This is a genomic window from Kaistella sp. PBT33-4 (assembly GCF_029194425.1).
GTDB lineage: Bacteria > Bacteroidota > Bacteroidia > Flavobacteriales > Weeksellaceae > Marnyiella.
The window spans coordinates 346,029-461,371 of sequence record NZ_JARFYL010000002.1; the positions used below are offsets into that span (position 1 = coordinate 346,029).

103 protein-coding genes, 1 pseudogene and 1 riboswitch (2 of these 105 cut by a window edge) are annotated in these 115,343 nt (G+C 44.7%); of the genes and pseudogenes, 51 read left to right on the forward strand and 53 right to left on the reverse strand.

Annotated features, from left to right (window positions below):
• From P0M11_RS04590 to P0M11_RS04600, 3 genes are all read right to left on the reverse strand, one after another.
• Window positions 1-1,116: the 5' portion of a S9 family peptidase gene (locus P0M11_RS04590; protein ID WP_275624646.1), read on the reverse strand. Its footprint begins 933 nt before the window's first position; the window shows 1,116 of its 2,049 coding nt (coding positions 1-1,116); it begins with the start codon at window positions 1,114-1,116; the stop codon falls past the left edge of the window.
• A 154-nt stretch (window positions 1,117-1,270) separates the two neighbouring features.
• Window positions 1,271-2,011, reverse strand: coding sequence for a uroporphyrinogen-III synthase (locus P0M11_RS04595; RefSeq protein WP_158063075.1), 741 nt, complete (start codon window positions 2,009-2,011; stop codon window positions 1,271-1,273).
• Window positions 2,012-2,023: 12 nt separating this feature from the next.
• The gene (locus P0M11_RS04600) at window positions 2,024-2,701 is read right to left on the reverse strand and encodes a DUF4271 domain-containing protein (RefSeq protein ID WP_275624647.1); all 678 of its coding nucleotides are present in this window, start codon (window positions 2,699-2,701) and stop codon (window positions 2,024-2,026) included.
• Window positions 2,702-2,770: 69 nt separating this feature from the next.
• On the opposite strand from P0M11_RS04600, the gene P0M11_RS04605 reads away from it, so the two are divergent.
• The 4 genes from P0M11_RS04605 to P0M11_RS04620 are packed head-to-tail and all read left to right on the forward strand — an operon-like array spanning window position 2,771 to window position 6,106.
• On the forward strand, window positions 2,771-3,487 hold the full coding sequence (locus P0M11_RS04605) for a polyprenol monophosphomannose synthase (RefSeq protein ID WP_158063077.1): 717 nt from the start codon (window positions 2,771-2,773) through the stop codon (window positions 3,485-3,487).
• 5 nt (window positions 3,488-3,492) lie between these two features.
• Window positions 3,493-3,861 carry a DUF4296 domain-containing protein gene (locus P0M11_RS04610; RefSeq protein WP_275624648.1) on the forward strand — a complete coding sequence of 123 codons (369 nt, stop codon included), beginning with the start codon at window positions 3,493-3,495 and terminating at the stop codon, window positions 3,859-3,861.
• 1 nt (window position 3,862) lies between these two features.
• Entirely contained in the window at window positions 3,863-4,996 is a 1,134-nt protein-coding gene (gene tgt, locus P0M11_RS04615; protein WP_275624649.1) for a tRNA guanosine(34) transglycosylase Tgt, read from the forward strand.
• A gap of 15 nt (window positions 4,997-5,011) precedes the next feature.
• Window positions 5,012-6,106, forward strand: coding sequence for an LptF/LptG family permease (locus P0M11_RS04620; RefSeq protein ID WP_158065321.1), 1,095 nt, complete (start codon window positions 5,012-5,014; stop codon window positions 6,104-6,106).
• On the opposite strand, the gene P0M11_RS04625 is transcribed toward P0M11_RS04620, so the two are convergent.
• Complete coding sequence (locus P0M11_RS04625; RefSeq protein ID WP_275624650.1) at window positions 6,100-6,816, reverse strand: biotin--[acetyl-CoA-carboxylase] ligase; 717 nt, start codon at window positions 6,814-6,816, stop codon at window positions 6,100-6,102. The two genes, P0M11_RS04620 and P0M11_RS04625, sit on opposite strands and share 7 nt — an antisense overlap.
• A gap of 76 nt (window positions 6,817-6,892) precedes the next feature.
• On the opposite strand from P0M11_RS04625, the gene rsfS reads away from it, so the two are divergent.
• The 7 genes from rsfS to P0M11_RS04660 all read left to right on the forward strand — a co-directional run bounded on the left by rsfS (window position 6,893) and on the right by P0M11_RS04660 (window position 14,315).
• The gene (gene rsfS, locus P0M11_RS04630; protein ID WP_158063081.1) at window positions 6,893-7,255 is read left to right on the forward strand and encodes a ribosome silencing factor; all 363 of its coding nucleotides are present in this window, start codon (window positions 6,893-6,895) and stop codon (window positions 7,253-7,255) included.
• A 19-nt stretch (window positions 7,256-7,274) separates the two neighbouring features.
• Window positions 7,275-9,275, forward strand: coding sequence for an ATP-dependent zinc metalloprotease FtsH (gene ftsH / locus P0M11_RS04635; protein ID WP_275624651.1), 2,001 nt, complete (start codon window positions 7,275-7,277; stop codon window positions 9,273-9,275).
• A gap of 127 nt (window positions 9,276-9,402) precedes the next feature.
• Window positions 9,403-9,984 (forward strand): LUD domain-containing protein, encoded by a 582-nt coding sequence (locus P0M11_RS04640; protein ID WP_275624652.1) that lies wholly within the window; start codon window positions 9,403-9,405, stop codon window positions 9,982-9,984.
• A gap of 17 nt (window positions 9,985-10,001) precedes the next feature.
• Complete coding sequence (locus tag P0M11_RS04645) at window positions 10,002-10,874, forward strand: phosphatidate cytidylyltransferase (protein ID WP_275624653.1); 873 nt, start codon at window positions 10,002-10,004, stop codon at window positions 10,872-10,874.
• A gap of 4 nt (window positions 10,875-10,878) precedes the next feature.
• Window positions 10,879-11,532: a phosphatidylserine decarboxylase family protein gene (locus tag P0M11_RS04650; protein WP_158063085.1), complete on the forward strand. Its 654-nt coding sequence runs from the start codon at window positions 10,879-10,881 to the stop codon at window positions 11,530-11,532.
• Between the two features lie 72 nt (window positions 11,533-11,604).
• Window positions 11,605-12,177, forward strand: a complete 573-nt coding sequence (locus P0M11_RS04655; RefSeq protein WP_275624654.1) for a hypothetical protein — start codon at window positions 11,605-11,607, stop codon at window positions 12,175-12,177.
• A 2-nt stretch (window positions 12,178-12,179) separates the two neighbouring features.
• Window positions 12,180-14,315: a cation:proton antiporter gene (locus P0M11_RS04660; protein WP_275624655.1), complete on the forward strand. Its 2,136-nt coding sequence runs from the start codon at window positions 12,180-12,182 to the stop codon at window positions 14,313-14,315.
• A 10-nt stretch (window positions 14,316-14,325) separates the two neighbouring features.
• On the opposite strand, the gene P0M11_RS04665 is transcribed toward P0M11_RS04660, so the two are convergent.
• Entirely contained in the window at window positions 14,326-16,158 is a 1,833-nt protein-coding gene (locus P0M11_RS04665) for an ABC transporter transmembrane domain-containing protein (protein ID WP_275624656.1), read from the reverse strand.
• Window positions 16,159-16,289: 131 nt separating this feature from the next.
• Window positions 16,290-16,679, reverse strand: a complete 390-nt coding sequence (locus tag P0M11_RS04670) for a DUF4293 domain-containing protein (RefSeq protein WP_275624657.1) — start codon at window positions 16,677-16,679, stop codon at window positions 16,290-16,292.
• Between the two features lie 148 nt (window positions 16,680-16,827).
• Here P0M11_RS04670 and rho point away from each other — a divergent pair, with 148 nt between their 5' ends.
• On the forward strand, window positions 16,828-18,765 hold the full coding sequence (rho, locus tag P0M11_RS04675; RefSeq protein ID WP_275624658.1) for a transcription termination factor Rho: 1,938 nt from the start codon (window positions 16,828-16,830) through the stop codon (window positions 18,763-18,765).
• A gap of 794 nt (window positions 18,766-19,559) precedes the next feature.
• Window positions 19,560-20,156, forward strand: a complete 597-nt coding sequence (locus P0M11_RS04680) for a superoxide dismutase (protein WP_275624659.1) — start codon at window positions 19,560-19,562, stop codon at window positions 20,154-20,156.
• A gap of 49 nt (window positions 20,157-20,205) precedes the next feature.
• Here the strand turns inward: P0M11_RS04680 and P0M11_RS04685 are convergent, their stop codons facing one another.
• Both P0M11_RS04685 and P0M11_RS04690 read right to left on the reverse strand, forming a co-directional pair.
• Window positions 20,206-20,616, reverse strand: a complete 411-nt coding sequence (locus P0M11_RS04685; RefSeq protein ID WP_275624660.1) for a DUF6146 family protein — start codon at window positions 20,614-20,616, stop codon at window positions 20,206-20,208.
• An 88-nt stretch (window positions 20,617-20,704) separates the two neighbouring features.
• On the reverse strand, window positions 20,705-21,904 hold the full coding sequence (locus P0M11_RS04690) for an endonuclease (protein ID WP_275624661.1): 1,200 nt from the start codon (window positions 21,902-21,904) through the stop codon (window positions 20,705-20,707).
• A 259-nt stretch (window positions 21,905-22,163) separates the two neighbouring features.
• Here P0M11_RS04690 and P0M11_RS04695 point away from each other — a divergent pair, with 259 nt between their 5' ends.
• Together P0M11_RS04695 and P0M11_RS04700 are read left to right on the forward strand one after the other, a co-directional pair.
• Window positions 22,164-24,980 carry a TonB-dependent receptor gene (locus P0M11_RS04695; RefSeq protein ID WP_275624662.1) on the forward strand — a complete coding sequence of 939 codons (2,817 nt, stop codon included), beginning with the start codon at window positions 22,164-22,166 and terminating at the stop codon, window positions 24,978-24,980.
• A gap of 16 nt (window positions 24,981-24,996) precedes the next feature.
• Window positions 24,997-27,054: a DUF5689 domain-containing protein gene (locus P0M11_RS04700; RefSeq protein ID WP_275624663.1), complete on the forward strand. Its 2,058-nt coding sequence runs from the start codon at window positions 24,997-24,999 to the stop codon at window positions 27,052-27,054.
• A 74-nt stretch (window positions 27,055-27,128) separates the two neighbouring features.
• Here the strand turns inward: P0M11_RS04700 and P0M11_RS04705 are convergent, their stop codons facing one another.
• From P0M11_RS04705 to P0M11_RS04725, 5 genes are all read right to left on the reverse strand, one after another.
• Entirely contained in the window at window positions 27,129-27,599 is a 471-nt protein-coding gene (locus tag P0M11_RS04705; protein ID WP_275624664.1) for a DUF6702 family protein, read from the reverse strand.
• Window positions 27,600-27,660: 61 nt separating this feature from the next.
• A complete protein-coding gene (locus P0M11_RS04710) occupies window positions 27,661-28,380 on the reverse strand; it encodes a TIGR00730 family Rossman fold protein (RefSeq protein ID WP_229723879.1) in 720 nt (239 codons plus the stop codon).
• Between the two features lie 46 nt (window positions 28,381-28,426).
• A complete protein-coding gene (locus tag P0M11_RS04715) occupies window positions 28,427-29,140 on the reverse strand; it encodes a nucleotidyltransferase family protein (RefSeq protein WP_275624665.1) in 714 nt (237 codons plus the stop codon).
• Window positions 29,141-29,149: 9 nt separating this feature from the next.
• Entirely contained in the window at window positions 29,150-29,569 is a 420-nt protein-coding gene (locus P0M11_RS04720) for an RNase adapter RapZ (protein WP_275624666.1), read from the reverse strand.
• Complete coding sequence (locus P0M11_RS04725) at window positions 29,566-30,582, reverse strand: aminoglycoside phosphotransferase family protein (protein WP_275624667.1); 1,017 nt, start codon at window positions 30,580-30,582, stop codon at window positions 29,566-29,568. Before P0M11_RS04725 ends, P0M11_RS04720 begins: the two co-directional genes overlap by 4 nt.
• A 137-nt stretch (window positions 30,583-30,719) precedes the next feature.
• Here P0M11_RS04725 and P0M11_RS04730 point away from each other — a divergent pair, with 137 nt between their 5' ends.
• The 8 genes from P0M11_RS04730 (at window position 30,720) to P0M11_RS04765 (ending at window position 39,681) form a co-directional block, all read left to right on the forward strand.
• Complete coding sequence (locus tag P0M11_RS04730) at window positions 30,720-31,451, forward strand: WG repeat-containing protein (RefSeq protein WP_275624668.1); 732 nt, start codon at window positions 30,720-30,722, stop codon at window positions 31,449-31,451.
• Between the two features lie 23 nt (window positions 31,452-31,474).
• Window positions 31,475-31,565: riboswitch (TPP riboswitch) on the forward strand.
• Window positions 31,566-31,620: 55 nt separating this feature from the next.
• The gene (locus tag P0M11_RS04735) at window positions 31,621-33,729 is read left to right on the forward strand and encodes an outer membrane beta-barrel protein (protein WP_275624669.1); all 2,109 of its coding nucleotides are present in this window, start codon (window positions 31,621-31,623) and stop codon (window positions 33,727-33,729) included.
• Window positions 33,730-33,805: 76 nt separating this feature from the next.
• Entirely contained in the window at window positions 33,806-34,576 is a 771-nt protein-coding gene (locus P0M11_RS04740) for a hypothetical protein (protein WP_275624670.1), read from the forward strand.
• Window positions 34,543-35,061: an acyl-CoA thioesterase gene (locus tag P0M11_RS04745; RefSeq protein ID WP_158063104.1), complete on the forward strand. Its 519-nt coding sequence runs from the start codon at window positions 34,543-34,545 to the stop codon at window positions 35,059-35,061. Before P0M11_RS04740 ends, P0M11_RS04745 begins: the two co-directional genes overlap by 34 nt.
• Before the next feature lie 22 nt (window positions 35,062-35,083).
• The gene (locus P0M11_RS04750) at window positions 35,084-36,016 is read left to right on the forward strand and encodes an NAD(P)-dependent oxidoreductase (protein ID WP_275624671.1); all 933 of its coding nucleotides are present in this window, start codon (window positions 35,084-35,086) and stop codon (window positions 36,014-36,016) included.
• A gap of 165 nt (window positions 36,017-36,181) precedes the next feature.
• The gene (locus P0M11_RS04755; RefSeq protein WP_275624672.1) at window positions 36,182-37,447 is read left to right on the forward strand and encodes a serine hydrolase domain-containing protein; all 1,266 of its coding nucleotides are present in this window, start codon (window positions 36,182-36,184) and stop codon (window positions 37,445-37,447) included.
• A gap of 27 nt (window positions 37,448-37,474) precedes the next feature.
• On the forward strand, window positions 37,475-39,223 hold the full coding sequence (locus tag P0M11_RS04760; protein ID WP_275624673.1) for an Ig-like domain-containing protein: 1,749 nt from the start codon (window positions 37,475-37,477) through the stop codon (window positions 39,221-39,223).
• Window positions 39,220-39,681 (forward strand): heme-binding domain-containing protein, encoded by a 462-nt coding sequence (locus tag P0M11_RS04765; protein ID WP_345774352.1) that lies wholly within the window; start codon window positions 39,220-39,222, stop codon window positions 39,679-39,681. The genes P0M11_RS04760 and P0M11_RS04765 overlap by 4 nt, the downstream gene beginning before the upstream one ends.
• 49 nt (window positions 39,682-39,730) lie before the next feature.
• Here P0M11_RS04765 and fumC read toward each other — a convergent pair whose 3' ends face one another.
• Window positions 39,731-41,113, reverse strand: coding sequence for a class II fumarate hydratase (fumC, locus tag P0M11_RS04770; protein WP_275624674.1), 1,383 nt, complete (start codon window positions 41,111-41,113; stop codon window positions 39,731-39,733).
• 162 nt (window positions 41,114-41,275) lie between these two features.
• Between fumC and P0M11_RS04775 the strand changes: the two genes are divergently transcribed.
• The 7 genes from P0M11_RS04775 to scpA all read left to right on the forward strand — a co-directional run bounded on the left by P0M11_RS04775 (window position 41,276) and on the right by scpA (window position 48,370).
• Window positions 41,276-42,883: a fumarate hydratase gene (locus P0M11_RS04775; protein ID WP_275624675.1), complete on the forward strand. Its 1,608-nt coding sequence runs from the start codon at window positions 41,276-41,278 to the stop codon at window positions 42,881-42,883.
• A gap of 110 nt (window positions 42,884-42,993) precedes the next feature.
• The gene (locus tag P0M11_RS04780; RefSeq protein WP_275624676.1) at window positions 42,994-43,281 is read left to right on the forward strand and encodes a hypothetical protein; all 288 of its coding nucleotides are present in this window, start codon (window positions 42,994-42,996) and stop codon (window positions 43,279-43,281) included.
• Between the two features lie 196 nt (window positions 43,282-43,477).
• Window positions 43,478-44,563, forward strand: coding sequence for a peptide chain release factor 1 (gene prfA / locus P0M11_RS04785; protein ID WP_158063111.1), 1,086 nt, complete (start codon window positions 43,478-43,480; stop codon window positions 44,561-44,563).
• Between the two features lie 48 nt (window positions 44,564-44,611).
• Window positions 44,612-44,878 (forward strand): hypothetical protein, encoded by a 267-nt coding sequence (locus tag P0M11_RS04790; protein ID WP_158063112.1) that lies wholly within the window; start codon window positions 44,612-44,614, stop codon window positions 44,876-44,878.
• Between the two features lie 129 nt (window positions 44,879-45,007).
• Window positions 45,008-45,493, forward strand: a complete 486-nt coding sequence (locus P0M11_RS04795; protein WP_275624677.1) for a TlpA disulfide reductase family protein — start codon at window positions 45,008-45,010, stop codon at window positions 45,491-45,493.
• A 16-nt stretch (window positions 45,494-45,509) separates the two neighbouring features.
• Complete coding sequence (locus P0M11_RS04800) at window positions 45,510-46,154, forward strand: thioredoxin family protein (RefSeq protein ID WP_275624678.1); 645 nt, start codon at window positions 45,510-45,512, stop codon at window positions 46,152-46,154.
• 98 nt (window positions 46,155-46,252) lie between these two features.
• Window positions 46,253-48,370, forward strand: coding sequence for a methylmalonyl-CoA mutase (gene scpA, locus P0M11_RS04805; protein ID WP_275624679.1), 2,118 nt, complete (start codon window positions 46,253-46,255; stop codon window positions 48,368-48,370).
• Between the two features lie 42 nt (window positions 48,371-48,412).
• Here the strand turns inward: scpA and P0M11_RS04810 are convergent, their stop codons facing one another.
• Complete coding sequence (locus P0M11_RS04810) at window positions 48,413-48,691, reverse strand: cytochrome C (protein WP_158063116.1); 279 nt, start codon at window positions 48,689-48,691, stop codon at window positions 48,413-48,415.
• Window positions 48,692-48,767: 76 nt separating this feature from the next.
• Between P0M11_RS04810 and P0M11_RS04815 the strand changes: the two genes are divergently transcribed.
• Window positions 48,768-49,760, forward strand: a complete 993-nt coding sequence (locus P0M11_RS04815; RefSeq protein WP_275624680.1) for an enolase C-terminal domain-like protein — start codon at window positions 48,768-48,770, stop codon at window positions 49,758-49,760.
• 61 nt (window positions 49,761-49,821) lie between these two features.
• Window positions 49,822-50,823: a methylmalonyl Co-A mutase-associated GTPase MeaB gene (meaB, locus tag P0M11_RS04820; RefSeq protein WP_275624681.1), complete on the forward strand. Its 1,002-nt coding sequence runs from the start codon at window positions 49,822-49,824 to the stop codon at window positions 50,821-50,823.
• Here the strand turns inward: meaB and P0M11_RS04825 are convergent.
• Window positions 50,801-51,328 carry a DUF4251 domain-containing protein gene (locus P0M11_RS04825; protein WP_275624682.1) on the reverse strand — a complete coding sequence of 176 codons (528 nt, stop codon included), beginning with the start codon at window positions 51,326-51,328 and terminating at the stop codon, window positions 50,801-50,803. The two genes, meaB and P0M11_RS04825, sit on opposite strands and share 23 nt — an antisense overlap.
• 105 nt (window positions 51,329-51,433) lie before the next feature.
• Between P0M11_RS04825 and P0M11_RS04830 the strand changes: the two genes are divergently transcribed.
• Together P0M11_RS04830 and P0M11_RS04835 are read left to right on the forward strand one after the other, a co-directional pair.
• The gene (locus tag P0M11_RS04830) at window positions 51,434-52,237 is read left to right on the forward strand and encodes a M48 family metallopeptidase (RefSeq protein WP_158063120.1); all 804 of its coding nucleotides are present in this window, start codon (window positions 51,434-51,436) and stop codon (window positions 52,235-52,237) included.
• 72 nt (window positions 52,238-52,309) lie between these two features.
• Window positions 52,310-52,645, forward strand: a complete 336-nt coding sequence (locus tag P0M11_RS04835) for a hypothetical protein (protein ID WP_275624683.1) — start codon at window positions 52,310-52,312, stop codon at window positions 52,643-52,645.
• Window positions 52,646-52,664: 19 nt separating this feature from the next.
• On the opposite strand, the gene P0M11_RS04840 is transcribed toward P0M11_RS04835, so the two are convergent.
• The 9 genes and pseudogenes from P0M11_RS04840 to lon form a co-directional block, all read right to left on the reverse strand.
• On the reverse strand, window positions 52,665-53,285 hold the full coding sequence (locus P0M11_RS04840) for an outer membrane beta-barrel protein (RefSeq protein ID WP_275624684.1): 621 nt from the start codon (window positions 53,283-53,285) through the stop codon (window positions 52,665-52,667).
• On the reverse strand, window positions 53,275-54,087 hold the full coding sequence (locus tag P0M11_RS04845) for an ATP-binding cassette domain-containing protein (protein WP_158063123.1): 813 nt from the start codon (window positions 54,085-54,087) through the stop codon (window positions 53,275-53,277). The genes P0M11_RS04840 and P0M11_RS04845 overlap by 11 nt, the downstream gene beginning before the upstream one ends.
• Window positions 54,087-54,839 (reverse strand): ABC transporter permease, encoded by a 753-nt coding sequence (locus P0M11_RS04850; protein ID WP_275624685.1) that lies wholly within the window; start codon window positions 54,837-54,839, stop codon window positions 54,087-54,089. Before P0M11_RS04850 ends, P0M11_RS04845 begins: the two co-directional genes overlap by 1 nt.
• A gap of 41 nt (window positions 54,840-54,880) precedes the next feature.
• Entirely contained in the window at window positions 54,881-56,257 is a 1,377-nt protein-coding gene (locus P0M11_RS04855) for an exopolysaccharide biosynthesis polyprenyl glycosylphosphotransferase (protein WP_275624686.1), read from the reverse strand.
• A 42-nt stretch (window positions 56,258-56,299) separates the two neighbouring features.
• On the reverse strand, window positions 56,300-56,929 hold the full coding sequence (locus tag P0M11_RS04860; protein WP_275624687.1) for a 7-carboxy-7-deazaguanine synthase QueE: 630 nt from the start codon (window positions 56,927-56,929) through the stop codon (window positions 56,300-56,302).
• A gap of 8 nt (window positions 56,930-56,937) precedes the next feature.
• Window positions 56,938-57,813 carry a bifunctional methylenetetrahydrofolate dehydrogenase/methenyltetrahydrofolate cyclohydrolase FolD gene (gene folD / locus P0M11_RS04865; RefSeq protein ID WP_275624688.1) on the reverse strand — a complete coding sequence of 292 codons (876 nt, stop codon included), beginning with the start codon at window positions 57,811-57,813 and terminating at the stop codon, window positions 56,938-56,940.
• 169 nt (window positions 57,814-57,982) lie between these two features.
• Complete coding sequence (gene pgi / locus P0M11_RS04870; RefSeq protein ID WP_275624689.1) at window positions 57,983-59,623, reverse strand: glucose-6-phosphate isomerase; 1,641 nt, start codon at window positions 59,621-59,623, stop codon at window positions 57,983-57,985.
• A gap of 127 nt (window positions 59,624-59,750) precedes the next feature.
• Window positions 59,751-60,656 carry a DUF4349 domain-containing protein gene (locus tag P0M11_RS04875; protein WP_275624690.1) on the reverse strand — a complete coding sequence of 302 codons (906 nt, stop codon included), beginning with the start codon at window positions 60,654-60,656 and terminating at the stop codon, window positions 59,751-59,753.
• 259 nt (window positions 60,657-60,915) lie between these two features.
• A pseudogene (gene lon, locus P0M11_RS04880) lies at window positions 60,916-63,302 on the reverse strand (endopeptidase La).
• 276 nt (window positions 63,303-63,578) lie between these two features.
• Here lon and P0M11_RS04885 point away from each other — a divergent pair.
• The 9 genes from P0M11_RS04885 to serS all read left to right on the forward strand — a co-directional run bounded on the left by P0M11_RS04885 (window position 63,579) and on the right by serS (window position 73,915).
• A complete protein-coding gene (locus P0M11_RS04885) occupies window positions 63,579-65,726 on the forward strand; it encodes a SurA N-terminal domain-containing protein (protein WP_275624691.1) in 2,148 nt (715 codons plus the stop codon).
• A 110-nt stretch (window positions 65,727-65,836) separates the two neighbouring features.
• Complete coding sequence (locus tag P0M11_RS04890) at window positions 65,837-66,787, forward strand: MlaD family protein (protein WP_275624692.1); 951 nt, start codon at window positions 65,837-65,839, stop codon at window positions 66,785-66,787.
• Window positions 66,788-66,801: 14 nt separating this feature from the next.
• Window positions 66,802-68,130, forward strand: a complete 1,329-nt coding sequence (locus tag P0M11_RS04895) for a (Fe-S)-binding protein (RefSeq protein WP_275624693.1) — start codon at window positions 66,802-66,804, stop codon at window positions 68,128-68,130.
• An 80-nt stretch (window positions 68,131-68,210) separates the two neighbouring features.
• Entirely contained in the window at window positions 68,211-68,996 is a 786-nt protein-coding gene (locus P0M11_RS04900) for a (Fe-S)-binding protein (RefSeq protein WP_275624694.1), read from the forward strand.
• Window positions 68,997-69,076: 80 nt separating this feature from the next.
• Window positions 69,077-69,568 carry a hypothetical protein gene (locus tag P0M11_RS04905; protein ID WP_275624695.1) on the forward strand — a complete coding sequence of 164 codons (492 nt, stop codon included), beginning with the start codon at window positions 69,077-69,079 and terminating at the stop codon, window positions 69,566-69,568.
• Window positions 69,569-69,636: 68 nt separating this feature from the next.
• On the forward strand, window positions 69,637-70,767 hold the full coding sequence (locus P0M11_RS04910; RefSeq protein WP_275624696.1) for a glycosyltransferase: 1,131 nt from the start codon (window positions 69,637-69,639) through the stop codon (window positions 70,765-70,767).
• A gap of 4 nt (window positions 70,768-70,771) precedes the next feature.
• Window positions 70,772-72,025 carry a polysaccharide biosynthesis C-terminal domain-containing protein gene (locus P0M11_RS04915; RefSeq protein WP_275624697.1) on the forward strand — a complete coding sequence of 418 codons (1,254 nt, stop codon included), beginning with the start codon at window positions 70,772-70,774 and terminating at the stop codon, window positions 72,023-72,025.
• Between the two features lie 36 nt (window positions 72,026-72,061).
• On the forward strand, window positions 72,062-72,565 hold the full coding sequence (locus P0M11_RS04920; RefSeq protein WP_275624698.1) for a hypothetical protein: 504 nt from the start codon (window positions 72,062-72,064) through the stop codon (window positions 72,563-72,565).
• 81 nt (window positions 72,566-72,646) lie between these two features.
• A complete protein-coding gene (gene serS / locus P0M11_RS04925) occupies window positions 72,647-73,915 on the forward strand; it encodes a serine--tRNA ligase (RefSeq protein WP_275624699.1) in 1,269 nt (422 codons plus the stop codon).
• 96 nt (window positions 73,916-74,011) lie between these two features.
• Here the strand turns inward: serS and P0M11_RS04930 are convergent, their stop codons facing one another.
• The 9 genes from P0M11_RS04930 to P0M11_RS04970 form a co-directional block, all read right to left on the reverse strand.
• Window positions 74,012-74,800: a hypothetical protein gene (locus P0M11_RS04930; RefSeq protein ID WP_275624700.1), complete on the reverse strand. Its 789-nt coding sequence runs from the start codon at window positions 74,798-74,800 to the stop codon at window positions 74,012-74,014.
• Between the two features lie 98 nt (window positions 74,801-74,898).
• Window positions 74,899-75,642 carry a sulfite exporter TauE/SafE family protein gene (locus P0M11_RS04935; protein ID WP_275624701.1) on the reverse strand — a complete coding sequence of 248 codons (744 nt, stop codon included), beginning with the start codon at window positions 75,640-75,642 and terminating at the stop codon, window positions 74,899-74,901.
• 1 nt (window position 75,643) lies between these two features.
• Complete coding sequence (locus P0M11_RS04940) at window positions 75,644-76,096, reverse strand: FixH family protein (RefSeq protein ID WP_275624702.1); 453 nt, start codon at window positions 76,094-76,096, stop codon at window positions 75,644-75,646.
• Between the two features lie 11 nt (window positions 76,097-76,107).
• Window positions 76,108-77,556 (reverse strand): cytochrome c oxidase accessory protein CcoG, encoded by a 1,449-nt coding sequence (gene ccoG / locus P0M11_RS04945; protein WP_158063142.1) that lies wholly within the window; start codon window positions 77,554-77,556, stop codon window positions 76,108-76,110.
• A gap of 90 nt (window positions 77,557-77,646) precedes the next feature.
• The gene (locus tag P0M11_RS04950) at window positions 77,647-78,525 is read right to left on the reverse strand and encodes a cbb3-type cytochrome c oxidase N-terminal domain-containing protein (protein WP_275624703.1); all 879 of its coding nucleotides are present in this window, start codon (window positions 78,523-78,525) and stop codon (window positions 77,647-77,649) included.
• Between the two features lie 5 nt (window positions 78,526-78,530).
• On the reverse strand, window positions 78,531-78,725 hold the full coding sequence (locus tag P0M11_RS04955) for a cbb3-type cytochrome c oxidase subunit 3 (protein ID WP_275624704.1): 195 nt from the start codon (window positions 78,723-78,725) through the stop codon (window positions 78,531-78,533).
• A 24-nt stretch (window positions 78,726-78,749) separates the two neighbouring features.
• On the reverse strand, window positions 78,750-81,011 hold the full coding sequence (gene ccoN / locus P0M11_RS04960; protein ID WP_275624705.1) for a cytochrome-c oxidase, cbb3-type subunit I: 2,262 nt from the start codon (window positions 81,009-81,011) through the stop codon (window positions 78,750-78,752).
• Window positions 81,012-81,016: 5 nt separating this feature from the next.
• Window positions 81,017-81,220, reverse strand: coding sequence for a cbb3-type cytochrome oxidase assembly protein CcoS (ccoS, locus tag P0M11_RS04965; RefSeq protein ID WP_275624706.1), 204 nt, complete (start codon window positions 81,218-81,220; stop codon window positions 81,017-81,019).
• 121 nt (window positions 81,221-81,341) lie between these two features.
• Window positions 81,342-83,729, reverse strand: a complete 2,388-nt coding sequence (locus P0M11_RS04970) for a heavy metal translocating P-type ATPase metal-binding domain-containing protein (RefSeq protein WP_275624707.1) — start codon at window positions 83,727-83,729, stop codon at window positions 81,342-81,344.
• A 91-nt stretch (window positions 83,730-83,820) separates the two neighbouring features.
• Here P0M11_RS04970 and P0M11_RS04975 point away from each other — a divergent pair, with 91 nt between their 5' ends.
• The 5 genes from P0M11_RS04975 (at window position 83,821) to P0M11_RS04995 (ending at window position 88,530) form a co-directional block, all read left to right on the forward strand.
• A complete protein-coding gene (locus P0M11_RS04975; protein WP_275624708.1) occupies window positions 83,821-84,534 on the forward strand; it encodes a Crp/Fnr family transcriptional regulator in 714 nt (237 codons plus the stop codon).
• 72 nt (window positions 84,535-84,606) lie between these two features.
• On the forward strand, window positions 84,607-85,422 hold the full coding sequence (gene panB, locus P0M11_RS04980; RefSeq protein ID WP_158063149.1) for a 3-methyl-2-oxobutanoate hydroxymethyltransferase: 816 nt from the start codon (window positions 84,607-84,609) through the stop codon (window positions 85,420-85,422).
• Entirely contained in the window at window positions 85,423-85,749 is a 327-nt protein-coding gene (locus P0M11_RS04985; protein WP_158063150.1) for a hypothetical protein, read from the forward strand. It begins immediately after the preceding gene.
• A gap of 119 nt (window positions 85,750-85,868) precedes the next feature.
• Window positions 85,869-86,573 carry an RNA pseudouridine synthase gene (locus P0M11_RS04990; protein WP_275624709.1) on the forward strand — a complete coding sequence of 235 codons (705 nt, stop codon included), beginning with the start codon at window positions 85,869-85,871 and terminating at the stop codon, window positions 86,571-86,573.
• A 142-nt stretch (window positions 86,574-86,715) separates the two neighbouring features.
• The gene (locus tag P0M11_RS04995) at window positions 86,716-88,530 is read left to right on the forward strand and encodes a T9SS type A sorting domain-containing protein (RefSeq protein ID WP_275624710.1); all 1,815 of its coding nucleotides are present in this window, start codon (window positions 86,716-86,718) and stop codon (window positions 88,528-88,530) included.
• Window positions 88,531-89,097: 567 nt separating this feature from the next.
• On the opposite strand, the gene P0M11_RS05000 is transcribed toward P0M11_RS04995, so the two are convergent.
• From P0M11_RS05000 to P0M11_RS05035, 8 genes are all read right to left on the reverse strand, one after another.
• On the reverse strand, window positions 89,098-91,380 hold the full coding sequence (locus P0M11_RS05000; RefSeq protein ID WP_275624711.1) for an aconitate hydratase: 2,283 nt from the start codon (window positions 91,378-91,380) through the stop codon (window positions 89,098-89,100).
• Window positions 91,381-91,527: 147 nt separating this feature from the next.
• Complete coding sequence (locus tag P0M11_RS05005; protein WP_275624712.1) at window positions 91,528-92,532, reverse strand: cation diffusion facilitator family transporter; 1,005 nt, start codon at window positions 92,530-92,532, stop codon at window positions 91,528-91,530.
• Window positions 92,533-92,601: 69 nt separating this feature from the next.
• The gene (locus P0M11_RS05010) at window positions 92,602-93,594 is read right to left on the reverse strand and encodes an aspartate-semialdehyde dehydrogenase (protein WP_275624713.1); all 993 of its coding nucleotides are present in this window, start codon (window positions 93,592-93,594) and stop codon (window positions 92,602-92,604) included.
• A 214-nt stretch (window positions 93,595-93,808) separates the two neighbouring features.
• Window positions 93,809-94,246: a hypothetical protein gene (locus P0M11_RS05015; RefSeq protein WP_158063155.1), complete on the reverse strand. Its 438-nt coding sequence runs from the start codon at window positions 94,244-94,246 to the stop codon at window positions 93,809-93,811.
• A gap of 92 nt (window positions 94,247-94,338) precedes the next feature.
• Entirely contained in the window at window positions 94,339-97,668 is a 3,330-nt protein-coding gene (locus P0M11_RS05020) for a carboxypeptidase regulatory-like domain-containing protein (protein WP_275624714.1), read from the reverse strand.
• A gap of 224 nt (window positions 97,669-97,892) precedes the next feature.
• Window positions 97,893-98,756 (reverse strand): carboxylating nicotinate-nucleotide diphosphorylase, encoded by an 864-nt coding sequence (gene nadC / locus P0M11_RS05025; protein ID WP_275624715.1) that lies wholly within the window; start codon window positions 98,754-98,756, stop codon window positions 97,893-97,895.
• Window positions 98,757-98,766: 10 nt separating this feature from the next.
• The gene (gene nadB / locus P0M11_RS05030; protein ID WP_275624716.1) at window positions 98,767-100,365 is read right to left on the reverse strand and encodes an L-aspartate oxidase; all 1,599 of its coding nucleotides are present in this window, start codon (window positions 100,363-100,365) and stop codon (window positions 98,767-98,769) included.
• A gap of 5 nt (window positions 100,366-100,370) precedes the next feature.
• Window positions 100,371-100,991, reverse strand: a complete 621-nt coding sequence (locus P0M11_RS05035) for an NAD(P)H-dependent oxidoreductase (protein WP_275624717.1) — start codon at window positions 100,989-100,991, stop codon at window positions 100,371-100,373.
• Window positions 100,992-101,108: 117 nt separating this feature from the next.
• On the opposite strand from P0M11_RS05035, the gene P0M11_RS05040 reads away from it, so the two are divergent.
• The gene (locus P0M11_RS05040) at window positions 101,109-101,960 is read left to right on the forward strand and encodes a GLPGLI family protein (RefSeq protein ID WP_275624863.1); all 852 of its coding nucleotides are present in this window, start codon (window positions 101,109-101,111) and stop codon (window positions 101,958-101,960) included.
• Here the strand turns inward: P0M11_RS05040 and rnhA are convergent, their stop codons facing one another.
• From rnhA to P0M11_RS05065, 5 genes are all read right to left on the reverse strand, one after another.
• Window positions 101,961-102,437: a ribonuclease HI gene (rnhA, locus tag P0M11_RS05045; RefSeq protein WP_275624864.1), complete on the reverse strand. Its 477-nt coding sequence runs from the start codon at window positions 102,435-102,437 to the stop codon at window positions 101,961-101,963.
• Between the two features lie 16 nt (window positions 102,438-102,453).
• The gene (gene dnaB, locus P0M11_RS05050) at window positions 102,454-104,049 is read right to left on the reverse strand and encodes a replicative DNA helicase (RefSeq protein WP_158063162.1); all 1,596 of its coding nucleotides are present in this window, start codon (window positions 104,047-104,049) and stop codon (window positions 102,454-102,456) included.
• A gap of 157 nt (window positions 104,050-104,206) precedes the next feature.
• Window positions 104,207-106,276 carry a gliding motility-associated C-terminal domain-containing protein gene (locus P0M11_RS05055; RefSeq protein WP_275624718.1) on the reverse strand — a complete coding sequence of 690 codons (2,070 nt, stop codon included), beginning with the start codon at window positions 106,274-106,276 and terminating at the stop codon, window positions 104,207-104,209.
• Between the two features lie 11 nt (window positions 106,277-106,287).
• Window positions 106,288-106,947 carry a hypothetical protein gene (locus P0M11_RS05060; RefSeq protein WP_275624719.1) on the reverse strand — a complete coding sequence of 220 codons (660 nt, stop codon included), beginning with the start codon at window positions 106,945-106,947 and terminating at the stop codon, window positions 106,288-106,290.
• Between the two features lie 84 nt (window positions 106,948-107,031).
• A complete protein-coding gene (locus P0M11_RS05065) occupies window positions 107,032-108,267 on the reverse strand; it encodes an MFS transporter (protein ID WP_275624720.1) in 1,236 nt (411 codons plus the stop codon).
• Window positions 108,268-108,356: 89 nt separating this feature from the next.
• On the opposite strand from P0M11_RS05065, the gene P0M11_RS05070 reads away from it, so the two are divergent.
• Window positions 108,357-108,692: a multidrug efflux SMR transporter gene (locus P0M11_RS05070; RefSeq protein WP_275624721.1), complete on the forward strand. Its 336-nt coding sequence runs from the start codon at window positions 108,357-108,359 to the stop codon at window positions 108,690-108,692.
• Window positions 108,693-108,701: 9 nt separating this feature from the next.
• On the opposite strand, the gene P0M11_RS05075 is transcribed toward P0M11_RS05070, so the two are convergent.
• From P0M11_RS05075 to P0M11_RS05100, 6 genes are all read right to left on the reverse strand, one after another.
• Entirely contained in the window at window positions 108,702-109,073 is a 372-nt protein-coding gene (locus P0M11_RS05075; protein ID WP_275624722.1) for a hypothetical protein, read from the reverse strand.
• A 68-nt stretch (window positions 109,074-109,141) separates the two neighbouring features.
• Entirely contained in the window at window positions 109,142-110,641 is a 1,500-nt protein-coding gene (locus P0M11_RS05080) for a GH3 auxin-responsive promoter family protein (RefSeq protein WP_275624723.1), read from the reverse strand.
• A gap of 90 nt (window positions 110,642-110,731) precedes the next feature.
• Window positions 110,732-111,418 (reverse strand): hypothetical protein, encoded by a 687-nt coding sequence (locus P0M11_RS05085; protein WP_275624724.1) that lies wholly within the window; start codon window positions 111,416-111,418, stop codon window positions 110,732-110,734.
• A gap of 17 nt (window positions 111,419-111,435) precedes the next feature.
• Entirely contained in the window at window positions 111,436-112,029 is a 594-nt protein-coding gene (locus P0M11_RS05090; RefSeq protein WP_275624725.1) for a papain-like cysteine protease family protein, read from the reverse strand.
• A 202-nt stretch (window positions 112,030-112,231) separates the two neighbouring features.
• Complete coding sequence (locus P0M11_RS05095; protein WP_275624726.1) at window positions 112,232-112,615, reverse strand: hypothetical protein; 384 nt, start codon at window positions 112,613-112,615, stop codon at window positions 112,232-112,234.
• A 26-nt stretch (window positions 112,616-112,641) separates the two neighbouring features.
• On the reverse strand, window positions 112,642-112,911 hold the full coding sequence (locus P0M11_RS05100) for a hypothetical protein (protein ID WP_275624727.1): 270 nt from the start codon (window positions 112,909-112,911) through the stop codon (window positions 112,642-112,644).
• 158 nt (window positions 112,912-113,069) lie between these two features.
• On the opposite strand from P0M11_RS05100, the gene mfd reads away from it, so the two are divergent.
• On the forward strand, window positions 113,070-115,343 hold the 5' portion of the coding sequence (gene mfd, locus P0M11_RS05105) for a transcription-repair coupling factor (protein ID WP_275624728.1). 1,080 nt of this gene lie beyond the right edge of the window; the window shows 2,274 of its 3,354 coding nt (coding positions 1-2,274); its start codon is at window positions 113,070-113,072; its stop codon lies beyond the right edge, outside the window.

Sequence of the window (115,343 nt, forward strand, 5' to 3'; positions counted from 1 at the left end):
AGTGGTGACAAACTCCAGGTTGAGACTTATAAATGCTGTATAGGTTGGGTCAGAAAATTTCAGGTAGTGACTTTCTCCGTTCCGGGAATCGGTCACTTTAAGCCGTAGCAGACCTTCTTTCCTTTCTTCCAGCACAATGAAATGCCTGAAAATTTCAAAGCCCTCCAGCAGTACATCCTCACGGTGTGGTACAATATCCCTCCAGTGGCTGATATCCGGTTTGGTTACCGGTGTTTTAACAAGTTTAAAGTTAAAGGCATCATCAGCATTGGTGATTATATAAAAGTCATCACCAAAATGTTCTACAGAATATTCCAGGTCTTCAGTTCTGGACTGAAGGATTTGCCAGGAACCCAGTGGGTCGCTGGAAGAGATAAACCGGTGCTCGTCTGAGAGCGTGCTTGAACTTCCTATGAAAATGTACTCAAGGGATTTTGTTTTGTAGACGGTTACGTCATACGCCTCATCCTGCTCATGATAAACTTCTTCATCGTTTTCCGGGCTGCTTCCAATCCGGTGCCGGAACACTTTGTATGCGCGCAGGTTTTCGTCCTTTCGGATATAGAAGATATATTGGTTGTCTGCCGACCATACCGCTTTACCCGTACAGTTTTCAATGGTGTCAGGCAAGAGTTTGCCCGTGTTGAGGTCTTTTATCTGAATGGTGTAGATCCTCCTTCCCACGGTGTCGGTGGAGTAGGCTCCCAGGCGGTTATCAGGGCTGGCTGCGGCGCTTCCGAGGTCAAAATAATCATGGCCTTCTGCAAGCTCGTTGGCATCCAGCATAATCTCTTCCGGGCTTTCAAGGGTGAGGTGTTTCCTGCAGAATATGGGATATTCCTTACCTTTCTCATACCGTACAATATACCAATACCCGTTGAAGAAATAGGGAATGGATTCATCATCCTTTCTGTACCGGGCCTTCATTTCACGGTAAAGTTCCTCCTGAAGTTCTTCTGTGTCCTTCATCACAAACCCGGCATATTCATTCTCGGCCTGCAGATAAGCAGTCACTTCCGGATTATCTCTCTCGTTCATCCAGAAATAAGGATCTACACGGCGGTCACCATGGATTTCGAGGATTTTTTCTATTTTCTTTGCTTGTGGGATATTCATTTGGTAATAAAAGGATTCAAAGATAACTATTTCGCGTGGTAGGCCAGGCATTGCTTATGACAGTGGCTGTGTATGGCTCCGTTCTGTGGTTCACAATCTAACAAAAAATCCGTCCCAGCCAGGAACGGATTATACAGCATAATAACCTAAGGTATTATTTGTTCATATTTCTGATGTACTTCTCTATTGCCATGGTCATAGAAGGAGTTTCCTTCGTAGGAGCCATCACATTGACCATCAGTCCGGTTTCTTCAGCGGCACTTTGTGTGGTTGGGCCGAAAACAGCGATCTTGGTTTCGCCCTGTTTGAAATCTTTAAAGTTCTGATGAAGCGACTTTATACCCTGAGGACTGAAGAATACCAGCATATCGTAGTCCTGTATGGAGATATCTGTAAGGTCGGAACAAACCGTTCTGTACATGATGGCACGGGTCCAGTCTACGTTTGCTTTGTCCAGGATTACAGGTATATCCGGACTTAAGACATCCGAAGATGGCAGCAGGTATTTCTCTGAAGGGAACTTTTTGAACAGAGGTGCCAGGTCGGCGAATGTTTTTTCGCCAAAACTGATCTTTCTTTTTCTGTAAACAATATGTTTCTGAAGATAATTCGCAATAGCTTCACTCTGGCAGATGTAACGCATAGAATCCGGTACGCTGAAGCGCATCTCTTCAGCAAGACGGAAATAGTGGTCAATAGCGTTTTTGCTCGTAAAGATAATTCCCGTAAACTGAGCAAGGTCAATCTTCTGTGTTCTGAGTTCCTTGTTGTCCAGACCTTCCACATGAATGAACGGACGGAAATCTATTTTGATTTTTTCCTTCTTCGCCATTTCCAGATAAGGTGAAGATTCACTTGGTGGCGGCTGAGAAACAAGAATAGATTTGATCTTCATATTAATTTGTGTTTAAAAAAATAATAATTTCCAAAGCGCCAAAACAGGTATAAATTGGAGCGTGCAAATATACAAAAATTTATAATACCACTCACTGGGCAAAATGTGATTTTTGTGGAAGATGTAATACACCGTTTTGAATATGAAAACAAAACCGAAAAACGAAATGTAATATATTAGTGCTTCGCTTTTATCAATAGGAAAATAATAATGGCTGATACACAATCCCATAAGCACCAGCGAAAGCACAAAGTAAAACCTTGTAGCAGTGAAACAGAAAGCGTTCCAGCGTCGTGAGAAGCCTACACTCTGGTAAAACAGATAGCTCAGCAGCGCTTTTATAAGGTAAAACAGAATCAGGGCAAGGAATGTAAAGCCAAATTTATTAAACTGTACGCCTAAGAATCCGGGCAGTGAAAGGAATCTGGGCACGGTGGGCACATATTGTGAGATCAGTGCGGCGGCGCTCAGGCAAAGTACCAGAGATACAATGGCCCAGGTAACGATAACATTACTGGCATCAGCGAAATCCTGCATCAGGAACCGCTTAAGATTTATGCCCCTGTGCAGTGATGACAGCATGAATACGTAAAGAAAGCATGATGCCAGCAGCAGAGCAATTACCCAGTCATGGTTTTCGGTGAGGCGAAGTTGGTTGGTAAACCCGGTTACTGCAGTTAATTGGAACATTTATGCAAAAATAGGATTATTTTAAAAACATAATGCAGTCTTGATTTTACACTATCTTTGCACCCGGAAATGAAGAAACTCGTTATTATACCTACCTACAATGAACAGGAAAATATCGAAGCCATAATTGCTGCGGTGTTTGCTCTTGATCAGGATTTCCATGTCCTGGTGGTAGACGATTCCTCACCCGACGGAACCGCCGGTTTGGTGAAAAAGCTGCAGGAAAAGTATCCTCATCACCTGCATCTAAGCATCAGGAAAGTAAAGGATGGATTGGGCAAGGCCTACATTCATGGATTCAGGTGGGCTCTGCAGAACGGGTATGACTATATATTTGAAATGGATGCGGATTTTTCGCATAATCCTGCGGACCTGCCGCGAATGTTTGAAGCCTGTCTTCAGGCTGATATGAGCGTGGGTTCGCGCTACTCCAACGGGGTTAATGTGGTAAACTGGCCTATGGGGCGAGTTCTGCTTTCCTATTGTGCCTCCAAATATGTCCGGTTTATCCTGGGTATTCCCGTTCATGACACCACGGCCGGCTTTGCCTGTTTTTCCCGAAAAGTGCTGGAGGAAATAGGTCTGGATAATGTCAATCTCAAAGGCTATGGCTTTCAGGTAGAAATGAAATTCAGGGCCTATAAAAAAGGGTTTAGGATCGTTGAGGTTCCCATCATTTTTATGAACCGTGTAAAGGGAGAGAGTAAGATGAATGGCGGAATCATAGGTGAAGCCGTATTCGGGGTGCTGCATCTGAAGTGGCAGTCATTAATCGGTAAATTGTAATGCTGATGAAACGGTTGGTCCTTTTTTGCCTGTTTGGTTTTTTCCTTTCCTGCTCAGATTATGTGGAAAGGCCGGCAAATCTGCTTTCTGAAGATGAGATTGCTGAAATTGTTGCAGAAATTACCATACAGGAAGAACTGTTGAGGGTTACACAGAACAGTAATATGGAGAATGCCACGCGTCTTGTACTGCAAAAGTATAAGGTAAGTGCAGCAGATTTTACTGCCAGCTATAAATATTATGGCAGCAGCCGTAAACTGGAGTCGGTTTTAGAGGAATCGCAGGAGATTATTAAAAAACGTCATCCGAAGGCGGAAGCCTTTATTGAAAAAGAACTTAAGAAAAATAAAGTGGAAGAAATTCCTCGTAACTGATATGCAGCCATTTTTTCAAATAGATAAAAAGTCAGAAGGAAAAGCACGCGCGGGCTTACTTAGCACGGATCACGGGCAGATACAGACTCCCATCTTTATGCCGGTAGGAACTGTTGCCTCAGTGAAGACAGTTCATCAGCGCGAATTAAAGGACGATATCAAGGCCCAGATTATCTTAGGAAATACCTACCACCTGTTATTGAGACCCGGTATGGACATTATGACAAAGGCGGGTGGTCTTCATAAATTCATGAACTGGGAACTGCCAATACTTACCGATTCAGGAGGTTATCAGGTGTTTTCGCTCGCTGCCTCACGGAAGATGACTGAAGAAGGAGTGAAATTTAAATCTCACATAGACGGCAGCGTGCAGTTTATTTCTCCGGAAAAGTCAATGGAGATCCAAAGACAGATTGGTGCCGACATTTTCATGGCTTTTGATGAATGTACACCTTATCCCTGCGGTTACAGCCAGGCAAAAACATCTATGGAACTCACCCACCGCTGGTTAAAAAGATGCATAGACTGGTGTGCAGATAATCCCGAAATGTATGGGCACCGTCAACATCTTTTTCCCATTGTACAGGGTTCTACCTATGCCGATTTACGTAAAATTTCTGCTGAGGTCATTTCCGAAAGCAATGCTGTGGGAAATGCCATTGGAGGACTATCCGTTGGTGAACCCGAGGACGAGATGTACCGCATCACTGATATCGTTACAGATGTGTTGCCCAAAGATAAGCCGAGGTATCTTATGGGAGTGGGCACACCCTGGAATATTCTGGAATCAATTGGTCTCGGTATAGATATGATGGATTGTGTAATGCCCACCCGAAACGCACGAAACGCAATGCTTTTCACCTGGAATGGTGTTATGAACATGAAAAACCAGAAATGGAAAGATGATTTTTCGCCGCTGGATGAGTTTGGAACCAGTTATGTGGACCGGGAATACAGCAAAGCTTATGTGAGACATCTGTTCGTTTCCAAAGAATATCTGGCGAAGCAAATTGCCTCTATCCATAATCTCGCGTTCTATCTGGATCTGGTAAAAGTAGCCCGTGAGCATATTATTGCGGGTGATTTCTACCAGTGGAAGGATTCCGTAATGCCGGCACTCCGCCAGCGCCTGTAAATATTGAGCAACTTCATGGGGATTGTAGACCGTTATATCATCAAAAAATATCTTGGAACCTTCGGTTTCATTTTGCTGCTGCTCTCCACCGTCGTTTTGGTAATAGACGTGCAGGCTAAGAAACCGCGTATTGAAGAGAACGGTTTTCAGCTTTCTGAATTCCTAACCCAGTATTATCCATTCTGGATCATTTACCTTATAATGACCTTCATGTCTATTCTGGTATTTATTGCTGTGATTTTCTTTACGTCCAGAATGGCCAATAACACTGAGATTGTTGCAATTATAAGCAGTGGCGCCAGCTTTCACCGGTTTGCCAGACCCTATTTTATAACCTCGCTTTTTATAGGTCTTTTTTCACTTGTCATAAACCACTATGTTCTGCCCTGGGCCAATATCCAGAAAAACGAGTTGGAAGCCTACACAATGAACGCACGAAAAAGGGAGCAGATTATTGGCAGCGCACCGGTTTCCGCACAGATTAATGTCAATGAGTACATATTCATTCACAGTTATAACAAGAAGGAAAAACGCGGGTCAGGTTTTGCTTACCGGAAGTACGATAAAGACAAGAGGCTTGTCTATCAGCTGCTGGCTTCGGAAATGTACTGGGACGAGGCCAAAAAGCATTTTGTGCTGAACAGTTTTCATGAAAAAACAGTCCAAAAAGACGATTCTGAGAAATTAAACAACGGTCCCGAGATTTACCGAAAGTTTGGCTTTCCGCCTGAAGAACTCTTTCCGGACCAGCTTTTAGGACAAACCAAGACCACTCCGGAACTCATCCGCTTTATAGACCGGGAACGCGAGAAGGGTAACAGCAACCTGAATACCTACCTGAACGAACTGTACCAGCGTACTGCCATGCCGGTTTCGGTAATTGTGCTCACCTTTCTGGCACTCTCACTGGCTTCGGAAAAGAAGCGGGGTGGTTTGGGTGTTAACCTGGCTATCGGGATTGCGTTGGCCTTCATATTTGTATTCTCGTTCGAAGCGCTTAAGGTAGTTTCAGAAAACAAGACACTTCCGCCGGCCGTAGCCATGTGGCTGCCCAATATGGTATTTGCGCCCCTGGCTGCCGTACTTTATTTCCGGAGAGCGAATCAGTAAAGCATCTCTATTTCCTTATGGTAAAACTTCTGCAGACCCCCATGTTCAAGTTCAATCCATAAGTTACCGTCTTCATCAGCCTTTGAAATCATGCCATTCTGGCTAATGTTGTCATTTCGGAAAACCGCAACCTCATTTCTTTTGTACAGACATGAATTATAGTCCTGCAGAATGCCTTCGGGACCCGCAGTCTCACTGAAATTACCCAAAAGGAAGGTGTACATGCTTTCAGCCACATCAGTTAGGTTAAAGTGGGTGCCCGTCTGCGTTAGAAGGGACCCGGCCTTGGGAAGGTCGCCAAAATCTTCCTGCAGAACATTCAGTCCGATACCCACAATGTAGTACATACGGTTATTTACTTTTTTTTTCTCAATGAGAATTCCACAAACCTTTTTATGGTTGATTATTAAATCATTGGGCCACTTTATTTTCACTTCATTTCGGGTCAGATTGGCGGTAAACCGGCGTATATTAAGTGCGGTATAATAGTTGAATAGTGAATCGGACAGTTTAACGGAGCTAGCGGGGACAGCCAGTGAAAGGGCAATATTTTTGCCCGCGGCACCTTCCCATCTGTTTCCATACTGACCGCGGCCGTTGTTCTGGAAAAAGGTACAGAGGCCTGCAATTTCAGCGGATCCGGATCGGAGGAAGTTCACGACTTCGTCATTTGTAGAGCCGCACTGTGGCAGGTAATTCAGTATGGTCATTTAAGAAAGTTTTAAGACTGTTGAGACTGTTAAAGTAAAGAAAAAAGAATAAATTTGCAGATTATACCAATTTTTAATGAATAACAACACAAATAAGCAAGCACTAATAGATAAAATCGTTGATGCGGTACAGGATACCAAAGGAGAGGACATCATGATTTTCGACCTTTCAAAGATAGAAAATTCCGTAGCGGAAACTTTCATCATCTGCAGCGCAAACTCCAATACACAGGTTTCGGCAATCGCCGGGAATATCGAGAAAAAAGTTCGTAATGATCTTCAGGAACGTCCATGGCATGTGGAGGGTTCCGAAAATGCCATGTGGGTACTGGTAGATTACGTATCAGTAGTCGTTCATATATTCCAGAAACACATCCGCGAGTATTACGAGATAGAAGAGTTATGGGGCGACGCCAAGATCACCCGCATTGAAGCTTAATATTTTTAAAAAAATTTGAATGAATAATAAAGGATTTAACTGGTTTTTTCCCATCGCTATCATGGCGTTCCTACTGTTCTTCGGGCGCGGGCTGTTCATGCCGTCCACCAGTTCCGAGATTACGGAGGAGCAGTTTTTTGATATGATGAAGGAAGGCAAAGTCCAGAACATCAAAGCATACAGGGATAACTTCACCGCCGATGTATTCCTGACACCGGAAGCACGTACCGCTTTGGCAAAGAATGCCGGGGACAGCAAAAGCCCTTTTGCGGCACTTGAAACTACTCCGGGACCGGATTACAACCTTAAATTCGGCGAACTCAGGCTTCTCATGGAGAAGTTTGACAAGGTGAAAGCCGAGAATCCTCAGCTTAAAACCACAATCAATGTGGATACTGCGGGGAGTTTAATGGAAAGTTTCCTGATCCAGATTGCTGTCGGGCTTATTATACTGTCTATCATTTACTTCATATTCTTCCGGAAAATGGCAGGTGGCGGCGGTCCGGGCGGACAGATTTTCTCCATCGGTAAATCCCGTGCAAAACTATTTGACGAAAAGGATAAGGTGCAGACTACATTTAAGGATGTAGCTGGACTTGAAGGCGCAAAGGAAGAAGTGCAGGAAGTAGTGGATTTCCTTAAAAATTCTGATAAATACACGAAGTTGGGTGGTAAGATACCGAAAGGCGTGCTGCTGGTTGGCCCTCCGGGCACTGGTAAGACCCTTTTGGCAAAAGCAGTGGCAGGTGAAGCTAAGGTTCCCTTCTTCTCTCTGTCCGGTTCCGATTTTGTTGAAATGTTCGTTGGGGTGGGAGCTTCCCGGGTAAGGGATCTCTTTGCGCAGGCAAAAGCTAAATCACCGGCAATTATTTTTATTGACGAAATTGATGCCATTGGCCGTGCCAGAGGCAAAGGTAACTTTACCGGTGGAAATGACGAGCGCGAAAATACGCTGAACCAACTGCTTACAGAGATGGACGGTTTTGGTACAGATACCAACGTAATTGTGATGGCCGCAACGAACAGGGCTGATATCCTGGATAAAGCACTTATGAGAGCCGGACGTTTCGACCGCTCTATCTATGTAGATTTGCCTGAACTGCATGAACGCCGCTCTATTTTTGATGTTCATCTTTCTAAGATTAAACTGGACGAAGGTATAGACCGGGAATTCCTGGCCAAACAGACACCTGGATTCAGCGGTGCTGATATAGCCAATGTCTGTAATGAAGCAGCTCTGATCGCGGCACGTAATAACCACGAATCTGTGACCAAGCAGGACTTCCTGGATGCGGTAGACCGTATTATTGGTGGTCTGGAAAAGAAGAATAAGGCTATTAAACCATCTGAAAAGCGCCGTGTTGCCTATCATGAAGCCGGTCATGCCGCCATTTCCTGGCTGGTGGAACATGCCGCACCCTTACTTAAGGTGACTATTGTGCCGCGTGGGCGTTCCCTGGGAGCTGCCTGGTATCTGCCGGAAGAAAGATCGCTTACGACTACAGAACAAATGTACGACGAGATTTGTGCTACATTAGGCGGACGCGCTGCCGAACAGACTGTATTTGGTAATATTTCTACAGGTGCACTGTCCGATTTGGAGCGTGTTACCAAACAGGCTCAGGCCATGGTAACCATCTACGGTCTTAATGAAAAAGTAGGAAACAGGTCCTATTACGACAGTAGCGGGCAGAGTGAATACAGCTTTGGCAAACCTTATTCGGAAGAGACGGCAAAGGTAATTGATGAGGAAATTTCCACGATTATTGAGAACCAGTACTCCCGAGCACTGAATATTTTGGCAGAAAACCGAGACAAACTGGACAGCCTTGCCCGGAAACTGTTGGAAAAAGAGGTTATCTTCCGCGAAGATCTGGAAGAGATCTTCGGCAAAAGAGCCTGGGATCCAGAACTGACTGAACACCCTGTAAGTACGGTAGCAGGCTCAGTTTCTGAGGATAATCAGGCGTCAGTTCCTGACGAAAATACCGCTGCGCCAGAAAGTCCTTCGCAACTTTAATGTATAAATAATCCCGGTATTCTTTTCTTAATGAACGGATACCGGGAATTTTTTGCTATTTAGTCAGTGTTTCCGGTGATTTGCTGAAATATTTTATATTTTTGTATTGATATCTAATTGAAGAAAGTTGAGTTTATTTAAAAGAATTGTCGGTAAGATAATGAACCAGCCTGAGGATAATGAAAATCAGAGCCTGGAAAAACTTGGGGATTCGCTTAAGAATGCGGATCTCGATTACAAGTTTGCGCAGCTATTTACCCATTCCGGCGGATTTTTTAATTATTGTGCAGATGAAGCTGAGGCTTTACAAATTCTGAATCAGATCATTAAGTTAGAACAGGTGAAATCCGTGTTCTGCTGCGACCGGGATCTTAAGAACTTTCTGGATGTCGTAAAGGTTCCGTACACGGACAATTTGGAACAGTCCAATGATACAGCCTTTATAACCTGTGAATACCTGATCGCCTATGATGGCAGGATTATGCTTTCGCATAATAATATCAAGCATTTTCACTCCTCCCGTTTACCGGAAAAGATCATTGTAATGGCGAATGTTTCCCAAATTGTTTCTAACCTTAATGATGCCATGAGCAAGATCAAGCGAAACGGCAATGTTAAAAACCTGACCTCCATCAGCGGGAACCAGAATAAATTGGATGCGCCTACGCGTAACAGCACTAAGCTATTCCTTCTTCTTATTGAAGATTAGTAACAAACAGAACTATTTTGGATAAAAATTTAATTCAGCGTACCATTTCCGGGTTGGTATATATTCTGATAATTATGGCCTGTATACATCCGGCAGGTGCAGAATCAATTAATAAGGTCTTTCCTGATACTGTGAAACAGCATTACCTGTATTACGGGCTAATCAGTTTACTTTTCCTGGCCTCTGTGTGGGAATGTATGAAAATCATGAAATTCGGCACGGGGTACGAACGCTGGATTGTTCTGCCACTGGCATTTTTTGTTTTTTACCTTTTCAGCAAACGCTACTTTAATTTTGGATTTTATTACAATTTCAGACTGTCCGAAATCCTGGCGCTGTCCCTGATCCTCATTGCCGTAGTTACCCTGTTTAAATTCAGTACGGAGCTGTACTATGACAGTGGTAAGCTGATCTTTACGGTAATCTATACCGCACTTCCTTTCGGCTTCGCACTTGGTTTGCCTAAGTATTCCGCTTTTCAGGATACTTTCAGTCTGGAGGTATTCTTCCTCTTTATCCTGATTTGGAGCAGTGATACATTTGCCTATCTTACAGGTAAGTTTTTCGGCAAACATAAGATGGCACCAAAGGTTTCACCTAAGAAAACCTGGGAAGGCTTTGCAGGTGGTGTGATTCTGACAATTATTCTTGCATTCTTTGTTGATGAATATTTTCCCGAACTTCGCGGGAACTGGATGGTCGTGGGTGCATTGATTGCCGTATTTGCGCCATTGGGAGACCTGGTGGAAAGCCAGCTTAAACGCAGTTTTGCGGTAAAGGATTCCGGAAATCTGATTCCGGGCCACGGCGGTGTACTGGACCGGTTGGATAGTTTCATTATCTGCGCGCCTGTAGTATATTTGTACTTTATTTTAGATAAACTTATTTAATACCATGAAACTTCACCGGGAATCCAAAGGGACCATTATAGTTGCCACCCTTATTTTTGCAGTTTTAAGCTTTTTAGCGGTTACTTTTCTGGAACTGTGGGCACTTGTTGTTATTGTCCCTCTTCTCGTTATTTACGGTCTTATATTTTGGTTTTTCCGTGTTCCAAATCGCGACATCGAAGACCATAAGGAAAATGTAATCGCACCTGTAGACGGCAAGGTGGTTATGATAAAGGAGGTGAATGAAGATGAATTCATTAAAGGGAAAGCTATTCAGGTTTCCATTTTTATGTCACCGCTTAACGTTCATATTTGCCGCTATCCGGTTTCCGGCAAGGTGGTCTATAAGAAATACCACCCAGGAAAATATCTTGTTGCCTGGCATGAGAAGTCATCTACCGAGAATGAAAGGACTACCGTAGCGGTTGAGAGTCTGACGCATCATCAGGTCGTGTTCAGGCAGATTGCCGGCTATGTAGCCAGGCGGATTGTTTTTAACTGTACTGAAGGGGACACCGCAAAGGCCGGGCATGAATTCGGCTTCATAAAATTTGGTTCAAGGATGGACGTTTTCCTGCCCCTGGATACCGAAATTATCTGTAAGATTGGAGATAAAACCAAGGGTGGATTAGATGTGATAGCCAGAATGAAGGCTTAGTCCCACTATATTTTAAAGCACAACAGTCCGGCATTGCCGGATTTTTTTGTATATTTTGGCAAACATTTTATTATGCGCCTAAAAATTTTTCCCATAATCTTTACCTTTTTTCTTCTCACCGCATTTATCCGCTGCCAGGAGAAAACGGATCCCAGGCAGGCCGAACTTCAGAAACGCGATTCAATCCTGACAGTGAAGGAGAAGGAATTTGCTTTAAAAGCGGCAGATTATCAGGCGCTGCTCAAACTGCGGGACAGTCTGAACACCCCGATGGATACCATAGCTGTGAATCCGCTGCCGGCAGACATCAACGGAACCTGGTCAGGAAAGATCGTTTGTACCCATTCCAACTGCACCGATTATGTGGTGGGTGATGTACGTACAGACGAGTGGCAACTGTCCGCAGATGGCGGTAAAATTGTGGCAAAAAATGTGAACAAGACGGGTGTGGTCCGGATGTACACCGGTGAATATAGCGGAGGTAAAATTGTGCTGGCTTCCGAAACTTCTGCAGACGCCGCTTCACAGAGAACTTTCAGAATTGAGTTCGGTACAGTTTCTGCGGAACGTCTCGCCGGAACCCGGGAAATACAGGTAGACCAATCCTGTACCTCGCAATTTTCAATTGAACTTGTAAGAAAATAATTATGAACGGTATGCTAAGTATCGCGGGCCATTTTGTGTTGCCCTTAGAGGACCCTATTCTTAAGTTCCTGGTCATTCTCATCATCATACTTTCAGCCCCCTTACTTCTTAACAAGATTAAGGTACCGCACCTTATCGGACTCATCATTGCAGGAGCGGTAATAGGTCCGCACGGATTCAATGTTCTGCCCAGGGATGCAAGTGTAGTCGTCATAGGCACCACAGGTCTGCTATTCATCATGTTTATGGCGGGACTGGAGATTGATCTTACTGAGTTCCGGAAAAACAAATGGAAAAGCCTCACATTCGGTATGTATACCTTCGCTATACCTCTTGCGCTGGGCATCGTGGCCGGATATTATATTCTGGGTTATGCAATACTGGTAGCCGTGCTATTTGCCAGTATCTTCTCTTCACATACTTTGATTTCCTATCCGCTTATAAGTAAGCTGGGAGTGGCTAAGAACCGTGCAGTTAATGTAACAGTTGGCGGGACAATGATCACCGATGTTCTGGCACTCCTGGTCCTTGCGGTTTGTGTAGGTATGGCGCAGGGTACAGTTACATCAGCGTTTTGGATCCGGTTAACACTTTCGGTAATTGTATTTGCCGCTGTAGTGCTATTTGGGTTTCCCATAGTGGCGCGCTGGTTTTTTAAGAAAGTTCATGATAAGGTCTCACATTTCATCTTTGTCATGGTAATGATTTACCTGGCTTCCCTGTTTGCTGAATTGGCTGGTGTAGAGGCTATCATCGGTGCTTTTTTGGCGGGGCTCGCACTCAACCGGCTTATCCCTCATACCTCAGCACTGATGAACCGTATCGACTTTGTAGGAAACGCCATATTTATTCCCTTCTTTCTGATAAGTGTTGGTATGCTCATCGATTTCAAGGCATTTTTTAAAGATTTTGAAACCATCAAGGTGGCATTACTAATGACCGGGATCTCTTTGGGTGGAAAATATGTAGCTTCACTGGCCACACAAAAGACATTCAGGTTTACTGATGACGAAGGCAGGCTTATTTTCGGTCTGTCTTCAGCCTCCGCAGCGGCCACGCTCGCAACGGTAATGGTGGGGTACAATATTATTATCGGCGAGACAGAAAGTGGCGAGCCCATAAGACTTTTGAACGAAAGCGTCCTCAATGGCAGTATCCTCCTGATCCTTGTCTCCTGTACCGTTTCTTCCTTCGTCTCGCAAAAAAGCGGTAAAAATATCGCCGACGCAGAAAATGAAAACAGTATGAATGATGATACGGCTGATGAGGAAAGGATCCTGCTTGCACTGAATTATCAGGCCACTGCCGCACCGGTGACCAATCTGGCACTGCTGCTGAAATCCAAAAAGAATACAGAAGATGTCTTTGCCCTCAACATTATTAATGAAAAGGAAAATGAATCCTCTGAGAAAAACGCTGAGAAAATCCTTGGAACTGCTGCCGAAACTGCCGCAGCCGCAGACCTTAAGCTCAACATGCTGAAGAGACATGATTCGGATGTAGTAAACGGCATCAACAATGAGATCCGTGAACACAGGATTACTGACCTCATTATAGCGGTGGACAGTGAAAGGGGATTCACGTCCTCCTTCGTCTATAACCTTTACAATGGTTACCTAACTAACGAGACCACCAATCTGCTGGTGTATCATTCCGTACAGCCTGTGGCTACCATACAGGCCTATCATGTCCTGATTCCGCAGAATGCGCACAGGGAATCCGGATTCTTTAAATGTTTGCAGAAGGTGTGGAACATTTCAAGACATTCCGCCACTAAGATAATTTTCTATGCCGACGAAAACACAATCCGCATGCTGGAAACGATTCAGAAAAAAGCGACGATAGATGCCGAATTCATTATCTTCAACAACTGGAAAGACCTTCCCCGGATTGCGGAAAAAATGAAAAATGATGAAGCACTTATCCTAATGATGGCCAAACGGGGGATGAAATCTTTCCATCCGGCAATGCAGTCGGTAAGCTATCATCTTAATGATCACTTCAGCGGAAAGAATTATCTGCTGATGTATCCCTATGCCAATGGCAGCAGTACAGAAAGTACATTATATTCCAGAAGTGTTAACAATCCTGATGATTTTGCTGAAATAGGGAATTTGCTGGGTAACCTGTTTAAATAGTCTTATACTTTTATTCGAAGTTCTGCAAATCCACAAGTTTGCGGTATACGCCGTCCTTTTCGTAAAGGTCGTTATGGTTGCCCTGTTCCACGATTTTTCCGCGTTCCATCACTACGATGGTATCTGCCTTCTGGATGGTTGAAAGCCTGTGCGCAATAACCAGCGAGGTGCGGTTCTGCATCATCCTTTCCAGGGCATCCTGAACAAATCTTTCGGATTCCGTATCCAGGGCTGATGTGGCTTCGTCCAGGATCATAACCGGTGGATTCTTCAGTACCGCACGTGCAATGGAAAGACGCTGTTTCTGACCGCCGGAAAGCTTCCCGCCGGCCTCGCCGATTCCTGTCTCGTAGCCCATTGGCAGTTCAGCAATGAAATCGTGGGCATTGGCAATCCTGGCGGCACTTTCCACACGGTCTTTGCCTGCGGAGAGGTTGCCCAGCGCGATATTGTTGGAAATGCTGTCGTTAAAGAGAATATTGTCCTGAGTAACCAACCCGAAGAGTTGGCGGTAGCTGGACAGTTTCAGGTTTTTAATGTTGATGCCGTCTATGAGTATTTCACCGGACTGAACATCATAGAACCGCGTAATAAGGTTGGCAATGGTACTTTTCCCACTCCCGCTCTGACCTACCAGGGCGACACTTTGTCCTTTGGGGATTACGAGTGAGAAGTTCTCCAGGACTTTTCGGTCTTCGTAAGCAAAGCTGATATTTCTGAATTCAATCTTGTCCTTAAACTCATTGATTTCCACTGCGTTTGAAATTTCCTTAAGCTGGTAGTCTGCATCCAGGATTTCAAAAACCCGCTTTGCCGAAACTTCGCCCTTCTGGAAGTTGGAAATGGAATTGGAAAGTCTTTTCAGTGGGTCCAGAATGGTATAGAATAGGGAAATATACACTATAAACTCAGCGCCCGAAAGGCCGTTGCCCTGAAGGGCCAGTTTTCCGCCAAAATAAACGATCATACCGATGGTAGTTGCGCCCAACAGTTCACTTACAGGCGAGGCCAGCGCTTTCTTTTTAAACAACCTGAGGGACAGATGACGGATGGTATTCAGCGTATTGTCGAAACGGGTACGGATCTGGTCGGACGCGTTGAATATTTTAATCACTTTAAGGCCTACCAGGGTTTCATCTACGTATGAGTAAAGTTTACCCAGCTCATTTTGGGCTTCGCCGGTATCCTTCTTCAGACTTTTCCCTATAATTGAAATCAAGGTGCCCATTACAGGGAATACTATGAGGGTAAATACCGTCAGTTCGAAATTGGAGTAGAGCAAATATCCCATGGTAAGGATAATGACGATGGGAGAGCGGATGATATCAATTAAACTGTTCAGGATATTGCCCTCAATCTCACCTACATCCGAGGTGATCCTGGCAAACACATCGCCCTTTCTGGTATCGGAGAAAAAAGCTACAGGCAGTTCCAGGATCTTGCTGTGCAGCTGGCTTCTGAAGTCGCGCGACACGCCGGTGCGTGAGTAGGTAAGGTAAAATTCAGAAAAATAGCTGAAAACATTACGAAGCAGGAACATACTGATAAACATGATGCATGTTACGAGAAGTACATACTCCGGCCCGCGGTCCGCTTCCATCTGCTGTATAAAGTAGTTGAAGCTGTCTTTACCATAGGTAGCAAGGGTGGTTACATCACCATTATACTGTGGCTCTGTAAGGAGAACCTCATTTCTTTTATCGAAAAGGATGTTTAGAACGGGTATGAAACCCAGCATGGCAAAGATGTTGAAAACCGCATACAGGATATTGAAGAAGATACCCAGTGCAATGCTGCTTTTATAAGGTAAGATGTACTCTATTGCCCTTTTATAGTAATTCATTAAAGCTGTTTGAAGCGCAAAATTACATAAATCCCGTCAATAAGCCCATTGTTGCCGGCGGCAGCCTGGCACAAAGAAAAACAGCTCCCAAAACGGAAGCTGTTCTTACACTCAAAAAAATCGCTGTAAGGTTACCGGATACGGTCTGCAGATTTTACGAGCAATGTATCCTTACGTATATTGCTGTTTGCCAACAAAAGACAGAACAGCGCCACCAAAGGGAAAACGAGCTCAATACCTTTCTCAGGAAATGACATTCCTCCAGATAAGATTAGCACCCAATATAACAGTAAACCCGTCAACAAAACGTTTATCAGCATGCTGATGTTATTCAGCAGGATTTGTCGGGATCTGTTTTTATAACTGAAAATGGAGATCATTCCCAGCAACACGCAAAGCACGGCCAGGGAAGGAATGATATACGTACTGCCAAAAATTTCTACATCCATTGCGGTGAAAGGCAGGACCAGGGCCGCCAGCACGGCCAGAAACATAAAGACGGTTTGTATTCTCTGCAGCATTTTCAGATCGTAAGGGCCAAAAATAGTACAAATTTTGCATATTTCAAAAATAAGTGTAGATTTGCATTACGAATTCTAAAGAATAGCCGCCCGGCTGAACTTTTACAAACTCTACTTACATCATTTTTTTACGTAACACACCCTATATATGTTTAACTTAGAAATACTAAGGTCTAAATCCATTGCGGAACTGACCAAAATTGCTAAGGATTTGGAGGTGAAGCTGCCCAGAAACAGCGATGAAAATACCATTATTTTCGCCATACTGGACTTTCAGGCTTCCAACTCCAAAACTGCAAAGGAGTATTATAAAAGCACAGAGAAGTCTGCTGCATCAGCAGAACCCGAAAGTGCACCGGTACAGAAAGCCGCGCCTAAAACGCCCAAAAAACCGGCGGCAAAAAAGAAAACTGCCGCTGCCAAAACTGAAGCCGATCCCATGCCTGCCATGATTGAAATCACTGAAACTCCAGTGGAAGAACCTGACTCAGAGCAGAAATCGGCTACAGAAGAAGCTCTCAAAGAAAAGCCGGCAAGGCAGCCCAGAAAGAAAAAAGAACCTGTGACTCAGGAACCGGCCGCCGCAGCGGAAGAAGAAGCAACTCCTGAAACTGAGCAACCTAAAGAAGAGGTGTCAAAACCTAAACCTCAGAAGCAGGAACAGAGCAGACCTCAAAAGCAGCAACCACAGCAAAACAGACCTGTTCAACAGCAGCAACACCAGAATCCGGCTCAGAACCCGGCTCAGCAATCCCAGAATCAGGGACAGCAGCAGCCCCAGACACAACAACAGCAACAACAACCTCAGCAGCAAGGTCAGGGTCAGAATCCACAACAAAACCGCAACCAGTCTCAGAACAGCGGAAACCAGAATGAGAGCCGTCCGCAGAACGGAAATCAGCATAAAAATCAAAAACATCAGCGCAACCAGGATAACCAGGAAGAAACTGAACCTAAGAAGGAATACAGTTTTGACGGTATGGTAACCATAGAAGGAGTGCTGGAAATCCTGCCGGATAATTACGGATTCCTCCGTTCACCGGATTTCTCCTATATCTCATCTCCCGACGACGTTTATGTATCTACCGCTCAGATCCGCAATTACGGACTGAAGACCGGCGACGCTGTAAAAGGGATTGTAAGGCTGCCAAAGGAAGGAGAGAAATACTTCTCCCTGATGAGGCCGGTAGAAGTAAACGGCCGCGACCTGGCGTTTATAAAAGACCGCGTTTCGTTTGAATACCTTACACCACTTTTCCCTGAAGAGAAGTTCAATCTTGCAGGCAAAGGTTCTACCCATTCCACACGTATCGTCGATTTATTTTCGCCGATCGGTAAAGGTCAGCGTGCCATGATTGTGGCGCAGCCTAAGACAGGTAAGACCATGTTGCTTAAAGATATCGCGAATGCGATCTCAGCCAATCATCCGGAAGCGTATATGATGGTCCTTCTTATTGACGAAAGACCGGAAGAAGTTACCGATATGGAAAGAAGCGTAAATGCGGAGGTTATTGCCTCTACATTCGACGAAGCTGCGGAAAAACATGTAAAAGTAGCCAACCTTGTACTTGCAAAGGCACAGCGCATGGTAGAGTGCGGTCATGATGTGGTGATCCTGCTGGATTCCATTACCCGTCTGGCCAGAGCCTATAATACGGTAACACCTGCTTCAGGTAAGATCCTTTCCGGTGGGGTAGATGCCAATGCCCTGCACAAGCCGAAACGTTTCTTCGGAGCAGCACGTAATATTGAAGGCGGCGGATCACTGACCATCATTGCCACAGCACTTATTGATACAGGCTCCAAAATGGATGAGGTAATCTTTGAAGAATTTAAAGGTACCGGAAATATGGAACTTCAGCTTGACAGAAAGATTGCCAATAAGAGAATCTATCCTGCCATTGACCTGGTTGCATCCAGCACGCGTAAGGACGACCTGCTTTTGGATGAAACCACCACACAGCGTATGTGGATCCTGAGGAAATATTTATCAGATATGAATCCGATGGAGGCTATGGAATTTGTAAACCGCAGCATTAAAGGAACCCAAAGCAATGAAGAGTTCCTGATGAGCATGAACAAATAGTATTTATCACCATAAAAATTAAACTGCCCTGAAGATATTCGGGGCAGTTTTTTGTTGACGTGAGGCTCTTGCTCTCTTAGTATGCAAAAGTATAGGAGATAGCGATTTGGTTTTGGTTGGAGCTTAATTCCTTCCATTGACTTTCAACCTGCCCCTCGGGATTTAAATATATACATTATGTGATTCGTTTTACAGGAACACAAGCTCAATTGCAAGTGCTCCCGCTTTCTCAAATGCAAAATAAAATTAAAAAGTGGAAGCTCGATCAAACAATCTATGAGAGAAAAATACGAGAACAAAATTTAAATATCCCTGATAATGCTTTTATTAATCAAAATGGATTGGAAAAGGTATTTTTTAAACTCTGCAGAATATGGGATTGCAAATCTAATAACTTTGCAACGCGTATTTGACAATAATGAAATTTATAGTATAACACAAAATAGTGATGGATCTTTAAATTCCCCGTCACTTTGTAAATAAAAATAATATGAAAGCGATTTTAAAAAAAATCTTGCCTGTTATACTTACAAAACTAAATGCCGCTCAGTTCAACTGCATGTATTCGCCAAATTCAAGTATGATTTAATGGTGATGTCTGCCCTCCCGGCCAGGATTTAAAAATCTACCTTCCTGTTACCGGAAATTTAGTATTTACCAAACAGTAAAAGCAAACTTCCGCCAGCGTTTTCGCTTCTGTCTATCCTTTTTATTATTTTTTTAAGAAACTTTATAAGGCAAAGATTTTTCCTAATCCTTATCTTTGAGAATTAACTTTAAAAAATAACAGCATTATGTCATTCGAATTACCACAGTTAGGATATGCTTACGACGCGTTAGAGCCTACCATTGATGCAAGAACAATGGAAATACACCACACAAAACACCACCAGGCGTACATTGACAACCTAAACAAGGCTATTGAAGGTACTGAACTTGAGGGAAAATCCATTGAAGAGATCTGCAAAACAGGAACGGACAAGGCGGCGGTTAGAAACAACGGCGGCGGACACTTCAACCATACTCTTTTCTGGGAAATCATGACTCCCGGTGGCAGCAAGGAGCCTGTTGGAAACGTGAAAGCGGCTATTGAAACTTATGGCGGTATGGAGAAATTCAAAACTGATTTTGCCGAAGCTGCCAAGACAAGATTCGGCTCCGGATGGGCATGGCTTTGCAAAAAAGGCGATGGTTCGGTAACTGTTTGTTCTACACCCAACCAGGACAACCCACTGATGCCGGTATCTGACTGTCAGGGAACTCCGGTTCTTGGACTTGATGTTTGGGAGCACGCCTATTACCTGAATTACCAGAACAAAAGACCTGATTACGTTGCAGCGTTCTTCAGCGTTATTAACTGGGATAAAGTAGAGGAGCTTTTCAATAAATAAGCTTTTATCATATAAAACAGAAGGTCCGGCAAATTGCCGGACCTTTTTGCTATCTCGAATAATCCATGGCGCTAAGGCCGGTGAACCTCAGTTTATATTTCCAGTTCACAAAGGCGAATACCTGATAGAGTTTATACTCGAAATCCAGACCGTAATTTTCGTTAGGATCGTAGTCAATTGAGGATTCTATGATGTTCCTGTAACGTCCGGACATATAATAGGAGTTCCACTCGTTTACCAGGCTTCTGTTCCGGTTTCGAAGGGTTTCCAGTGAGTACATGCTTTTAGGCTTGGCAATGGCATTCATAAAGTAATCAAACTGTGAGTCAATTACAGTCAGGTCCCATTCACCATCATCTTCTTTATTTTGTTTAATGGTGGTGTCGTTACCTTTGGTCTGTTGGGAAGTGCAACTCATGCCTCCAAAATAGAGCGCGAGTAAAAAGATCAGCTTTTTCATGTTGAATCAGATATATAGGTAAAGCTACAAATTACTAACCATAAAAAAACCGGAACAGCAGTCCCGGTTTAGATTTTATTACAGGCAGTTACCTGGCTGCTGTATATTCTCTCTGAAGCACAGAAACGGCAGGGAAGTGGTCACTGTAACCTCCTGTATATCGGTCGCCGTCCCAGGAACGGTAAGGATAACCTTTCCACTGGCCCTGCGAGTTTACCAGGTAGGACGGTGCGAAAATCTCCGCTTTGTATACAGAATAGGTGCCCGTCATTTTTTCCGGTGAATAAAGATTTTTTGAAACAATGATCTGGTCGAACAGGTTTGGTGCATCACGGTAGGCCAGTGAGGCAACACCTGCTTTGTACAGTTTGGTCATCAGGTTGTAATACGGTGACTTGTCGGAAAGCTCAGAAGGTTCGCCTACGGCACCTAGATGCTTCCTGAGGCTTGGGCTCACCGGGTCGTCGTTGAAGTCGCCCATGGCGATAAGCTTGATGCCCGGACTTTCGGCACTGGCTTTATCCATCTCTTCTTTCAGCGCAGCAGCAGCAGCGATACGTCTTGGCAGTGAACGGGCTTCGCCACCGCTCCGGGAAGGCCAGTGGTTCATGAAGACCGCGATTCTTTCGCCGTCAAGCAGGCCTTTCATCACGATAATGTCACGGGTATAAACCCTTTTGCCTTCATCGTCAAAGATCTTTATTTCCTTTTTATAGGTTTCCGTTGGGCGGAATCTTTTTTTCTGATAGATAATGGCATTGTCTACCCCCCGTGCGTCATATGAATTGAAGTGCACGATGCCGTAATCACTTTTAGCCAGTAAGGGTTGGCTGATGAGGTCCTGCACCACCTGGCGGTTTTCAATTTCAAGAAGACCCATAATGGCTGGATTGTCATTGGTATGCTGACGGCCAAGTTCTGAAATTACCTTTGCCAGTTTGCCCATCTTGTCGTTATACTTCTGGGTGTCCCAGTTCTTGGCACTGTTTGCAGTGAAATCATCGGCCAGGACCTGTTTTCTGATGACTTTCTTGCCTGTCAGCAGTTCATCGCTCCAGGGGCCACGGTAGTCCTCAGTGGTTTCCATCAGCTCTATAGAATCCAAGGGTACACTGCGGTGAAATGCCGGATTATTCCTGTTTTTGGTCCCGTCTATATAATCGAAGGAGGGAACAGTGTCCCAAAGGTTTTCCACGTTCATGAAAGCAACGGTGGCGCGCTGCACCTGCTTTTGCGAAAATACCATTCCGAAGCACAGTGTGGCGGTGATAATCAGATATTTTTTCATTACAATATTTACAGTTATTTTAAGGGTGTAAAATTAATAATTATTTGACATCTAAACTGCAAAATAGTTAAAAATAGATTCGTGATAATATGTGCCGCAGAAGGTTTTAAAATGCTGAAAATGTCTTTATAAGGTCCGCAACGGTTCTGTTGAGTTTGATTCAATAAAATGTTAAATATGTTTAACTTAACAAAAATTAAGTTTAATTTTGTAGCCCTTTATGGAACCAGTATAAAAAGTAAATTTTAAATAATTTGTTATGATTAAAAAACTGTCCTTAATCTCATTGTTTACACTGCTGCCTGCGTCTTTTTACTTCGCGCAGACCACTGTGTATGCTTATGTAAAGGATGCCGCAGGAAAACCCGTTGAGAACGCCGAAATCGATCTGGCACAGTCCGGCAACGATGTAACGGCCGACAAGATCGGATATTTCCAGTTTGTAGATATGCAGCCCGGCCGCTATCTGATTACTGTTTTCAAACCAAGCTTTGAACCAAAAATTGTGGAGTTCGAAGTTTCGGCAGATGAAAAAAGAAAGGATCTGGGTGTGATCAGTCTAAATCCTTCGCCTACCGATGCGGGCGTATTGGTTATTGACGATTCTGCAGCCGACAATGACGAAGGTGGTTCGTCCATGCAGCCTACCATTGGTCTGTTAAGTTCAGGAAGAGACGTGTTCCAGAGTGTTACGGCCTTTGAACTGGGTGCCTACTGGTTCCGCCCGAGAGGTGTTGAGAACCGTTATGAAGATATTCTGTTCAATGGAGTTTCGATGTCCAAGAATGATGATGGCCGAGTGGATTTCAGTAACTGGGGTGGTTTGAACGACGTTACCCGTTACCCTTTTGAGAACGTGGACAATATTACACCATCTGAATATACCTTCGGTAACCTGGGAGGTGTGGTATATTACAATACCCGTGCTTCCAGCTACCGTAAGCAAACTTCTCTGGCTTACTCCTTTACCAACAGAAGCTATTTCCACAGAGCAATGGCTACTTATTCCAGCGGTCTTACAAAGAACGGCTGGGCTTTTACATTCTCGGGAAGCCGCAGGTGGGCAGATGATGGTGTGATAGACGGTACTTATCAGGATTCGTACGCCTATTTTGCTGCAATTGAAAAACAGTTCAGCTCCAGACACGCAATTAACTTCACCGCTTTTGGTGCACCTACTTACCGGGCTTCCAATTCTCCTAATACTCAGGAAACGTATGACCTGATGGGGAAGAATTATAACTCCTACTGGGGATGGCAGGATGGTGAAAAAAGAAATTCAAGGATCAGGAGGGTATTTGAACCTGTTTTCATGCTTACAGATTATCTGAAATTAGGCGAAAACAGTAACTGGAACAATACCATTTCCTATCAGTTCGGACGCGACGGACGCAGCAGGCTGGACTGGTTCCACGCTGCAGATCCTAACCCAACCTATTACAGAAAATTGCCGGGATATATGTACAGCGGCTTCCAGCTGCCGAACTCCGATGGTGGAGAGAATATCACGGATGCCGAACAGGCACAGTTTAATGACTATGTGAACCAGTGGCAAACCAATCCGCTCATCAGCCAGATAGACTGGAATTCCCTTTATTCAGCCAATATCCTGAACCGGTATGACATGAACGGGAACGAGCAGGGTGCGGTTTATACCATTGTGGAGGACGTTAATAAAGATAAAACTTTGAACTTTGCCTCTCACTTCGATACGAAACTTGCTTCCAACTGGAAACTGAACCTGAACTTCAACTATCAGAATCTGAAGTCGGATAATTTCCGTGAATTGAAGGACCTTCTGGGCGCGCTGTATGCCAACGACCTGAACGCATTCAACAATGATGCACCGAATGATGCAGACAATCCGGGTCGTCGGGTAATGGAAGGCGACAGAACACAATATTCCTACGATCTTTTGCGTAATACCTATGCTCTGAACGCTTCTACAGAAGTGGATTTCCCAAAGTGGAATGTGATGGCCTCTGTGTTCTCTTCTTATTCTGAGTCGCAGCGCGAAGGTAAGTTCAGAAACCCTCTTTATGCTGACAGCAAAGGAAAAAGTGATATTTACGATGCGTTTGACGCCGGGATTAAAGGTAGAGTGACCTATAAAATAGACGGACGTAACTTCATCGTTTATAACGGTGCGCTTTTCAGTCTGGCACCAACTCTTAATGAGATATTCATCAATCCGAGGGCTACAAACCTTATTACTCCGGGGGTAGAAAATCAGATTATCAACTCCAACGACCTGAGCTACATCCTGAGAGGTCAGATCCTGAAACTGAGACTGGGTGCTTATCACACCACAATGAATAACGCTACGGAAATCTCCAGATATTATGTGGATATCTCCAGTGAGACTGCAGATCAGGGTAATGCACTTGTTGCTGAGGTGTTAAGCGGCATCAACAAAACCTACAAAGGTCTTGAACTGGGTGCTGAAGTTAAGATTACACCAACCCTTTCTGCAAATGCGGTTGCAAGTTATGGCGATTACAGAATAACCAATAACCCGACCGTCTATACTACGGATGATGACAGTGTTGAGCGTTTGGGTAGCCCTGTACGCGAATGGGGAACCGCTCAGCTGAAGGATTATAAGGTTGCCGGGACACCTCAAAAAGCTTATTCCTTTGGACTTAGATATAATTCAACAAAATTCTGGTGGTTAGGAGCTTCCGCAAACTATCTGCAGGATCAGTTCCTGGATTTCTCCGCACTTAACAAGACCGCTGCGCTTTATACAGATCCTGTTACCGGCGACAATTATCCGGGAGTTACTCCGGAGCAGATCGCAAGGCTGACCGCTCAGAAGAAATTTGAAGACCAGTTTATGCTGAATGCCAATGCAGGTAAGACATTTGTATACGGAAAGTACAGGATGGGCGTGAGTGTAAGTGTGAACAATATCCTGAACAACAGGGATTATGTAACAGGTGGTTTTGAACAGGGCAGAAATGTAAACTTCCCTGAATCACTGGCCGATGCCAACCGTACCTACAGCTATTTTGGTCCTAAATTATGGTATGACAGAGGAAGAACCTTCTTCGCAAATGTTTATTTAAGATTCTAATAATAAAAAGACGATAATGAAAAAATACAGTTCATTTTTAAGATCTCTGTACTTCATGATGGCGGCCCTGCTTATTACGGGTTGTGTACATGATGATATTTATGATGATCCTAATCTGGCCGGCTACGAATGTAAAGACCTTACGGCCAATATGACCATAGGCCAGGTGAAAGCGTTGAAACAGTCGGGAGTTGCTTATATCTTTCCGGATGCGTCAGCCCCGGAAATGATTATGGAAGGATATGTTTCATCTACAGACGAGTCCGGAAATATTTACAAGACCATTTACATCCAGGATAATCCTGAAAACCCTACCCATGGATTCACCATTAGTGTAGATGCGGTAAGCACTTATACTAAGTTCCCGCAGGGATCCAAAGTATATATTAAGCTGAACGGTTTGGCACTTGGAACGTATGGCGGACTTATACAGCTTGGCGTAAAGAATGCTGCTGCTACGGGACCTGATGCAGTTTCCAGAATTCCTGAAACCGCAGTTCCTGCACACATTTTCAGATCCTGTACAGAACGTGCGAAGATTGTACCTAAGGTGCTTACCCTTGCCCAGATGACTTCAGCGAATGACGACCTGCTGGGTGCTTTGATACAGATTAACAATGCTGAATTTGACCGTACTGTTCTGTGCTCAGTTTTTGCACCGGACGGTGCTAGTGTAGACCGCCGTATTAACGATGGAACGACTACTGCTACGAGAGTCGTGAGAAACAGTGGTTTTGCTTCTTTTGCGAACCAGACCCTGCCAAGCGGGAACGGAACTTTCGTGGGGATCATGAGTAAGTTCAACTCTACTTACCAGATGTACATCAATAAGATCTCCGACCTGGATATGAATAACTTCCCAAGGCTGGACGGTATCGCGGCGGATCCCTGTGCCCTGGACCTTACGGGCCTTACACCAAAGACTGTTCAGGAAGTGAAGCAGATGTTCAGTGGTTCACTAACTGAAATTACCGGTAACTATGTGCTGAAAGGAAAAGTAACCGCTAATGACGAAACAGGTAACCTTTTCAAATATATCTACATTGAAGATTCGACAGGTGGTATCCGTGTGAATATTAACAAAAACAACCTGTACCAGGATGCCAGATTTAAAGTAGGTAAAGAAATTTACATAAAACTGAATGCTTTACGTATAGGTAATGTAAATGGTGAACTGCAGCTGGGGCAGCTGTTTAACAACAATGTAGGTCAGATCGCGGAAGCGGATGTGTATAAAACCTTTTTTGACAGCAAAAAGCCTTTGTCTGCACCGGTTCCAACCGAAAGAACGATTACCCAGCTTACAATGGCCGATGTGGGAAGATGGATTAAGATTAAAGATGTAGAATTCATCAACACTGACCTGGGTAGCAATTACGCTTCATCTCAGCCTACAAACAGAACTTTAAAAGACTGTAACGGGAATACCATTTTACTTCGTACAAGTCATTTTGCATCCTTCGCTGCACAGGAAATTGATGGAGGCCGTGGCGATGTCTATGCTATTTTAAGCGTCTTTAACGGTACCTATCAACTTTGGATTCCGAAACAGATCCATGCCGATCTGGACGATCCAAGATGTGACGGCACCGTTCCGCCAACAAAGATATTCATGGAAGATTTCCAGAATGGTCTTACCACAAACTGGACAAAAGTGAGTGTAGCCGGACCTCAGGAGTGGGGTACATCTAACCAGGGTGCTGGTTCCAACTACTACGCAGTGATGAACGGTGGTACAGCTGCTAATGAAGACTGGCTGGTATCAAACCAAATATCACTGTCCGGATACGGAAATTATTCATTGTCATTTGATTCCGACGGTATGGGTGCGGCAGGATTGCCTTTACAGGTATTTATTACCGACAACTATTCAGGAAACCCCGCAACGACTACGTGGACACAGCTAACTGCGCCAATCGATACTAACCTTGGTGCCTGGGGCTTCATTAATTCAGGACTTGTGAACTTGAATGCGTTTGCCAACAAGAATGTGCGCATTGCATTTAAATATACAAGTACAACTTCAGCTTCAACAACATGGGAGTTGGACAATGTGAAAGTGCTGGGACAGTAAACTGCTTCATGTAAACCTAAATCAGAAAAGACTGCGAATCCGCAGTCTTTTCTTTTTATGTAATGATGTTGAACTTAAAACGAAACCTCATTAACTTCTTTTCCTCTCTGGAAGTTCATTGTTTTTTGATTTCCTTTGTAAGCAATGTTCACCAAATTAAACTGCCTCGGAAAAGTGCCCAGGAGAATAGTGTTTTTGATCTTCATACTGTTTACCTCGCCTACTCCTCCCGATTCAAAGTATACCCAAACTGTCTCACCTTTTACCTGACTCCCGGTAAATGTCAGGGTCTTTGGGGCGCCGTTCACGTACACGTCGAAATTATTGTTCACATATTTCTTTACCTCAGCCTCAAACTGAGCAGTATTCGGATTGATTTTTATGGCGTCCGAAATATGGCTCGTATTCAGCTTTGTGGTGAATTTAAGTGTTTTGCTGCCTTCTACAAAATCCACCTTGGTCATTGATGAATAAAAGTCCTGCGAAGCAAAACTCAGCATCACCATAATGGCGAAAATGGAAATTATATGTAAATATTTTTTCATCTTTTTATCATTTTTTATTGCATTGAAGCAATTCCACAAATTTTGACAAATTATATGCCAATTAGAAGTTCACTCCAATGGTGTATTTATCGTAGAATGCCTTGATATGAGCAACAGCCTCATCAGCAGTATCAACAATGCGATACAGGTTCAGGTCCTCTTCAGAGATCATTCCGTCCTTTAGCAGTGTTTGCCTGAACCAGTCCAACAGGCCACTCCAGAAATCCGAACCTACCAGTATCACGGGAAACCGCGCAATCTTAGCGGTTTGTATAAGCGTAAGTGCTTCAGAAAGTTCATCCAAAGTTCCGAATCCACCGGGCATTACAATGAAACCCTGTGAATATTTAACAAACATTACCTTCCTCACAAAGAAGTAGTTGAAATCCATTGAATAGTTTTTATCTATATATGGATTAAAATGCTGCTCAAATGGTAAGTCAATATTAAGACCGATTGATTTTCCCTCACGCTGTCTCGCACCTTTGTTGCCGGCCTCCATAATTCCGGGTCCTCCGCCGGTAATGATCCCAAAACCGATATCTGTGATTTTTTCAGCAATCTCAACGGCCAGCTCATAATATTTGTCACCTTCCCGCAGCCTTGCCGAGCCGAAAATGGACACGCACGGACCTATCTTTGCCAGTTTATCGTAGCCGTCTACAAGTTCCGCCATGATCTTGAAGACCATCCAGCTGTCTTTGCCAATGGACTCATCCCAGGTCTTTTCACGAAAGTGGCTCTGTACACGCTGGTCCAGTTCTTCCTCCGGCCCGGTCATTACTTTGGTCAGGCCTTTTCCTCTCCTTATTTTACTCATAAATTTCTTATTTAAAATACTTTTCGGCAATGGCTACAGCTTCCGGTTTTCCTACATCCACTAAATTTGCAGTATGCTCAAAGCCATAAATCTCTTCCGTTCGCATCAGATCCAAATACTCTTCCATTATAGAAAAGCTTCCCGTACGACGGATTTTACTGAAAATGGTACTGTTAATGCAGTGTATGCCGCTAAATGCAAGTGGCTTAAAATCTAAGTTTGGCTCTGCGAGCCGTTCTGCACCTGTTTCCAAATTAACCCATCCGCGCAGCAGTCTTTCCATGTTAAAAAGCAGCTTTCTGGAGCTCTTTCGGTCCGAAACCGCGAGGGTGACAAAATTCTCGTTGTCCTGATGACTTTTCACCAGGTCAGAAATATTCAGATCGGTTAAAATATCTGCATTCATAATGAGGAAATCAGCCCCAGATTCAAGGAATGGCCTGGCAAAGACCAGTCCGCCGCCGGTTTCAAGAAGCTCTGCCCGCTCATCAGAGATTTCAATCTTCGCGCCAAAATTGTCATTCGCCATCAGGAACTGTATGATCTGATCCCCAAAATGGTGTATGTTGATTACAAAATCATTAATTCCATGGGATTGCAGGTATTTTATATTCCTTTCCAGTAAGGGCACGCCGTTTACAGGTGCGAGCGCCTTAGGGTGATGGTCTGTGAAGGGTTTCAGACGAGTGCCTTTTCCGGCGGCAAAAATCAGTGCTTTCATAAGCCGTACTTAAACTGCAATTTCACTGTTAAGTTGTGGCTGCTCATCATGATGCACAATGACCTTAGCCTGCGGGTATTTTTCCCGAATAAATGCCGCTGTTTTTTCAGCACAGTAAACCGAACGGTGCTGTCCGCCGGTGCAGCCGAAATTGACCTGAAGATGCTCGAACCCCCTTTCAAGGTAATTTTCAATACTTATAGAGATCATATTCTGCACCAGGAGAAGGAATTTGGGCATTTCTGTTTTGGTTTCCAGATATTCCTGCACCGAAAGGTCGCGGCCTGTCTGTGCTTTGTATTCTTCAATACGACCCGGATTCAGTATGCCCCTGCAGTCAAAGGCAAAACCTCCACCGTTGCCGGTATGGTCTTTCGGTATTCCGCCCTTTTTGTACGAAAAACTGTGTATATCTACTGTTAAACTCATTCTTTTCTTAATATGTGATTAATTCTATTCCTTGTTTCGCTGCTATATAGTGTTTCTGTCAACTTCTTCAGCTCGGGATAATGATCCATGTCAGGCCAGTTTTTACCCAGTTGAAAAAGGTTTTCTATTCCTGCATCCAGGCTGCTGATAAAGTGCTGTTTTCTCTGAATAAGACCACGGAAGCCATAAGCACCTAAAACCTGCATAAAGCGAATGAGTTGCAGCGGACCGACAGATTGCTTCAGTTCCAGGCGCACTGAAGGATCAGTATGCATGTCAACGAAGTAATCCAGCATCTCCGTACGGAAATCCGCAGGGAAGTTGGCCCTGGCCTGGAAGAGAAATGAGATCACGTCGTACATGGCCGGCCCTTCCATCGCCGACTGATAATCGATGAAAAATACCTCATCTTCCTCATTCACCATAATATTCCGCGACTGAAAATCCCGAAGCATAACGCAGCGGGGCCCCAAATGGGAAAGTCTGGTAGTCAGTGTCCGGAATTCCTGAAGCAGACGGGCTTTGTGATAGGGAAGTTCCAGTACGTCTGCAATGAAGCTCTTGAAATAAAAAAGATCATTCTGCACAGGGAGTTCATTGTAGGAATCATACTCAAAAGCGTTGCTGAAGTCAATTTTGCCTGCAGTTTGCTGCTGAAGTTGATAAAGGTTTGCCAAGGTTTTCTTTACCAGTAGGACAACCCGTTCCGTAACTCCTCCTTCAGCAATAATTTCGGAGAGTGTCCTGCTGCCCAGGTACTCCTGGATATATAATGTCCTGTCCTCCGAAATCCTGAAAATTTTTGGGGTATTGAGTTGCAGCTCCTGAAAAGCCTGTGTCAGATAAAAGAAAGACTCATTTTCCCGGATATTCCTGTTACTTGTAACAATAAAGCTGCGTTCTCCGGAGATGGCGACATAGTTTCGCCGCGGGGAGCCGCTTTCGGGAAGTGCGTAAAAAACGGAACATACCGTGCCGGTATATTTTTCAAGAAATTGTTGAGCTTTTTCCAAATGACAAGACTATCCCGCAAATATAACACATTGAATGTGATTTGTTATATTTGCCGCAGCATGCCTTTCATCAGCATTAAAATCAGCATAAAACAAAGGCTGAAAGGCTGAATAGAGGAGAATTTGTTAAAAGGAATATGATGAGAAAGTGGTTTACGGTGTTTTTTTCGGTAATGATGATTTTAGGTTCAGCACAGTCTAAAAAAACATCGGCAGCGGTAAAGGCTCAGGCGGCAAAACCAGCGCCGGCTATGATAAACCCGGACATTCCCGCGCTTATTCCCACCAAAAGAAACGGTTTATTCGGCTTTGCCAATCAGCAGGGTAAGGTCATCATCAAGCCGGAATACAGCAATGTTGGCTTTTTTACAGAGGACTGTAACCTATTGAACTCTCCCAACGTGAAAGCCAGGAAATTCGGCAGTGCAAGTTATGCTTCCGTGCGCCGTCAGGGAGTGGATTTCCGCATAGACAGGATCGGCAAAAGGGTTTATCAGTATAAAGATGCGGACCTGGCCCAATGTCCCTTTGTGTTCATGAAGCAGCGGTTTCATGCTTACGTTCGCAGCGGTTTCTATGGCATTATAGAGCAGCCCTATTTTAAAAGTGAAGACGATTATCGCAGCTATGTAATTTATCCGCAGTATCAGTACCTCCATATTCTGGAAGGCGATGACCTGGACCGGCCCATGATTGTGGCTTCGCAGAATGACCGGTTCGGTATTATCGATATTAATAACAACGTCGTGATCCCTTTCGAATATTCCGATATCAAAAGAAATTACAGCTGGAAACTGGCAAAACTCTTTGAGGTGACCAAGGACGGTGTGAACTATTTTTATATTGATGCCCAAAACAAAGGCTACTGATAAATTTTTTGTATTTTCGCGCCAGAAAATTGAAGGGGTGCTGTAAAAAGCTGAGATTATACCCAATGAACCTGGAACAGGTAATGCTGTTTAGGGAGCGGTCTTCGGATCTTTTATTGTATAATTTTTTACGTCCCCTTTTATTCAATTAATCTTAAAAATTAAAAGAATGAAAGGATTTGTTATTTTAGGACTTTGCGCGGGTCCTGTCTATTTTGCGCAATCTATGCCGGCTGACACGGCAAAAATTCAGGAAATTGAAAGTGTGACCTTTACAAAACGTCTGCCCGTTGCACGTGAAATCGTAAACGTGGCAAAGGACCTGGACCACAAAAACCTGGGTCAGGATTTGCCTGTACTCCTCAAAAACCAAACTTCAGTAGTGGCCACCTCCGATGCGGGAAACGGAATTGGTTATACCGGTTTCAGGATTCGTGGTGTGGGAGGAAGTGGCATTAATGTGATGATGAATGGCGTACCTTACAATGATTCGGAATCGCAGGGGACTTTCTTTGTCAATGTGCCCGACCTTACCAGTTCGGCGTCGCAAATCATCATACAGCGGGGTGTAGGTACCTCATCCAACGGTGTTTCCGCATTTGGAGCTACCGTAAATGTAATTTCCAAAGATCCCGCCGAAACATTTTACGTCCGTTCCGACAATTCATTCGGTTCGTTTAACACCTATAAGTACTCGGCTGAGGTTGGATCAGGAAAATTCTGGAAAAACCGCTTAAGTTTGATGGGTCGGTATACCGGCATACAGTCAGATGGTTATATAGACAGGGCAGCTTCTGATCTTAAGTCCTATAATCTGAGTGCCCTTTTTGAGGAAGGGAATACGGCTGTGAGATTCCTTGCGTTCGGCGGCAGGGAAAAAACCTATCAGGCCTGGAACGGCATTGACCGCGAAACCTGGCTTACAAAACCACGGACCAACTTCTCCGGGGCTATTTATGATTCCAATTGGGAAAATATCGTAGGTTTTTACGATAATGAAACCGATAATTATCGCCAAAACCACTACCAGCTGCTCTGGAATCAGCGTTTTAACCCGCAGTGGAAACTGGAAACCACTTTGCACTATACAAAAGGCAGGGGCTTCTACGAAAACTATAAGCAGGGAGCGGCTTATTCAAAATACAACCTTCCCGACCAGGGTGCTTCGGAGTATTCAGATTTCATCCGCAAGAAATGGCTGGACAATGATTTTTACGGCGGAGTAAGCACACTCTATGGCAAGTTTGATAATCTGGACCTGAATATAGGTCTTGTGGCAAACCATTATTTCGGTAAACATTTCGGTGAGGTGTCTGATGTGTATGTACCAAATATTTCGGGGCACGAATACTACCGCAACAACGGAGTGAAAGATGAGCTTGCAGGTTTTGCGAAAGCAATTTACCGCCTGAATAAGCTTGAAATCTTTGGTGATTTGCAGCTGCGTAACATTACCTACAATACCGAAGTAATTATGGAAGGCGATGGTGAAGGCATGGATCTTAGTAAAGAATGGCTTTTCTTTAATCCCAAGTTTGGGTTGAATTACCTCATTAATTCGGGGAAGATCTTCCTGTCCTACGCTCATGCGCAGCGCGAGCCCAGCCGCGATGATCTTTTTGCCAACACGCAGACCCAGCCGGAAAAACTTCATGATTTTGAGGCCGGAATGGAAAAAACACTGGGTAATGTAATGCTTACAGCCAACCTGTATTTCATGAACTACCGTAACCAGCTGGTTCTGAACGGAAAGATCAACGATATTGGTGAATTTATCCGCGAGAACAGCGGTAAAAGTTACAGAACGGGAATTGAGCTGGCCGCGGCAGCAAAACTTACGGACAACTGGAGTCTTTCGGGTAATCTAAACCTTAGCCGAAACCGCAACCGGAATTTTATCCGACAGGATGCCAGCGGAATTCAAAACCTGGGCGATACACCCATTTCCTTTTCACCGGATATGATAGGGAATCTTATGGTGAATTATACTCCTCTTAAAAATTTCACCCTGGGCTTGCAGAATCAGTATGTAGGCAGGCAGTTTCTGGACAATACAAATGATACCCAGCTGCAGCTGGATGATTACCTGCTTACCGATTTTAATGCGAGATATATTCTGAGCCTTAAAAAAACAGATTTGGACTTCAAGCTCCTGGTCAATAATATTTTGGACCGCAAATATGTGAATAACGGTTATGTTTATGATGGCTCACCCTATTACTTCTCCCAGGCAGGCATTAATTTTATGTTCGGAGTTTCTGTTTTACTGAAGAAATAATAGGTTTCAGTCTAACTTGCGGATTTTGATTCGGCGAAAATTTTTTTCGCCGAAAAAATCCTAAATTTGCGGACACATGAATATCTCTGCACTTATTCTCGAATATCTGAAGGACAGGCATAAAGCTACGGTTACCGGCTTTGGCGATTTCCTGCTGGAAAATTCGGCGGCCGTTCTGACTCCGGAACATAAAACCCTGCTGCCACCGGCACAAAAGATAGTCTACCACCCGGATTACGGCGTTTTGGGTTCTGATTTCGAAAAATTCGTGGCCGAAAAACAGGGTCTGAGCGCCGAAAAAGCTGCGGAAGAAATTAAACTGCAGGTCACCTTTTGGAAAAACAAGATTAATGAAGGCGAAAACTTCAGCCTTGAAGGTCTGGGTGTTTTTAAAATCTCAGCCGACTCTGTTCATTTTGATGGTAACAGGATTGCGGGAGATCATTCCGACTTCTACGGACTGGAGGAAATCAATCTTGCGGAATTAGGCAAGCGCCGCGGAAATTCAAAAATCCCGGGCGAAAAAAAACCTTATTCCATAGGCAAGGCGGCAGTTTGGCTTCTGTTGCTGGCGCTGCCCATAGGAGCCTTAGCCTATTTTGGGGTTACCCAGCCTGAGTTGTTATTTGGCAGAAAGTCCTTTACACCAGAATCCCTGGAGAAAATGAAGGACACAGTGAAAGCCGTGCCCGCAAAAAGAGATACAGTCAATCTGATGAAACTGGATTCGGTGCAGGCCGATTCCAATAAAACAACAGCAGCGGTTCCGGTTGCTCCAAAAAAATGGAAATCACAGAAAAATCCTACTAAAAAATGGCGCAAACCAAAAAAGCAAGTGAATCACTAACGGTAATGACCAATATCGTTCTTCCGAACGAAACCAATTCGCTACGCAATCTTTTCGGTGGCGAACTGCTGGCGAAGATGGACCGATGTGCGTCTATCTCTGCCGCACGCCATTGCGAAAGACGCGTAGTTACCGCCTCGGTAAACCATGTATCCTTTAATCATCCTATTCCGGAGGGTGGCATCGTTGTGCTGGAATCCAAAGTCTCACGGGCTTTCTCTACCTCCATGGAGATTTACGTTGATGTTTGGCTGGACGACCCTATTAATCAGAAAAAGATTCATACCAATGAGGGGATTTACACCTTTGTTGCGGTGGATGAATTTAACCGTCCGATTCCGATTCCTAATATGGAGCCTGAAACCGAGCAGGAAATTTCGCGCTATGAGGCAGCTTTACGCAGAAAGGAACTTTCCCTGATCCTGTCCGGACGTATGAAGCCCGCTGACTCTGTAGAGCTCAAAAAGCTTTTCGGTCAGGGTTAACGGACTTTCCGTAAACTGAATAATGAAGATACTCCAGCTTGATAAAAATCACCCGCTGATAGAAGAGCAACTCTCAGCAAAAGGCTTTAATGTTGATGCGGATTTTACCAGCAGCTACAGCCGGCTTCTGCAAATTATTGCGCCCTACGATGGGATTATTATCCGAAGCCGCGTCCCTATGGACCGGAACTTCATCCGGCAAGCCAGAAATCTTAAATTTATAGCGCGTGTAGGTGCCGGACTGGAAAATATTGACCTGGAAGCTGCCGCAGAGTTTGGCGTTGCAGTCATCAGCTCGCCCGAAGGCAACCGCGATGCCGTGGCCGAACATGTGCTGGGTATGCTGCTGGTACTGACTAACCGACTTTTTATTTCCGCAGAAGAAGTTAAGCAGGGATTTTGGAAAAGAGAAGAAAACCGCGGCGATGAACTTGCAGGAAAAACTTTCGGTATTATTGGTTATGGCCATATGGGTAAGGCAGTCGCCAAAAGACTTTCCGGCTTTGCGCTCAAGACCGTATTTCATGATATCCTGCCAGGCCTTGGTGATGATTTTGCCAGACAGGTAAGTCTGAAGGAATTAATGAGGACCGCTGATATCGTAAGTCTGCATATTCCGCTCACCGACCAAACGCATTACCTGGTGGATGAGGATTTTGTTAATGGAATGGCTAAAGAATTCTACCTCATCAATGCCTCGCGGGGAAAGAATGTTAAAACGAAGGCTTTAGTTCATGGATTGAAGACCGGTAAAGTCAGAGGAGCTGCGCTGGATGTCCTCGAGTTTGAAAAACCTTCTTTTGAGAATCTGGGTTCTGAAAATGAAGATTTGGAATACCTTCTTCAGTCCAATAAGGTTATTGTGACTCCCCATATCGCAGGCTGGACCCACCAGAGCAAAGAAAAACTGGCGCAGGTGATTGTAGATAAGATCCTGGCTAAGTTTGGTTCCTGATGCCGGCACTTTCAACTGTTTATAGACCATTTTTTGATGAATTATATAACAGGAGACCTCTAATCTTGTAAGGCTTCCATTGTTAAAGTATTCATAATGTCCTGCCGTATCACCATACAGGCTTTCCCTTTTTATTAAATTGCCGCTCATTTTGTAAAGTTAATAATGAGAAAGAGTTTTTGGCTGGGGTTGCTGTGTGTGATGTTGTTGGGTTCATGTAAAAAAGAACTTCAGATACTTGATAAAGAGGCCACGACACAGCTTCCTAATTTTGGAAATGTAAAGCTGGATGAGGTATTTAGGGGTAAAGAAAATAAGCATACAGACAGTGATTCCATCAATGCGGTAATTCAGCATTATTACCGGACAGTTTGGGAAGGTGGTGACCTTTGGGGCGGATTTCTGATCGCCAGAGGCGACGATATTCTCTATGAAGGATACCGTGGCTTTGCACAGGACAACAAACAGGAACCCATTAACCAATCCACGCCTTTGCACGTTGCGTCCATCAGTAAAACAATTACCGCTATGGCAGTGATGAAGTTGGTGGAAGCCGGAAAGCTTGACCTTGATGCTGAAGTTGCGGAATATTTTCCCGGTTTTCCTTATCCGGGGGTCACGGTAAAGTCATTGCTTACTCAGCGCAGCGGCTTGCCTAAATATGAGTATTTTATTGAAAAAATTGAGCCTGCGCCGGCAGAACTCAGCAAGAAATTTCTCACAAACCGGGACATTCTGAACCTGATGCTCCGCCACAAGCCGGAAGTTGCGCGCAGTCCCAATACAGGATTCATGTACTGTAATACCAACTACGCCATGCTGGCGCTCCTGATTGAGAAAGTTACCGCCACTCCATTCCCATCAGCCATGGAACAGATGGTTTTCAAACCTTTGAAAATGGAAAACTCATTTATCTTCCAGGAAAAGGACACACTTACGGCTTCCAAGTCTTTCTTTAACCGCGGTCCGAAAGTTTATCCTTATGACCGGCTGGATCTTATCTATGGTGACAAAAACGTATATACTACTCCGCGCGATTTACTCAATTTCTCGCGTGCGATGTACGCTGACAATTTCCTGCGCGGGGATCTGAAAAATATGGTCTTTGAGCCCTACAGTAACGAGCGTCCAGGAATTAATAATTATGGCATTGGTTTCCGCATGAAGGTTTATGATAACGGTAACAAGCTTACCTTCCATACCGGATGGTGGCATGGCACTAATTCCGTATTTGCTCATCTGCTGAATTCCAATGTAACCATCGTGGCAATAGGAAATAAATTCTCCCGTCAGCCTTACACCGCACTGTCGCTGGCAGGTCTTTTCGGGCAGTATCCCATTGAAATAGACCGCCTTAAAAATACAATGAAACAAGGCGCCCGTGCATCTTCCGGCAGTGAGGAGGATTCTGCAGATGTAAATGGCGGATAAATCTTTAAATTTGCACAAAATCAATTAATGCTGAAGCCATTTTACCTTATAATCACCGCATTACTTCTGTTTTCCTGCGCCAGAGTAGGTTCTCCTGTAGGAGGACAACGCGATACCATCGCACCCAGGGTAATTGGCTCAAATATAGACACGCCCAGAGTAAATGTGCCTGTCAACCTGAAAGAACTGCGAATTTCCTTTGATGAATACATCACCCTGAAGGACGCAAATAAGAACCTGATTATTTCACCTCCGATCAGAAAAATAAAACGTATCCTTCCCTCCAGCCTGGCTACCAAAGAAATTGTGATCCAGTGGGAAGATACACTCCAGGCTAATACCACTTACAGCTTTAATTTCGGCAGCTCGATTCAGGACCACAACGAAGGGAATATGCTCCCTTACTATAACTATGCATTCTCAACCGGTGAAAAAATAGACGATCTTTACATCAGTGGTGAGGTTACAGAAGCGCTGCAGATTAAGGCTGTTCCGGCTAAGGTGAGCAGAGTTGTAGGTCTTTATCAGGACAAAGACTCGATGGATTACCGTCAGAAGCCCTATTATATTACAAGAGTGGACGACGACGGTTACTATGAACTGAATTATCTTTCACCCGGGACTTACCGCATCATCGCTTTTGAAGACGCGAATTCCAATTCTGTTTACGATCCCGGTAAAGAAAAAGTGGGTTTCCGTAAAGAGCCTGTAGTAGTTGAAAATTCTGTGTCGGGATTGCCCATCAGTCTGTTCCCGTCAAAAAAAGCATTCCGTTATCAGGAAATGAAGGACATGCCGGGTGGGGTACAGATGCTATTTGAGGGTAATCCACAAAGTGTAGAAGTGAAGGCGGTATCCGAAAAACTGAAAGAATATAAGGTCACACACCGAAGCAAATCGGATACAGTAAAGATTTGGTTTGATGCTTTGAAACAAAGTATTGGAACTGATGTAAGCGAGAATCTGAGGTTCAGCTATGCTGCAGAAGGCAAACAGGATACGGTTTCCCTTTTCTACAAGAGAAATCCCGATGCTGAAATGGTGATTTCCAATGATGGTGGAGCCCTGCTTCCGCCCCAAACCGATTTTAAAGTGACCAGCAACTATATTATTGACAGGATTCAGCCGGAAAAATGGACGCTCACCATAGACAGTCTTACGGCTGTTCCGTTTACTGCCAGGATTTCTGAGACTAATCCTTACCAAATTCTGGTTAATGCCGCGTTTGTGGAAGGTAATAAATACCAGCTTACGATTCCAAGTAAGACGGTTTCCTCCTTTTATGAATCTACTGCCAAGCCTTACCGCTTCGATTTTGAGGCTGATAAAGTCCAGAATTTCGGCAGTTTTACTGCGCGCCTGAGCAATAAACCCGAGGCACGCTTCTGGCTGCAGCTGCTGGACTCATCGGAAAAAGTGCAGTACACAACGTTTACTGATGCAGCTGAAGTAAAGTTCAATATTGTGAAACCGGGTGAATATTTTGTGCGCATTTTGGTGGACAACAATGGTAACGGGCATTGGGATGAAGCCGACTTCCTGAATCAGCAGTTTGCCGAGGATGCTTATATTTTCTATAAAAAAGTAAATATCCGCCCGCTTTGGGAGTTGGTGGAAGACTGGGATTTAAAAGATACCCGCAGACTTGATCCTGTAAAACCTGAATCAACTGCTCCGCAGGCAACTACCCCAAATACTTCGGCGCCCGTCCGGAACCCACAGATTCGCGGCACTGTGCCCGGTACAAGACCTGAAAGAACTTTGGAGCGGAGATGATGAAAAAAACCTTGAAAATTATCTTCTGTGTTGTAGCTGTTCTTTTGCTAATTCAGCTGATTCCTGTAGACAGAAACAATATTCCGGTAGATCCGGCGGCAGATTTTGTGAAGCGGACGGGAGCCCCGGCTGAGGTAACTGCCGTCCTAAAAAGATCCTGTTACGACTGCCATTCAAACGAAACCGTTTATCCGCAGTATGCGTATATTGCACCATTCTCATGGTCGGTGAAACATCATGTAAACAAAGGAAGAAAGCATGTGAATTTTTCGCAATGGGCAGCCTATAATAAGGAGCAGAAACAGGGGATTCTTGAAAAGACAGTGCACGTGTTGGAAGACCGAAAAATGCCGCTGCCGGTGTATATTTCGTATCATGAAGAGGCTGCGCTTACCCCTGCCGACCGTAAAATGCTGGCAGACTATTTTAGATCTTTAGCCGATTCCAAAGAAAAATAAACGCCTTCCGTAATGGAAAGCGTTTTATTGCTTTGTTTACTGATTACCTTTAAACCATATTTTCTGGTTTTACCCATTCGTCAAACTCTTCTGCGGTCAGCAAGCCCAGGTTTACAGCTTCCTCTTTCAGGGTGGTGCCGTTTTTATGGGCGGTCTTTGCAATTGTGGCCGCATTTTCATAGCCAATGTGCGTGTTCAGTGCAGTGACAAGCATTAAACTTTTATCAACCAGTTCCCTGATGCGCGGAAGGTTAGGTTCAATTCCCACAGCACAGTGGTCATTGAAGGAAATGCAGGCATCACCCAAAAGTTGTGCAGACTGCAGGAAGTTGTAGGCCATCAGTGGTTTAAAAACGTTAAGTTCATAATTGCCCTGGGTACCGGCGAAGGAAATTGAAGTATCATTGCCAAGCACCTGGGCGCACACCATGGTGAGTGCCTCATTCTGCGTTGGATTCACTTTGCCCGGCATAATAGACGAGCCGGGTTCATTTTCCGGAATGAAAATTTCGCCGATGCCGCTGCGCGGACCTGAGGCCAACATCCGGATATCCTGTGCGATCTTATAAAGTGCCACCGCAAGTTGTTTAAGTGCGCCGTGGCTTTCCACGATCGCGTCGTGAGCAGCTAAGGCTTCAAATTTATTAGGTGCAGTGACAAAGGGCAGACCGGTAAATTCGGAAATGTATTTTGCTACCAGGACATCATAACCTTCCGGTGTATTTAATCCCGTTCCTACAGCTGTTCCGCCCAGCGCCAGTTCCTGAAGGTGATCCAGTGTATGTGTTATGGCCTTCATCGCATAATCCAGCTGCGCAGCATAACCCGAGAATTCCTGTCCTAAGGTAAGAGGCGTTGCATCCATTAGGTGCGTCCTGCCGATTTTAACAAGATCTTTAAATTCATTGCTTTTGGTAAGCAGTGTATCACGAAGTATTTCAACTGCGGGCAGCGTGTGTTCCACCACTTTTTTATAGGCCGCGACATGCATAGCCGTCGGAAATGTGTCGTTGGAACTTTGGGATTTGTTTACATCATCGTTGGGATGAATGACTGATTTCTCGCCTAATTTTCCTCCATTATTAACATGAGCCCTGTTGGAAATGACTTCATTCAGGTTCATATTGCTTTGTGTGCCGGAACCTGTTTGCCAGATCACCAGCGGAAACTGGTCATCCAGATTACCGTCCAGTATCTCATCGCAGGCCCGGCTAATATGATCCCGTTTCTCTTCTGAAAGTACACCCAGGTCACAATTTGCGTACGCAGCAGCTTTCTTCAGATAGGCAAATGCCTCAATGATTTCATGGGGCATTGAACCTTCCGGACCGATTTTAAAATTATTTCTTGACCGTTCGGTCTGGGCGCCCCAGAATTTATCTGCCGGTACCTGAACTTCACCCATCGTATCTTTTTCCGTTCTGTAATTCATGTTCGTTAATTTTGAGATTAAAGTTAATCAATTTAAAATTGAGGCACCGGAACGTTGAGTCTTCTACTACCTTTTCCGGCATCCGTAAATCCATTAAGCCTGCATAATATCAGTTTTCCATCATCCTTATTTTCACTAATTTTGCACCACCAAAATCAAGCTATGGAATTTCAATATCAGGAACCTTATCCTATACTAAAGGACGATACCAAATACAGAAAACTCAGTTCTGAATATTTAAAGATTGATTATCTTGGAGGACGTGAAATCCTTTCGGTAGATCCCAAGGCACTGGAACTCCTTGCCGAAAATGCACTGGCCGATGTTTCCTTTATGCTGAGGTCTTCTCACCTGCAGAAGCTGCGCAATATCATTGATGATCCGGAAGCTACCGATAATGACCGTTTTGTGGCCTATAACCTGCTTCAGAACGCAGCTGTAGCCGCTGAAGGTGCACTTCCTTCCTGTCAGGACACGGGAACTGCCATCTGTGTGGCTAAAAAAGGCGAGAATGTATATACGGGTGCCGATGACGCCGAATGGATTTCGCGCGGCATCTACAATACTTACCAGAGCAGAAACCTTCGCTTTTCACAGGTGGTACCTTTAACGATGTTTGAAGAGAAAAACTCCGGAACAAACCTTCCCGCCCAGATAGACATTTATGCAACCAAAGGTGAAGAATACAAATTTCTTTTCCTGGCCAAGGGAGGTGGTTCCGCAAACAAGACTTTTCTTTACCAAAAAACCAAGTCATTGCTTAATGATAAATCTCTGGAAGCATTTGTCCGTGAGCGGATTATGGATCTGGGTACTGCAGCCTGCCCACCGTATCACCTGGCATTGGTTATCGGCGGAACTTCAGCTGAAGCGAACCTTGCCGCAGTGAAAAAGGCCAGTGCCGGTTACTATGACCATTTGCCTACCGAAGGAAATATGGGAGGACAGGCCTTCCGCGACCTGGAATGGGAACGCCGCGTGCAGGAGATCTGTCAGGAAAGTTCCATCGGAGCACAATTTGGCGGCAAATACCTTACGCATGATGTACGGGTGATCCGTTTGCCGAGGCATGCTGCTTCCTGTCCGGTAGGAATGGGTGTTTCCTGTTCTGCAGACCGTAACATAAAAGGATTCATCAACCGCGAGGGGATATTTCTGGAGCAGCTGGAGACCGACCCAAAGAGGTTTCTGCCGGAAACGGCGCCACACCTGGAAGCACCGGTTCAGATTAACCTGAACAGACCTATGCCCGAAATCCTGGCGGAACTGTCGCAGTATCCCATCAAGACGCGGTTAAGTCTCAACGGAACGCTGATCGTGGCCCGGGATATTGCCCATGCAAAGATTAAGGAGCTGATTGACAGCGGACAGCCGATGCCTGAATATTTTAAGAACCATCCGGTATATTATGCGGGGCCGGCAAAAACTCCGGACGGCATGGCATCAGGAAGTTTCGGTCCTACAACCGCCGGAAGAATGGATGTTTATGTAGATGAATTCCAGAGTCTGGGAGGCTCCATGATTATGCTGGCCAAGGGAAACCGCTCTAAAGAGGTGACCAATGCCTGTGCGAAATATGGTGGATTTTATCTGGGTTCCATAGGTGGGCCGGCGGCTATCCTGGCTAAGGAGAATATTAAATCTGTAGAAGTAGTGGATTTTGAAGAGTTAGGAATGGAAGCCGTACGTAAGATTGAAATAGAGAATTTTCCGGCCTTCATTATTTCTGATGACAAAGGCAATGATTTCTTTGAATCTATAGGCAAATAGTACATTCTTGGGGTGTAACATTTCCTGATTGGAGGTTACTTTCCAAAAAAAGAAGGGAAAACTTTTATTATCAACTAAATTAATTTAATTTTGCTCAAAATCTGAAATCGATGTTATTACTATTATCTTCATTCTGGCCAGGCTACCAGTTTTTTTGGTTCGTATTCTTTGTATTTATGTTGCTGGTAGGATTCTGGTGCATACTCATGTTTTTCGGCGTAGTAATCCCAATGTGGCTTACTTCAGGACTGAAGGAATATTTTGGTAAGACGGCACCGTTTGATCCGGAAGATGTTCGCAGGAAAACAGTGGTCGAGCAGGGCGCTGAGGTTATATACAGTAATCCCAAAGGCAATGGTCCGTTCATTCACAGTCACGACAGTCATGGTCATCACTAGTTGATGTCATCGCTTTTCCCCACAGACCCGGGAAATGGCGGTTACAAAGCAAAATCATATATATGTTCAGCCTCTGTTTTCAGGGGCTGATTTTTTTAGTTAAGGAACTGTTGGAACGCGCTGAAGCCTCTGTGTGCGCATTGCCATACATTTTTTCTCCCATTTTACTTATCTTTGCACTCACAAATTCTCCAAAATGTCAAAATCCCTAATACCTAAACTGGAAGCCATCAAACAGCGCTATAATGAAGTTGCCGACCTTATTATCCAGCCTGATGTAATTTCAGATCAGAAAAAATATTCATCACTGAATAAAGAGTACAGCGACCTGGGCAAGATTGTAACTGTTTTTGATAAATACAAGCAGGCACTCGCGACCATAGAGGAATCGGACGAGATCATTGCTGAAGGTTCGGACAGGGAATTTGTGGAAATGGCGAAAATGGAGAAAAATGAAGCCATTGAGAAGCTTCCCGGTCTGGAAGAAGAGCTAAAAGTTCTTCTTATTCCTAAGGATCCTGCCGATGACAAGAATGTTATCATTGAACTCCGCGCAGGAACCGGCGGCGATGAAGCTGCAATATTTGTGGAAGATGTATACCGCGCCTACTCTATGTTTTTTAAAGCCAAAGGCTGGAAGCACGAGATAACAGATGCCAGTGAAGCAACTAAAGGATACAAGGAACTTATACTTAAGGTAGAAGGTGACGGTGTTTACGGAATTATGAAGTTTGAATCGGGTGTGCACCGCGTGCAGCGTGTTCCGGAAACGGAATCGCAGGGAAGGGTGCATACCTCCGCAATAACTGTGGCCGTCTTACCTGAAGCTGAAGAAGTGGATTTTGAACTTAATCCCGCAGATATTGAGATGCAGACCTCGCGTTCTGGTGGCGCCGGTGGGCAGAATGTAAACAAGGTGGAGACCAAGGTGCAGCTTACCCATAAGCCCACCGGCATGGTGGTAGTTTGCCAGCAGGCGCGTTCTCAGCTGGCCAACCGTGAACTGGCAATGGAAATGCTGCGAACCAAACTTTACGATATTGAATTGCAGAAGGTAACCGGCGATATTGCTGCACAGCGTAAGACAATGGTTTCCACGGGTGACAGATCGGCTAAGATTAAAACCTATAACTATTCCCAGGGAAGAGTAACGGATCACCGTATCAATAAATCCATCTACAATCTGGATGCGTATATGAACGGGGATATTCAGGAAATGATAGATGCAGTGATTATGGCCGAGAATGCAGAAAAAATGAAAGGCGAGGAGGAAAATTACTAACATTTAATAAAGATGTCCTATATTAGCGCACATTAAAAATATTTAAATATGAAAAAATCAATCTTTATGGCGGCTGCATTTGCCGCAGTGACCCTAATTTCATGTAAGAAAACTGAAACAACTGCTACGGATGTTAATGCAGATTCTGCAGACGCGGTTGTTATCGTAGATGCTGATTCTATGCCGGTAATGTCTGACTCTACAGCAGTAGGTGGTGCGTTGAATGCTACAGGCGACGCTATTGAAGAAGGTGCACAGGACGTGAAAGAAGGCGCTCAGGAAGCGACTGACGGTGATGGTGATATCACTAAATAATCACATTGCATCAATAAGAATTAAAGTCTTCCCAGCCGGGAAGGCTTTTTTTGTGGATAACTGACGGGTTTTTATCGCTAATCCATCACTTTTACCAGCAGTATTTAAATTTAATGCCTAATTTTAAATATGAAAAAGTTAATGCTGCTTTTTTATATCGTTTGCCAGACAACGCTTCAGGCGCAACAGGAGTCTGTACCGCTGCTGAAGTTTGAAGAGCTGGAGAAAAAGATCGCTGAGGCACCCGCCAGGCTGCTGATTGTAAATTTCTGGGCTACCACATGTGCGCCCTGTGTAAAGGAATTACCCCATTTTATGGAAATAAACCGCAGGTATGAAACTAATCCGGAATTCAAAATGCTTTTGGTTTCCCTGGACAGAGCGAAAGATCTGGAAAGGGTGAAAAAGTTTATGACGGATAAGGATATTAGAGCCGAAGTTGTCTTACTGGACGATAATAAAAGAATGAACACGTGGATTCCCCGCATTGATCCGGAGTGGGGAGGCGAAATTCCTGTAACTGTCTTTTACAGGCGAGGTGTTACAGTACACTTCCATAACGGGGAGATATCTAAAACGGAACTCGAAGAAATAATCAGCAAACACTTAGATTAACTCAAATAGCAACAGTATGAAATTGCTTAAAATTTTTCTCCTGGGAATTTTCCTGTTTACAGTTGGCTTTACTCAGGCGCAGTCAATAGCTGCCTTTACCACAAAACCTGTAATATCCGGTTATTCAATAGGCGATGAAGCCACTGATTTTAAGCTAAAGAACATTGACGGAAAAATGGTTTCCCTCAGTGATTATAAGTCTGCCAAAGGGTTTATCGTCATATTCACCTGTAATCACTGTCCGTACGCCAAAAAATATGAGGAGCGCATTGTGGCACTGGACAAGATGTATAAATCCAAAGGCTACCCCGTGATTGCCGTTAACCCTAACGATCCTGCTGTGCAACCGGAAGATGGTTTTGAAGAGATGAAACAGCGCGCCAAAGAAAAAGGGTTCACATTTCCCTACCTGGTAGATGAGGGACAGAAAATTTATCCTCAGTACGGTGCCACCAAAACACCGCATGTATTTTTGCTGAATAAAGAAAAGGGGCGAAACATTGTCAAATATATTGGCGCAATAGACAACAACTACGAAGATGCATCAGATGTTTCCGAATTCTATGTTCAGGATGCGGTGAACAGCTTGCTGAAAGGAGAGAAAATCAAAACGGAGAAAACTGTTGCGATAGGCTGTACAATAAAGGTGAAGAAGAAATGAGGTGATTCCGCAAAGTTTGCGCTGCTGAGATTTATTGTGAAAGGGCTGTCTTCAAAGTGATAAAATCAGTAACTTTATCGGCTGTTAAAGCAAGCACAATGCGCAAAGAAATTCAGAACAAAACCCCCGATTTTTCGTCCGATTTTGATGTTAAACTTCCCTATTTCTTTGAGAAGGACGGACTGGAAATGAAATCGGCCTATACCGCTGAGGACTCAGAAAAAATTACTGAAAAACAATATTCTGCCGGGATTGCACCCTATTTGCGCGGTCCTTACTCCACGATGTATGTGCAGAAACCCTGGACCATACGTCAGTATGCGGGATTTTCTACGGCCGAGGAGTCCAATGCCTTCTACAGGAGGAATCTTGCGGCCGGTCAGAAAGGGCTTTCGGTGGCCTTCGACCTTGCCACGCACCGGGGTTACGATTCGGACCATCCGCGTGTGGTGGGAGATGTGGGAAAAGCAGGTGTAGCAATTGACTCAGTGGAGGATATGAAAATCCTTTTCGATCAGATACCGCTGGACCAGATTTCAGTTTCCATGACCATGAACGGTGCCGTACTGCCCATTCTGGCTTTCTATATTGTGGCGGCCGAGGAACAGGGTGTTTCCCAAAACCAACTTTCAGGAACCATACAGAATGACATCCTTAAGGAATTTATGGTTCGGAACACTTATATTTATCCACCAGCGCCTTCGATGAAAATTATTGCAGATATTTTCGAATATACCGCTAAAAATATCCCAAAATTCAATTCCATTTCCATATCCGGCTACCACATGCAGGAAGCCGGCGCTACACCTGTTCTGGAGATGGCCTATACGCTGGCGGACGGTCTGGAATACGTGCGCACCGGAATACAGGCCGGAATGAAGGTTGATGATTTTGCGCCTCGACTCTCGTTTTTCTGGGCCGTTGGGATGAATCACTTCATGGAAATCGCGAAAATGAGAGCTGCCCGTTATATTTGGGCCAACCTTCTTACGCAGTTTTCGCCTCAAAACCAAAAATCTCTCGCGCTTCGTACTCACTCGCAGACTTCAGGCTGGAGTCTTACCGAGCAGGAGCCCTTCAATAATATTACACGCACTGCAATCGAGGCACTGTCAGCTGCACTGGGCGGAACCCAGTCCCTTCATACCAATGCCCTGGATGAAGCCATAGCTTTACCCACCGACTATTCGGCCAAAATCGCACGTAATACCCAGATTATCCTTCAGCAGGAAACCGGCATAACGGACGTTGTAGATCCCATGGGTGGGAGCCATTTGGTTGAGGCACTTACTCAGCAGATGATTGACGAAGCGATGAAATATATCGATGAGGTAGAGAAAGAAGGCGGAATGACCAAAGCCATTGAAGCGGGAATTCCGAAAATGAGGATTGAGGAAGCTGCAGCGCGCAAACAGGCAAAGATTGACAGCGGTGAAGAATTTATAATTGGTGTTAATTCATTTAAATCCTCACAGAAACAGATGGAACTGGAGATTCTGGATATCGACAATTCCGAGGTGAGGCGTAAGCAGATTGAAAGGTTGGATCAGATTAAAGCCGGCCGCAACGCGGCGGCTGTTGATGAGATTCTTGAAAAATTAAGTAAGGCTGCAGAAACCAATTCCGGTAACCTTCTGGAGATCTGTATTGAGGCTGCACGCAGGAGGGTGACTCTTGGCGAAATGAGTAATGCGCTCGAGAAAACCTACGGCCGCTATAAGGCAAACATAAGAACCATACAGGGAGTATACGCAATGAACGCATCAAAAAATGAGTATTTTGAGAAAGCTTTGGCAATGACACAGCAATTTGAAGATCAGCAGGGCCGCAGACCGCGTATAATGGTGGTGAAAATGGGTCAGGATGGGCATGACCGCGGTGCAAAGGTAGTTGCTACTGCCTTTGCCGATATGGGTTTTGATGTTGATGTAGCACCGCTCTTCCAGACGCCGGCTGAGGTAGCCATGCAGGCAGTGGAAAACGATATCCATATACTGGGTGTTTCATCTTTGGCGGCAGGACACAAAACGCTCGTTCCTCAGGTGGTGGAAGAACTCAGGAAATTAGGAGCCGACGATATCAGGATTGTGGTGGGTGGTGTAATCCCACAGCAGGATTATGAATATCTGTATAACAATGGAGCCGACCATATTTTTGGTCCGGGTACCAATCTGCCTAAATCTGCCTGTGAGATTCTTGAAAAGTATCTTAACTAAAATACTCGGAAAACTGAAATTCCTCCACAACCGGAGGAATTTTTAGTTTTGCGATATCAGATAATCATAAACCATTTGGTGCTGGTCCGGTGTCAGTTTTGCCCGCGGCGCCATTCTGCTTAGTGTCTCAATCCACTCCGCGTCGGTATGTTTAGTGGGTTCGGGTAAATTGTGGCATTTATTGCAGGAGTTTTCAAATACTGTTTTCCCTTGAGACAGTTTCTCAGAGGAGGTGTATTTAGGCCCCGTGACAGCATTGCTGCGCGCACACGAAACCATGAAAAGCGAAACTGCCGCAGCCGTTAGAATTGTCTTTTTCATAATGGAAATGATTTAATTGTAACAAATTTATTCGCTATCACCTATCTTTATTTATATAATTCCTGACTTTTCATTCATGACTCTCACTTTCAACCATTACCGTTTGCATTTACGCGAAACCTTCAGAATAGCTTACGGAAACTATGATTACCGCGACTCGCTTACCGTTGCACTGTCCTCGCATGGTGAATCCGGCTATGGCGAGTGTGTGGCTGTAAACTACTATGGAATTGACCTTATAAAGTTTAAAAAAAAGTTAGAAACCGTACGGCATAGACTAAGCGGCCAAAATATTGTTCATCCTGGGCAATTCTATAAGTTTCTCCTGATGCTGAATCTTCATCCTTTCCTCCGTTCGGCACTGGATTGCGCTTATTGGGACCTTTACGGTAAACTGGAAAAGCAAAGTTTGAGTCAGTTGCTGAATTTCCCGCCGCACACCCTGCCTGAGTCATCATTCACAATCAATGTGGCCGATATTGATTCTCAAATTAACAAGATGGCTGCGAGTAAATGGACAAGATTCAAGGTAAAATGCAATGGACTGGACAGGTCCAATGTTTTTCGCCTGCAGGAAAGCGGTAAGGAAGTTGCCCTGGATTCCAACGCCAGCTTTACTGCAGAGGACTGTAATTTTCTGGAATCGCAAAAGCTGACGGAACACTTCACTTATCTGGAACAGCCACTGCCGGTTGGAGGATTTCATATATTGAATAAAAATAATTATGCGCACTGGATGTGCGATGAAGATTGCCAAAGCCTTACTGACCTGCAACCACTTTCTGGGCATTACCGCAGCGTCAACATTAAAGTGATGAAGCTGGGCGGGATTACCCCCGCACTCGAAATGATAGCCGCTGCCCGAAGTTCCGGCTTTAAAGTGATGATAGGTTGCATGACGGAATCTACAGTAGGTATTTCCGCCGGTATCGCTCTGGCTGGCCTGTGTGATTATGCTGATCTGGATGGAGCCAACCTCATAGCCAACGATTTTGCGGAGGGCAGTAAGGTAGTTCACGGGAAATTACTTCTTTCCGAAGCTCCGGGACTTGGCATCCGCTTAAAATGACATACCTGCAGAAGATTTCAGTCTTTCATTGGTAAACATTAAATTTGGGTTTTATTTCGGTATGAATTTTACAAACGAAGCTTTGATTGAGGGTATACGCAGTGGTAATAAAAGGTTTCTGGCGAAAGCCATTACACTTGTCGAGAGCAGAAAATCTGAGCACCGCGCGCAGGCCGAAGATTTATTGCAACAAATTATACCTTATTCCGGGAAATCCGTTCGCATCGGGATTACTGGTGTGCCTGGCGCAGGTAAATCCACTTTTATTGAAAGCTTTGGAAAGCTGGCCATTCAGAAAGGCCGTAAAGTAGCGGTGTTGGCTATCGATCCCAGTTCGTCACTGAACAAGGGTTCCATATTGGGCGATAAAACACGCATGGAAGAACTCGCCCGGGAAGAAAACGCATTTATCCGTCCGTCTCCCAGTTCGGGTTTCCTTGGGGGTGTAGCTAATACAACCTTTGAAACAATGTTGCTTTGCGAAGCTGCCGGCTATGACTGCATATTGATTGAGACTGTTGGTGTAGGCCAAAGTGAAATACTGGTGTCCGAAATAACAGATGTGTTCCTTTTCCTGAAAATCATTGGTGGCGGCGATGAACTGCAGGGAATCAAGCGTGGGATAATGGAGATGGTGGACCTAATTTTCATCAACAAAGTAGATGAAGCAAACAGGTTAGCAGCAAAAAGGACCAAGACCGAACTGATGCGTGCCCTTCATTTCCTGCATCCGAAGGAAAAGGGCTGGAAAGTTCCTGTGACCCTGGGCTCCGCGCTGAACAGTGAAGGTTTGGAGGAGGTATTTGATCAGTTGGAACAGTTTATTAATCTGAAGGTAGAGAGCGGACGCTTTGAAGAGGTACGCGCCCTTCAGTCTGCAAACCGTTTTGAATATTGGGTACAGGAGTACATCCTAATGATGACCCGGAAAGAAAACAACGCAGATAATTTATTCCTTCAACATAAAAAAAAGGCCTCCGAAGGGAAATCCAATCCCAGTTCGGAGGCGAAAAAATTTGTGGAGGAAATTTTCGGAAAAACTATTGGCCCGCATTTGAATTAGCGGCTATATAGCCATCAAATGAAATAGGCTGCCGGTCGCTGGCATCAATCGAGACAAATGCTTTGCCGTTTTTGTAAATTTCAATATTAATCAAGTTAATGTGCGATACATCATTCGGCCTTATCCTGAATATGGTATTACCTTTTTTTGAGGTGGATTTCTGGACGGAAAAATCTTCCGACGTGAATCTAAGACCTTGCTTATTGGTGTCGTAGGAACTATTGCTGTACACCCTGCCGAAGTAGGGTAAAGTGCAGGTAAGCTTTTTATCTTCAATTTCAATGGTATATCCACTGTCCAGGGTGGTCATCCTGTTTGGTGTATAATTAGGAATTGCATTTGCAATGGCATTGATGTCGGCGCCCATCACATTTGCTTTCTGAGCGTGAAAAGTAAACTGGCCAGCTTTAATGAGTTGCTCTGTTGCAGCAGGTTCCAGATAATTTTGAGAAGAACAGTTCAGGAATATTCCCAGGCTTAGGAGCAGTAAAAATATATTTTTCATTTTTATTGAATTTATTTATAAGATAACTGCTTGGTAGCATCAAAATTAAGACCGTAAATCTATTGGAATAATAATTGCAAAAGCAAATTTCAAATATCAAATACTATGAAAGTTATTAATACAGTAGGAATAGGAGCCATGATGCTAGCAGCCGTCGCATGTTCAACTAATCCAATAACGGGCAGAAGATCTCTGCAGTTGGCAAATGATGCTGAAATTGCATCTATGGCTGCCCAGGAGTATCAGAAAACCATGAGTCAGTCTAAGGTCGTTAGTGGTACTGCACAGGCTAAAAGTGTTGTAAATGTAGGAACACGTATTAAGAATGCGGCCTACAATTACTACAGAAATTTAGGAAGAGAAGGTGACCTGGCCAATTATCAGTGGGAATTTAAGTTAATTGACAATAAACAGATTAATGCCTGGTGCATGCCCGGCGGAAAAGTAGCCGTTTATACCGGCATTATGCCGGTTACCCAAAACGATACCGGACTGGCAGTAGTTATGGGCCACGAAGTTTCACACGCGCTGGCGGGACACGGTAACGAAAGAATTTCACAGGCAATGGTGGCACAACTTGGTGGTGCTGTAATTGGATCGCAGGTTTCCGGAGGTCAGTGGGGTGCTATTTTTGAGCAGGTATATCCAATTGGTGCACAGGTAGGGTTGATGGCGTATGGCCGTAAACAGGAGCTTGAAGCTGATCAGATGGGTCTCTATCTCATGGGAATGGCCGGATATGATCCAAGACAGGCAATTCCATTCTGGCAGCGCATGGAAGCTTCCTCCTCGGGTCAGCGTCCGCCTGAATTCCTTTCCACTCACCCGGGACCGGAAAACCGTTTGGCGGCTCTAAATTCCTATATGGATAAAGCGCTTACTTATTACCGTGCAGCCGGCGGGAAATAATAGACTACATTATTAACATACAGGCCTTCTCAATATTTTGTTAAATTTGGGAAGGTTTTTAAATATAATACGATGAAAAATTTAACCCTTGTAGGCATCATTCTATTGGCCCTGGCCTTCCTGCTGTACTATATGCTTCCCGAATTCTCTATGGTAAAGCTCTTTGAACCAATAAGCCTTATGGGAATACTTGCCGGTATCGGGATTGGTCTTATCATTGGCGGAATTGTGGGTTATGTTAGCAAAGGTTCAGCGCTGAAGGAAGAGCAGAAGAGGAGAGAGTATAAGCAGCTGTTGAAAGAAAAAGCCGAACTGGAAAAGCTTGCCGCTGAAAAATCGGTAAACCAATCCACCACCGTAAGCACACCGCTGCCTTCAGATAAAAAAAATACGCAGAACTGGTATTAGTACTGCGTATATGTTTTTTTTAGAACTGGTAACCAAGTCCGGCCATCAGCATGCTGGGTCTGTTGTCATACCGTATTACAGTGTTGGTATTACTGTTTATAAAGTCGCGCTGGTCCTCTGTGAAAGATCCTTCGTAGCGCCCGGAGATTATAAAGCTTTTGATCTTTACCTGTGCACCCAGTTGGAATCCCACTGTAAAATTGCTTTCGGCATTTTCGCGGAAATCCTCATACTGATTGTCCTTGCTCAGGTAATAGCTGGCCACTGGTCCGGCGAAAATTCCAACACTTTCGCCCAATACATTATAACCTAAAAGCACCGGAAGGTCTGCACGGTTGGTCTTCGCTTCAATAGTGGTATTGGTTACGGGCTCAGTAATTTCATTTGTAAATGTGGTGTAATAAAGCTCCGGCATTACAAAAAGTCCGCCTACGAGGTTAACCTTCACAGAGACACCTGCATTGAAACCGACATTATTTTTGCCTTCAGCTTCATAAGCTTCTATGGCACCCGCTTTAACGCTTTCCCAGGTTGGCTTTCCTGCCGGAAAAAGAGCATGCGCTTTGGCAGCAACAGTTACCTGTGCATAAGCACCTACGGAACTAAGAATAAGCACAGCGGCTAACAGTTTATTTTTCATCAGTCTTGGGATTAGTTACTATATTTTCAATTGAAGTCTTATCGTTGGTCAGGAAATAGTCCCGAAGTTCTTTAAACAGTTCTGACGAATAAACGAAGTCAATCAGATTTTTATTGCGTGCTGTAATCACATTGTCCTTGTTGCCTTCCCACTCCTTGATTCCCAGTCGAAGGTATACAATTTTTTCGCCAATGGTCATCACTGAGTTCATGTCATGTGTGTTGATGATAGTTGTCGTATTGTATTCTTTAGTAATGTCTACCAGCAAGTCATCAATCACATTCGCTGTATAAGGATCCAAACCGGAATTTGGTTCATCACAGAACAGGTATTTGGGGTTATTCACAATGGCACGGGCTATGGCCACCCTTTTCTGCATTCCACCGGAGATCTCGGCGGGAAATTTACGGCCTGCTTTGTCCAGGTGTACCCGACCCATCACATCAATTACCCGTCTTTTTTTCTCTCTGAACGTCAGATTTGTGAACATGTCCAGCGGAAACATAATATTTTCCTCCACCGTCATGGAATCAAAAAGGGCACTGCCCTGAAATACGGTACCGATTTCAGCTCGAAGGATTTGTTTTTCCTCACGCTTCATTTTAGTGATATCGCGGCCGTCAAACAGGATCCCCCCGCTCGTGGGTTCGTATACGTTTAGAAGGGATTTCAGGAAAACAGTTTTGCCTGAACCACTTTGCCCGATGATCAGATTTACCTTACCGGTCTCAAAGGTGGTTGAGATGCCTTTCAGCACTTCAGTTTCATCAAACTTTTTACGTAGGTCTTTAATTTCTATCATTACCCTAAAATAATCTGCGTTAATAATAATTCTGAAATAATGATGAAAACCATGGTCCAAACCACCGCCTGTGTACTGGAGCGACCCACTTCAAGTGATCCGCCGCTTACGTTATATCCAAAATAAGAGGGTACACTGGCTATGATAAATGCAAAAACGATGGTCTTGATAAAGGCGTAATAATAGAACAGCATGGGCATGTACATCTGCACTCCTGCAGTAAAATCTGATATGGTCCAGTTGCCGGTAAGTTCGCCAGCAGCAAACCCTCCCAGGATACCTACGGCCATACTTAAACCTATAAGCAGCGGATTGTAAATAACACAAGCCAGTATTTTCGGGAATATCAGGAAGTTAGGGGAGTTGACGCCCATGATGTCCAGCGCATCTATCTGCTCCGTTACGCGCATTGTACCGATACTGGAGGCAATATACGAACCAACTTTACCAGCAAGTATAAGGCTGATGATGGTGGGCGAAAATTCAAGTACGAGTACTGCCTTGGTGGCATAACCGATAAACGGTGTCGGAATCGGAATAGACGATGAACTGAAATTGTTGAACATCTGAATGGCTGTAACTGCTCCAACAAAGACCGAAGTGAATACCACGAGTCCGAACGAATTTACACCAAGATCATTTATTTCCCTGAAAAAAAGTTTAATGAAAACCGACATTTTCTGCGGTGTTCTAATGGCTTTTCCAAGCAGCAGAAAATACTCTCCGAAGGCGGTCAGGAACTTTTTAATCATTCTGCTAAATTAATGTTTTTAAAATAAAATTGAGAGTGGGTTCAGGCTGCTTTTTTGTCGCCTCTGATCACCAGGAAAACGGTTTTTAAGATGATTACCAAATCCAGGACCATGCTCCAGTTTTTTACGTAAAATGTATCGGCCAGGATGCGTTTTTTCATCTCAATACTCATGTCGCCATAATCACCACGAAGTCCGTTTACCTGTGCAAGACCTGTAATCCCGGGTTTCACCATACTTCGTATCGCATAGCGGCCTATTCGGGTCTTGTAATAATCATCAACCAAAAGCATGTGGGGCCGCGGCCCAACTACGGACATGTGTCCCAGCAGTACATTGATGAACTGCGGCATCTCATCTATGCTGGTAAAGCGCAGGAACTTTCCCACTGCCGTGATCCTGTCGTCATTTTTCTGCGTAGTCCGCGTAGCCGATTGGTCGTTCACTACCATAGTCCGGAACTTAATGCAGTTGAAGATCCTGTCGTTCAGTCCGTATCGCTTTTGCCTGAAAAATACCGGGCCTTTGCTGTCCAGCTTAATGAGAATGGCAACCAGCGGAAACAGCCAGGAGCAAACCGCGACCAGGATGACCAACGAAAACAACAGGTCCCACACACGCTTGAGTAAGAAATTGGTGAAATACTGCAGCGGGAATTTAGACTGGGTGAGTACGGGCTGCGTCTCAATATAGTTGATTTCGTAGTTGAAGAAATTGTTTTGGTCAATTGCCGGTATGAGTGCAATGCGAACTTTACAGTTTTCTGCCAGTCTGAAGATCTCACTTCTGGTTTCTGCTGATATTCCTGCATTGTCCGTGGGCATATAAAGTGTGTAAATACCGTTTTCACGCCAAAACTCAGTGAGTTGGCCCGTATCTACAGGACCTTCCGGATAATCATAGATCACGAGGCCGTAATCGCTGCGGGTCCGCAATACTTCTTCCAGGATTTGCCTCGCATCATTCCGGCTTCCCAGAAACATAATGTTTCTGATGTTGATACCCATGCTGCGTATCGATTTCAGCAAAAAGAAAATGGCCGATTTAAGAAGGTAGAACACTATAAATATGCTGATGGCAAGATCAAAGCGTTCGGTTTTCAGAAAAATGTTATTGCTTACTTTACCTAAAAGGATAATTCCGAAAAGGAAAATAAGGATATGAGTTACAATTCTCTCCAGATATAGAGTATAGGTCAGATTCCGCGGTATATCATACAGCCGCGACCGTCCGCTAAGCAGAATCCAGAAAAGGGTGAGAAGCAGGATAGAAAGTATATTCTGCTCCCAGTCCACATCTCTGATTTTCAGATCATAATTGCGCCGGATAAAGAAAAACACAAAAACAGCTGCGATAATCAGAATATCGAGCAGTATAATAAATCCTTTAAAATATCGTGAGAACCGAAGTTGTTGCATGAACCCGAATCAGAACCTAAAAGTAAGTAAATTTCCGTTTACTCAGGGAATATTAAGGTATTTATGAGTCTGCACCGAAGCTTGCCAACGTGGATTCTGAAGAATGAATTCTGTAATAAGGGGGTAAATTTCATTACGTTTGCTCCATTCACTCTGCAAATATAAGCGGCAGCCGGGGGTTACTTTCGCTGCCTGTTCTTCTGCGAATTTTAAATCATGACGGTTAAATACGATGACCTTCAGTTCATTTGCAGCCTCGTAGATTTCAGGTTGTGGTAAGCCTGTCTTTTTGGGTGACAGCGTAATCCAGTCCAAAATGCCGGTCCTTTTATAAGCGCCTGAAGTTTCAATATGTATGGTGCACCCTAATTCCTTTAGGCGCAGGGTCAGGATTTCCAGGTTCCACATCAAAGGTTCGCCGCCTGTAAGGACAATGGTCCTGCAGTAGCTGGCTGCCGTTTCGGCTACCTGGATCACATCCATAAGCGGGTGAAGTGTGGGATCCCAGCTTTCCTTTACGTCGCACCAGTGGCAGCCAACATCGCAGCCGCCCAGGCGGATGAAATAGGCCGCGGTTCCAGTGTGGGCACCTTCGCCCTGAATGGTGTAGAAATGCTCCATTACCGGAAGCATCTTCCCTTCTTTCAATAATATTTCCTGATCTGCTGTCATTTGATTTTCTAAAATTTTCTCTTGTAGGCAAGCAGTGTGTTTTTCATAAGCATTGCCCTTGTCATCGGACCTACACCGCCCGGTACAGGGGTAATCCACGAAGCTTTTTCCACACAACTCTCATAGTCCACATCGCCTTCCAGGTGATAGCCTTTTGGTCCTTCATCTTCTACGCGTGAGATTCCCACGTCAATAATTACGGCACCATCCTTAATCATATCGCCTTTCAGGTATTTAGGTGCGCCCAGGGCAACAATCACAATATCTGCATTTTTCGTAAATTCTTCAATGTTCTGTGTATGGCTGTGCACTACAGTTACAGTAGCGTTCCCGGGATTACCTTTTGTACTCATCAGGATACTCATGGGTCTTCCCACAATCCGGCTGCGGCCAATGACCACACAGTGTTTTCCCTGGGTTGGGATGTTATATCTCTCCAGTAAAGTCATGATGCCATAAGGTGTGGCGGGCAGATAAGCTTCCATTTCCAGAGCCATTCGGCCAAAATTTTCCGGATGGAAACCGTCCACATCCTTATCAGGACTTATGGCTTCAATTACCTTTTCCTCGTCCATACCTTTTGGAATCGGCAACTGCACGATAAAGCCGTCAATCCCGGTGTCCGCGTTCAGTTTTTCAATCTCGCTGAGCAACTCGGCTTCAGTTATGGTATCGCTGAATTTAAGCAGGGTGGATTTGAATCCAACTTCCTTACAGTCTTTTACTTTACTGTTTACATAGGCCTTGCTGGCTCCGTTTTCACCCACCAGGATCGCGGCAAGATGTGGTGGTCTTTGCCCCGCAGCTACAATTTTTTCAACTTCTGCCTTAATTTCCTGCTTAATGTCCTTGGAGATTTTTAATCCGTCCAGTATTTGCGCCATATCTATATACTTTTTAATATTTAAGTTACCTGTAACTCTGTATAGTGAGCATTTTTACTTCTAAATCCCATCCGAAATCCAGGCGGGCCGGATAACAGGGTGCAGATTCTATGCTGATGCAAAATTAGAGTTATAATTTGAGGTGGGCACATAATGCATCCATCTGCCCTTATTTTTTATTTTTATAGTAATTGATGAGTCCGTTGGTGGAACTGTCATGTGTATCTGTCGCGGTACCATTCTGTAATTCAGGTAAGATCTTGGCAGCCAGCGTTTTTCCCAGTTCCACGCCGAACTGGTCAAAACTGAAAATATTCCAGATAATTCCCTGCACAAATATTTTATGTTCGTAAAGTGTAATGAGCTGCCCCAGTGAAAATGGTGTTAATGCATTAAATAGCAGCGAATTGGTAGGTGTATTTCCGTGGAAAACCTTATGATTCTGTATCCTTTTAATTTCTTCCTGCGTTTTACCCGCCAGTTGCAGTTCCTCCTGAACTTCAATAGGTGTTTTGCCGAATGCCAGCGCTTCAGTCTGGGCAAAGAAATTGGCAAGGAGTTTTTCCTGATGATCGGAAACATTATTACACGACTTCACAAATGCTATAAAATCCGCCGGAATAAACTCAGTTCCCTGATGGATAAGCTGGTAAAAGGCATGCTGCCCGTTTGTGCCGGGCTCACCCCAGATCACAGGTCCTGTTTCATACTGCACGAACTGCCCGTTGCGGTCGGTGCATTTGCCGTTGCTCTCCATGTCACCCTGCTGCAGGTAGGCGGGAAAACGGTCCAGGTACTGGGAATAGGGAAGGATTGCGTATGTTCCCGCATGGTGGAAATTTCTGTACCACACCCCTAAAAGTGCCATGATTACGGGAATATTTTCACTAAACTCCGCAGTCCGGAAATGCAGATCGGTGTCATTTGCGCCTTTCAGCAGCTGTTCAAAGTTCTCATAACCCACTGCCAGCACAATGCTGAGCCCAATGGCGCTCCAAAGTGAATAGCGTCCTCCCACCCAGTCCCAGAATTCAAAAATATTTTCTTCAGCTATGCCGAATTCATTTACTGCTTCTGTATTTGTGGAAAGGGCCACGAAATGTTTGGCCACATCGTTTTGAGTGCCACGACTGAGGAACCAGGTTTTCGCCGATTCGGCATTGGTCATCGTTTCCTGAGTGGTGAATGTCTTTGAAGCTACGATAAACAGCGTCGTTTCCGGATCCAGTTCTTTCACTATTTCCGCGATATGATTACCGTCCACGTTGGACACGAAATGAACATTTAACCGTGTTCGGTAATGCTTCAGTGCCCGGCATACCATCACTGGCCCCAGGTCTGAACCTCCGATCCCTATATTCACGACATCGGTAATCTCTTTACCGGTAAATCCTTTGTGGCTGCCCGAAATTACTTCCTCAGAAAAAGCTTTCATCTGTTCCAGGACACTCCGGACCGCCGGTTTTATATTTTCGCCGTCAACCAGGATTTCAGTTTCAGAGAAATCCCTAAGCGCCGTGTGCAGGACTGCCCGCCCTTCTGTTTCATTGATGATATCACCCGAAAACATTTTAGTTATGGCCGAATTCAGATCACATTCCTCCGCCAGGTTCAGCAGCAGTTCAAATGTCCTTTCGTCTATAAGATTTTTGGAAAAGTCAAAAAGGAAATCTGGTCTTTTTATGGAAAACTGGTTAAATCTTTCCGGATTGTAATTGAAAAGTGTGCGGAGTTCAAAATCATTTTGCGCAAAGTGTTCGCTTAGGGCCGACCAGGCCTGTGTTTGTGTAGGGTTGATTTTGGGCAGCATACATTCGGTTTTGTTCACCCGGGCGGGTATATGAACCGCTAATTTACGGAAAATTGCATGAAAGACATACGGAAAGGCTCCGGCCAAGGCCGAAGCCGCAAGATTATAAAGCCTGTCCGCTCTGAATTTACTTGCGCGGTAGTCCTGTATCTATACGGTTACCTGTCCTCTTTCTCCGGAATAAATAGATTAGCAAGCCGCCTATAATAAGAATTGGCCAGAGCGTAAGCAGTCCGATAACCAGTCTTTGGGTAAGGTAAAAACCTTCCACAAAACCGTTCTTTGTTTCGTACAGGAAGTTGGACTTAAATTTATTATCCTTGTTCCGTACATTAGCAACCGCTATTTCTGCCACACGTAGTTCCGGTTCTTTCAGATAGATTTGGACCGTACTGTACTTCAGTCGGTCACTCATCTGTAGATCAGCGACTTTCTGATTGTTGTTTGCGCCCATATTCTGGTCGTCGAGTTTTACTTTATCTTTATCATTGCGGATTTGCCGGATGTTATCGGCTGTGGTTTTAATCCTTTTTGATTCCATTTTGGCCAGTTCAATATTTGCGGTAACATCTTCAGCCAGGATAACCCTGGAAGTGAGGAATACTTTACGGTTGTTGATGAACTGAAGCAATGCGCCGAGTTGTTCTGTAGGAATCCTTACCTGCATATTGTTCTCTGTCCGGAATTTTCGCAAAAGGACGGCACTCTCATCGCTTACCTCATAAGTTTCTTCTGAAACAATTCCGGAAATGAGCTCGCTTGTGGTGACAAAACCTCCCATTTCCTGTACAGACTTTTCAATTGCGATGGTAGCGTCGTAAACATCTTTCACTTCCATATCCACATTCGCAGACTTTATAAATCTCTTTCCTTCCATCTCCATGGTGGCTGCGTTGGAGATACTGTCTGAAATCAGTACGGCGCTGTCGGTTTCATGCATAACTTCGGTTGTACTGACTTCACTTTTGCTGCATGCTGTACCTGTAAGGAGTACAAGGCTTATCAAAACGGTTTTCGGATGCAAATTTTTCATAACTCTTAGATTTAGTTGGTTATTCCAAAGATGCAGGGAGGTGAAATCGGATTCTTTGTAAAATACTTATAATATTAATGTAAAAGGAATGTGTTATTAATATACGGGAAATCAGCTGTTTGTAAATTTGGTTTACAAATTTTTTGGGAGAAGAGCTATTAGAATTTCACCAAAAATTATAAAAGTCATCTTCCGGCACTCAAATTCCAAAAAGAAAACCCTTCAGTTATGAAGGGCTTTTAAATATTAAATGACGAAATTACTTTTCTAGGGCAATTTCAATAACCTCGCTCATTCGGTTTACATAACTGATCTTAAGATTCTTGAGGTAGTCTTTTTTGATTTCTTCAACATCCTTCCGGTTGGCTTCGCAAAGAATAATGTGCGTGATCCCGGCGCGCGTCGCGGCCAGTAATTTCTCCTTAATTCCGCCTACCGGAAGTACTTTTCCGCGCAGGGTAATCTCACCGGTCATGGCCAGATGAGGTTTTACCTTCCGGTTCCTGAAACTGGAAACAATAGAGGTAAGCATTGCGATGCCGGCCGAAGGACCGTCCTTAGGTGTGGCTCCCTCCGGTACATGTACGTGGATATTCTTTTTCTGCAGGGCATCTGCGGAAATGCCCAGTTCGTCATGCTTTGCTTTTATATACTCCAGTGCGATGGTGGCTGACTCCTTCATTACATTTCCAAGGTTGCCAGTCATGGTTAGGTTGCCTTTACCTTCGCTTAAAATACTTTCGATAAAAAGAATGTCGCCACCCACCTGTGTCCAGGCAAGTCCGGTTACGACACCGGGTACATCAGAAATTTCGGAAAGGCTTTTTGGTCTGGGGACACCCAGGATTTCATCAACTTTTGCCAGGGAGATCTTTTGTTCATAGTCTTTTCCATAGCTGTTTGCAGGGCTACCCATCTCGCGATGGCCGCAATCTGCTTCTCAAGTCCCCTAACACCACTCTCCGAGGTGTGCGCGTCTATGATGTGTTTAAGTTCGGCATTGCCCAGCTTAAATGATTTGGCTGTGAGCCCGTTCTCTTCCTGCTGCTTTTTTATAAGGTGTCTTTTGGCAATCTCTACTTTTTCCTCCAGCGTATAGCCCGCGATTTCAATGATTTCCATCCGGTCCAAAAGCGGCCGCTGCACGGTGGATAGTGAGTTGGCCGTAGCAATAAACATCACCCGCGAAAGGTCGTAACCCATCTCCAGGAAATTGTCATAAAAAGAACTGTTCTGTTCCGGATCCAGAACTTCCAACAGCGCAGAGCTTGGATCACCATGGATTCCCTGACCGATTTTATCAATCTCGTCCAGAACAATTACCGGGTTGGATGTTCCGGATTTCTTCAGGGACTGCAACACGCGACCGGCCATTGCTCCGATATAGGTTTTACGGTGGCCGCGGATCTCCGATTCATCATGCAGGCCACCCAGGGAAAGCCGTACGTATTTTCGTCCCAGCGCATCGGCAACCGATTTTCCGAGGGAAGTTTTTCCTACGCCCGGAGGTCCTACCAAACACAGAATCGGCGATTTCATATTGTTCTTCAGCTTAAGGACAGCCATGTGCTCCAGGATTCTTTTCTTTATATCTTCCAGTCCGAAATGGGCTTTATCCAGAATTTTCTCCGCTTTATTAATGTCAAAAACATCTTTGGTATAGGTGTCCCAGGGGAGATCTGTGAAGAAATCCAGGTAATTACGCTGCACGTTATAGTCCGGCGAATTTGGGTTCTGGCGCTGAAGCCGGTTCAGTTCTTTCTGGAAATGATTTTCAACCTCTTCGCTCCATTTAACATTTTTGACCTTGAGTAATAGCTCCTCCACATCAGATTCAGGACCTCCGCCCAATTCCTCCTGAATGGTCTTCATTTGCTGGCTCAGGAAATAATCGCGCTGCTGCTTATCCAGATCCTTGGAGGTTTTCTGGTGGATTTGGTTACGAAGCTCCAGAATCCGGAAATCGTCATGCATCATTTCATAGCAGGTTTGGGCTCTCTTCAGAAGACTTTTCTCTTCCAGAAGGCTCTGCTTCTTGCTTGCGTTGAAATTGGCATTCGCGCAGATAAAATTCAGCAATTCCTCCAGACCCTGAATGTTTTTGATTGCAAAATTGGCCGCATTCGGAATGCCCGGATCCAGGGCAATGATTTTTTCGGCAAGATCTTTTATGTTTTCAATAAGCGCCTCAAATTCTTCCCTGTTACGTGCTGCAGTGTCTTTCAGCTTGGTAATTTCCGCCTTAAAATAAGGTTCAGTTTCCACAAACTGCCTGGTCTTAAACCTTCCAAATCCCTTTGTAATTGCTGTAATATTGCCTTCCGGCAGCTTAATGATCTTCAGGATTTTGGCATAAGTACCAATTTGGTACATATCCTCCTGTGCTGGGTTATCTACAGTCGCATTTTTCTGGCTTAGGATTCCGATGAACTCACCGCTTTGCTGTGCTTCTTCCAGCAGTTTTATCGAATTTTTCCTGCCCGCAGTAATGGGTACGATTACCTTGGGGAACATCACCATGTTCCGCACCGGCAGAATCGGGAAAACTGTCTGGCTTGTGTTAAGTTCTGTTTCGTCAAAGTCCTTGAGGTTGATCTCTTCTGCTACCAGGCTGAAGCCGTCATCTAAAATATCGTCAAATTCCATCTGTTCTTTTCTGTCTTTATTCTGCATGACAATCTGTCATTTCAGTTGCCTGCCTTTAGATACTTATTATGCTTGTATATCTTAAAGATCTTGGGAGGCAATCTGTAGAGGCAGGTTTCCCAATTCCTGTGCCAATGAAATTTTCACAAAAGAATGCGGACAAAATTTCCTTTATAAACACCAGGACAGGCTTCCAACATAAAATTGAAACGATATTTCTCTTGTTTCTTAAAAATGTGTATTTTCGCTGACTGATAAAATATATATTACAATATAATGGCAATTTTAGGTGAAATTAGGAAACGACCGATTTTATTAATGGGAATCATCGCCCTGGCGCTGCTGGCGTTTCTGGTAAATCCGGATACGTTTGACAAGCTTTTTGGGAAGGATCCAAACATTCTGGGAAAGGTAAATGGGGACGAGATTACACGTGAGGAGTATTCTGATCAGCTTTTTATCCTGCAGCAGCAGGCCCAGCAACAGGGTCAGCCCGCTACCGGTCTGGAAGAGCAGGCATGGCAGATGATGGTCCAGAGCAAGCTTATCAAACAACAGTTTGAGAAAATGGGTCTGGAAATGACCGATGATTACTTCTGGAGCCAGCTTCAGTTTGATCCTATGTTTGCCCAAAATCCTGAAAATTTTGATGAAAAAGGGAACTTCCGTCTGCAGGAAATTAAGAAGCAGGTAGAGACTCTTCAGAATAGCGGCGATATACAGTCATTGAACCAATGGAATAAAATGAGAAAATCCATTGAGTACAGAATGATGGCGCGTGAACTTATTTCCAATATCAATTCCGGTGTTACTGTAGGTAAAAAGGAAGTGGAGGAGATGATTAGGCAGCGTGACAATCTTGCCGACATTGATTATGTAAAAGTAGATTACGCATCTTTCCTGCAGAAGAATCCTATAAAGGTGACTTCTGAAGATCTTGCGGCCTATATCAAGAAGTACCCAAATACCTATAAGACTGATGCAAGTGTAAACCTTGGAGTGGTATATTTCCCTGCGCAGGCTAGTGCACAGGACGATGCTGCCAAACTTAAAGAGATCACAGGCCTTCTTACCGGTGGTAATACCAATGGTGGTGTGGTGGAGAATTTTCAGAATACCGCCAGCGATTCCATGTTTGTGATGCTGAACTCCGATATGCCTTATGATAACAGATATCTTGGCGAGAACGAGCTGCCGCCATCCATCAGAGAGTGGGTGAAGACTGCAGCTCCGGGTCAGATTACCGGACCGTATAAAGAGCAGAATGTATATGTGCTTTCCAAAATGCTGGACCGCAAACCTTCAGATTCCGTGCTTTCAAAACATATCCTGATTGCCTATCAGGGTGCACAGAGATCAACAGCTACCCGAACAAAGGAGCAGGCGAAGAAAACTGCCGACAGTCTTTATGCCATAATCAAGGGAAACGCGGCCGCTTTTGCTGATGGTCTTAAAATCTCAGATGAGCCCGGCGCGGTTGAGAGAAACGGAAGTGTGGGTTGGGTAACTCCTGCTTCACCATTTGATCCGGCCTACCTCAATTTCCTGATGAGCAATCCTAAAGGCGCTACAGGTGTTCAGGAATCCAGTTTCGGATATCACATCATCAATATTGAAGACAAGAAATCAGGGTCCATGACCTATAAACTGGCCAACATCGTGAAAGCGGTTACTCCCTCTGAGCAAACAGAGAATGCAGTGGACAAGAATGCCAGACGTTTTATCCAGCAAGTCCAGGGTAAGTCGTTTAACGATTTTGCCAATATTGCCAAAAAAGGCAACTATATGTTCAGTAACCCTAAAATGGTGAAAAGATTTGAAGGTCAGATTTCAGGACTTGGAACGCCTAAAGATTCAGAAATCATTGCCTGGGCATTTGATAAGAAAAGGGAAAAAGGAGATACTGAATTCTTCGTGGTTGACGGTACCGGCGACCGTGTAGTTGTTATGTTGAACGGTAAACAGGAAAAAGGCCTGGCCGACCCTGAATCCGTTAGAGATCAGATTGAGCCAATTGTGAAAAATCAGTTGGCAGCCAAGAAAATTATTGAGAAGATGAATGCAGCTAAAGCAGGCAGCCTGGATCAGGTAGCAAAACTGTTTGGAACAGGAAAACTGAATGCGCAGGTAAATCTTCTGAACCCATCTGTTGGCGGTTCCATGGAGCCACGTGTTGCAGGCGCAGCATTTGGCGTAGCCAAAGGCAAAGTGAGCAAACCTGTGGAAGGCATGACCGGTGTTTATGTAGTACTTAAAAAGTCCGAAACAATGAACAAACAGCCTGGGGACATTAAGCAAATGACCGAATCAATGATGCAGCAGAACGCTAATTTCTTCGGCCAGTCATTCATCAAGAGTCTGCAGGATAATGCCGACATCAAGGACTACAGAATTGAAGTCTGGGACAAAGGGGTAACCCAATAAGAAATTAATAATGAAGCGGCTCTCAGTAGCCGCTTTTTTTGGCCCGGTTTTTTCAAATTGGAGATGGAGAAAAAATCCTATCTTTGCTAGACTTAAGTTATACCAATTAGATGAAATTATCAAAAGAGATAAAAGCAGGGCTTATTGCTGTGCTTTCCATTGTCGGCTTTGTGCTGATTTTTCAATTTATGAAAGGCAAAAGCCTCTTTACAACCGACAATATTTTCTATGCAAAATATGATAATGTGGAAGGTATTGAGCCCGCCAGCAAGGTTTCTATCAATGGACTTAAAGTGGGACAGGTAAACAATATTATTCCGGTGACGGACAAGAACGGGCGGGTGTATTTTGTAATTTCGTTTGCTGTAGACAATGATTTTAAATTTTCAAAAGAATCTGTAGTTGAGGTTTTTGAACCCGGCATCATGTCGGCCAAGGAAATGCGTATCAATCTCGCTTACAAAGGGGCTATAGCCAAAGACGGCGACACTCTTGTCGGAAATTACAAACCTTCTTTAATCAATAACCTTGGTGAGCAGGTAGGTCCTGTTAAGGATCAGTTGCAGGAAGTGCTTAAGAAAGTGGATTCACTCGCATACAGTGCTAATCAGGTATTGGATGACAGAAACCGGGCAGAGATCCGTGCCTTGCTCATCAGTCTGAACCGGACTGTGGCAGCCTTCGAGACTACAAGCCGCCAGGCAAACGCCTTAGTTGCGAATAACGACCCAAAACTTCAGCGTGTACTGGATAATGCCAATGCAACGATGATTACGGCTAATACGGCTGTTGATAAATACGGTCGTTTGGCAGAAAGCATCGATACGCAAAAGCTTAATGCCACTGTAGCCAATCTGGATGCTACAGTAAGCAAACTGAATAACGTAATTTCCGGAATAGACAGGGGAGAAGGCTCCCTTGGAAAAGTAATGAAGGACGAAGAACTTTATAACAATCTCAATTCAGCATCCAATAATCTTAATGCTTTAATTGAGGATCTGAAAGCCAACCCGAAACGTTACCTGAACTTTTCCGTATTCGGCAAGAATACCAAAGACTAAAACTCCTTTTCAATATGCAATATATTGACAATATTATTTTCCTGATTGCCCTTGTTTTGGGTTTTGGACTGTTTTTCAGAAGTCTGAAAGAAATTTACAGAAACATTAAGTTGGGTCGCCCTATCGACCGTACAGACCGTCCGGGAGACCGCTGGCGTACAATGGCAAAAGTAGCCATGGGGCAGAGCAAAATGGGCAAGCGTCCCATCGCAGCCATTCTGCACCTTTTCGTTTATGTAGGCTTTGTAATCATCAATATTGAGTTGCTGGAAATTATGGTGGATGGTATCTTTGGAACCCACCGTTTTCTGGCTTCTGTCATCGGAGATTCTGCTTATGGAATCTTTACTGCCATACTGGAGGTTTTGGCCTTATTGGTTATAATTGCGGTTGTCATCTTCTTTATCAGACGTAATTTCTATGGTGTGAAAAGGCTTACGATGAAGGAGCTTTTTGGCTGGCCTAAACAGGATGCCAACTGGATCCTTATTATTGAATTTGCCCTGATGACAGCCTTCTTCACGATGAATGCTTCAGACTGGTTGCTTCAGCACAGAGGTGTGTACGATGCTCACGGTAGTTTTCCTGTTTCGTCGGATATTATTGCACCGCTGTTCACGGGCCTGTCCGACGGTACATTAACTTTCATTGAGCGTGGTGCCTGGTGGTTTCACTTTCTGGGGATTTTATTCTTCATGAACTATCTTTATTACTCAAAGCACCTGCACATTATCCTGGCTTTCCCGAATACGTGGTATGCTAATCTGGAGCCTAAGGGTAAATTCAAAAACCTGGCCTCGGTTACAGCTGAAATCAAGCTCATGATGGATCCCAATGCCGATCCTTACGCGGCGCAGCCCGATGCTGATCCCAATGCGGTGCCGGAGAAGTTTGGAGCCAACGATATTTTTGACCTCAATCAGGTGCAGTTATTAAATGCTTATTCCTGCACCGAATGCGGAAGATGTACCGCTGTTTGTCCGGCAAACATTACCGGCAAAAAATTATCGCCGCGTAAAATCATGATGGATACCCGTGACCGTGTAGAAGAGGTAGCGAAAGTTATTAATAAAAACGGTAAGTGGGAAGACGATGGGCGGAAGCTGCTGGACGACCATATCCAGCGGGAGGAAATCTGGGCCTGTACCACCTGCAATGCCTGTGTGGAGGCCTGTCCGGTACTTATAGACCCATTATCCATCATTATGGAAATGCGCCGCTTCCTCGTAATGGAACAGTCGGCGGCACCACAGGAACTGAATCTGATGATGACCAATGTGGAGAACAATGCCGCACCATGGCAGTACAATCAGGCCGACAGGTTAAACTGGGCAAAAGACTAAAATGATGCTTTGAAAACAGGATAGTGCGCATTTATTAGTGCAGGCCACATCATCACATCAACTAATTAGCAAATTAAATAATGGATTTTACTATAAAAACAATGGCAGAATATGCTGCCGAAGGAAAATCTCCCGAAGTACTTTTTTGGGTGGGCTGCGCCGGCAGTTTTGACGACCGCGCCAAGAAGATTACACGTGCTTTCTGCAAAATTCTTAATAAAATAAATGTTGAATTTGCCGTACTCGGACCTGAGGAAAGCTGTACGGGTGATCCTGCAAAACGTGCCGGAAACGAATTTGTTTTCCAGATGATGGCGCTTACCAACATTGAAATCCTGAATGCTTACGCTGTAAAGAAAATCGTAACAGCCTGTCCGCACTGTTTCAATACAATCAAGAATGAATATCCAAACCTGGGTGGAAATTATGAAGTGATTCACCATACGCAATTCCTGAAACAGCTGATGGAGGAAGGAAGGCTGAAGATTGAAGGCGGAAGTTTCAAAGGAAAGAAAATCACCTTCCATGATCCCTGTTATCTGGGTCGCGGGAACAACGAATACGAGGCTCCGCGTATGCTTTTGGAAAAACTTGATGCCGAACTCGTAGAGATGAAGCGCTGCCGGACAAACGGTTTGTGCTGTGGTGCGGGAGGTGCCCAGATGTTTAAGGAGCCTGAAAAAGGGAATAAGGACATCAATGTGGAAAGGACAGAAGAAGCTTTGGCTGAAACTCCAAACATCATTGCAACAGGTTGCCCATTCTGTAATACTATGATGACAGACGGAATTAAGCATTTCAATAAAAATACGGAAGTGGAGGTTAAGGATATTGTTGAACTCCTGGCCGAAGCTGAAGATCTCTAGCTAGACATGAGATTTCAGACATTAGATTTCAGATGTACAAATGTCTGAAATCTAAAATCTAACATCTAATATCTAAATCTATGAAAATCGAAGAATCCAATATAACAGAAACCAACGACTACCGGGTAATTATTTATCCTGCGTCGCGTCCTTTCACACCAAAGGAGAGTAAGGTAATAGCAGAAAAACTCTACGATTTCCTGGCTACTTGGGCAGCACACGGGAAACCGTTATCTTCGTCCTTCAAGATAGAAAAGAACCAATTTATCATTGTTTGTGTTGATGAGGAAAAGGAAGCTGCTTCCGGTTGCTCCATCGACTCGCTGAGTGGCATTATGCGGGAGCTGGATCAGGAATTTAACCTGGGACTTTTTGACAGGATGAAAGCCAGTTTTGTAGAGGATGGTGAAGTGAAAACCATGAAACTACAGGAGTTCCGAAAAGGTTTGAAGGAAGGCAACATCTCTCAGGACATTGAGGTTTTTGATTTTTCAAAGAACAGCTATATCGCTTTCCTCAGCGACTTCCTGCTGCCACTGAATAAAAGCTGGGCAGGTATTTACATAAGTTAACAATAAGGCGAAATCCCTGACAGGGAATATTTTCGCTGTGCAGCCTGAGACTTATCCTCTAATTGCCCATGCTTAAAATCCTATTTCTTACAACTGCACACAGTTACAATGATGACAGGATTTTTCATCATCAGGCCAAAGAACTGAGGTCACAGGGGCATAGGGTGAAAGTATCCAGTCTGAGCTCAGACTATGCAGGTCAACTGGAGGGTGTGGAAATTGAGTCACGCCATATTCTTAACAGTGGTACCGCCAGTAAACTGGAATATTTTCGTAAGGTTTGCGAAGGTTTTAATCCGGACCGCATCATTTGTTCTGAACCACTGGCTGTTATTGCCGCATACAGGTATACAAAGAAGCATCGCGCAACCGTCATCTACGATATTACCGAATGGTATCCTTCCGCCAGAATGGTTGCTCCTTACCCTGATCTGCTTAAACCCCTGCAGGCACTAAGGTTTTTGCTCATTCATATTTATGCGGGGGCAGTAAGTGACCTGTTTATATTCGGTGAGTCCAGTAAGAAGTTTCCGCTTTCCAGGATATTTCCCTTCAAAAGAAAATTACTTTTACCTTATTATCCCGCGCCAGGGTATATAACTGAAAAGATTAATGTATTGAGCCGGGACCGCATTACTTTGGCTTATACAGGAACCTTCAGCAGGGAGAAAGGAATTGAGAATTTTTTTAATGCTGCTGCTGAATTGCGCACCCGCCGACCCAACCTTAGAATAAATATCCTGCTAGTCGGAAGTTCAGCAAGTGAGGATGGGAAGACGTACTTTGACAGACTTCTACAGAAATACCAGTGGGAGAACATCAGGATTCTTCAACCTGTGAGTCTGGAATCCTTCACCATAAGCCTTACAGATGCTGATGTCTGTTTTGATTTGAGGCCTGTGACCTTTGAGAACCACCACTGCCTTCCGATAAAGATCTTTTACTACGCTGCCGCAGGAAAACCCGTAATTTACTCCGACCTGAAAGCTACGCGTAAAGGTGTGGATGTCTTGGATTTCGGTTATCTGGTAAACCCTGAGGACAGTGCTGCTATTGCAAGCCATATTGAAAGGTGGCTGGATAACCCAATGGAGTACAACAGGTATGCACACAACGCCCGTAAATCATTTCAGAAAAAATATAATTGGGACAGGATCAAAGCCTCTTTCAAGGAATTTGTAATCAACGGTAAAAATTAAGTGGATGCAGAAAACCTTCATCCATACTTTTCTCTCGCGGGCACTTATTTTGGTTCTCAACTTTGGAATCATCATTTTTTCTACCAATGTTTGGGGCAGCCAGGGGAAGGGAAGCATTTCCATGCTTATTGCCGATCTGTCCATAATCGGATTTTTCAGCAATGTTTTCGTGGGCAGCATTACTTATCTTACTTCAAGATATAAAACAGCTGATATACTTGGCGTAGCCTATATCTGGTCCATAGTGGTGGGTATTTCCATACCGCTGGTAGTCCATTTTTCGATACGTCCGGTTTATGATTTAAGTTACCTTGTGCTTCTGTCTGTGCTGTTTTCATTACTAACAGCAAATATCAACTATTTCATAGGCAAACAGGATATCCCGAAATTTAATCTTTACACCATCCTTCAGCAGGGTGTACATCTGGTGTTCCTGCTGGCTGCGGTCTATATCTTTGGTTTTGACAGTCTTGATGCCTACTTTATCACCCTAATGGCATGTTATGGTACTCTTTTCCTGGTCAGCACCGTCCAGCTTTATAAATCTGCCCAATTTTCTGAATTTTCCCTCTCAGGAACGGTAATCCGAAGTATGTTCAGTTACGGATGGAAAACACAGCTGAGCGCGCTGATGCAATTTATGAATTACAGACTGTCATTCTATTTTTTGGAAGTTTACCGCGGAATTGCCAGTGTAGGGGTATTTTCAATTGGTGTGGCACTTTCTGAGGGAATTTGGGCGGTAAGCAGGAGCCTTTCCACCATACTGTACGCTAAGGTGGTAAACAGCAGTGACCACCTGGAGTCGGTGGATGCCGCTAAGGTCTCCATAAAACTCAGCTTCCTTGTAACATTATTCTTTATCCTGATAATTCTCTGTGTTCCGGCAAATGTTTACACGCTGGTCTTCGGTGCGGCTTTTCATCAAACCAAACTTATCTTCATGCTTTTGTCACCGGGCATTCTTGCCATTGCGGTAAGTAATATTATAGGCTCTTATTTTGCGGGCGTGAACAGGCTTCGGATACTGAACGTCAAATCTCTTGTGGGACTTGTCTTTACCGTGTTTTCGTCTGTATTTATTATTCCGGAATGGGGCATCATTGGTGCCTGTGTGGTGACTGCCGTTTCCTATTGCCTTTCTTCCGGCATCCTGTTCTGGCAATTCTATAAAACAACACCTTTTAAAGTTACGGATTTACTGCCCACAAAACACGAACTTACCTTAGTTAGGCAGTTGCTTCGCACCCGAAAATAAATGGTTGGTTCGGTGGAACTCTGTATATTTGTTAACATGAAAAACGTGCTATTTTTCCTTGCCGTGGCTTTGTTGTCCGCAGCCAGTTGCCGCAGCGAGAATCCGGATGATATCCGGCGGATCGATCAGGTGCTGAACATCTACATAGATTCGCTGGGCCAGGATATGCTGGACAACACCCTTCCCGGTTCCTATATTTCTGTTACGATGAATGATGTGGATGGCCTTACAGATAATGCTCCTGTACAGTACAACCTTAGGAAAGATGAATCAAATATGTCCTTTATACAGTATACTGCCGGCGCGCGGCGAATCCTGGTGGAAAGTTTACCCGGCAATAAAGAAATCTACCGTTCCAGAATTGCGCTTAATATGAGAAAACAGTTGAATGACAGTGTACAGAGTGTTACAAATGATACCCTGGTGCTTAATTATACCTTAACGCCGCAGGTATTCGAGATTTCCACAGCATTTTATAACGGTGCCCCTGTTTTCACCAAGACACCGGGCGCACCCAATATCATCAAAATAAACAAATAATCCGTAAATTCGCACTGTACAGGGTTTTGCCTGCTTTTCTGCAGCATATTTCCGTCAGTTTTCAAAATTCAATAATTAGAAATGTTACAAGTCAGTTACTTACGCGATAATAGAGACCTTGTGCTCCAGGGCCTCGCCAAAAGGAATTTTAAACAGTCTTCTTTGGTTGATGATGCCATCCGTCATGATGATGACAGAAAGAAATACCAGTTCGATCTGGACCGGAACCTTGCGGAGATAAACCGGATTTCCAAGGAGATCGGCATGTTTATGAAAGAAGGTAAAAAGGAAGAAGCTGAAGCAGCTAAAGTCCAGACCGCCCAATTCAAGGAAAACGTTCAGACTCTGCAGCAGCAACTCAAGGACTCCGAAGCGAAGCTTCAGGAAATCCTTTACCTTATTCCCAATATTCCCTTTGAAAAAGTAAAGGCCGGAACAACTGCCGATGACAACGAAATCATATTCCAATCTCACGATGTCCACGGCTTGGGCGAAGGTGCAATCCCGCATTGGGAACTGGCAAAGAAATACAACCTTATTGATTTCGAACTGGGCGTTAAAATTGCCGGTGCCGGTTTTCCGGTTTATTTAGGTAAAGGCGCACGTTTGCAGCGCGCTTTGGTGCAGTTCTTCCTGGACAGAAACGTGGAAGCCGGATATATAGAGGTAAATCCGCCGCACGCGGTAAATGAAGCTTCAGGTTATGGTACGGGCCAACTTCCGGACAAGGAAGGACAGATGTATTTTGTAAATGAAGACAATCTGTACCTGATCCCTACGGCCGAGGTTCCTGTAACAAATATGTATCGTGATGTGATTATTGATGAAGCAGATCTGCCGGTAAAAAATACAGCTTTTTCCCAGTGCTACCGTCGCGAAGCCGGTAGTTACGGCGCCCATGTACGCGGTTTGAACAGACTGCACCAGTTTGAGAAGGTTGAGATAGTAAGGCTGGAGAAACCTGAAAACTCCTATGCTGCACTGGAAGAGATGGTAGAGCATGTAAAAGGTCTTCTTACCGATCTGGAACTGCCTTTCCGCATCCTGAGGCTTTGTGGCGGCGATATGGGTTTCACTTCCGCTATGACCTATGATTTTGAAGTGTGGAGTGCCGCCCAGGAAAAATGGCTGGAAGTATCTTCAGTTTCTAATTTCGAAACCTTCCAGGCCAACCGTCTTAAGTGCAGATTCAAAGGTGCCGGAAAAACACAACTTGTACACACGCTTAATGGATCGGCGCTGGCCTTGCCACGAATTATGGCTGCACTGCTGGAAAACAACCAGACCACAGAAGGAATTAAACTTCCTGCCAAAGTAGCGGAATATGCGCGCTTTGACCTTATTGGATAGCATGTTCATCTTCAAAAAATATAAAAACCACCTGATTTCGGGTGGTTTTCTTGTTTGACTTGGGCGGTAAATTACCGCTTGCGGTTATAGTTGCCTTTATTTGGTATAGATAACCACTTTCCTGTCTTTGTTCCTGAGGTTTTTACCACCGTCCCAAATATCCGCACTGCGCACGTTTATTTTAACAGTCCTGTCGTCTACCTGCTCCACAAAATCATGTTTTCCCACGATTGATTTTATCGGCTTCTGAAATTTAAGTGTATTGGTGAAATTACCGTTAAACATTTTTGCCATACCAATGATTCCGCCGGCCATTTGGCGGCCATAGGCCTCTATTGAATCCTGTTTTGTACGTGGGGTAGCTGCCTTTTCGTTAACTTTCACCTTCTGCATTTCATAAAGCGATTCCGCGATATTGAATTTTTCGGTGTTGATCTCAAGTTTTTCACCGTCCCATCTTGCAATGTCCTGTAAAGGAATTGATTTCAGTTCCTTCCTGCTGGCGAACAGACTGGCCACTTCCTCAGGCATCAGCTTGTCGTATTTAAGCGAAAGACCCATGATTTCGTCTTTCTGGCGGTTTACTTTTACATACATCTTTTTTAAGGCGCCAACCTCTTTTTCATTCAGCACAATTTTCCCGTCTTTCTGCATATCGTACAGACTTTGCCAGTTTGTAGAAAGTTTGGTAATGTCCGGCAGTGATTCTGACTTTCCTGAAGAATTCAGCATCTTCAGAATTCCCATCGTGCTTTGGTCCATCAATATGCTGGATTCCATACTGGTGGCCGCGTCTTTATAGTAGGTAGTTTCAGTATTTACCGAGCAGGACTGCATAATTCCCAGTGCTGCGGCGGCAAATCCTAACGTTAGTTTTTTAAGCATTTTATCTTTAAGTTTGGCTTTTTTGATTCAAAATAGGGACCAAAGTTAAAGGCTGCCTTACAGCAGCCTTCATTTTCAATTTATTTCATTTCAGTCTGTTAATGACATGTGGAGTGATCGCCGCGCTGGTGTTCCTCGGAACCGTTATGGTTCACCTGCATGGCCTCATGTGCAGGCGAGAGGTAAGGAATTCCCAGTTCCATCCCGCGGATAACGAAAAGGGTTCCCAAAACAAGCATCATAACCGGAATTACCTTAAGGATCTTTATCCGGAATGCATTGGTCATCAAATTACCCAGTAAAACCACTGCGAACATAAACGGGAAAGTTCCCAGTCCGAAAACGGCCATAAACAATGCGCCCTGCCAGATGCCGCCGGCAGCCAGCGACGCTGTAAGGGCCATATACACCATTCCGCAGGGCAGGAAGCCGTTAAGGATACCGGTAGTGAACCGGGAGCGGTAATCTGCCTTTTGCAGCAAAGAAGCAAGTTTCTTCTTTACCTGAAGCAGTAAGCCCGACAGCCATGGGATCTTTGATGCAAAATCCCTCCCACCAAATGAAAAAACTGCCATGAAAATAAGCAGGATTCCCACCGCGACAGTTAAATATTGCTGAAGTCCTGCTATTTGAAATCCCTGGCCCACGATGCCCAGTAATGCTCCCAATAGTGCGTAGGTGACTATGCGTCCCAGATTATAAGTAATATTCTGCAGATGATAGTTGGCGGCCTGCTTCCTTGTAAGTCCCATGGACATGGCAATGGGTCCGCACATACCTATGCAGTGAAAACCTGAACCTATGCCCAGTACCAGCGCTGATAATAATAGTGCATTTTCCATTTTACCATATTAAATCGTAATCCAACTGGTATTTTTTATCGGCCCTCGTCCAGAGCACGCGCAACACATAATTTCCTTTGGCAAGTACGGCCGCCGGAATAAAGAGGCTGTTTCGGCTGTCAAGGTCCATCTCCTTGATCACGTCCAGCTTTTGGTCTTCTGCACGGTGCAGGTCTATTGTGAACTGTGTATTTGTGTTGTTATAATCCTTAGGAAATATAACGCGGATTCCGGACTGGTCCTGTACGTATTCCGGCTTTTCAGGCAGGGCACCGGCAAGTGCCTTGGCATCTATGACATCCTGATAGGCGAGTTCTGCTTCATAATAATCATCTGTGATAAGCTCTGAGTTTTTCCATGTACTGGTGAAGTAGAAGATCATGGAAAGGATAAATATGATAAACAGCCCGAGGGCAAGGGCAACTCCGTGGCCCCAAGTGAATTTTTTAAGCATTTTTATTTTAGTTAAAACTGTAATTTAAACGGCCCCTCAAAATAAGTTTCGTATTCATCTATGAGTTTGCCTTCCGGATCGTAAATTCCAATAGTGATATTCTGTTTGGCCCTTGTAATTTCGTTTTCAGGGAATGAAACTGATACTGACCCTTTGGTCATTTTATCTTTATCTACCACTACTGTCTGTGCGCCGTTGGCAGAAACCGTACCGTGGTTGGGATTTGTAATCTTAAGCGTCACCGCTTTCTTATCGTTTGTCTTGTTAAGTAATGTGTAGTTGTATGTATTATAGATTCTGCCATCGCGGATCACATAGGATGAACCTACAGGCTTAATGAATTTGGCTTCCATTTCACCGCGGTTGTAAAGCAGGAAGCCAAGGAAACCGATAAGAAGTATCAGTACGGCTGTATAAGCTTTCATCTTGTTGCTGAAAACGAAGGGCTTCTGCTGTTCAATCTCGTCTTCTGTGGCGTAGCGGATCAGACCCTTCGGCAAACCAACTTTTACCATTACTTCGTCACATGCGTCAATGCAGGCCGTACAGTTTACACATTCCAGCTGCTGGCCGTCGCGGATATCAATGCCGGTAGGGCACACCACCACACACTGGTTGCAGGCAATACAGTCTCCCTTCCCCGCAGCACGTCTGTCTTCTCCTTTACGCCATTTCGCACGGTTTTCGCCACGTTTGAAATCGTAGAAAACATTAATCGTCTGTTTATCAATAAGCACACCCTGAAGTCGGCCGTAGGGGCAAACCAATGTACATACCTGCTCCCGGAACCACGCGAAAACAAAATAGAAAGCGCCTGTAAAAAGAATCATTACCAGGAAATTGGTAGGATTTTCGAAAGGTCCTTCACGCATGATTTCGAATACCCGACGGTATCCCACGATATACATGAACATAAAGTGGGTAATGATTACCGAGATCAGCGCAAAGATGGTCCACTTCAAACCTCTTTTCCATATTTTCTCTGTATCCCAGGCCTGGTTGTCCAGACGGATCTGTTTGTTACGGTCGCCTTCAATGGCATATTCCACTTTGCGGAATATCATTTCGAGGAAAATAGTCTGCGGGCAGATCCATCCGCAGAATATCCGGCCGAAAACCACCGTAAAGAGCAGAATGAAGACAATAGATGCAATTGCCCCCAGTGCCAGTATAAAAAAGTCCTGCGGATAGAAAGGTTTACCGGCAATATAGAATTCCCGGTCCAGAACGTTGATCAGCAGTAGAGGATTTCCGTTGATCTCGACAAAGGGGATTCCAAAATAAATGATTAATAAAATAACTGAAACCAGATATCGGTAATTGGTATACCGGCCTCTGGGTTTTCTGGGATATACCCATTTTCTTTTGCCGGACTGATCCATGGTGCCTACAGAATCCCGAAAAGTTTCGGGACTGACCACCTGTCCCTGTCCGCCACTGTATTTTGTATCTTCTGACATAATTTATATTTAACCGAAAAAACATAATCCGTTACCTTTTCAATGTTGAACCGATAACGAATTATGCCTATACTATTTCATTTTTGATTTTTATTCTTCCCAGTTGGCCGGGTCACCCTGTGGATCCTGTCCACCCTGTGCCGGAGTAACCGGTGGTTTTTCCTGGTTGATATGATACACATATGCTGCCACGTTTTGGATGTCGAAGCCGCTAAGTACACCATTTTTCCCGAACGCCTGCATGGTAGGGTTGTTTTGGGAACCGTTTTCAACCATGTGGAAAACGTTTTTGAAGAGTGTTTTCTCAGGTTGGTTAATCCAGAAATTATCTGTCAGGTTTGGTCCGATACCGCCCTTACCGCCTTCCATATGGCAGGAAATACAGTTTGTCTTAAAAACTTCTTCACCTGCGGCAATATTATCTGCCGAGTACACCGCGTTCTCAATTGTTGGCGGCGGAGTTTCCTTCATCCACTTTTCAATGCTTGCTATCTGCTCCTTATGCTCAGCTTCGTATTCCTTATATGGATCTGCAAAATCGGTCAGGAAATAGGAAGTCATATAAACGATACAGTAAGCTACGCCAAAGTAGAACAAACCTAACCACCATTTTGGCAACTGGTTGTCCAGTTCCATAATACCGTCAAAGCCGTGGTCGATCAGAATATCCTTCTCTACAGTACTGGACTGTTTCTTAAAGGCGGCATCATAGAGTCTTTTGAAATAAGGTGTATTCTTCCCTTCCAGGTATACCCTTTGCTCATCCGGGCTCAGTTTTTTGAACTGATCATTCTCGATAAGGTCTCCAATCGCACTGTGAATAAATGCCATTACAATACTTATAATCGCAGTTCCCCAGAAATAAGGCGAAGTGATAAAGGAGGTGTTCTGTACAAACATATAGTACAGTATAAAGAAGATTGTCAGTATTATCAGGATATTAATATAAACCGGCGTTCTATGTTTCATGATATTTAGTTTTGTGTATTAAAAGGTTGATCGTCGTCTAAGGGTGCGTTTTCCTCTTCCTGGTAGTGTTTCTTTGGCCTGCTGAATACATAGAATACAAGGCCGAGGAAGAATACCATAAGGAGCAGCAATGAAATGATCTGGAGCCAAGTAGCGCCGTCGTCATTTGCCATTATATCCTTTAAACTTTGAGGTATCATAATACTTGAATTTTGCGTTACCTGTTAATCGATACTGGCAGTTTTAATTTCAGTCGTTTTAATATCCGTTCCCAATCTCTGAAGGTATGCAATCAGCGCGATGATTTCCTTCTTCTCAAGTTCTCCTGCCGGTCTCTGTGCATAAGCCGCTTTCAAATCGGGTGCTTCATTATAGATTTCCTGTACAATCATAGCCGCCTGAGAATTTGCCCACTGATCTGCAGAATCAATTTCAGGTTTGGTATAAGGAACATCGAACACATTCTTCATCAGATTCAGTTTCGCTGTCATGTTGGAGCGGTCCAGGTCATTGGTAATTAACCATGGGTAACGTGGCATAATGGATCCTGCAGATGTAGACCTTGGGTTATACATATGCTTGTAGTGCCATGAACTTGGGTTTTTACCACCCTGTCTGTGTAAATCCGGACCGGTTCTTTTTGAACCCCAAAGGAACGGACGGTCGTACACGAATTCTCCCGCTTTGGAATACTGTCCGTTCTTACCGTTGAAACGTACTACCTCGTCACGGAAAGGACGGATCATCTGTGAGTGACATGCATTACATCCTTCGCGGATATACAGGTCACGGCCTTCAAGTTCCAAAGGAGAGTAAGGTTTTACCGCCGAGATGGTAGGTACATTTTCCTTAATGGTTAGGGTAGGGATGATCTGTACCGCACCACCAATTGCCACTGCAATAAATGACAGGATAGCAAGGTATACAGGCATTCTTTCCAGCCAAAGGTGTGCACCTTCGCCTTCTTTTCTCTTGTTGCTGATGTTTCCGAGTGGGGGTGCTTCTGCAGGAACCTCTTTTTGGAAGGATCCCTGTCTTACTGTCTTTACAACGTTCACTGCCATAAGGAGTGCACCAACAAGGTAAAGAGATCCACCTACAAATCTCATGATATAGTAAGGGATAATCGCTGTTACGGTATCAAGCCACTGCTTATATACAAGTGTTCCGTCCGGGTTGAACTGCTTCCACATCAATCCCTGGGTAAATCCGGAGATATATAAAGGAACGGCGTAGAAAATGATACCCAATGTCCCAAGCCAGAAGTGCCAGTTAGCCAGTTTAACCGACCACAACTTGGTTCTCCACATGATGGGCAGTAAGTAGTAAATCATACCGAAGGCCATGAAACCGTTCCAGCCTAAAGCTCCAATGTGAACGTGACCAATAACCCAGTCGGTATAGTGACCGATCTTGTTTAATGTTTTTGTTGCTAAAAGCGGTCCTTCAAAGGTGGCCATACCGTAGCAGGTAATTGCAACTACGAAGAATTTCAGCACAGGATTTTCCCTAACCTTATCCCAGGCACCTCTAAGTGTAAGAAGTCCGTTAAGCATACCTCCCCAGGACGGTGCAATAAGCATGATGGAGAAACCGGTAGCCAGAGCCTGTGCCCAGCCCGGTAAAGCCGTATACTGAAGGTGGTGAGGGCCCGCCCAGATATAAACAAAGATAAGTGACCAGAAGTGGATAATGGATAGCTTATAGGAGAATACAGGTCTGTCTGCTGCTTTTGGCAGGAAGTAATACATCAGACCCAGAATTGGAGTCGTAAGTACAAAGGCTACGGCATTATGTCCGTACCACCACTGTACAAGGGCATCCTTCACACCGGCGTAAGCAGAGTAGGACTTCCATCCTGTAAATGACACAGGTACTTCAAGGTTGTTGAAGATGTGAAGCATTGCAATCGCGATCCAGGTACCAAGGTAGAACCAGATAGCCACATAAAGGTGACGTACACGTCTGATCGCAATCGTTCCAAACATATTCACCCCGAAGATGATCCAGATCACAGCGATAAGGATGTCGATTGGCCACTCATGCTCAGCATATTCCTTGGAGGTGTTTATACCCATAAAGAAAGTGATCACCACGGAAACAATCATCAGCTGCCAACCCCAGAAATGGATCCAGGAAAGCGTGTCGCTCCACATTCTTGTTTTCAGCAGACGCTGTGTAGAGTAATAAGCTCCTGCAAAGAAACCGTTACATACAAACGCGAAGATCACCGCACTCGTATGCAGCATCCGGATACGTCCAAAACCGAAGGCACCCTGGGAATTGATGAGACCCTGAATGTTTCCGGACGCCAGACTTTTAATGGTATCATCGTCTGTACCCAGGAAAAATTCCGGCAGCTCAGGATAAAACAGCATTAAGGCTGCTGTGAGGCCAAATAAAAACCCTACGATACCAAATATGACGGTTGCGTATAGAAAGGCCCGTACAATATTATTGTCGTAACTAAACTTTTGTGTTTCCATATTAACTAATCACTTTTTTCTTCTGTATTAATTTTTTTATTTTCTGTCTCTGTCTCTCTTTCCACCGGATTGTCACGGTCCAGAAGAATCCGGACGGCCGGCGACTCATCGTCTTCGAACTGCCCGTTTCTCGCGTTGTAGATGAAGATGGTCAGGAAAACAATCCCCACCGAGACGCTGCAAAGGATCATCAGATAGAGTATATCCATTTCAGAGGCAAATTTAAGGTAAATGAAAGGCCAAATTTAATGAAAAATAATGACATTAATCACCTCGCTATTAAATCAATTAATTTAAAAGCCGTCTAAATAAGGGCTGCTGCAAGCCGCACTATATAGGCCTTCCGAAATATTTCATACTGCGTATCCATGTGGTCCCAGAGGTAAAAGCTACCACGCTGATGGAGCTTATAGGCATCAGTATCGCAGCAACCAGCGGCGACATATATCCCAGCACCGCGATGGTAAGGCCTACCACATTATAGGTGAGGCTAATCGCAAAGGTGATTTTTACAATTGTTATCGCGTCCCGCGTAAGTTCCAGGTATTTATCCAGTTCCGCAACTTTCTCACCGTTCATGATCACATCGGACGAGGGAGTAAAGGAGTGTGTATCATCGGCTACCGCGATTCCTACATTGCTCTGTTTCAGGGCGCCGGCGTCATTCAGACCGTCTCCCAGCATAGCGACTTTCAGACCTTTGTCCTGCAGCTCGCGTATAAAATTCAGCTTGCTTTCCGGATCCTGGTTAAATTTCATTTCCTGAGCTGTCGGAATCATGCTGCGCAGGTGGGCTTCCTCAGAGGAATTGTCTCCACTAAGCACATGTATTTGATAGCTGTTCAATTTGCCAAAGAGCCCGGGCAGATTTTCGCGGTACTCGTTCTTAAAAATAAACCTCCCTAAGAACTCATTATTTTTGCTGATGAAAACCGCAGTCTCCATGTCCTGTGACTGCTGCCCGTTGAAACTTGCAGAACCAATTTTGTAATGTTGCCCGCGTACCGTTGCGCTGTAGCCTTTAGACGGGATGTCCTGAAAGCCTTCTGCTTCAAAATAAGAATCTTCAACATCCAGATATTGGTACAGTGATTTCGACAGCGGGTGATTGGAATTTTTAAGCAGCGATTTCAGGTTGAGCAGGTCGGCTTCCGCGATTTCCTGCCCGGCATAAGTAATGCTCGACTTCTTGCTCTGGGTAATCGTGCCGGTCTTGTCGAAAACAAGAGTCCCTACCTTTGCTAGTTTTTCGATCGTCAAGGTGTCCTTCACGTAGAATTTATTCCTGCCCAGAATCCTCATAATATGGCCGAAGGTAAAAGGAGCCGAAAGCGCGAGGGCACAGGGGCACGCTACAATCAGTATGGCTGATACGACCTGCCACATTTTCTCTGCATCGATGCGGATCCAGTAAATTGCGGCCAGCAGCGTAATTGCCAGAATAATGATGGTGAAATACTTGCTTATGGTGTTCGTAAGTGTATCCAGACCGGTTTCGTGTTTTTTGAAGGCTTCTTTGTTCCAGAGTTGGGTTAGGTAACTCTGGTCTACATTATTGATGGCTTCTACTTCCAGGATGGAACCGATTTGTTTTCCGCCCGCAAATATCTTGTCGCCGGGTTGCTTCGTTACGGTGGCACTTTCGCCGGTGATGAAGCTGTTGTCTATATTGCCGGAGCCGCTTATCAGTATAGAGTCTACCGGTATAATTTCATGGTTGCGCACCATGATTCTGTCGCCTATCTTCAGTTCGGACAGCAGGATGTTTTCCTGTTTCCCGTTAAAGTCCAACCGTGTAACAGCGATAGGGTAAAAAGACTTATAGTCGCGGTCGTAGGAAAGTGCGCTGTAAGTTCTTTTCTGGAAAAACTTGCCCAGAAGCATAAAGAAGAGCAGTCCGCAAAGGGTGTCGAAATAGCCCGGGCCATAATCTGTTACGACTTCATATATGCTTCGGCCATAAAGAACAAGTATACCAAGTACAATCGGCACGTCTATATTGATGACTTTATTGCGCAAGCCGTAAACCGCCGATTTGAAATAATCCGAAGCCGAATAGAAAACAACCGGCGTGGAAAGCAGGAAAAGAATGAATCTGAAAAGATGTTTATATTTATCAAACCAGAAATCCGTAGAGCCCAGTATTTCGCCCGCATATTCCGGGTAGGAGAAAAACATTCCGTTCCCGAAGGCAAATCCCGCGATACCCAGTTTGATGAGGAGGCTTTTGTCCCAGTGTTCATCTTTGCGGTCGGCAGTTTCCATATTGATAACCGGTTTATATCCCAGGTTCGTAAGGAAAGTGGCCAGCTCACTAAGTTTCAGCTGATGATGGTTAAATGATATCTGCACCGTTTTCCTCGTAAAATTAACCTGCGAATAGCGGATCTCCGGTTTCAGGGTGTGTAGGCTTTCCAGCAGCCAAATGCAGGAAGAGCAGTGTATAACAGGAATTTTAAACGTAACCAGGGTGGTTTCACCTTCAGAAAAATCTGTAACATTAGTGAAGATTTCCGGGGTATCCAGATAGCCGTATTCCAGGGAGTTTTCGTCCGGCCTCACCCCGGAATTGCGGTTCAGTTCATAAAAAGTCCCGAGATTATTAAGGTTCAGGATTTCATAAACCGATTTGCATCCGTTACAGCAAAAAATTCTGCTGTCGTAGCTTATGCGCTCTTTTTCTGCAGGTTGCCCGCAGTGAAAACAATTATCTGACACAGTACTTTTATATATGACCTACAAAAATAGGCCAAAAAAGGTTGTCCCTACGGTATAAAAATCCTACTTTTGCTGATAAATATCATAAAAAATGTCGCAGGAAAAACAGGTGATTTTAGAGGCCAGCATCAGGGATATTTTCAGCAAAGAAAGTCTGAAGGAAAGGCTGTCTGCTGAAGATTTTGAACGATACCAGTCGGCTACTGAAACTGTGACCTATCATAAGGGTGAGATTCTTTTTGATGAGCAGGAGCTTCCAAAAAGTGTTTTCTATCTCCATGAAGGTACCGCCAAACTCTCCAAACAGGGTGCTTACGGCAAGGAACAGATACTTAGATTCATTAAGGAGGGAGATATCATCGGTTACAGATCACTGCTGTGCGGCGAAAATTTCCAGGCTAAAGCAGAAGCGATGACGGATGTTCAGGCTACCAAAATACCGGCCGACCTGTTTATGCATCTGCTGGAACACGACAGTAAGATGTCTTTTGTGATGCTTCAGAAAATAGCGTTCGAACTTGGCGAGAGTTCCAATACGGTAACCTTCCTGGCCCAGAAAACGGTACGCGAAAGACTTGCCGAAATCCTGCTGCTATTGGAGCAGAAACTCGGGACCGACCCGGAAGGTTTCATCAAGATCTCACTTACACGCGAAGAGATTGCCAACCTTATCGGTACCGCAACCGAAAGTGCCATCCGCCTGATTTCCGAATTCAAGCAGGACAGCCTTATTGAAACCGAAGGTCGCAATATCCGGATCCTAAACCACGAGAAACTCATCAAGTTGGGACATGTGGTTCTTTAACTGAGAGTCTGTTCACCTCAGGGCCCTGTGCCCAACTGTCCTTCACCGGACAATAATCCATAAAAAACAACCATGTCTGTACACTCAGAACTTAAGAAAATTACCACCGAAACTTTGCGGAAGATGAAGTTTGACGGTGAAAAGATCACCATGCTTACTGCATACGATTTTACAACGGCAAAGATGGTGGACAGCGGTGGAGTGGATTCCATTCTTGTAGGCGATTCTGCCGCCAATGTGATGGCCGGCTATGAAACCACTTTACCGATAACACTGGACCAGATGATATATCATACCCAGTGTGTGGTGCGCGGAGTGGAAAGGGCGCTGGTTGTGGCTGACCTACCTTTCGGGACCTACCAGAGTAATTCGGACAAGGCCCTGGAGTCGGCCGTACGTATGATGAAAGAGGGTGGTGCCCACGCCATTAAGATTGAGGGCGGTGTTGAGATCGAGAAATCCATTAAGAAAATAGTAAATGCCGGTATTCCCGTAATGGGCCATCTCGGACTTACGCCACAGTCCATTTACCAGTTCGGAACCTATAAAGTAAGAGCTAAGGAAGATGCCGAAGCCGAAAAACTTTTAAGTGACGCTAAACTTCTGGAAGAACTGGGCTGTTTCGCGCTGGTGCTTGAGAAAATTCCGGCGGGACTTGCGAAAAAGGTTTCCGAAAGCATTTCTATTCCAACTATCGGAATTGGTGCAGGTGCCGACTGTGACGGTCAGGTCCTGGTTTATCACGATATGGTTGGAATGAACAAAGGCTTTTCACCGAAATTTTTAAGACGTTACCGCGACCTCTATACGGAAATCACGAGCGCAGTATCTGAGTATGTAAAGGATGTTAAGTCCGCGGATTTCCCTAACCAAAACGAAAGTTATTAAATGAAAAATACCCAAATGATTCAGGGCATCCTGTCCATCGCAGCAATATTCTGCCTGGTGGTGGGCTGGTTCAATCTGTTTTCGCCGGAAATCAACGCCCTTCTGTCCCAAAAAATCTTTTATATCTTAATTGGAGCCAGTTTCTTCTTCCAGGCTCCGTTTTTGAGCAATCCAAAAATGCGCTATCCCATGTATCTGGCTGCAGCCTTCTGCATTATAGGTGCATTGCTTCCGGACAGTTTGAATCTTCAGTTCCTTAAAACCGCAGGTTTGTTTGGTGGTGTACTCCTGTCCATCTTCAACCGGCCGCGTCAGGTTCGTAACTAAAATTTGCCCAATCATTTTGTAATCAAATCAGGATATTACTGTTGTTAAAAGCAGCAGTATGTCCTATGTCGTAATCCGAAAACCGCCAAATTCCCGTACTTTTGCTTTTTTGAATGAATATGGGAAATGCAAAGCAGCAGTTTGAGGCTTCACAAATCGTTTTTGAAGATAATCATCTACTTATCGTCAACAAAGGAACGGGTCAGCTTGTACAGGGCGACAAGACCGGCGACCACTCTTTGCTGGACCTTATAAAGGATTTCATCAAAAAAAGAGATGCCAAGCCAGGTAATGTTTTCCTGGGGCTGGTGCACCGGATAGACAGGCCTACTTCCGGTTTGGTGATTTACGCCAAGACTTCCAAAGCGCTCACAAGACTGACCCAAATGGTTAAGAACCGGGAAATCAAAAAAACCTATTGGGCAGTTGTGCCCAAAGTTGAAATCCCCGAAAAGCAGCGCCTTATCCATTATCTTCAGAAAAACGAGAAGACAAATAAGGCAACTGTCTTTATCAAACCCACAGATAATGCCAAGGAATCCATCCTCAACTATCAACTGATAAAGACCCTGGACAATTTCCAGTTGCTTGAAGTTGACCTCGAAACGGGCCGTCATCACCAAATCAGGGCGCAGTTATCCAAGATAGGTGTTCCTATAAAAGGCGACCTTAAATACGGTGCCGCCCGGTCCAATCCGGACGGTGGCATTCATCTGCATGCGCGGCATTTAGAGTTTGAACATCCTGTTACCCATCACAACATTCGTGTAACCGCGCCGGTGCCTCTGCACGATGCGGTTTGGAAAGCTTGCGAAGAGGAATAAACGCAGGCGGGACTGAACGGTCTCTTTTCGTGGCTGCTATCGTGGAATTTAAATATCTTGAATTTATTTCATATTTTAAGCTAATTGTTTGCAGTGTTGGCATCATATGTTGTAATTTTGAATACAAACCAAAATTACAGTTATGAAAAAAATTTATCAATTGTGGTCCGGAAAATATTTCGGCCAACTAAAGAAAGGCCTGCTTACGCTGCTCCTTATCGGAATTTACAGTTCGTTTTTTGGGCAAGGCAGTGCCTACAGTTTTACGCAGTCCAACGGTACCTTTACGCCAATAACCGGAACGGTTCTGGGTACGGCAACCGGTAACACAACTACCACCAATCTGAACAGTGCGGTATTTGTGGCTCCCATTCCTTTTAATTTCAATTATAACGGAGTTGTATACACTACCCTCAATGTGTCATCCAACGGTTTCATCACCTTTGGTGCCACACCTCCAGCCACCACAACAACTACACCCATTTCTGGTACGGTAGCTTACGACGGTGCAGTATCGGCTTTCGGCCGGGACTTGAGTGGTGTTTTCGATGTCAACGGCGTTACCTCTTCTATAAGCTATGAAACCGTAGGTACCGCACCTAACCGGGAGCTGGTAATACAATGGAGTAATTTCCGGCCTGCCAGCAGCACCAGTACTACCAATGTATATACCACCTCATTTCAGATTCGCCTGGCCGAAACTACTCATGTGATCAGTGTGGTTTACGGCACCTCGGCATATACCGTTGGCAGCACCTCTGTTTCCGGTACAGCGCAGGTGGGATTACGCGGTCTTACAAATACGGACTTCAATAACAGGCTCAATCCTACAAGTGTGGAGTTTAATAATTCCGCAGCGGGTACAGCTAACAGCAGTTCACAGGCCTTTCATTCTATTAATGCTGTTCCGGGCATGCCATCTGCGGGCTTAACTTACACCTGGACTCCACCCAGCTGCTTCGCACCTGTAGGCTTAGGTACCGCAGCGGTTACAACTTCCGGTGCTGACATTGACTGGGATCCTTCTCCGGTTACCGGCGTTACTTACGATGTATATTATAACAACACGGGAACACCTCCCACAATAAGCACGACTCCGAATATAACAGGGCTTACGGCAACCACAACTTCATTGGGAGGACTTTCACCAGCTTCAATGTATTATGTATGGGTGCGGATAAACTGTGGAGGCTCACAGAGTGCATGGTCACTTATAACCTTTACAACACTTTGCGATATCCTAACCGGCTCTTACTTTGAGAATTTTGACGGTTATGCCGGAACAACCAACGGCAATGCAGGTGTGTTACCAAACTGCTGGACCAATCTGGGTACCACTAATGGAGGACATATTTCCAACAGCACCTCGCCCACAGGGTCCAATACTTTATATCTCTGGACTTCAGGTACTCGTATTGCCTATGTAGCACTGCCTCCAATGAATACACTGCAGTCCGGCACCTATAAATTGAGTTTTGATGCTTTCGCCAGTGTTACCGCAGGTGGTATACTTCAGGTGGGTTATCAGGATACCACCGGTAATTTTGTAGAATTAACTACCTTCAGCGTTCCGACCACCAATACGGTGTATCCGTTCACCTACAATCTGCCGCCATTACCTGCGGGAGTAACGCAGTTAGCACTTAGAAATCCGGGTACGCCTGCAAACAGCCTTTCCATTGATAATGTAGCTTATCAGCCACAGTCCCTGAGTACTGCAGAGGTGAAACGGAATAATTTAACACTGTATCCAAATCCGTTTATGGATGTAATTTACATCTCAGATGCCCCCAATGTGAAATCTGCGACGGTAAGAGACCTTTCCGGGCGGGTCGTGCGTACTGTCGATAAATTGGAGAGAGGTCTGAACCTGGGTGACCTGCCAGCGGGCATGTATCTTGTAACTTTAGAAATGAAAGACGGCTCTACCCAATCTTACAAGGTCATTAAAAAGTAATTCTTAATGATGGAGGGAAGTGCTCCAGAGCCGCAATCAGTGTTTTATTAATTGATGGAGCTTAATTAAGTACTTTAATAAACAGGATAAAAGACGACCGCAGCCATTGCTGCGGTCGTCTCAATTTTTTTAAAGCTGAACCGCGTCTTGCTTCGTACCGGCCGCATTGATGGCGTTGTGAAAGTGGTGCCGCACTTATTCTTTTTTCTTTTGCCTGGGTCTTCAGTTCACCCGATTTCGCTGTGTCCTCTGTTCAAACCTCCGTATTCTCCGTGGTTAATAAAAAACCTACTTCCTGGGGATGAAAACCCACTTTGTGTCCTTTTGAAAACCATTGTGCTCTTTGTGGTTAAATAAATCAACTACTTTTTCAACTCTGGCTCTTCAAAATATTTTGGGGTTGCTTCGCTACGCTTCGTTCTGGTCGCAATGAAGGAGTTGTGAAAGTGGTGCCGCACTTACTCTTTTTACTTTTGCCCTGGCGCTTCAAACCCAGTACATAAGCATAGTAAACAGAAAAGACCGCAACAATCGCTGCGGTCTTTCTTATAGGACTATTATGTACTGTTACATTGCTGCCTGTCTTGCTGCTTCAGCTGCAATAAGGTTGAGTGCGGATCCTGCTTTGAACCAGTCGATCTGCTGCTCGTTGTACGTGTGGTTTACCATAATGGTGTCTTTCGCACCGTCGGCATGTACGATTTCCAAAGTAAGTGGCTTGCCAGGTGCAAACTGATCCAGATCCAGGAAGTTTACGGTGTCATCCTCTTCAAACTTCTCGTAATCTGCTTCGTTCTGGAAAGTTAGACCTAGCATCCCCTGCTTCTTAAGGTTGGTCTCGTGAATTCTTGCGAAAGACTTCACAAGAACCGCCATCACGCCAAGATGCCTTGGCTCCATAGCTGCGTGCTCACGGGAAGAACCTTCACCGTAGTTCTGGTCGCCCACAACAATTGAAGAGATACCTGCTGCCTTGTAAGCTCTGGCAACCTTAGGAACTTCATCATATTCGCCCGTAAGCTGGTTTTTCACCTTATTGGTTTCCATGTTATAAGCATTTATGGCGCCGATAAGCATGTTGTTTGAAATATTATCCAGGTGACCTCTGTACTTTAACCATGGGCCCGCCATAGAAATGTGGTCGGTGGTACATTTTCCGAAGGCTTTTATCAGAACTTTAGCACCCGTAATGTTCTGCCCGTCCCATGGTTTAAAGGGTTCCAGCAACTGAAGTCTGTCTGAAGCCGGGTCTACCGCAACCTGAACATGAGATCCATCCTCAGATGGAGCCTGGTAGCCGTTATCGTCCACTGAAAAACCTCTTGGAGGAAGTTCAAAACCGTTAGGTTCATTCAGTTTAATTTGCTCACCGTTTTGGTTAGTCAGGGTATCAGTGATAGGGTTAAAGTCCAGCCTCCCTGAAATTGCAACTGCGGCAACCATTTCCGGAGAGGCTACAAATGCATGGGTATTTGGGTTGCCATCGGCTCTCTTCGCAAAGTTTCTGTTGAAGGAGTGGATGATTGAGTTTTTCTCGCCTTTTTCAGCACCTTCTCTGTCCCACTGACCGATACATGGTCCGCAGGCATTGGTAAAGATTCTGGCCGATTCAAACTTTCTGAAGGAATCCAGGAAGCCGTCTCTTTCTGCGGTGAATTTCACCTGCTCGGAACCGGGGTTGATACCTAAGATTGCTTTTGGCTTCACGCCTTTGGCAACAGCATCCTCAACAATTGAAGCTGCTCTGGACAAATCTTCGTAGGAGGAGTTGGTACATGATCCGATAAGTGCCCATTCCACATCCAGCGGCCAGCCGTTAGCTTCAGCCTTTGCTCTGAATTCGGAAACGGGAGTCGCCAAATCCGGAGTAAACGGACCGTTCAGATGAGGTGCAAGTTCATCAAGATTGATCTCGATAACCTGATCGAAGTACATTTCCGGATTTGCGTAAACCTCAGCATCACCGGTCAGGTGTTCTGCAATCTGGTCAGCAGCATCTACAACGTCCTGTCTGCCGGTGGCAGCAAGGTATCTTCTCATCGAATCATCATAACCGAATGTAGAAGTTGTAGCGCCGATTTCTGCACCCATGTTACAGATAGTTCCTTTTCCTGTGGCAGAAAGGTTTTGTGCTCCTTCGCCGAAATATTCAACGATGCAGCCTGTCCCTCCTTTCACAGTCAGGATTCCGGCTACTTTCAGGATAACGTCTTTTGCAGAGGTCCAGCCGTTCAGTTTTCCGGTTAATTTAACACCGATAAGTTTCGGCATCTTAAGTTCCCACGCCATTCCGGCCATTACATCTACAGCATCAGCACCACCAACACCTATGGCTACCATACCCAAACCACCTGCGTTTACAGTGTGCGAGTCGGTACCAATCATCATTCCGCCGGGGAATGCGTAATTTTCCAGTACAACCTGATGAATGATTCCTGCGCCCGGTTTCCAGAATCCAATACCGTATTTGTCGCAAACAGAACTCAGGAAATTAAATACTTCAGAGTTTTTGTTAATGCCTTCCTGTAAATCGGCTTCAGCACCAACACGTGCCTGGATCAGGTGATCCGCGTGTGCTGTAGATGGTACTGCCACCTTGGCTTTACCAGCCTGCATAAACTGAAGAAGTGCCATTTGCGCAGTAGCATCCTGCATGGCCACACGGTCCGGTGCAAAATCCACATAAGAATTACCTCTTTCGTAGGCCTGAGTGGCATTTCCTTCCCAAAGGTGTGTATAAAGGATTTTTTCAGAAAGTGTTAGTGGCTTACCTACGGCTGCTCTTGCTGCGGCAACTCTCTCAGGATAACGCTCATACACTTTTTTGATCATATCAAGGTCGAATGTCATATCTGTATGTTTTATTTGAAAATTTAGAAACCCAAATTTACGAATTTTTAAGTTTAAAACAGTTTATACCCATTTAGAATAAGTATAAATAGAATGCAGCGAATCTATGGTGACTGCCTGAGGAACGCAATTGACGATGGTCCAGTTCTAAGTTGAGGCATTATGCTTGTCTGTCTGCGCGATATTTTCTGAATTCCATTCTATTTTTTTCACGAAGGTATTCTGGCGCACCGGGCATTCCCACAATTCGCAGATCTCACATGAGAATGGTTTGCAGTCGTCCATATGAAAGTTGAACTCAATTCGCCTTGAAGAGTTTTCGGCAATGAGTTTTACAGCGTCCTCCATCTGTTGGTGGGCTTCCCTAAGTTCCAGGTACCAGGGCAGGGTGAGGTGTGCGTCTATGTGCAGGCCGCTGCCGTGCTGCTGGATCCGCGTGTTATGGAGGTCTATCCACTGCGGCCGCCGGTTGTCATTCATCACTTTGGCCAGTTTTGCAAGCATTCCTAAGTCAGCTTCGTCCATAATTCCGCTCAGTGCCCTGCGGATAATCCTGTAACCGATGAAGATTATATAAACTCCGAAAATAAATGCCACGGCGGCATCCAGCCAATAGATTTTTGTATAGTATACGAGAATCATACTTAATACGACACCTACTGTGGTTATGGTATCGCTCTGGAGATGTTTTCCCGAACTCTGGAGAACGGGCGAATTCTCCTTCAGCCCCTTCCGGTAGGAAATGTATCCCATCAGGTAATTGATTCCGGCGGTTACAGCGATGATTAGGATTCCCCAATCCAGTTGTTTGGGAATATTACCGTGCAGAAGTGAATCGGCGGCTTCCACAATGATAATGATACCGGCAAAGATAATCAGCGCTCCCTCTACGCCGGACGTTACAAATTCAACCTTGCCGTGCCCGTAGGGATGCTCAACATCTTTCGGTTTGGCTGCCAGGTAAAGTGAGTACAGACCCATGAATCCTGCCACAATATTCACGATGCTTTCCATGGCATCGGAAAATACCGCATCCGAATTGGTGAGGTGCCATGCCACCAGTTTGGCGACAAACAGGACAATACCCACCAAAGCCACATTCCTCTGGAAGGCAAAGTTTTTCCTGGGTGAATCTTGAATTTCTGACTTCATATTACATATCGATAAGGCTGAATGTTTGAGCCTTCTAATAAAAAATGCTCACCTGAGTGAGCATTCATTTTAAACTAATTTATTTTCTACCAGGTATTCTGCTATCTGCACCGCATTGGTGGCGGCACCTTTTCGCAGATTATCGGCCACGATCCAGAGATTGAGGGTATTTGGTTGAGAGGAATCGCGCCGGATCCTTCCTACGAACACTTCATCTTTACCTTCGGCCAGTAGCGGCATGGGATAGATATTATTTTTTACATCGTCTAAAACAATAACACCCGCAGTTTCGGACAGGATTCTTTTGACTTCATCCAAATCAAACTCGATTTCAAACTCAATATTTACACTTTCGGAATGCCCGCCCTGCACAGGCACGCGCACGGCTGTTGCTGTAAGGCTGAAACCGGAATCGCCCATAATCTTTTTGGGTTCGGTCATCAGTTTGATTTCTTCCTTGGTGTAATCATCATCAGCAAAAACATCACAGTGAGGCAGCGCATTCTGAAATATCCGGTAAGGATAGACGGTTGGTACATTCCCGCTGTTCAGGATTTCGGAATTCAACTGGTCTACAGCATTCTTGCCTGTTCCGGTAACCGACTGGTAAGTGGATACCACCACTCTTTTTAAATTATATTTAAGATTAAGTGGGTGAAGTACCATGACCAGCTGGATGGTGGAGCAGTTCGGGTTGGCAATGATGCGGTCCTCTTTTGTAAGTGAAGAAGCATTGATTTCCGGAACAACCAGTTTCTTATCTGCTTCCATACGCCACACGGACGAATTGTCAATCACAGTTGAACCGGCTTCAGCAAAACGGGGCGCGTACTTCAGCGATGTTGTGCCGCCGGCTGAGAAAAGCGCAATGTCGGGCCTCATGGCGATGGCATCTTCCATGGATACGATGGTGTATTCATTTCCTTTGAAGGTTATTTTATTGCCTACTGATTTTTCTGAAGCAACCGGAATGAGTTCGGAAACGGGAAAGTTCCTTTCTTCCAGAACCTTCAGCATCACCTGTCCTACCATTCCTGTGGCGCCTACTACTGCGATTTTCATACTCTATATTGGTTCAAATTGTTTAATTTTTGTTCAAATCGTTCAAAATTGTTAGTGACGGTCCACTTCTTCATCATATCAACAAAACAGACTCTTTGTCATTCAGAAGTGATCTCATGAGGCTGAATATCTGCCTGTATAGATTCCTGCGGAATGACATAATACGTACCAATAAATGGATGGTGTCTGAACCATCGGAACAATTTAAACGCTGCTAAGCGCCAAAAAGTCTCTGCCACTGGAATGCCCAAGCCATCAGCAAGAGCGCAACCAAGCCCATAATTACCCAACCCATACGCAGGGTATCGTTTGTTTTGAATTTTTTATTCAGGATGGTAAGCAGAACTGCCGCAACAATCATAGCAAACGGATGTTCAACATAGGTGTTTCTGGCAGTGGAATCACTCATTAGAGTTCCGGCTTCGGTAGCAGCTTTAAAACCAGGTGAAAAGAAGAACAGCATCACCAGTCCTACAAGTGCCTGAAGGTGGAAGAAAATCATGGTGAACAGTGTAGATTTTCTTAACAGTTTTGAAATTTTTCCTGAATAGCCAAACATGGTAAGCAGCAGTGCCACAAGGAAAATGACTGACAGCAGAAGGATTAGATAAGCAAAACCGCGGTGTGCCTGAAGCATAATGTTGAAATCCATAATTTATTTTTTTTAGTTAATGGCAAAGATAAAAAAAATCCCGACCTGAGGCCGGGATTTGAGGTTAATTGCGGGTAGGAACCGCAGTTCTGTTAGAAAGAATATTTCATTCCGAACATGGCAGACCAGGTAGTAAATCTGGAGCTTGCCGCTCTTGTTGGAGAAGTGAGCAACTCGTTACCCGATCTCTGCATCTGGAAAGTTGGATCCGGCGAAAGTGCTCCCGTTCTGCCAAGGATAGCAGCACCGTAAGAACTTACGTTGTTGTCCTGGATTCCCCACTCAGAGTTAAGCATATTTCCGAAATTGATTACATCCAGCGTTAACTGTACCTTATCACCTTTCTGAATCATATTCTTGAATAGATTCTGGCTTAATCTTACGTCAACACGGTTCAGCCATGGTAAAAGGAATTTGTTCCTTGGCAAAATCTGTCCGCGGTATTCCTCCAGACCATTATCCTGTATGAACTTATCAAAAGCTTCCCTTTGCTGAGCTGCGGTGAAGAGCACTGTGGTATTGGCTCCTGATCCCGTAGTAATGTCGGCAAACTTCATATCGGCTGTATTGGTAGGTATATAAAGAAGGTCATTTGCAAGTCCGTCACCATTTACATCGTTAGAGTAATAGTAGGAATATCTGCCCTGGTTGGCTCCGGAATAGTAAACACCAATTGTTGTACCGGTTGGTTTAAGCTCGTAAGATACGTTGGCAACTATACGGTGAGGCACTGCAAAGTTAGAGATGCTCAGGAAATCCTGATTTGGCGTATCAACAACCGGCGATGCCAACCATGACGAAGATGCATTGGAACCTGAGTTGGAAGACACTTCTTCAGCCTGAGAATAGGTATAGAACGCTGAGCCGGAAAGTCCTTTCCATGGACGCAGGTTTGCTCCTACAGTGGCAGAGAAGGCGTAGCCTTTACTGTCTGTATTTGTCAGGATGGTAGCGTTGTTCGCTCCGATTGCCGTATTGTACTGATAGGAAGCCGCGTTTGGATAATAAGCACGGTCTGCATAAGTCATTCTTTCAGAGGTCGGTTTTCTGTTGGCTCCAAACTGGAATACAGCGTTAACGTCTTTTGTGTACAGAAGGTCTGTACTTAATGTCAGCAAAGAGTTTGGAACTCTATAGTCAATACCTAAGCTGGATCTCCAAACCTTAGGCATCCTGAAATCACTGTCTACAAGTGCGAAAGTACTTGGAGCACCGTCTTTAGGCGACTGGATAAATACACTTTCAGCACCTGCAGGAACATTATTCAGGTGATAATAGATATCCTGCGGCTGGAAGGTTACATTGTTAATCCATCCTGCAACCTGTGAGTAAGATGTAGGCTCTATCGTGTTCTGAAGTACACCGGCATTTGTTGGCATATTGGTTAACCATACAAACGGTACACGTCCGGAGAAGATTCCGCTACCACCACGGATGGTAAGTGTACGGTCGCCCATTACATCGTAATTAAATCCAAGACGCGGTGAAAGCATTACCCGGGATTTTGGCCAGCTGCCTGATGAGTAATGGGTAGGATTTCCGTCTTTATCCAATAGCTCCAGTGCATCAATCGCAGGGTTTGCTGTAAGTTCATTCTGGTAGAATGGCAGTTCTGCTCTTAAACCAAGAGTGAAGTTAAATCTGTCGCTAAGCGCGATTCTGTCCTGTACGTAAGCAGAACCCAAGCCGAAGTTAACGCGGGAATAAGTGTCCTGGTTTGCATAAGGATAAGTAAGTCCGAACATGATAGGCGCCACCTCATTAGGTGTACCCGTTGTTAGGAAGTCTGCAACAGAAGCATATCTGTAGTATCCGGTTCCCATACGCGTGTAGGAGTTACCGAATTTCTGCATCTCATAAGCTACACCAGCAGTAAACGTGTGGTTGTCTACATTGTAGGTTAGGTTATTGGTGATGGAGAAGTTATTGTTGATTACATCGTTCAGGTAAGAGAAGAGTTCGGTACCGAAGCTGATGTAGTTTCCGCCGGTAGGCGATCCGTCCCAGATGTCAACAAACGGGAACAGGGTATCCGAAGGAGTAGTCCTTAGGTCCTGGATTTTTGAATAGGTGAAAAGTAACTTGTTGGAAAGGCTTGAACTGAATGTAGAGTTAAGTTCAGCAGTAAGTGACTGTACTTTGTTTTCTACATTGAAGTTACCGTTCTCAAAAGTCATCGCTCTGTCGCTCACACGGCTCCAGGCAGATCTTGGAGACGGTCCGGAAGAAGCGTTTGCAACCTGCATGGAAGTTCCGTCTAGTACATTGTAACGAACAGCAAATTTATGCTTATCGCTGATGTTCCAGTCCAGACGTGCCAGGAATTTATCTCCCTGCTGCTGTGCCTCGTTGGCATAACCCTGGTATCTTCCCGGATCGTAACCCCAACGGTTGATCAGGTGGTTACGTACAGCGATAAGATCGGATTCCTTAACTCTCGTAATATTGTTTTCAGGATCTGAAACACCGTCCTGGGAAGCCTTCCAAAGATTCGCACCCGATGCGTTTCCACCGGTCATCGTCTCTCTTTCCGCGCTTATGAAGAAGAAAAGTTTATTCTGAACAAGCGGTCCGCCAATGGTGAAACCGTTAGTCATTTGCCCACCGGATACTTTCTCCAATTCATTGTCATTGATTTTCCATCCGTTCAGCTCCTTACCGTTATAATATCCGTATAAAGACCCGTGGAATTTATTGGTTCCGGATTTCGTAACAGCGTTAATCCCTGCACCGGTAAATCCGGACTGCGTAACGTCGAAAGGTGCGATGTTTACAGAAATCTCCTGTATTGCATCCAGAGAAATGGGCTGCGAGCTGCCTCCCGGAAGAAGGTTTCCGCTTAATCCAAATCCGTTGTTGAAGTTAGCACCGTCAACCTGAAGGTTGTTATATCTTGCATCTCTACCGGCAAATGAATTTCCGTTAGCTTGTGGTGTAAGCCTGGTGAATTCCGTGATACTGCGGTTAGCCTGTGGCAATTCCTGGATCTGCTTTTGACCTACATTGGTAGCAGCGCCGGTTTTGTTCACATTTACACTGCGGCCACCGGTAATAACTACCTCCGCGATATTTTCAGTCCTTTCGCCAATAACCGGGTTCAGCGAAAAAGGCTGTCCAAGCTCCAGGTATACATCTTCATAAACAAGCGGTGAATCACTGCCTGAAACAATTTCTACACGGTAAGGGCCGCCAACCCGCATGTTGGAAAGGTTGAACGAACCGGATGCATTTGCTGTAGCGCTGTACACAGTTCCGGAAGGAATGTGGGTAGCAGTAATTTTAGCACCGGAACTTTGCTTCCCGTCACGTGACGTTACAATGCCTGTCATGCTGCTGGTTGTAACCTGCGCGTGTACAGTTCCATAACCTGCGAATGCTATTGCAGCAATCAGAACGGTCTTCTTCAAAGGATTAAAATTCATATCAAATAATTAGAGATTATTATTTCTGCGCTGCAAAAATAATCTTTAATTATTTAAGAAGTATTAACATTGGGTTAATTATTGGAAAATAACAATCCTGTTAGCTTAAAATACTGATTAAGAGGAATGTGGCAAAAGGATACATGATTAATATCATGTTATGCACGCCATAAGGCATTGAATAATCATCAAAAAAAATAATATATAGGCGGTCTGTAAATAATTTAATCCTGAACGGCTTTAAGGCTTAAATCAATATTGGCTGCTGAATGCGTAAGTGCGCCCGCCGAAATAAAATCGACTCCGGTAGCAGCTACCCTGTGCAGCATATCCCTTGTAATGCCGCCTGAAGCTTCGCTCTCGCACTTCCCGTTAATTAGTTCTACAGCCTTAGCCATTGTTTTCACATCCATATTATCGAGCATAATACGATGAACGCCGGCTTTCAGTGCTTCCTCCACTTCCTCCAGATTACGTGTTTCCACCTCGATTTTAAGTGGCTTCTTCAGTTTCTTTACGTAATCCTTAGCCATCTTCACCGCATTGGTGATGCTACCGTTATAATCGATGTGGTTGTCCTTCAGCATGATCATATCATAAAGCCCATAACGGTGATTAGTGCCCCCACCAATGGCCACCGCCCATTTTTCACAGATGCGGAAGTTAGGAGTAGTCTTTCTGGTGTCCAGTAACTTTGTTTTCGTACCCAACAGCCGCGAATCCCATTCATGTGTCATGGTGGCGATGCCGCTCATACGCTGCATGCAGTTCAGCACCAGCCTTTCTGTGGACAGGATGGAACGTGCACTTCCTGTTACATATAAAGCAATGTCACCCACCTTTGCCTGCTGCCCGTCTTCAATCAGAACTTCTACATTGAGGTTCTTGTCGAATTGGTTAAAGATGATCTTAGCCAGTTCCACACCTGCCAGAATGCAGTCCTCCTTTACAAGAAGTTTCGCTTTTTGCTGAAGATCTTTTGGAATAGTGGCCAGTGTAGAGTGGTCGCCATCCTGAATATCTTCTTCCAGAGCATTTTTTATAAAAGTTTTGAGTGCTTCTTTGGTTAAGTAGGCCGGTTTTTTCATGCTTTTTATTTTAATCCTGAATGGTAAGCGGTTGCTTCTCTAAATCTTTATTGTAAAATGAACCTTTGTTCTCCTTCATCTGTATGGAATGTTTGATGATGAGGTAGGATATATTGACAAGGTTTCTAAGTTCCGACAGTTGTGGCGAGAGGATGGAGTAGTTATAAAGTTCCGTTACCGCATCAAAGATTTCCTGCTGCTTTCTTTTGGCCAGAAGCAGGCGTTCATTACTGCGTACTATGCTTACCAGGTCACTCATCATTTCCTGAAGCTGCCGGCGCAGGTAGGTTATGATCACCATTTCGTCCATCATCTTCATGCCAGCCTCGTTCCATTCCGGCACGGCTTTAAGGTCATCAAAGTTAAAATCGTTGATGGTAAGCAGTTCCACAGTCTTCAGTGCAGCTTTGTGACCGAAAACCAAACCTTCCAGCAGCGAATTGGAAGCCAGGCGGTTGGCACCGTGGAGTCCGGAGTTGGTGCATTCGCCCACAGCGAATAGATTTTTTATAGAACTTTGGCCGTCCCGGTCCACCTCAATTCCGCCCATCAGATAGTGGCAGGCCGGCACTACGGGAATAAGTTGTTTAAAGGGATCAATGCCTTCGCTCAGACATTTCTGGTAAATATTCGGGAAGTGTTCCACAAACTTTTCACGGTCCATTTCGCGGCAGTCCAAGCCTACATATTCATCTCCTGATATCTTAAGTTCATTGTCGATGGCTCTGGCTACGATATCACGGGAAGCCAACTCTTCGCGTTCATCGTATTTATGCATGAATTTTTCGCCGTTTTTCAGACGAAGCTTGGCGCCGTCGCCGCGCAGAGCTTCGGAAATAAGGAATAGCATTCCGTCCCGTTTGGAATATAAAGCAGTAGGGTGAAACTGATAATACTGCATATTGGAAACTTTGCCGCGTGCACGGTGCACGAAAGCAATCCCGTCGCCGGTGGCAATTTCCGGATTGGTGGTGTTCTTGTAAACGTGTCCCGCGCCGCCGGTTGCTACGAGGGTAATCTTAGCCGTGATTTTCTTTATTTTCTTATTCTTTGCATCCAGGATATAGGCGCCGTAGCAGGAAATATCACCTTCTACAAGTTCTTTGCCGGGTACATGGTGCTGTGTTATTAGGTCGATGACATAATGGTGCGGCAGCATTTCAATATTTGCGGACTTGGTGACGGTCTCCAGCAAAGCCCTTTCAATTTCGGCACCGGTGATGTCTTTATGATGTACAATGCGGTTTTCGGTATGTCCGCCCTCGCGTCCCAGTTTAAAGTCACCGCCCTTTTCCATGTCGAAGCGGGTGCCCCAGTCCACTAGTTCCTGAAAACGTTCCGGACCTTCGCTTATCACCATCTTCACCGTCTCCAGGTTGTTTTCACCATCTCCGGCGCGCATGGTATCGTCTATATGTTTCTGGAAATTATCTTTGTCGAAATCGGTAACGACAGCCAGTCCGCCCTGGGCGTATTTGGTATTGCTTTCGTCCTCATCGGCCTTCGTAACGATGATGATTTTGGCCTCAGGCATCCTTTCGGATATCTTGATGGCGTAAGACAGTCCCGAAATTCCGGAGCCAATGACAAGTACATCTGCTTTGATCATGTTTCCTATAAAAATTTAAACAGTTTGTCGTCCGGCTTCCGTACTTTTTTCATCCGCTGAAAATCATCGTCATCGGCACGGTAACCCAGCGCTAAGGTCACTGCAACTCCTTCAGTGCTGGTGTCAAGCTTTAAAATTTGCTCCAGGACCTCCTTTTTGAAACCTTCCATGGGGCAGGTGTCCACATTTTCCAGCGCGGCGGCAAACATCAGGTTTCCCAGGACAATATAGGCCTGTTTCTCGGCCCATTGCTGTACTTCTATATTTTGAGTGTAGGTTTCAATACCTCTGCGGAACATTTCCATACTTTCCACCGGAACTTCACGGACTTCAGATATATGGCGGAAATAGCCGTCTACATAATGTCCGTCCACTTCCTTTTTCGCGATAATAACGATAAGATGTGAGCAGGTTGAGATTTGTGACGGGTTGTGAAAGGCGGGAATCAGGTTGTTTAACATTTGCTGACTCTCAACCACTACAATTTTGTAAGGCTGCAAGCCTAAAGAACTTGCGGAAAGTTTCCCGGCCTCCAGAATATCCTTCACGGTTTCTGCGGCAACCTTCCGGGTAGGATCAAATTTTTTTACTGAATAGCGCTTCTGCAAAGATTCAATATAGTTCATGAAACAAATATAGGAATTGACGTGTAAGGAGTTGTTATAAAACAGATATTTTACAGGTTTCGAACGGAAATTTGCTAACTTAGAAAATTGGACACACAAGTGCCAGCACCTATTTCTATGATTCCCGTCTTTTTCCACAAATTTTATTCCGTAACCGACACCTTGTGCAATATCATTCTGTTGTGTTTAATTATGTTGGTTTCAGTTTCGGTTAAAGCACAGATGAGTGAATTTTCTAAAATTGAAGTGAAGTATATGACCACTTTTCTGCGCGACACAGCCGACGTGACAAGTAAAAAGCAGGAAATAACGGTGTTGCGGGTTGGCGAAAACAAGTCCATCTTCAAAAGTGAGATGAAGTTGGTTCGGGATTCCCTTTTAAACGAAAACGAAGCACAGGTTAAACGCGAGGTAGCAATGGGTCAGTTTTCATTCCCGATGCCCGGGAATTTGCCGCGGGTTTCCTTCAAACAGGAGGTTTACAGGAACGGAGAGAAGACCACTATTTATGATCAGTTAAGTTCAGACGTGTATTACTTTGACGCACCCCACGCGCTGAAATGGAACATCACCGGAGAGAAAAAAAAGATTGCCACCTACAATTGTCAGCAGGCGGTGGCTCGTTACGGCAACCGGGACATTATTGCCTGGTTTACCAACGAAATACCAATAGCGGAAGGTCCTTATACCTTCAAAGGGCTACCCGGGCTTGTGGTGGAAGTTTATGACTCTAAAAAGCATTACCATTTCAGCCTGATCAGTGTGAGGCAATGGATGAAACGGATGACCCCGCCGCTGCGCAATGTAATACCTGCCACCTACGATCAGTTCAGTAAAAAACGGCAGGAGTACCGCGACGATCCTACTGCATATGTGTCTCAAAACGGTATCAGGGTTCCGTCACCAACCAAAGAGATGCGTGAGCTGGCACGAAGAAATCATCAGGGAAATAATAATTTTCTGGATTAATCAGAAAAGTCCACCGTCCTTCTGGCTTTCAAAATAAGCATCGACTTCCAGTATGGGTGATTGGGCAGCTTTCACAGCCAGCTGGTCGCAGATTTCATTTTCCACATGCCCGGCGTGGCCCTTTACCCAGTGAAAAGTGGTTTTGTGTGTTTTCAATAACGGTACTATACGGCGCCACAGGTCGGGGTTCTTCACGTTTTTAAAACCTTTCTTTATCCAGCCATAAATCCATTTTTGGTTAATGGCATCGGAAACATATTTGCTGTCTGTAAAAATGTGGATGTCATTATCCGGCGACTTCAGTTTCTCCAGCGCGACAATCACCGCCATAAGTTCCATACGGTTGTTGGTGGTTAGGCGGTAGCCTTTGGAAAAACGCTTCTCGTAGTTCTTTTCCGGAACTTTCATCACAATACCATAACCGCCCCTGCCGGGATTACCGCTGCAGGCACCGTCTGTGTAGATTTCAATTCTCAGCATTTAATATCAGTTCCTAGAATGCGAAATCGTCATCATCGTCCAGATCGTTCATGGAGGAACCGGAAAGGCCTGAAACTCCGGAATTATCCGGCAGGTCAAAAGCGGCACCCGGCTGGATGGTGGTCTTGATCTTTTCAAAACCGCTGGGTTCGTCCTGCTGTCCGAAATTGGAAGGCTGATAGCCGTACCCGCCACCAAAGAGATCGAGGTCGGCAAATTTCGCGATATTTTTGTGGAAGGATAATCTTACATCCGCTGTGGCACCGTTCCTGTGTTTTGCGATGATGAGTTCTGCCTGGTTTTCGGTTGGTGTTTCTGCACCGTCTTCGTCATTATCCCAGGTGGCGATCTTATAATATTCCGGCCGGAAAATGAAGGACACAATATCCGCATCCTGCTCAATCGCACCGGATTCACGCAGATCCGACAGCTGTGGTCTTTTTCCCGGCCTGGTCTCAACACTTCGCGACAACTGCGACAGGGCAATCACCGGCACGTTCAGTTCCTTGGCGATAGCCTTCAGTGACCTGGAAATCGTGGCAATTTCCTGCTCCCTGTTTCCCGCACCCTTGCCAGAATTGGCGGTCATCAGCTGAAGGTAATCCACCATGATAATTTTTACGCCATGCTGCATTACCAGCCTACGGCATTTTGCACGGAAGTCGAACACCGATAGTGACGGTGTTTCATCAATATAAAGCGGCGCATTTTCCAGAGCTGACACGTTGGAGAACAGTCTTTGCCATTCTTCATCACTCATCTGTCCTTTCCGTAGTTTTTCGGAAGAGATGCCGGTTTCCGAGGCAATCATACGGGTGATAAGCTGCACGGAAGCCATCTCCAGTGAGAAGAGCGCCATGGGAATGTCATGCTGAACGGCAATATTCCTGGCCATGGAGAGCAGGAAGGCAGTCTTACCCATTGCCGGACGTGCGGCAATAATGATGAGGTCGGAATTCTGCCAACCACCGGTTTCTTTATCGATATCGCGGAAGCCGGAGGGGATTCCGGAAATCCCTTCCTTGTCCTTCAGGGATTTTATAGTTTCAATGGCCTGCTTCACCAGCGAGTTGGCCGTGTCAAATCCTTTTTTGATGGTGCCGTTGGTGATCTCAAAGAAGCTTTGCTCGGCTTTATCCAGAAGTTCAAATACATCCGTAGTTTCCTTGTAAGAACTGTCAATAACGTTTGCCGAAACATTGATTAGGCTTCTCAGGATGTATTTTTCAAGTATCACCCGCACGTGGTATTCAATGTGGGCACTGGACGAGACGCCCAGAGTAAGTTCAATGATATAATGGTCGCCGCCGGCCTGGCCCAGTTTCTCAGCTTTTTTCAGTTCATTGATGACGGTCACCATATCCACAGGATGGTTTTCCAGATACATTTTCTGGATGGCTTCAAAGATTGTCTGATGCCGCGGATCGTAAAAAACATCAGGCTGCAGGAGGTCTATGGAATAATCCAGTCCTTTCTTGTCGATAAGGAAGGTACCAATGACCAAGCGTTCAAAATCCAGCGCATTTGGGGGCATTTTACCGTCTGAAATAGAGAGTTCGCGGGCAAAATTTCCGTGTATAAGAGAGGATAAAGTTTCTTTTTGAGCCATAGTGCAAAGATAGTTTTTTTGCAATGTCTAAGAGAAGTGATTAACTAACATAAAGTGCAGATGCTTGATAAAAGTCTGCACCTGAACAGAATAGGCTGTTGATAAAAAAAATCACCCTGCGGAAGGCGGGGTGATTTACAGAATTGCTTAGTTTAGATTAATCTCTGTTTTTTACCAGGATCCATCCGGAGTACTGCGTTGGTACATCGGTTACAGGGTCGTTCCAGGTTATGGTATACCAGTAAGTTCCGGTTTCCACTTTTTTCTTACCTGTGCGGCCATCCCACTGGTACAGGTTTTTCTGATTCCCTTCATGGATTTTTGTTCCATAACGGTCATAAACGTTTAGGATGAGATTTTTCTTGTGGCTGAGAGCCGAATAATCCAGGTAATCATTAACACCATCATCATTTGGAGTGATGGCATTGATGAGGTTTGGAACTGTTACCTCAATAAGTGCAGGGTCGCAGTCGTAGGCATCTTTAACATAAATCATGGCCTGACCTCTTGGTACGTTGGTGAATACGTTGGAGTCCTGCCAGTTAATACCATCCAGTGAGTACTGATAAGGAAGCGTACCTCCTGTAGCAGTGATGGTAATGGTATTGTTTGTAATATCAAGTTTTGTAATTACAGGCGTTGGCGACGCGTACACTTTTACCGTTTGTCTGGTCACACAGCCGTCTGTAGTAAGGTCTACCCAATACTCACCGACAGTTACGTTAGGCAGCACTTGTGTAGTAGCACCTGTGCTCCACTGGTAGGCCTGGAAGCCTGGTCCGGCATCAAGGGATGTTCTGTCTTCAATACAGATAATTTTATCCTTCAGTACGGAAGAGTATGCAGGCGGTGTAACCACAAGATTTATCTTTGCGATATTCCAGCAGCCGTTTACGCTGATAATTCTGGCGTATACCGTTGTTGAGCTGGACAGGTACACATTCGGGTTGGCAATGCTGTTGGTATCGCTGATCGCATCCTGAAGTGAAGGATAGAATTTTTTGGTATTCGGAACCGTAGTCGTAATATTTGCAGTTGTAAGATCAAACTCAGACATTTGCGGGTTGCCGGGCAGGAAACATTCTGTAAGAGTCGCTTCTTTTACATCAATCGGTGGGTAGAATGCCAGGGTGATGGTAGTGCTCTCTTCACAGCCGAATTCATTGATGTATTTCACGTAAACAATTCCCTGTGCTGACATATAGGCCTGCGCTGCGTTATTGGAAATCTCATTTGTGCCGTTCTGCATATCCGATAAAGTAGGAAAGTACTGAATCGAGGTCATATTCTGAGTTCCGTTATAAACCGTAGCTGTAGTAAGGTCGTACAGCGCTACACCACTTGTGTAATTGCTGCAGGCAGTAAGTGTTGCCGGTGTCAGTTGGAATGATACATTCTCAAAATTGACCGTTCCATATTCTTTACATTTACTGATTGGACTGTCCGGGTTGTTAGGATCCACATAAGAAATGGCATAATGGTAAGTCGTAGTCGTATTTACTGAAATTGGATTGACAATCGGGTTGTCCCCGGAAAGCAGGTCATTCGTATTTAGGTGATAAGAGACCACGAAGTTTGGATTTCCATTTACGATTTGTGGCGTAAGGGTTGAGAAATCAAACATCTGTGGGAACTCGCAAAGTTTTACGATTCCGTCAAAATTTTGTCCCGGTTGCTGGAAAGGATATGGCTGAATGGCCGGATCGTCAAATGGAGACAACAGTTCTGCTGTACCGCTCCATTGCAGGGTGAATCCATTTGTGGACATACTGAAGTTATCTACTACCAAATAGTAAGTTTGTCCCGGCAGAACGTCAAGGTAGCCACTCCACTGTTGTGAAACAGTTGGGTGAGTAACAGTCAAACTCAAGCCGGTAGGTCCATCCAATCCGGAGTAGTTACAGCGGATAGGCTGACCTGTAGGTGTTCCTACCTGGGAGCACGGGATATTAGGCCCGTATACGGCAAAATCATAATCATCGGTGAAGTCATTCGGATTAATCGTAAAGGCCAGTGTTCCCGCTGTACCTGCAGTGAACTGATACCAAACGGTCATTCTTTCATCACTTCCCATACATCCGCCAAGTTCTTCATCAATAAGACCGATGCCTGAAGGGGTATAAGAAATTCCGGAGTTACCGCATACCGGAATTGCAGATATACAGTCGGACTGACCATAACTGAATGCCGATAAAAGTATTAAAAACGAAAGTAAAAATTTTTTCATGAGCTTCCCGGTTATTTGGTTAATGTTGTTAATACGGATTCATTGAAAGAAGCATAATGCTGTGCGATTTCCATCCCCCAGTCCGGATCCGTTTTGACCTTTGGTTTAAAAGTCTTAAACTTTTTCAGTGCTTCTTTATAAAGTTCCAAGCCTTCAGGCTTATTGCCTCCTTTTTCTTCAGGTGTATGATATTTGAGTTCTGCCTTAAGCAGTGCAGCTCGCGGATTGTTAGCATCAAGTTTTAATGCCGTTGCCAAGTAGTCAGCCGCGATTTGTCTGTCCTTGTCCGAGTTTTTTAAAGCAGCTCTTTGTGCATGTAGCATTCCGAGCAATGCTACAAACTCAACATTATTCTGCTGTTGCTTTGTTACAGGCAAAAGATACTTAAGACCAGTTACTGGGCCATCCAGGGCAGCATCAGTTTTACCTTCCTTCACATAGGCCTGGCTTTCCTTCAGGCAGTTAAGTGCCGTATAGTAGTAAGGTTGCCAGTTAGAGTTTCCGTTGCCAGCCAGGCTGGCAAAACTGTATCGGAGATTAGTAAAGTCCTGTACCGTGGTGGCAGTCTTCATTTTTCCGAGATTTTCAAGCATCTGCTTTTCGTAATTGCCTTGTGCACTGATGATTGCAGCAAAAGCAAATAAATAGAAAGTAAGTAATATTTTTTTCATGTCTAAAAAGTAATGTCATCAAAATTAAATATTTATTACGTAATCAACAAACTTTTCCTTTTTTAATGTGAAATCGTAATGAGACTAATACTCCATCTGCCTTAATTTCTTATTTCGGCTTACTGCCAGTGCTATAAGAAGGGTCATCGTTCCTCCAAAGACTACCGACCGCACCACACCCAGCAATTTGGCTGCCAGGCCACTTTCAAACTGTCCCAGTTCATTGCTGCTCATGATGAAGATCGAATTAACACTTAGTACACGTCCGCGAATTTTTTCAGGAGTTTTAAGCTGTACGATCGTTCCGCGGATCACTACTGAGATTCCGTCCAGGATTCCGCTGAGCACAAGGAAAAAGAAAGACAGCCAGTATAGTCTGGACAGACCAAATCCTATGATACAGAGGCCGAATCCCGCTACGGCAAAAAGAAGGATTTTTCCCTGATTTCTGCGCAGAGGTACGAAAGCCAGCGTGACGATAATAATCATAGCTCCGATATCGGGAGCAGCGTTCAGTAGCCCGAATCCTTCGGAACCTACTTTCAGGATATCACTAGCGAAAACGGGGATCATGGCCACCGCACCGCCAAAGAGTACCGCAAACATATCCAACAGCAAAGCACCGAGAATCTCCTTTGTGCGGTAGATGTACTGCAGCCCCTCTTTCATGCTTTCCATCACTTTCATCTTTTCGCCCTGATTTTCACTGTGGTGTTTGTTGATGAACCAGAAAAAGAGCGAAGCCAGAAACATAAGGGCTACAATAATAAAGAGCGTTCCGGAAATATCAAACCAATGAATGAAGAAGCCGCCCAGTGCATGTCCGGAAACCGAAGCGGTTAGGAAAGTGGCCTGGTTCAGGGTTACTGCCGCCGCAAGTTTCTTTATTCCGACTACTTTTGGGATCATGGACGGCACCAGCGGGCCTATGAAGGCGCGGCAGATGCCGGTGAAGAAAACAGTTCCGTAAATGAAATAAGTAATTTCCCGGTTGGTAAGCGTGTGGGTGCCTTCCGCGAAAAAAGCCAGAGCCGCCAGAAAACCGATCAGGATGACATAGGCATAATTGCAGATGAGCAGCAGCCTTTTCTTTTCGGTATTGTCTATAACGTGACCCGCGTACAGCGCCGAACTGACTGCCGGTATAACCTCTGACAGCCCGATGAGCCCAATCGCAAACGGGTCTTTGGTGAGCTGATATACCCACCATCCTAAAAGTGTAGCCAGCATCCGGAAGGAAAGGACAAGGAAGAAACGCCCTGCCATCAGGTTCCTGAATTCCGGTATTTTCAGGGTTTGAACCGGTCGGAAAGAAATCATCCGGCAAATATATAAATGGGGGAGTTAAAATAATCTATCAAACGAGGCATTAACATCTGCACATCTCTTATTTTGTTATTTTTGCCAATATGAACTGGATTACACTTATCATAGCAGGCCTCTTTGAAACAGGCTTTGCCACCTGTCTGGGAAAAGCTCAGGAAACCGAGGGCCGTGAAAGTCTGTACTGGTGGCTGGGCTTCGGCAGCTGCCTTTTTATTTCCATGTTCCTGATGTATAAATCCATAAGTGGAGAAAACGCAATTCCCATCGGCACTGCCTATGCAGTTTGGACGGGAATTGGTGCGGTAGGCGGTGTACTGGCCGGAATATTCATATTCAGCGAGCCGGCCACCTTCTGGCGGATTTTCTTTGTAATTACGCTTATTGCCTCCGTGGTAGGACTAAAAGCTGTATCCTCTTAAATAATAAGTTTACTCGTTACTTGTCGCTTTGCTAGAACTGATGACAATTGCTGCCACACCCACTGCTCCAATTACATAAGCGGCAGTCTGGATCTTGGCATTCCTGAGATCTTTTGATTCTTTTACGTTCTTTTTGGCGATGGAGATCCGTGTGGAATCTCTTTTAGTGGAATAACCTACGATGCTGTCAGCAGTTAGGTTGGAGAACAGCATTTTTTTGGTTTCGGTACTGTTTTTAAGTTTGAAACTGTAAGGTTTTCCGGCTCTGAGGTTGGAGAAGTTATTCTGATTTACATCGTCGGAATATTTTGTGGTCGCGCAGGACGAAAGGGCAAAAACACCGGCAAGTAAAATTGATTTAGAGGATAAAGATAGTCTCATTGGATTTTTTTGTTTGCTCAAATTTATAAATTTTTTTCACAAGAGCAGGAACCTCTGCCAAATTGCGCTTAAATTTTATATCCGGTTAAGAGATCGGCAATCTGTCTGTCATTGGCCAGTCGGGGGATCTTATTCTGTCCGCCCAGTTTTCCTGCGGCTTTCGCATATTCGTGGAAAGCATTGCGGGAAAGGCGTGTAATTTTCAGCGGCTGCAGCACATTGCCTGTGATAAGGTCATTATAATAAGTGTTCCGCCGGCGCATTTCTTCATCCAGTTTCTGGCTGAATGCACTCAGGTCCTCAGGCTCTTTTTCAAATTCAACAAACCATTCATGGTAAGGCAGTCCAACCTCGGGAGTAACCTGTGGAGCCAGATGAAACTCGGTAATCTGTGCAGGCAGATTCTGGACCGTGGATTTCAGTGCTTCTTCCACTTCGAAGGCAATCACATGTTCCCCAAAAGCCGATGTATAATGTTTGGTGCGTCCGGAAACCATTATCCGGTGCGGGTTTTTACTGATGAAACGGACTACGTCGCCAATAGAATATCCCCAAAGTCCGGAGTTGGTGGTAAGTATAAGTGCGTAATCTTTGTTGAGTTCTACATCTTTAAGCGTAAGCCTTGTGGCCTCCGGCTTGCCATATTCTTCCAGTGGGATGAATTCGTAAAATATTCCATGATCGGTTAGCAGCAGTAAACCTTCCTGCTGATAATCATCCTGAAAGGCAAAAAATCCTTCGCTGGCAGGGAAGGTCTGGATAATGTCCACCTCACCGCCCAGAAGCTCTCTCATCTTTTCACGGTAGGGTTCGTAGTTTACTCCACCTGTTACAATAAGCTGCAGATTGGGGAAAAGCTGGGTGATTTTCCTGCCGTTCCTTTCAATGAGTTTTTCAAAATACATGATCAGCCAGGGTGGTATCCCGGAGATAAGCGTCATGTTTTCCTTTTCGGTTTCTATCGCAATTTGGTTCACTTTGGCTTCCCAGTCGTCGATCATATTGGTATCCCAGCTTGGCAGTCTGTTTTTCTGTAAGTAGGCGGGGATATGGTGAGCTACAATTCCGGACAGCCTGCCTGTTTTGATTCCGTACACCTCTTCGAGTTCGGGGCTGCCCTGCAGGAAGATCATCTTGCCGTTTACGAAATCGGCATTTCCTTTTTTTGCGATGTAGTGGAAGAGTGCACTCTGCGCGCCTGCCAGCTGAAAAGGCATGCCTTCTTTAGAGATTGGGATGAATTTTGAACCGGACGTGGTTCCGGATGTCTTTGCGAAATATAAGGGAGTGTCCGTCCAGAGGATGTTCCGCTGTCCTTTCTTCATCTTTTCAATAAAGGGGCGCAATCCTTCGTAATCAGTAACCGGAACTCTTGCCTGAAAATCCTCAATTGAATGTATCTCTTCAAAATGATGCTGTCGGCCAAAAAGTGTCTTTTCGGCAGTACGCACCATCGCAAGTAACTGTTCCTCCTGCCTGGCTTCAGCATTCAGTTTAAAATCCCGGGTTTTCTTTACATGATTACCTGCCCAAATCTGTGCGGCTTTTTTCTTTAGGAAATTTAGCATAAGGCAAAAGTAAAGAAAGTATCCTGATCTTGAGTAACAACAGAAAGCATCCGACAGATTTGCCGGATGCTTCAAGATGGTGTTGATGTTCTATCTCACAAGATTGTTCTTTTTCAGCTGGTCCCCAAATTCGCGCTGGAAACGGACGGCATCTGCCTGGAGCTGTTTCAGGAGTTCTGCCTGGTTTACGGGTTCGCGCAGGGAGCGTCCGCCATAGTTGGTGAAATACTGCCTGCCGTTGGCATTAGTTACCTCGTATATGGTAGCCTGCAAATTAGGGACTTCAATGCGTGATACCTGCATCATGTTCATTCCCGCAGTGCCACCCAGTGCTGTGAGGTCGTTCGCCAGTTCTTTGTTGCCCAGTTCACCTAATCGCCAGCCGCCTTCTGCCTGACTGGTGCCGATAACTGTTACCACGGCATTGTCCGCTACAAGTGGAGTGGAAAGGCGGCGCGAATCTTCCAGCATTGTGGCTATGGAGTCACGCTGGTTTTGTATTAGCCGTTCAAAGTTTAAGGTCATTTCCGGTACTGCCTTACCCGGCGCTGATCTTTCCAGTGCGGCTGCATCAATACCCAAGTTAAATTCCTTATTGTTCCTTACCAGTGATAACAGGTCATTTTTTCCTTTCATAACGGCCTCCTCAGAGGTTTTGAAGAGATTTTCCTTTACAGGCTGGTTACGGTCATTATTGTTCATGCCCGAATTTTTATTGCAGGACGTCAGCAAAAAAGTAAGCAGTCCGGCTAAAAGTATAAATATAGTATTTTTCATGTCAGATATTTTTTTGATTATTTCTTAGCGATATCGTACCAGGTAGACCAGTGTGTTGAAGTCCCGGGAGGGTTCTCGTATTCTTCATAGGTGATGAACCTTTCCTGGCCCGAGCAGGGTGCCCATGGATCGTTCAGGGCCAGATAGCGCGTACCGTTCAGGGTAATATATCCTTTTATCACAAGTACATGCCCTACAACACCGGGAGTGCCATACGCGTAGCCCATAGGTTTTTTAGCACAGAAGATCTGTTTTTTCAGGGCATCCCAGCTAAGTGCCGTATTGGTTTCCGTGAATTTCAAACCTGCAAAATCCAGCTCCAGCCAGCCCGGCTTGTTGCACGCCGAGTTTTTTGGACAATTGCTCCCCTGATTCTGAGGTGTACAGCAGTTATTCATGCTGAATCGGTGATTGGCAAGGCTGCATTGTGTTACACTGATTGCAAAATGCTGGGCAAGCATTTGCGTGGTAGCTGCCCAGCACCAGTTGTTGGTTTCCTGCGGACGCAGAGTATTAGCCACATTACCGATGGCTTCCGGTTTACAGCAGCTGCTTAGGATGAGCAGCAAGGCAAAAAATCCCATCAACGCGTTTTTGAAATCATTTTTCATCGTATTGTTTTTTTTGTGTTTCCTACTCTGTAGGCTTTTCGGACTCCGCCATTATCTTATGTAAAATTAAATGGAAGAGCGGAAAAAAATACAGGAAAAACACTTATTTTATAAATAATATTCATAATCGTGTGTTCAGATATCAAAAAAAAAGCTGCTTCATAAGGAAGCAGCCTGATATTGATTTTTCAGATTGAATGTTTTATCTGGTGCAGTTTGCAGTCCAGGTTTTACCGTCTTTTGTGTATAATATATCCAGGTCGTTATTATCAATCTTGATATAGCTGGTACCGGTTGATCCTACACTTACGAGTGTATTGTCGCCGGTTTGCTGAAATTCTATTCCGTTAAGGTCCGGAATTCCGTTCGAGAACTTGAAGTTGTACTTGGTTCCGCTGGCGATCTTTGTAACAAAGACTTTTCCGTCGGCAGTGTTAATGTTATTGCTGCCGTCCACATAGGAGATGCTGCCGTTATAAGTTCCGGCAAAGAAATCATTGTCTGCAGGATCATCATCGCGGCTGCACGATACAATTACGAATAGAGAAAGAATGAGGATGCCAAATGTTTTCAGGAGGTTTTTCATACTAAAAATTTTATGTTAAGTTAATGTTATCTTGCAAAAGGATGGCGCGGCGGCCTTGGTGGTCTTGGTGGTGCGTCCGGTCTGCGGGGTCTATCTCCCGGATACAGTTTTTGTCCGTCCGGTGTGATAATATATGGTCTTTCGCCCGGTTTTGGTGGTGCAGGTCTCGCCTTCTTCGCCTTTTTATTCTTAAGAAATTTAGGCAGCGGTGGCTTCGGAGGTTTTGGCGGCAGTTTCTGAGCCGATGTATATCCTAAACCCAGTACGATAAGCATTGATGTCAGAATATTTTTCATAATACAGATATTTTAAGCGCTACAGATTCAAAAAGGATGCAAATCTGTGCAGCGGTGTAAATTCTGAATACACTGCATGAAATTTTGTAAATTTGACCACTTCAAAAAGCGGTTTCAGAATGTCCTGAAACCGTATTTTTGCTTGGTATATTTTACGCATGGAATTAAAAAACATCAGCGATAGTTTACTTCCGGAACTTCTGCGGCTGAATTTCGGTGAAACACTTTTTTCAGAACTTGATAAAAACAGGGCGGTCACTGTAAAAGGATTTGCCGGCTCTGCACCATCTTTACTCGCTGCCGAATATTTTTTCGTACATAAGAAAAACCTCCTTTTCCTCGTGAATGACAAAGAAGACGGACTTTATATAACTGCCGAGATGGAAGAGCTGGTGGGTCAGGAGAACGTTCTCTATTTTCCGCCGTCCTATCTTGAGCCTTATCAGGTGGAGAAAGTTCAGAATGCAAACCTTGTTTTAAGGACTGAAGTTCTGAATTCTCTGAGTTCATCGACTAAACCACGTGTAATTGTGGCTCCGTTTGCTGCACTGAGCGAGAAAGTACTTCAGCAGGAAGATTTCAAGGCGATAACGCATACGATAAAGGTGGGAGACCTTCTGGATTTTGATTTTATACTGGAGCTTCTGACTCAGTACGAATTTCATCAGACTGATTTTGTGTCGGAGCCCGGTGAATTTTCTGTACGCGGCGGGATTCTGGATGTCTTTTCATATTCGGGCGAACAGCCATACCGTATCACCTTTTTCGGAAGTGAAGTTGAAAGTATTAAGGTATTTGATCTTGAAACCCAGCTTTCCAAATCGTCGGTTCCGGAGTTTCAGTTGGTGTCCAACATGAATTTCACGGCGTCCGGTACCAAGGTTTCCTTTTTCAGCCTGTTGCCTGCCGATTCTGTTGTTTTTTCAAAGGATGCGTACCTTGGCATTAAAAGGATCCGTGACTTTTTTGCCAGGGCAGAGCAAAATTTCAGTGAACTCAGTACGGCTCTGAAACATCAGCCGCCGGCAGAACTTTTTATTTCTGAGACTGAACTTACCGAAAGGATAACCTCTTTCCCTATTATCGATTTTACTGCACAACAAATCTTTACTTCCGGAGTATTCCAACTGAGCCAACAGCCGCAGCCGGTTTTCCACAAAAACTTTGAGATGCTTGCGCGGGATCTGAAGGAAAAGAAGGAGATGGGATATCAAACCTGGATTTCTTTTTCTTCGGAGAAGCAGATGGAGAGGCTCGAAAGCATTTTGGAAGAACTGAACCACGATGTGTCCTTCCGCCCATTTAAAAGTGAGCTTCACGCCGGCTTCGTGGATGCTGACCTAAAGGTTTCGGTATATACAGATCACCAGATATTTGACCGCTTTCAGCGCTTTAAAGCGAAAAATAACTTCGCGAAATCTGAACAGCTCACCCTCAAAGATCTTCTTTCCCTGAAGGTAGGTGATTATATTGCCCATATTGACCATGGAATTGGAAAATTCATGGGTCTGGTAAAGATAAACAACAACGGCAAAGTGCAGGAATGCTTTAAACTCGTATACAAGAATCAGGATTTGCTCTATGTAAGTATTCATTCGCTGGATAAGATCTCCAAGTACAACGGCCCCGACGGCAAAGAGATCGTGTTGTCCAAACTGGGCTCGCCGGCCTGGAAATCCCTGAAGCAGAAAACCAAAGCCAAGGTAAAGCAGATCGCCTTTGACCTTATAAAACTTTATGCACAGCGGAAAACGGCCAAAGGATTCAGTTACGCACCTGATTCCTATCTTCAGAATGAGCTTGAAGCCAGCTTTATCTATGAGGATACGCCGGACCAGGAGAAAGCTACCCAGGATGTGAAAAAAGATATGGAGGCGCAAACCGTGATGGACCGGCTGGTTTGCGGCGACGTAGGTTTCGGAAAGACTGAGGTAGCCATCCGTGCCGCCTTCAAAGCTGCTACCGACGGAAAGCAGGTGGCAATGCTCGTGCCTACAACCATTCTGGCTTTTCAGCACTACAGGAGTTTTCAGGAGAGGCTTAAAGATTTCCCGGTCGCAATTTCCTACATGAACCGGTTCCGGACGGCCAAACAGAAAGCTGAGACACTGGCGGGTCTGAAGGAAGGCAAAATCGATATTGTAATCGGGACACATCAGTTGGTTTCGGATAAGGTTAAATTTAAAGACCTCGGTCTGCTGATTATTGACGAGGAACATAAATTCGGGGTATCTGTAAAGGATAAGCTGAAGACGATGAAGGCAAATGTGGATACCTTGACGCTTACAGCTACTCCGATTCCGCGGACCCTTCAGTTTTCCCTGATGGCTGCGAGGGATCTTTCTGTAATCAAGACTCCACCACCAAACCGTCAACCTGTGGAAACTCATATTGTAGGTTTTGATGAAGAGCTGATCCGGGATGCGGTTTCC

What these genes read in the sequence shown, in the direction of transcription:
- P0M11_RS04595 (WP_158063075.1), bottom strand. Translation starts at nt 2,011, where the DNA reads ATGAAGATCAAATCTATTCTTGTTTCTCAGCCGCCACCAAGTGAATCT.
- P0M11_RS04600 (WP_275624647.1), bottom strand. Translation starts at nt 2,701, where the DNA reads ATGTTCCAATTAACTGCAGTAACCGGGTTTACCAACCAACTTCGCCTC.
- P0M11_RS04605 (WP_158063077.1), top strand. Translation starts at nt 2,771, where the DNA reads ATGAAGAAACTCGTTATTATACCTACCTACAATGAACAGGAAAATATC.
- P0M11_RS04610 (WP_275624648.1), top strand. Translation starts at nt 3,493, where the DNA reads ATGAAACGGTTGGTCCTTTTTTGCCTGTTTGGTTTTTTCCTTTCCTGC.
- tgt (WP_275624649.1), top strand. Translation starts at nt 3,863, where the DNA reads ATGCAGCCATTTTTTCAAATAGATAAAAAGTCAGAAGGAAAAGCACGC.
- P0M11_RS04620 (WP_158065321.1), top strand. Translation starts at nt 5,012, where the DNA reads ATGGGGATTGTAGACCGTTATATCATCAAAAAATATCTTGGAACCTTC.
- P0M11_RS04625 (WP_275624650.1), bottom strand. Translation starts at nt 6,816, where the DNA reads ATGACCATACTGAATTACCTGCCACAGTGCGGCTCTACAAATGACGAA.
- rsfS (WP_158063081.1), top strand. Translation starts at nt 6,893, where the DNA reads ATGAATAACAACACAAATAAGCAAGCACTAATAGATAAAATCGTTGAT.
- ftsH (WP_275624651.1), top strand. Translation starts at nt 7,275, where the DNA reads ATGAATAATAAAGGATTTAACTGGTTTTTTCCCATCGCTATCATGGCG.
- P0M11_RS04650 (WP_158063085.1), top strand. Translation starts at nt 10,879, where the DNA reads ATGAAACTTCACCGGGAATCCAAAGGGACCATTATAGTTGCCACCCTT.
- P0M11_RS04655 (WP_275624654.1), top strand. Translation starts at nt 11,605, where the DNA reads ATGCGCCTAAAAATTTTTCCCATAATCTTTACCTTTTTTCTTCTCACC.
- P0M11_RS04660 (WP_275624655.1), top strand. Translation starts at nt 12,180, where the DNA reads ATGAACGGTATGCTAAGTATCGCGGGCCATTTTGTGTTGCCCTTAGAG.
- P0M11_RS04665 (WP_275624656.1), bottom strand. Translation starts at nt 16,158, where the DNA reads ATGAATTACTATAAAAGGGCAATAGAGTACATCTTACCTTATAAAAGC.
- P0M11_RS04670 (WP_275624657.1), bottom strand. Translation starts at nt 16,679, where the DNA reads ATGCTGCAGAGAATACAAACCGTCTTTATGTTTCTGGCCGTGCTGGCG.
- rho (WP_275624658.1), top strand. Translation starts at nt 16,828, where the DNA reads ATGTTTAACTTAGAAATACTAAGGTCTAAATCCATTGCGGAACTGACC.
- P0M11_RS04680 (WP_275624659.1), top strand. Translation starts at nt 19,560, where the DNA reads ATGTCATTCGAATTACCACAGTTAGGATATGCTTACGACGCGTTAGAG.
- P0M11_RS04685 (WP_275624660.1), bottom strand. Translation starts at nt 20,616, where the DNA reads ATGAAAAAGCTGATCTTTTTACTCGCGCTCTATTTTGGAGGCATGAGT.
- P0M11_RS04690 (WP_275624661.1), bottom strand. Translation starts at nt 21,904, where the DNA reads ATGAAAAAATATCTGATTATCACCGCCACACTGTGCTTCGGAATGGTA.
- P0M11_RS04695 (WP_275624662.1), top strand. Translation starts at nt 22,164, where the DNA reads ATGATTAAAAAACTGTCCTTAATCTCATTGTTTACACTGCTGCCTGCG.
- P0M11_RS04700 (WP_275624663.1), top strand. Translation starts at nt 24,997, where the DNA reads ATGAAAAAATACAGTTCATTTTTAAGATCTCTGTACTTCATGATGGCG.
- P0M11_RS04705 (WP_275624664.1), bottom strand. Translation starts at nt 27,599, where the DNA reads ATGAAAAAATATTTACATATAATTTCCATTTTCGCCATTATGGTGATG.
- P0M11_RS04710 (WP_229723879.1), bottom strand. Translation starts at nt 28,380, where the DNA reads ATGACCGGGCCGGAGGAAGAACTGGACCAGCGTGTACAGAGCCACTTT.
- P0M11_RS04715 (WP_275624665.1), bottom strand. Translation starts at nt 29,140, where the DNA reads ATGAAAGCACTGATTTTTGCCGCCGGAAAAGGCACTCGTCTGAAACCC.
- P0M11_RS04720 (WP_275624666.1), bottom strand. Translation starts at nt 29,569, where the DNA reads ATGAGTTTAACAGTAGATATACACAGTTTTTCGTACAAAAAGGGCGGA.
- P0M11_RS04730 (WP_275624668.1), top strand. Translation starts at nt 30,720, where the DNA reads ATGATGAGAAAGTGGTTTACGGTGTTTTTTTCGGTAATGATGATTTTA.
- P0M11_RS04735 (WP_275624669.1), top strand. Translation starts at nt 31,621, where the DNA reads ATGAAAGGATTTGTTATTTTAGGACTTTGCGCGGGTCCTGTCTATTTT.
- P0M11_RS04740 (WP_275624670.1), top strand. Translation starts at nt 33,806, where the DNA reads ATGAATATCTCTGCACTTATTCTCGAATATCTGAAGGACAGGCATAAA.
- P0M11_RS04745 (WP_158063104.1), top strand. Translation starts at nt 34,543, where the DNA reads ATGGCGCAAACCAAAAAAGCAAGTGAATCACTAACGGTAATGACCAAT.
- P0M11_RS04750 (WP_275624671.1), top strand. Translation starts at nt 35,084, where the DNA reads ATGAAGATACTCCAGCTTGATAAAAATCACCCGCTGATAGAAGAGCAA.
- P0M11_RS04755 (WP_275624672.1), top strand. Translation starts at nt 36,182, where the DNA reads ATGAGAAAGAGTTTTTGGCTGGGGTTGCTGTGTGTGATGTTGTTGGGT.
- P0M11_RS04760 (WP_275624673.1), top strand. Translation starts at nt 37,475, where the DNA reads ATGCTGAAGCCATTTTACCTTATAATCACCGCATTACTTCTGTTTTCC.
- P0M11_RS04765 (WP_345774352.1), top strand. Translation starts at nt 39,220, where the DNA reads ATGATGAAAAAAACCTTGAAAATTATCTTCTGTGTTGTAGCTGTTCTT.
- fumC (WP_275624674.1), bottom strand. Translation starts at nt 41,113, where the DNA reads ATGAATTACAGAACGGAAAAAGATACGATGGGTGAAGTTCAGGTACCG.
- P0M11_RS04775 (WP_275624675.1), top strand. Translation starts at nt 41,276, where the DNA reads ATGGAATTTCAATATCAGGAACCTTATCCTATACTAAAGGACGATACC.
- P0M11_RS04780 (WP_275624676.1), top strand. Translation starts at nt 42,994, where the DNA reads ATGTTATTACTATTATCTTCATTCTGGCCAGGCTACCAGTTTTTTTGG.
- prfA (WP_158063111.1), top strand. Translation starts at nt 43,478, where the DNA reads ATGTCAAAATCCCTAATACCTAAACTGGAAGCCATCAAACAGCGCTAT.
- P0M11_RS04790 (WP_158063112.1), top strand. Translation starts at nt 44,612, where the DNA reads ATGAAAAAATCAATCTTTATGGCGGCTGCATTTGCCGCAGTGACCCTA.
- P0M11_RS04795 (WP_275624677.1), top strand. Translation starts at nt 45,008, where the DNA reads ATGAAAAAGTTAATGCTGCTTTTTTATATCGTTTGCCAGACAACGCTT.
- P0M11_RS04800 (WP_275624678.1), top strand. Translation starts at nt 45,510, where the DNA reads ATGAAATTGCTTAAAATTTTTCTCCTGGGAATTTTCCTGTTTACAGTT.
- scpA (WP_275624679.1), top strand. Translation starts at nt 46,253, where the DNA reads ATGCGCAAAGAAATTCAGAACAAAACCCCCGATTTTTCGTCCGATTTT.
- P0M11_RS04810 (WP_158063116.1), bottom strand. Translation starts at nt 48,691, where the DNA reads ATGAAAAAGACAATTCTAACGGCTGCGGCAGTTTCGCTTTTCATGGTT.
- P0M11_RS04815 (WP_275624680.1), top strand. Translation starts at nt 48,768, where the DNA reads ATGACTCTCACTTTCAACCATTACCGTTTGCATTTACGCGAAACCTTC.
- meaB (WP_275624681.1), top strand. Translation starts at nt 49,822, where the DNA reads ATGAATTTTACAAACGAAGCTTTGATTGAGGGTATACGCAGTGGTAAT.
- P0M11_RS04825 (WP_275624682.1), bottom strand. Translation starts at nt 51,328, where the DNA reads ATGAAAAATATATTTTTACTGCTCCTAAGCCTGGGAATATTCCTGAAC.
- P0M11_RS04830 (WP_158063120.1), top strand. Translation starts at nt 51,434, where the DNA reads ATGAAAGTTATTAATACAGTAGGAATAGGAGCCATGATGCTAGCAGCC.
- P0M11_RS04835 (WP_275624683.1), top strand. Translation starts at nt 52,310, where the DNA reads ATGAAAAATTTAACCCTTGTAGGCATCATTCTATTGGCCCTGGCCTTC.
- P0M11_RS04840 (WP_275624684.1), bottom strand. Translation starts at nt 53,285, where the DNA reads ATGAAAAATAAACTGTTAGCCGCTGTGCTTATTCTTAGTTCCGTAGGT.
- P0M11_RS04845 (WP_158063123.1), bottom strand. Translation starts at nt 54,087, where the DNA reads ATGATAGAAATTAAAGACCTACGTAAAAAGTTTGATGAAACTGAAGTG.
- P0M11_RS04850 (WP_275624685.1), bottom strand. Translation starts at nt 54,839, where the DNA reads ATGATTAAAAAGTTCCTGACCGCCTTCGGAGAGTATTTTCTGCTGCTT.
- P0M11_RS04855 (WP_275624686.1), bottom strand. Translation starts at nt 56,257, where the DNA reads ATGCAACAACTTCGGTTCTCACGATATTTTAAAGGATTTATTATACTG.
- P0M11_RS04860 (WP_275624687.1), bottom strand. Translation starts at nt 56,929, where the DNA reads ATGACAGCAGATCAGGAAATATTATTGAAAGAAGGGAAGATGCTTCCG.
- folD (WP_275624688.1), bottom strand. Translation starts at nt 57,813, where the DNA reads ATGGCGCAAATACTGGACGGATTAAAAATCTCCAAGGACATTAAGCAG.
- pgi (WP_275624689.1), bottom strand. Translation starts at nt 59,623, where the DNA reads ATGCTGCCCAAAATCAACCCTACACAAACACAGGCCTGGTCGGCCCTA.
- P0M11_RS04875 (WP_275624690.1), bottom strand. Translation starts at nt 60,656, where the DNA reads ATGAAAAATTTGCATCCGAAAACCGTTTTGATAAGCCTTGTACTCCTT.
- P0M11_RS04885 (WP_275624691.1), top strand. Translation starts at nt 63,579, where the DNA reads ATGGCAATTTTAGGTGAAATTAGGAAACGACCGATTTTATTAATGGGA.
- P0M11_RS04890 (WP_275624692.1), top strand. Translation starts at nt 65,837, where the DNA reads ATGAAATTATCAAAAGAGATAAAAGCAGGGCTTATTGCTGTGCTTTCC.
- P0M11_RS04895 (WP_275624693.1), top strand. Translation starts at nt 66,802, where the DNA reads ATGCAATATATTGACAATATTATTTTCCTGATTGCCCTTGTTTTGGGT.
- P0M11_RS04900 (WP_275624694.1), top strand. Translation starts at nt 68,211, where the DNA reads ATGGATTTTACTATAAAAACAATGGCAGAATATGCTGCCGAAGGAAAA.
- P0M11_RS04905 (WP_275624695.1), top strand. Translation starts at nt 69,077, where the DNA reads ATGAAAATCGAAGAATCCAATATAACAGAAACCAACGACTACCGGGTA.
- P0M11_RS04910 (WP_275624696.1), top strand. Translation starts at nt 69,637, where the DNA reads ATGCTTAAAATCCTATTTCTTACAACTGCACACAGTTACAATGATGAC.
- P0M11_RS04915 (WP_275624697.1), top strand. Translation starts at nt 70,772, where the DNA reads ATGCAGAAAACCTTCATCCATACTTTTCTCTCGCGGGCACTTATTTTG.
- P0M11_RS04920 (WP_275624698.1), top strand. Translation starts at nt 72,062, where the DNA reads ATGAAAAACGTGCTATTTTTCCTTGCCGTGGCTTTGTTGTCCGCAGCC.
- serS (WP_275624699.1), top strand. Translation starts at nt 72,647, where the DNA reads ATGTTACAAGTCAGTTACTTACGCGATAATAGAGACCTTGTGCTCCAG.
- P0M11_RS04930 (WP_275624700.1), bottom strand. Translation starts at nt 74,800, where the DNA reads ATGCTTAAAAAACTAACGTTAGGATTTGCCGCCGCAGCACTGGGAATT.
- P0M11_RS04935 (WP_275624701.1), bottom strand. Translation starts at nt 75,642, where the DNA reads ATGGAAAATGCACTATTATTATCAGCGCTGGTACTGGGCATAGGTTCA.
- P0M11_RS04940 (WP_275624702.1), bottom strand. Translation starts at nt 76,096, where the DNA reads ATGCTTAAAAAATTCACTTGGGGCCACGGAGTTGCCCTTGCCCTCGGG.
- ccoG (WP_158063142.1), bottom strand. Translation starts at nt 77,556, where the DNA reads ATGTCAGAAGATACAAAATACAGTGGCGGACAGGGACAGGTGGTCAGT.
- P0M11_RS04950 (WP_275624703.1), bottom strand. Translation starts at nt 78,525, where the DNA reads ATGAAACATAGAACGCCGGTTTATATTAATATCCTGATAATACTGACA.
- P0M11_RS04955 (WP_275624704.1), bottom strand. Translation starts at nt 78,725, where the DNA reads ATGATACCTCAAAGTTTAAAGGATATAATGGCAAATGACGACGGCGCT.
- ccoN (WP_275624705.1), bottom strand. Translation starts at nt 81,011, where the DNA reads ATGGAAACACAAAAGTTTAGTTACGACAATAATATTGTACGGGCCTTT.
- ccoS (WP_275624706.1), bottom strand. Translation starts at nt 81,220, where the DNA reads ATGGATATACTCTATCTGATGATCCTTTGCAGCGTCTCGGTGGGGATT.
- P0M11_RS04975 (WP_275624708.1), top strand. Translation starts at nt 83,821, where the DNA reads ATGTCGCAGGAAAAACAGGTGATTTTAGAGGCCAGCATCAGGGATATT.
- panB (WP_158063149.1), top strand. Translation starts at nt 84,607, where the DNA reads ATGTCTGTACACTCAGAACTTAAGAAAATTACCACCGAAACTTTGCGG.
- P0M11_RS04985 (WP_158063150.1), top strand. Translation starts at nt 85,423, where the DNA reads ATGAAAAATACCCAAATGATTCAGGGCATCCTGTCCATCGCAGCAATA.
- P0M11_RS04990 (WP_275624709.1), top strand. Translation starts at nt 85,869, where the DNA reads ATGGGAAATGCAAAGCAGCAGTTTGAGGCTTCACAAATCGTTTTTGAA.
- P0M11_RS04995 (WP_275624710.1), top strand. Translation starts at nt 86,716, where the DNA reads ATGAAAAAAATTTATCAATTGTGGTCCGGAAAATATTTCGGCCAACTA.
- P0M11_RS05000 (WP_275624711.1), bottom strand. Translation starts at nt 91,380, where the DNA reads ATGACATTCGACCTTGATATGATCAAAAAAGTGTATGAGCGTTATCCT.
- P0M11_RS05005 (WP_275624712.1), bottom strand. Translation starts at nt 92,532, where the DNA reads ATGAAGTCAGAAATTCAAGATTCACCCAGGAAAAACTTTGCCTTCCAG.
- P0M11_RS05010 (WP_275624713.1), bottom strand. Translation starts at nt 93,594, where the DNA reads ATGAAAATCGCAGTAGTAGGCGCCACAGGAATGGTAGGACAGGTGATG.
- P0M11_RS05015 (WP_158063155.1), bottom strand. Translation starts at nt 94,246, where the DNA reads ATGGATTTCAACATTATGCTTCAGGCACACCGCGGTTTTGCTTATCTA.
- P0M11_RS05020 (WP_275624714.1), bottom strand. Translation starts at nt 97,668, where the DNA reads ATGAATTTTAATCCTTTGAAGAAGACCGTTCTGATTGCTGCAATAGCA.
- nadC (WP_275624715.1), bottom strand. Translation starts at nt 98,756, where the DNA reads ATGAAAAAACCGGCCTACTTAACCAAAGAAGCACTCAAAACTTTTATA.
- nadB (WP_275624716.1), bottom strand. Translation starts at nt 100,365, where the DNA reads ATGATCAAAGCAGATGTACTTGTCATTGGCTCCGGAATTTCGGGACTG.
- P0M11_RS05035 (WP_275624717.1), bottom strand. Translation starts at nt 100,991, where the DNA reads ATGAACTATATTGAATCTTTGCAGAAGCGCTATTCAGTAAAAAAATTT.
- P0M11_RS05040 (WP_275624863.1), top strand. Translation starts at nt 101,109, where the DNA reads ATGATTCCCGTCTTTTTCCACAAATTTTATTCCGTAACCGACACCTTG.
- dnaB (WP_158063162.1), bottom strand. Translation starts at nt 104,049, where the DNA reads ATGGCTCAAAAAGAAACTTTATCCTCTCTTATACACGGAAATTTTGCC.
- P0M11_RS05055 (WP_275624718.1), bottom strand. Translation starts at nt 106,276, where the DNA reads ATGAAAAAATTTTTACTTTCGTTTTTAATACTTTTATCGGCATTCAGT.
- P0M11_RS05060 (WP_275624719.1), bottom strand. Translation starts at nt 106,947, where the DNA reads ATGAAAAAAATATTACTTACTTTCTATTTATTTGCTTTTGCTGCAATC.
- P0M11_RS05065 (WP_275624720.1), bottom strand. Translation starts at nt 108,267, where the DNA reads ATGATTTCTTTCCGACCGGTTCAAACCCTGAAAATACCGGAATTCAGG.
- P0M11_RS05070 (WP_275624721.1), top strand. Translation starts at nt 108,357, where the DNA reads ATGAACTGGATTACACTTATCATAGCAGGCCTCTTTGAAACAGGCTTT.
- P0M11_RS05075 (WP_275624722.1), bottom strand. Translation starts at nt 109,073, where the DNA reads ATGAGACTATCTTTATCCTCTAAATCAATTTTACTTGCCGGTGTTTTT.
- P0M11_RS05080 (WP_275624723.1), bottom strand. Translation starts at nt 110,641, where the DNA reads ATGCTAAATTTCCTAAAGAAAAAAGCCGCACAGATTTGGGCAGGTAAT.
- P0M11_RS05085 (WP_275624724.1), bottom strand. Translation starts at nt 111,418, where the DNA reads ATGAAAAATACTATATTTATACTTTTAGCCGGACTGCTTACTTTTTTG.
- P0M11_RS05090 (WP_275624725.1), bottom strand. Translation starts at nt 112,029, where the DNA reads ATGAAAAATGATTTCAAAAACGCGTTGATGGGATTTTTTGCCTTGCTG.
- P0M11_RS05095 (WP_275624726.1), bottom strand. Translation starts at nt 112,615, where the DNA reads ATGAAAAACCTCCTGAAAACATTTGGCATCCTCATTCTTTCTCTATTC.
- P0M11_RS05100 (WP_275624727.1), bottom strand. Translation starts at nt 112,911, where the DNA reads ATGAAAAATATTCTGACATCAATGCTTATCGTACTGGGTTTAGGATAT.